At 61.0% G+C, this 112,723-nt stretch carries 110 protein-coding genes, 2 pseudogenes and 1 riboswitch (2 of these 113 cut by a window edge); of the genes and pseudogenes, 58 read left to right on the top strand and 54 right to left on the bottom strand.

The genetic code is table 11. The features are described from left to right. The 8 genes from U5G49_RS11705 to U5G49_RS11670 form a co-directional block, all read left to right on the top strand. Nucleotides 1–2,193, top strand: partial view of a beta-mannosidase gene (locus tag U5G49_RS11705; protein WP_193446528.1) — the 3' portion only. 270 nt of this gene lie to the left of the window's left edge; the window shows 2,193 of its 2,463 coding nt (coding positions 271–2,463); its start codon lies beyond the left edge, outside the window; it ends in the stop codon at nt 2,191–2,193. A gap of 37 nt (nt 2,194–2,230) precedes the next feature. Next, nucleotides 2,231–2,992, top strand: coding sequence for a sugar phosphate isomerase/epimerase family protein (locus tag U5G49_RS11700; protein WP_193446527.1), 762 nt, complete (start codon nt 2,231–2,233; stop codon nt 2,990–2,992). A 9-nt stretch (nt 2,993–3,001) separates the two neighbouring features. Next, nucleotides 3,002–4,135, top strand: coding sequence for a Gfo/Idh/MocA family protein (locus tag U5G49_RS11695; protein ID WP_047621412.1), 1,134 nt, complete (start codon nt 3,002–3,004; stop codon nt 4,133–4,135). Nucleotides 4,136–4,286: 151 nt separating this feature from the next. After that, complete coding sequence (mgrA, locus tag U5G49_RS11690; RefSeq protein ID WP_047621410.1) at nt 4,287–5,318, top strand: L-glyceraldehyde 3-phosphate reductase; 1,032 nt, start codon at nt 4,287–4,289, stop codon at nt 5,316–5,318. Nucleotides 5,319–5,414: 96 nt separating this feature from the next. Continuing rightward, nucleotides 5,415–7,028, top strand: coding sequence for a glycoside hydrolase family 43 protein (locus U5G49_RS11685; RefSeq protein ID WP_193446526.1), 1,614 nt, complete (start codon nt 5,415–5,417; stop codon nt 7,026–7,028). 485 nt (nt 7,029–7,513) lie between these two features. After that, nucleotides 7,514–8,440 (top strand): ABC transporter ATP-binding protein, encoded by a 927-nt coding sequence (locus U5G49_RS11680; RefSeq protein ID WP_018242357.1) that lies wholly within the window; start codon nt 7,514–7,516, stop codon nt 8,438–8,440. Further along, nucleotides 8,437–9,198, top strand: a complete 762-nt coding sequence (locus U5G49_RS11675; protein ID WP_018242356.1) for an ABC transporter permease — start codon at nt 8,437–8,439, stop codon at nt 9,196–9,198. Before U5G49_RS11680 ends, U5G49_RS11675 begins: the two co-directional genes overlap by 4 nt. A 110-nt stretch (nt 9,199–9,308) precedes the next feature. Next, nucleotides 9,309–10,046, top strand: a complete 738-nt coding sequence (locus U5G49_RS11670) for an SDR family oxidoreductase (protein WP_130729059.1) — start codon at nt 9,309–9,311, stop codon at nt 10,044–10,046. Here the strand turns inward: U5G49_RS11670 and U5G49_RS11665 are convergent. The 5 genes and pseudogenes from U5G49_RS11665 to U5G49_RS11645 form a co-directional block, all read right to left on the bottom strand. After that, nucleotides 10,009–10,932, bottom strand: a complete 924-nt coding sequence (locus U5G49_RS11665) for a LysR family transcriptional regulator (RefSeq protein WP_026230816.1) — start codon at nt 10,930–10,932, stop codon at nt 10,009–10,011. The two genes, U5G49_RS11670 and U5G49_RS11665, sit on opposite strands and share 38 nt — an antisense overlap. A gap of 124 nt (nt 10,933–11,056) precedes the next feature. Next, nucleotides 11,057–11,454 (bottom strand): annotated as a pseudogene (locus tag U5G49_RS11660) (hypothetical protein). Between the two features lie 165 nt (nt 11,455–11,619). Next, nucleotides 11,620–12,321 carry a TIGR02281 family clan AA aspartic protease gene (locus U5G49_RS11655; RefSeq protein ID WP_003560075.1) on the bottom strand — a complete coding sequence of 234 codons (702 nt, stop codon included), beginning with the start codon at nt 12,319–12,321 and terminating at the stop codon, nt 11,620–11,622. Beyond that, the gene (locus U5G49_RS11650; RefSeq protein WP_018242352.1) at nt 12,318–12,536 is read right to left on the bottom strand and encodes a DUF1289 domain-containing protein; all 219 of its coding nucleotides are present in this window, start codon (nt 12,534–12,536) and stop codon (nt 12,318–12,320) included. The genes U5G49_RS11655 and U5G49_RS11650 overlap by 4 nt, the downstream gene beginning before the upstream one ends. An 18-nt stretch (nt 12,537–12,554) precedes the next feature. Further along, on the bottom strand, nt 12,555–13,337 hold the full coding sequence (locus tag U5G49_RS11645; RefSeq protein ID WP_018242351.1) for an adenosylcobinamide-GDP ribazoletransferase: 783 nt from the start codon (nt 13,335–13,337) through the stop codon (nt 12,555–12,557). A 160-nt stretch (nt 13,338–13,497) separates the two neighbouring features. Between U5G49_RS11645 and cobT the strand changes: the two genes are divergently transcribed. Further along, complete coding sequence (gene cobT / locus U5G49_RS11640) at nt 13,498–14,514, top strand: nicotinate-nucleotide--dimethylbenzimidazole phosphoribosyltransferase (RefSeq protein WP_011652311.1); 1,017 nt, start codon at nt 13,498–13,500, stop codon at nt 14,512–14,514. 137 nt (nt 14,515–14,651) lie between these two features. Then, a complete protein-coding gene (locus U5G49_RS11635) occupies nt 14,652–15,041 on the top strand; it encodes a diacylglycerol kinase (protein WP_003560069.1) in 390 nt (129 codons plus the stop codon). A 108-nt stretch (nt 15,042–15,149) separates the two neighbouring features. Here the strand turns inward: U5G49_RS11635 and U5G49_RS11630 are convergent, their stop codons facing one another. Then, the gene (locus U5G49_RS11630) at nt 15,150–16,685 is read right to left on the bottom strand and encodes a sensor histidine kinase (protein ID WP_284200337.1); all 1,536 of its coding nucleotides are present in this window, start codon (nt 16,683–16,685) and stop codon (nt 15,150–15,152) included. Nucleotides 16,686–16,791: 106 nt separating this feature from the next. Between U5G49_RS11630 and U5G49_RS11625 the strand changes: the two genes are divergently transcribed. The 5 genes from U5G49_RS11625 (at nt 16,792) to U5G49_RS11605 (ending at nt 21,676) form a co-directional block, all read left to right on the top strand. Continuing rightward, nucleotides 16,792–17,349 (top strand): thermonuclease family protein, encoded by a 558-nt coding sequence (locus U5G49_RS11625; protein ID WP_193446525.1) that lies wholly within the window; start codon nt 16,792–16,794, stop codon nt 17,347–17,349. A 4-nt stretch (nt 17,350–17,353) separates the two neighbouring features. Next, nucleotides 17,354–17,986: a uracil-DNA glycosylase family protein gene (locus U5G49_RS11620; RefSeq protein WP_193446524.1), complete on the top strand. Its 633-nt coding sequence runs from the start codon at nt 17,354–17,356 to the stop codon at nt 17,984–17,986. Between the two features lie 69 nt (nt 17,987–18,055). Beyond that, nucleotides 18,056–18,544: an Lrp/AsnC family transcriptional regulator gene (locus tag U5G49_RS11615; RefSeq protein WP_003540387.1), complete on the top strand. Its 489-nt coding sequence runs from the start codon at nt 18,056–18,058 to the stop codon at nt 18,542–18,544. Between the two features lie 718 nt (nt 18,545–19,262). Further along, entirely contained in the window at nt 19,263–20,327 is a 1,065-nt protein-coding gene (locus U5G49_RS11610) for a porin (RefSeq protein ID WP_018242347.1), read from the top strand. Between the two features lie 452 nt (nt 20,328–20,779). After that, nucleotides 20,780–21,676: a LysR substrate-binding domain-containing protein gene (locus tag U5G49_RS11605; protein WP_018242346.1), complete on the top strand. Its 897-nt coding sequence runs from the start codon at nt 20,780–20,782 to the stop codon at nt 21,674–21,676. Between the two features lie 30 nt (nt 21,677–21,706). Here the strand turns inward: U5G49_RS11605 and U5G49_RS11600 are convergent, their stop codons facing one another. Beyond that, nucleotides 21,707–22,390, bottom strand: a complete 684-nt coding sequence (locus tag U5G49_RS11600; protein WP_193445819.1) for a DNA alkylation repair protein — start codon at nt 22,388–22,390, stop codon at nt 21,707–21,709. Next, nucleotides 22,387–23,256, bottom strand: coding sequence for an NAD(P)-dependent oxidoreductase (locus tag U5G49_RS11595; protein ID WP_182563275.1), 870 nt, complete (start codon nt 23,254–23,256; stop codon nt 22,387–22,389). The genes U5G49_RS11600 and U5G49_RS11595 overlap by 4 nt, the downstream gene beginning before the upstream one ends. A 164-nt stretch (nt 23,257–23,420) precedes the next feature. Here U5G49_RS11595 and U5G49_RS11590 point away from each other — a divergent pair, with 164 nt between their 5' ends. From U5G49_RS11590 to U5G49_RS11545, 10 genes are all read left to right on the top strand, one after another. Then, complete coding sequence (locus U5G49_RS11590; protein ID WP_193445818.1) at nt 23,421–23,837, top strand: hypothetical protein; 417 nt, start codon at nt 23,421–23,423, stop codon at nt 23,835–23,837. 150 nt (nt 23,838–23,987) lie between these two features. After that, nucleotides 23,988–24,953: an aliphatic sulfonate ABC transporter substrate-binding protein gene (locus tag U5G49_RS11585; protein ID WP_182563273.1), complete on the top strand. Its 966-nt coding sequence runs from the start codon at nt 23,988–23,990 to the stop codon at nt 24,951–24,953. A 384-nt stretch (nt 24,954–25,337) separates the two neighbouring features. Further along, entirely contained in the window at nt 25,338–26,528 is a 1,191-nt protein-coding gene (gene ssuD / locus U5G49_RS11580) for an FMNH2-dependent alkanesulfonate monooxygenase (RefSeq protein WP_193445817.1), read from the top strand. Between the two features lie 86 nt (nt 26,529–26,614). Continuing rightward, complete coding sequence (gene ssuC / locus U5G49_RS11575) at nt 26,615–27,451, top strand: aliphatic sulfonate ABC transporter permease SsuC (protein ID WP_193445816.1); 837 nt, start codon at nt 26,615–26,617, stop codon at nt 27,449–27,451. A 10-nt stretch (nt 27,452–27,461) separates the two neighbouring features. Continuing rightward, on the top strand, nt 27,462–28,286 hold the full coding sequence (locus U5G49_RS11570; protein WP_130652550.1) for an ABC transporter ATP-binding protein: 825 nt from the start codon (nt 27,462–27,464) through the stop codon (nt 28,284–28,286). A 209-nt stretch (nt 28,287–28,495) separates the two neighbouring features. Further along, a complete protein-coding gene (locus U5G49_RS11565; protein WP_018242337.1) occupies nt 28,496–28,819 on the top strand; it encodes an ArsR/SmtB family transcription factor in 324 nt (107 codons plus the stop codon). After that, the gene (locus U5G49_RS11560; protein ID WP_018242336.1) at nt 28,816–29,226 is read left to right on the top strand and encodes an SRPBCC family protein; all 411 of its coding nucleotides are present in this window, start codon (nt 28,816–28,818) and stop codon (nt 29,224–29,226) included. The genes U5G49_RS11565 and U5G49_RS11560 overlap by 4 nt, the downstream gene beginning before the upstream one ends. Before the next feature lie 55 nt (nt 29,227–29,281). Continuing rightward, nucleotides 29,282–29,509, top strand: coding sequence for a hypothetical protein (locus U5G49_RS11555; RefSeq protein WP_018242335.1), 228 nt, complete (start codon nt 29,282–29,284; stop codon nt 29,507–29,509). Between the two features lie 5 nt (nt 29,510–29,514). Further along, nucleotides 29,515–29,985: a DUF1801 domain-containing protein gene (locus tag U5G49_RS11550; RefSeq protein WP_026188421.1), complete on the top strand. Its 471-nt coding sequence runs from the start codon at nt 29,515–29,517 to the stop codon at nt 29,983–29,985. Between the two features lie 46 nt (nt 29,986–30,031). Beyond that, nucleotides 30,032–30,499 carry a DUF1801 domain-containing protein gene (locus U5G49_RS11545; protein WP_018242333.1) on the top strand — a complete coding sequence of 156 codons (468 nt, stop codon included), beginning with the start codon at nt 30,032–30,034 and terminating at the stop codon, nt 30,497–30,499. Nucleotides 30,500–30,554: 55 nt separating this feature from the next. Here the strand turns inward: U5G49_RS11545 and U5G49_RS11540 are convergent, their stop codons facing one another. The 4 genes from U5G49_RS11540 to U5G49_RS11525 all read right to left on the bottom strand — a co-directional run bounded on the left by U5G49_RS11540 (nt 30,555) and on the right by U5G49_RS11525 (nt 33,000). Further along, on the bottom strand, nt 30,555–31,031 hold the full coding sequence (locus U5G49_RS11540) for an SRPBCC family protein (RefSeq protein ID WP_018242332.1): 477 nt from the start codon (nt 31,029–31,031) through the stop codon (nt 30,555–30,557). After that, complete coding sequence (locus U5G49_RS11535; RefSeq protein ID WP_018242331.1) at nt 31,028–31,369, bottom strand: ArsR/SmtB family transcription factor; 342 nt, start codon at nt 31,367–31,369, stop codon at nt 31,028–31,030. Before U5G49_RS11535 ends, U5G49_RS11540 begins: the two co-directional genes overlap by 4 nt. Next, entirely contained in the window at nt 31,366–32,052 is a 687-nt protein-coding gene (locus U5G49_RS11530; RefSeq protein ID WP_193445815.1) for a glutathione S-transferase family protein, read from the bottom strand. The genes U5G49_RS11535 and U5G49_RS11530 overlap by 4 nt, the downstream gene beginning before the upstream one ends. Before the next feature lie 129 nt (nt 32,053–32,181). Beyond that, a complete protein-coding gene (locus tag U5G49_RS11525) occupies nt 32,182–33,000 on the bottom strand; it encodes a class I SAM-dependent DNA methyltransferase (protein ID WP_193445814.1) in 819 nt (272 codons plus the stop codon). Nucleotides 33,001–33,115: 115 nt separating this feature from the next. Between U5G49_RS11525 and U5G49_RS11520 the strand changes: the two genes are divergently transcribed. Then, complete coding sequence (locus U5G49_RS11520; RefSeq protein ID WP_026230663.1) at nt 33,116–33,838, top strand: DUF2270 domain-containing protein; 723 nt, start codon at nt 33,116–33,118, stop codon at nt 33,836–33,838. Between the two features lie 60 nt (nt 33,839–33,898). On the opposite strand, the gene U5G49_RS11515 is transcribed toward U5G49_RS11520, so the two are convergent. From U5G49_RS11515 to U5G49_RS11500, 4 genes are all read right to left on the bottom strand, one after another. After that, on the bottom strand, nt 33,899–34,165 hold the full coding sequence (locus U5G49_RS11515; protein ID WP_018242327.1) for an usg protein: 267 nt from the start codon (nt 34,163–34,165) through the stop codon (nt 33,899–33,901). A 220-nt stretch (nt 34,166–34,385) separates the two neighbouring features. Next, nucleotides 34,386–35,216, bottom strand: a complete 831-nt coding sequence (locus tag U5G49_RS11510) for an ABC transporter permease (RefSeq protein WP_018446398.1) — start codon at nt 35,214–35,216, stop codon at nt 34,386–34,388. Continuing rightward, on the bottom strand, nt 35,213–36,019 hold the full coding sequence (locus U5G49_RS11505) for an ABC transporter permease (RefSeq protein WP_018242325.1): 807 nt from the start codon (nt 36,017–36,019) through the stop codon (nt 35,213–35,215). Before U5G49_RS11505 ends, U5G49_RS11510 begins: the two co-directional genes overlap by 4 nt. Before the next feature lie 113 nt (nt 36,020–36,132). Further along, nucleotides 36,133–36,906: a transporter substrate-binding domain-containing protein gene (locus U5G49_RS11500; RefSeq protein WP_018242324.1), complete on the bottom strand. Its 774-nt coding sequence runs from the start codon at nt 36,904–36,906 to the stop codon at nt 36,133–36,135. A gap of 331 nt (nt 36,907–37,237) precedes the next feature. Between U5G49_RS11500 and U5G49_RS11495 the strand changes: the two genes are divergently transcribed. Further along, nucleotides 37,238–39,415, top strand: a complete 2,178-nt coding sequence (locus U5G49_RS11495) for an OmpA family protein (protein WP_193445813.1) — start codon at nt 37,238–37,240, stop codon at nt 39,413–39,415. Nucleotides 39,416–39,463: 48 nt separating this feature from the next. On the opposite strand, the gene U5G49_RS11490 is transcribed toward U5G49_RS11495, so the two are convergent. From U5G49_RS11490 to U5G49_RS11470, 5 genes are all read right to left on the bottom strand, one after another. Then, nucleotides 39,464–41,851 carry an aldehyde dehydrogenase family protein gene (locus U5G49_RS11490; protein ID WP_193445812.1) on the bottom strand — a complete coding sequence of 796 codons (2,388 nt, stop codon included), beginning with the start codon at nt 41,849–41,851 and terminating at the stop codon, nt 39,464–39,466. A 5-nt stretch (nt 41,852–41,856) separates the two neighbouring features. Next, nucleotides 41,857–42,885, bottom strand: coding sequence for a deoxyribose-phosphate aldolase (deoC, locus tag U5G49_RS11485; protein ID WP_193445811.1), 1,029 nt, complete (start codon nt 42,883–42,885; stop codon nt 41,857–41,859). Nucleotides 42,886–43,059: 174 nt separating this feature from the next. Beyond that, nucleotides 43,060–43,782: a DeoR family transcriptional regulator gene (locus tag U5G49_RS11480; RefSeq protein ID WP_018446394.1), complete on the bottom strand. Its 723-nt coding sequence runs from the start codon at nt 43,780–43,782 to the stop codon at nt 43,060–43,062. A 408-nt stretch (nt 43,783–44,190) separates the two neighbouring features. After that, nucleotides 44,191–44,949 (bottom strand): alpha/beta fold hydrolase, encoded by a 759-nt coding sequence (locus U5G49_RS11475; RefSeq protein WP_113542123.1) that lies wholly within the window; start codon nt 44,947–44,949, stop codon nt 44,191–44,193. Nucleotides 44,950–45,003: 54 nt separating this feature from the next. Then, nucleotides 45,004–46,779, bottom strand: coding sequence for a cytochrome c biogenesis protein DipZ (locus U5G49_RS11470; protein ID WP_193445822.1), 1,776 nt, complete (start codon nt 46,777–46,779; stop codon nt 45,004–45,006). Between the two features lie 349 nt (nt 46,780–47,128). On the opposite strand from U5G49_RS11470, the gene U5G49_RS11465 reads away from it, so the two are divergent. The 6 genes from U5G49_RS11465 to maiA all read left to right on the top strand — a co-directional run bounded on the left by U5G49_RS11465 (nt 47,129) and on the right by maiA (nt 51,911). Next, complete coding sequence (locus U5G49_RS11465) at nt 47,129–48,178, top strand: alpha/beta fold hydrolase (protein WP_193445810.1); 1,050 nt, start codon at nt 47,129–47,131, stop codon at nt 48,176–48,178. 126 nt (nt 48,179–48,304) lie between these two features. After that, a complete protein-coding gene (locus tag U5G49_RS11460) occupies nt 48,305–49,045 on the top strand; it encodes a response regulator (protein ID WP_130652540.1) in 741 nt (246 codons plus the stop codon). Then, the gene (locus tag U5G49_RS11455) at nt 49,042–50,364 is read left to right on the top strand and encodes a sensor histidine kinase (protein WP_193445809.1); all 1,323 of its coding nucleotides are present in this window, start codon (nt 49,042–49,044) and stop codon (nt 50,362–50,364) included. Before U5G49_RS11460 ends, U5G49_RS11455 begins: the two co-directional genes overlap by 4 nt. A 191-nt stretch (nt 50,365–50,555) precedes the next feature. Next, a complete protein-coding gene (locus U5G49_RS11450; protein ID WP_193445808.1) occupies nt 50,556–50,972 on the top strand; it encodes an organic hydroperoxide resistance protein in 417 nt (138 codons plus the stop codon). Between the two features lie 99 nt (nt 50,973–51,071). Beyond that, the gene (locus U5G49_RS11445) at nt 51,072–51,254 is read left to right on the top strand and encodes a hypothetical protein (RefSeq protein WP_193445821.1); all 183 of its coding nucleotides are present in this window, start codon (nt 51,072–51,074) and stop codon (nt 51,252–51,254) included. Between the two features lie 21 nt (nt 51,255–51,275). Then, a complete protein-coding gene (gene maiA, locus U5G49_RS11440; protein ID WP_193445807.1) occupies nt 51,276–51,911 on the top strand; it encodes a maleylacetoacetate isomerase in 636 nt (211 codons plus the stop codon). A gap of 101 nt (nt 51,912–52,012) precedes the next feature. Here the strand turns inward: maiA and U5G49_RS11435 are convergent, their stop codons facing one another. Both U5G49_RS11435 and U5G49_RS11430 read right to left on the bottom strand, forming a co-directional pair. After that, nucleotides 52,013–53,002, bottom strand: a complete 990-nt coding sequence (locus U5G49_RS11435; RefSeq protein ID WP_018242311.1) for an aldo/keto reductase — start codon at nt 53,000–53,002, stop codon at nt 52,013–52,015. 14 nt (nt 53,003–53,016) lie between these two features. Then, nucleotides 53,017–53,412 carry a (R)-mandelonitrile lyase gene (locus U5G49_RS11430; protein WP_018242310.1) on the bottom strand — a complete coding sequence of 132 codons (396 nt, stop codon included), beginning with the start codon at nt 53,410–53,412 and terminating at the stop codon, nt 53,017–53,019. Nucleotides 53,413–53,532: 120 nt separating this feature from the next. Here U5G49_RS11430 and U5G49_RS11425 point away from each other — a divergent pair, with 120 nt between their 5' ends. The 3 genes from U5G49_RS11425 (at nt 53,533) to U5G49_RS11415 (ending at nt 58,205) form a co-directional block, all read left to right on the top strand. Continuing rightward, a complete protein-coding gene (locus U5G49_RS11425; protein ID WP_018242309.1) occupies nt 53,533–54,426 on the top strand; it encodes a LysR family transcriptional regulator in 894 nt (297 codons plus the stop codon). 145 nt (nt 54,427–54,571) lie between these two features. After that, a complete protein-coding gene (locus tag U5G49_RS11420; RefSeq protein WP_193445806.1) occupies nt 54,572–56,083 on the top strand; it encodes an ATPase domain-containing protein in 1,512 nt (503 codons plus the stop codon). Further along, the gene (locus U5G49_RS11415; protein ID WP_193445805.1) at nt 56,058–58,205 is read left to right on the top strand and encodes a PAS domain-containing hybrid sensor histidine kinase/response regulator; all 2,148 of its coding nucleotides are present in this window, start codon (nt 56,058–56,060) and stop codon (nt 58,203–58,205) included. The genes U5G49_RS11420 and U5G49_RS11415 overlap by 26 nt, the downstream gene beginning before the upstream one ends. Before the next feature lie 51 nt (nt 58,206–58,256). Here the strand turns inward: U5G49_RS11415 and mobB are convergent, their stop codons facing one another. The 3 genes from mobB to U5G49_RS11400 are packed head-to-tail and all read right to left on the bottom strand — an operon-like array spanning nt 58,257 to nt 60,322. After that, nucleotides 58,257–58,778 carry a molybdopterin-guanine dinucleotide biosynthesis protein B gene (gene mobB / locus U5G49_RS11410; RefSeq protein ID WP_113542113.1) on the bottom strand — a complete coding sequence of 174 codons (522 nt, stop codon included), beginning with the start codon at nt 58,776–58,778 and terminating at the stop codon, nt 58,257–58,259. Continuing rightward, nucleotides 58,775–59,404 (bottom strand): molybdenum cofactor guanylyltransferase MobA, encoded by a 630-nt coding sequence (mobA, locus tag U5G49_RS11405; RefSeq protein ID WP_193445820.1) that lies wholly within the window; start codon nt 59,402–59,404, stop codon nt 58,775–58,777. The genes mobB and mobA overlap by 4 nt, the downstream gene beginning before the upstream one ends. A gap of 9 nt (nt 59,405–59,413) precedes the next feature. Continuing rightward, nucleotides 59,414–60,322, bottom strand: coding sequence for a DMT family transporter (locus U5G49_RS11400; protein ID WP_018242304.1), 909 nt, complete (start codon nt 60,320–60,322; stop codon nt 59,414–59,416). Nucleotides 60,323–60,650: 328 nt separating this feature from the next. Between U5G49_RS11400 and U5G49_RS11395 the strand changes: the two genes are divergently transcribed. Next, on the top strand, nt 60,651–61,418 hold the full coding sequence (locus U5G49_RS11395; protein ID WP_113542112.1) for an SDR family oxidoreductase: 768 nt from the start codon (nt 60,651–60,653) through the stop codon (nt 61,416–61,418). An 85-nt stretch (nt 61,419–61,503) separates the two neighbouring features. Here the strand turns inward: U5G49_RS11395 and ribB are convergent, their stop codons facing one another. The 7 genes from ribB to U5G49_RS11360 form a co-directional block, all read right to left on the bottom strand. Further along, nucleotides 61,504–62,139 (bottom strand): 3,4-dihydroxy-2-butanone-4-phosphate synthase, encoded by a 636-nt coding sequence (gene ribB / locus U5G49_RS11390; protein ID WP_113542111.1) that lies wholly within the window; start codon nt 62,137–62,139, stop codon nt 61,504–61,506. Nucleotides 62,140–62,265: 126 nt separating this feature from the next. After that, nucleotides 62,266–62,463, bottom strand: a riboswitch (FMN riboswitch). Nucleotides 62,464–62,655: 192 nt separating this feature from the next. Next, on the bottom strand, nt 62,656–63,438 hold the full coding sequence (locus tag U5G49_RS11385; protein ID WP_018446376.1) for a glucose 1-dehydrogenase: 783 nt from the start codon (nt 63,436–63,438) through the stop codon (nt 62,656–62,658). A gap of 94 nt (nt 63,439–63,532) precedes the next feature. Beyond that, a complete protein-coding gene (locus tag U5G49_RS11380) occupies nt 63,533–63,673 on the bottom strand; it encodes a hypothetical protein (protein WP_246289316.1) in 141 nt (46 codons plus the stop codon). 35 nt (nt 63,674–63,708) lie between these two features. After that, the gene (locus U5G49_RS11375) at nt 63,709–64,497 is read right to left on the bottom strand and encodes an SDR family oxidoreductase (RefSeq protein WP_028733040.1); all 789 of its coding nucleotides are present in this window, start codon (nt 64,495–64,497) and stop codon (nt 63,709–63,711) included. A gap of 22 nt (nt 64,498–64,519) precedes the next feature. Beyond that, entirely contained in the window at nt 64,520–65,998 is a 1,479-nt protein-coding gene (locus U5G49_RS11370; protein WP_193445804.1) for a sugar ABC transporter ATP-binding protein, read from the bottom strand. 28 nt (nt 65,999–66,026) lie between these two features. Next, complete coding sequence (locus U5G49_RS11365; RefSeq protein WP_018242297.1) at nt 66,027–66,956, bottom strand: sugar ABC transporter substrate-binding protein; 930 nt, start codon at nt 66,954–66,956, stop codon at nt 66,027–66,029. A 117-nt stretch (nt 66,957–67,073) separates the two neighbouring features. After that, nucleotides 67,074–68,054, bottom strand: coding sequence for an ABC transporter permease (locus tag U5G49_RS11360; RefSeq protein WP_018446373.1), 981 nt, complete (start codon nt 68,052–68,054; stop codon nt 67,074–67,076). A 207-nt stretch (nt 68,055–68,261) separates the two neighbouring features. On the opposite strand from U5G49_RS11360, the gene U5G49_RS11355 reads away from it, so the two are divergent. From U5G49_RS11355 to U5G49_RS11340, 4 genes are all read left to right on the top strand, one after another. Further along, entirely contained in the window at nt 68,262–69,071 is an 810-nt protein-coding gene (locus U5G49_RS11355; RefSeq protein ID WP_018446372.1) for a transketolase, read from the top strand. Beyond that, nucleotides 69,071–70,027, top strand: a complete 957-nt coding sequence (locus U5G49_RS11350; RefSeq protein WP_130758836.1) for a transketolase family protein — start codon at nt 69,071–69,073, stop codon at nt 70,025–70,027. Before U5G49_RS11355 ends, U5G49_RS11350 begins: the two co-directional genes overlap by 1 nt. 68 nt (nt 70,028–70,095) lie before the next feature. Continuing rightward, the gene (locus U5G49_RS11345; RefSeq protein WP_130652532.1) at nt 70,096–71,562 is read left to right on the top strand and encodes an FGGY family carbohydrate kinase; all 1,467 of its coding nucleotides are present in this window, start codon (nt 70,096–70,098) and stop codon (nt 71,560–71,562) included. A 21-nt stretch (nt 71,563–71,583) separates the two neighbouring features. Further along, nucleotides 71,584–72,534, top strand: coding sequence for a sugar-binding transcriptional regulator (locus U5G49_RS11340; RefSeq protein ID WP_018446370.1), 951 nt, complete (start codon nt 71,584–71,586; stop codon nt 72,532–72,534). 24 nt (nt 72,535–72,558) lie between these two features. On the opposite strand, the gene U5G49_RS11335 is transcribed toward U5G49_RS11340, so the two are convergent. Genes U5G49_RS11335 through U5G49_RS11325 form a run of 3 tightly spaced genes read right to left on the bottom strand, consistent with a single transcriptional unit; the run spans nt 72,559 to nt 75,518 of the window. Continuing rightward, entirely contained in the window at nt 72,559–73,311 is a 753-nt protein-coding gene (locus tag U5G49_RS11335) for an ABC transporter ATP-binding protein (protein WP_130652531.1), read from the bottom strand. Continuing rightward, nucleotides 73,305–74,375, bottom strand: a complete 1,071-nt coding sequence (locus tag U5G49_RS11330; protein WP_130758834.1) for a FecCD family ABC transporter permease — start codon at nt 74,373–74,375, stop codon at nt 73,305–73,307. Before U5G49_RS11330 ends, U5G49_RS11335 begins: the two co-directional genes overlap by 7 nt. Before the next feature lie 6 nt (nt 74,376–74,381). Then, a complete protein-coding gene (locus tag U5G49_RS11325) occupies nt 74,382–75,518 on the bottom strand; it encodes an ABC transporter substrate-binding protein (protein ID WP_193445803.1) in 1,137 nt (378 codons plus the stop codon). A gap of 115 nt (nt 75,519–75,633) precedes the next feature. On the opposite strand from U5G49_RS11325, the gene U5G49_RS11320 reads away from it, so the two are divergent. After that, on the top strand, nt 75,634–76,419 hold the full coding sequence (locus U5G49_RS11320) for a class I SAM-dependent methyltransferase (RefSeq protein WP_193445802.1): 786 nt from the start codon (nt 75,634–75,636) through the stop codon (nt 76,417–76,419). 208 nt (nt 76,420–76,627) lie between these two features. On the opposite strand, the gene moaA is transcribed toward U5G49_RS11320, so the two are convergent. Beyond that, nucleotides 76,628–77,674, bottom strand: a complete 1,047-nt coding sequence (gene moaA, locus U5G49_RS11315; RefSeq protein ID WP_018242287.1) for a GTP 3',8-cyclase MoaA — start codon at nt 77,672–77,674, stop codon at nt 76,628–76,630. A gap of 136 nt (nt 77,675–77,810) precedes the next feature. Here moaA and U5G49_RS11310 point away from each other — a divergent pair, with 136 nt between their 5' ends. Together U5G49_RS11310 and U5G49_RS11305 are read left to right on the top strand one after the other, a co-directional pair. Next, nucleotides 77,811–78,185: a gamma-butyrobetaine hydroxylase-like domain-containing protein gene (locus U5G49_RS11310; RefSeq protein WP_032980674.1), complete on the top strand. Its 375-nt coding sequence runs from the start codon at nt 77,811–77,813 to the stop codon at nt 78,183–78,185. Between the two features lie 62 nt (nt 78,186–78,247). After that, the gene (locus U5G49_RS11305; RefSeq protein ID WP_018446364.1) at nt 78,248–79,438 is read left to right on the top strand and encodes a low temperature requirement protein A; all 1,191 of its coding nucleotides are present in this window, start codon (nt 78,248–78,250) and stop codon (nt 79,436–79,438) included. Between the two features lie 3 nt (nt 79,439–79,441). Here U5G49_RS11305 and U5G49_RS11300 read toward each other — a convergent pair whose 3' ends face one another. Beyond that, a complete protein-coding gene (locus tag U5G49_RS11300; protein WP_047621350.1) occupies nt 79,442–79,909 on the bottom strand; it encodes a MarR family winged helix-turn-helix transcriptional regulator in 468 nt (155 codons plus the stop codon). 47 nt (nt 79,910–79,956) lie between these two features. Between U5G49_RS11300 and U5G49_RS11295 the strand changes: the two genes are divergently transcribed. Next, nucleotides 79,957–80,937 (top strand): alpha/beta hydrolase, encoded by a 981-nt coding sequence (locus tag U5G49_RS11295; RefSeq protein ID WP_130716509.1) that lies wholly within the window; start codon nt 79,957–79,959, stop codon nt 80,935–80,937. A 37-nt stretch (nt 80,938–80,974) separates the two neighbouring features. Further along, a complete protein-coding gene (locus U5G49_RS11290; protein ID WP_193445801.1) occupies nt 80,975–81,586 on the top strand; it encodes a pyridoxamine 5'-phosphate oxidase family protein in 612 nt (203 codons plus the stop codon). A 158-nt stretch (nt 81,587–81,744) separates the two neighbouring features. Here U5G49_RS11290 and U5G49_RS11285 read toward each other — a convergent pair whose 3' ends face one another. Next, complete coding sequence (locus U5G49_RS11285; RefSeq protein ID WP_018242281.1) at nt 81,745–82,812, bottom strand: GGDEF domain-containing protein; 1,068 nt, start codon at nt 82,810–82,812, stop codon at nt 81,745–81,747. A gap of 347 nt (nt 82,813–83,159) precedes the next feature. Here U5G49_RS11285 and U5G49_RS11280 point away from each other — a divergent pair, with 347 nt between their 5' ends. Continuing rightward, entirely contained in the window at nt 83,160–83,366 is a 207-nt protein-coding gene (locus U5G49_RS11280; RefSeq protein WP_018242280.1) for a hypothetical protein, read from the top strand. Nucleotides 83,367–83,392: 26 nt separating this feature from the next. On the opposite strand, the gene U5G49_RS11275 is transcribed toward U5G49_RS11280, so the two are convergent. Continuing rightward, nucleotides 83,393–85,000, bottom strand: a complete 1,608-nt coding sequence (locus tag U5G49_RS11275; RefSeq protein WP_193445800.1) for a fumarate hydratase — start codon at nt 84,998–85,000, stop codon at nt 83,393–83,395. A gap of 231 nt (nt 85,001–85,231) precedes the next feature. On the opposite strand from U5G49_RS11275, the gene U5G49_RS11270 reads away from it, so the two are divergent. Next, on the top strand, nt 85,232–86,065 hold the full coding sequence (locus U5G49_RS11270; RefSeq protein WP_130652527.1) for a VCBS domain-containing protein: 834 nt from the start codon (nt 85,232–85,234) through the stop codon (nt 86,063–86,065). Nucleotides 86,066–86,148: 83 nt separating this feature from the next. Here the strand turns inward: U5G49_RS11270 and fumC are convergent, their stop codons facing one another. Next, nucleotides 86,149–87,540 (bottom strand): class II fumarate hydratase, encoded by a 1,392-nt coding sequence (gene fumC / locus U5G49_RS11265; protein WP_047621340.1) that lies wholly within the window; start codon nt 87,538–87,540, stop codon nt 86,149–86,151. Nucleotides 87,541–87,601: 61 nt separating this feature from the next. On the opposite strand from fumC, the gene U5G49_RS11260 reads away from it, so the two are divergent. Together U5G49_RS11260 and U5G49_RS11255 are read left to right on the top strand one after the other, a co-directional pair. Next, nucleotides 87,602–87,868: a hypothetical protein gene (locus tag U5G49_RS11260; protein ID WP_130652526.1), complete on the top strand. Its 267-nt coding sequence runs from the start codon at nt 87,602–87,604 to the stop codon at nt 87,866–87,868. 94 nt (nt 87,869–87,962) lie between these two features. After that, nucleotides 87,963–89,876, top strand: a complete 1,914-nt coding sequence (locus U5G49_RS11255; protein WP_193445799.1) for a L,D-transpeptidase family protein — start codon at nt 87,963–87,965, stop codon at nt 89,874–89,876. A 245-nt stretch (nt 89,877–90,121) separates the two neighbouring features. Here U5G49_RS11255 and U5G49_RS11250 read toward each other — a convergent pair whose 3' ends face one another. From U5G49_RS11250 to U5G49_RS11240, 3 genes are all read right to left on the bottom strand, one after another. Further along, complete coding sequence (locus U5G49_RS11250; RefSeq protein ID WP_193445798.1) at nt 90,122–90,646, bottom strand: transposase; 525 nt, start codon at nt 90,644–90,646, stop codon at nt 90,122–90,124. Continuing rightward, nucleotides 90,643–90,891: a hypothetical protein gene (locus U5G49_RS11245; protein ID WP_193445797.1), complete on the bottom strand. Its 249-nt coding sequence runs from the start codon at nt 90,889–90,891 to the stop codon at nt 90,643–90,645. The genes U5G49_RS11250 and U5G49_RS11245 overlap by 4 nt, the downstream gene beginning before the upstream one ends. 424 nt (nt 90,892–91,315) lie before the next feature. After that, entirely contained in the window at nt 91,316–92,032 is a 717-nt protein-coding gene (locus tag U5G49_RS11240) for an HAD family hydrolase (RefSeq protein ID WP_193442459.1), read from the bottom strand. Nucleotides 92,033–92,236: 204 nt separating this feature from the next. On the opposite strand from U5G49_RS11240, the gene rpiA reads away from it, so the two are divergent. From rpiA to U5G49_RS11225, 3 genes are all read left to right on the top strand, one after another. Further along, complete coding sequence (gene rpiA / locus U5G49_RS11235) at nt 92,237–92,935, top strand: ribose-5-phosphate isomerase RpiA (protein WP_018445131.1); 699 nt, start codon at nt 92,237–92,239, stop codon at nt 92,933–92,935. Nucleotides 92,936–92,950: 15 nt separating this feature from the next. Further along, on the top strand, nt 92,951–93,514 hold the full coding sequence (locus U5G49_RS11230) for a DUF2059 domain-containing protein (RefSeq protein ID WP_018242272.1): 564 nt from the start codon (nt 92,951–92,953) through the stop codon (nt 93,512–93,514). Nucleotides 93,515–93,607: 93 nt separating this feature from the next. After that, on the top strand, nt 93,608–93,892 hold the full coding sequence (locus U5G49_RS11225; RefSeq protein ID WP_130716504.1) for an acylphosphatase: 285 nt from the start codon (nt 93,608–93,610) through the stop codon (nt 93,890–93,892). Nucleotides 93,893–93,949: 57 nt separating this feature from the next. Here U5G49_RS11225 and U5G49_RS11220 read toward each other — a convergent pair whose 3' ends face one another. After that, nucleotides 93,950–94,162 (bottom strand): hypothetical protein, encoded by a 213-nt coding sequence (locus U5G49_RS11220; RefSeq protein WP_026188416.1) that lies wholly within the window; start codon nt 94,160–94,162, stop codon nt 93,950–93,952. 188 nt (nt 94,163–94,350) lie between these two features. Between U5G49_RS11220 and gor the strand changes: the two genes are divergently transcribed. Next, complete coding sequence (gor, locus tag U5G49_RS11215; RefSeq protein ID WP_113542097.1) at nt 94,351–95,736, top strand: glutathione-disulfide reductase; 1,386 nt, start codon at nt 94,351–94,353, stop codon at nt 95,734–95,736. A 172-nt stretch (nt 95,737–95,908) separates the two neighbouring features. Here the strand turns inward: gor and U5G49_RS11210 are convergent, their stop codons facing one another. Beyond that, on the bottom strand, nt 95,909–97,192 hold the full coding sequence (locus tag U5G49_RS11210) for a pilus assembly protein TadG-related protein (protein WP_112903396.1): 1,284 nt from the start codon (nt 97,190–97,192) through the stop codon (nt 95,909–95,911). Between the two features lie 217 nt (nt 97,193–97,409). On the opposite strand from U5G49_RS11210, the gene U5G49_RS11205 reads away from it, so the two are divergent. Next, on the top strand, nt 97,410–98,783 hold the full coding sequence (locus tag U5G49_RS11205; RefSeq protein WP_018445137.1) for a class II 3-deoxy-7-phosphoheptulonate synthase: 1,374 nt from the start codon (nt 97,410–97,412) through the stop codon (nt 98,781–98,783). Between the two features lie 176 nt (nt 98,784–98,959). Here U5G49_RS11205 and U5G49_RS11200 read toward each other — a convergent pair whose 3' ends face one another. The 3 genes and pseudogenes from U5G49_RS11200 to U5G49_RS11190 all read right to left on the bottom strand — a co-directional run bounded on the left by U5G49_RS11200 (nt 98,960) and on the right by U5G49_RS11190 (nt 103,160). Next, complete coding sequence (locus U5G49_RS11200; RefSeq protein ID WP_113542096.1) at nt 98,960–100,798, bottom strand: ABC transporter ATP-binding protein; 1,839 nt, start codon at nt 100,796–100,798, stop codon at nt 98,960–98,962. Between the two features lie 206 nt (nt 100,799–101,004). After that, nucleotides 101,005–102,736: pseudogene (locus U5G49_RS11195) on the bottom strand (pilus assembly protein TadG-related protein). Nucleotide 102,737: 1 nt separating this feature from the next. Next, the gene (locus U5G49_RS11190) at nt 102,738–103,160 is read right to left on the bottom strand and encodes a TadE/TadG family type IV pilus assembly protein (protein ID WP_018242263.1); all 423 of its coding nucleotides are present in this window, start codon (nt 103,158–103,160) and stop codon (nt 102,738–102,740) included. A 367-nt stretch (nt 103,161–103,527) separates the two neighbouring features. Between U5G49_RS11190 and U5G49_RS11185 the strand changes: the two genes are divergently transcribed. Then, a complete protein-coding gene (locus U5G49_RS11185) occupies nt 103,528–103,926 on the top strand; it encodes a GFA family protein (RefSeq protein ID WP_113542094.1) in 399 nt (132 codons plus the stop codon). 93 nt (nt 103,927–104,019) lie between these two features. Here the strand turns inward: U5G49_RS11185 and U5G49_RS11180 are convergent, their stop codons facing one another. Continuing rightward, nucleotides 104,020–104,550: a DUF1003 domain-containing protein gene (locus tag U5G49_RS11180; protein ID WP_047621464.1), complete on the bottom strand. Its 531-nt coding sequence runs from the start codon at nt 104,548–104,550 to the stop codon at nt 104,020–104,022. A gap of 192 nt (nt 104,551–104,742) precedes the next feature. Here U5G49_RS11180 and U5G49_RS11175 point away from each other — a divergent pair, with 192 nt between their 5' ends. After that, on the top strand, nt 104,743–106,422 hold the full coding sequence (locus U5G49_RS11175; protein WP_193442457.1) for an NAD+ synthase: 1,680 nt from the start codon (nt 104,743–104,745) through the stop codon (nt 106,420–106,422). Nucleotides 106,423–106,447: 25 nt separating this feature from the next. After that, nucleotides 106,448–107,275, top strand: coding sequence for a TolB family protein (locus tag U5G49_RS11170; RefSeq protein ID WP_047621332.1), 828 nt, complete (start codon nt 106,448–106,450; stop codon nt 107,273–107,275). Here U5G49_RS11170 and U5G49_RS11165 read toward each other — a convergent pair. The 4 genes from U5G49_RS11165 to U5G49_RS11150 form a co-directional block, all read right to left on the bottom strand. After that, nucleotides 107,272–108,327: a 3-deoxy-7-phosphoheptulonate synthase gene (locus U5G49_RS11165; RefSeq protein ID WP_028733020.1), complete on the bottom strand. Its 1,056-nt coding sequence runs from the start codon at nt 108,325–108,327 to the stop codon at nt 107,272–107,274. The genes U5G49_RS11170 and U5G49_RS11165 overlap by 4 nt on opposite strands. A gap of 399 nt (nt 108,328–108,726) precedes the next feature. Further along, nucleotides 108,727–109,308 (bottom strand): hypothetical protein, encoded by a 582-nt coding sequence (locus tag U5G49_RS11160; RefSeq protein WP_047621330.1) that lies wholly within the window; start codon nt 109,306–109,308, stop codon nt 108,727–108,729. Nucleotides 109,309–109,368: 60 nt separating this feature from the next. Then, a complete protein-coding gene (locus tag U5G49_RS11155) occupies nt 109,369–111,243 on the bottom strand; it encodes a HAMP domain-containing methyl-accepting chemotaxis protein (RefSeq protein ID WP_193442454.1) in 1,875 nt (624 codons plus the stop codon). 269 nt (nt 111,244–111,512) lie between these two features. Next, on the bottom strand, nt 111,513–112,723 hold the 3' portion of the coding sequence (locus tag U5G49_RS11150; RefSeq protein ID WP_018242255.1) for an MFS transporter. The gene runs 193 nt beyond the window's last position; the window shows 1,211 of its 1,404 coding nt (coding positions 194–1,404); its start codon lies off the right edge, out of view — the gene reads right to left on this strand; its stop codon occupies nt 111,513–111,515.

The raw sequence follows: 112,723 nt of genomic DNA, 5'->3' as shown, positions 1-112,723 counted from the left end.
GTCGCCAGCGTCCACGTCAACGGCTTCCTGGCGCTCGAAGCCGATAATAGCTTCCGCCGCCACCGGCCCGATATCTCCAGCATGCTGAAATCAGGCGACAACAGCATCCGCATCGTCTTTGCCTCCAGCATCGCTGTTGCTGCTGCGCGGCAGAAGCAGCAGCCCTTCTACATTCCCTACAGCACCGGAAATTCGCCAATCCCCGACGGCAACATGTTGCGCAAGCCGCAATGCCATTTCGGCTGGGACTGGAACATCGCCATTGCGCCGCTCGGCCTTTACGGGACGATCGCGCTGAAAAAGCTCGAAACGGCGCGCATCGAACACGTCGTCACCCGCCAGACCCACAATAATGACGGTTCGGTCGATCTCAAAGTGACGGCGACGCTGTTTTCCAAGGGGCCGGACATTGCCCAGGTCTATTTCGAGCTCGACGGTGAGCGCGTGCGCCTGGATGTCGGCGTCAATGGCGAGACCCATGTCAACCATCTCTTCCATATCGACAATCCACGCCTCTGGTGGCCGTCTGGCAGCGGTGAGCAGGCGCTCTACAGACTATCCGTCGAATTGCCGACGGATGAGGTGACCAAGCAGATCGGTCTTCGCACCATCGAACTGATCACCACGCCGGATGCATCAGGCAGCCGCTTCGCTTTCAAGGTCAACGGCCGCGAGATTTTCTGCCGCGGCGCCAACTGGATCCCGGCCGACGCGCTATTTTCGCTGTCTTCGCCCGAGAAGACCGAGGACCTGCTGCAATCGGCCAAAGCCGCCAATATGAACATGATCCGCGTCTGGGGCGGCGGCTTCTACGAACAGGATCATTTCTATGATTTCTGCGACCGGCTGGGCCTCATGGTCTGGCAGGACTTCATGTTCGCCTGCAACCTCTACCCCTCGACCGAGGACTTTCTCGACAATGTAACGATCGAGGTCGATTACCAGGTGGGCCGGCTCTCCTCGCATCCCTCGATCGTGCTCTGGTGCGGCGACAACGAGCTGGTCGGGGCGCTCACCTGGTTCGAGGAATCCCGCAAGGACCGCGACCGTTATCTCGTCTCCTATGATCGCCTCAACCGCACGATCGAGCAGGCGGTGAAAAAGGCGTTGCCCGGCGCGCTCTGGTGGCCGTCGAGCCCGGCGTCCGGCTATCTCGATTTCGGCGATGCCTGGCATGCGGACGGGTCCGGCGACATGCACTACTGGTCGGTCTGGCACGAGAACAAGTCGTTCGACAATTACCGTTCGGTGCGTCCGCGCTTCTGCTCGGAATTCGGCTTCCAGTCCTATACGTCGCTGCCTGTGATCAGGACCTATGCCGAGGAGAAGGACATGAACGTCGCTTCCCCCGTCATGGAGCTGCACCAGAAGAATGCCGGCGGTAACGAGCGCATCGCCGGCACGATGTTCCGCTATTTCCGCTTCCCCAAGGATTTTCCGAACTTCGTCTATCTCTCCCAGATCCAGCAGGGGCTGGCGATCAAGACGGCGGTGGAATACTGGCGGTCGCTCAAACCCCATTGCATGGGCACGATCTACTGGCAGCTCAACGACACCTGGCCGGTCGCCTCCTGGTCGAGCCTCGACTATGGCGGCCGCTGGAAGGCGATGCACTATCTCGTCAAGCGCTTCTTCCAACCGGTCGCGGTCGCTGCCATTCCTTCCGATGACGGAAAGACGATCCGCTTCTCGCTGGTCAACGACACGCTTGCCGATGTCAGCGTTGATCTTGCAGTCTCGATCCTCACGGTAAAGGGCGAACGCCGGCACCTGAAGGACGTGCAGGCCGTGTGTTCGCCGGATGCGGCCGTCACTGCCGCGAGCATCGACGTTTCCGATATTCCCGAGGGAACGCTGCTTGCCTGGCACTTCACCGCGTCGAACGGCACGGGCGGCGAGGGGCATTACGTCAACGGTACCTACAAGGCGCTGGAGCTGGAGCCCGCGGGGCTTGCTGTCACCCACGAATATGTCGAGGAGAATGGCTCCGTCGACATCAACGTCACCGCTAGGGGACTTGCGCTCTTCGTGATGATCGAGACCGAGACGGACGGCAAATATTCCGACAATGCCTTCGATCTCGCGGCCGGCGAGAGCCGCCGCATCACCTTTACCCCGGCACGGCCGCTTGATCGTGGCGCGCTTCCGGAGTTCCGATTCTACGACCTGTATTCCTGCCAGTCGGCGGATTGATCTTGCAAGAATGGGCACGAGGCCCAAGGAGAACATAATGACGAAACTCAGCTACCAGCTCTATAGCGCCCGCAACTTCCAGCCTTATTCGGCGATTTTCGAAAAACTCGGCAAATCAGGCTACGCGGAGGTCGAGGGCTTCGGCGGTATCTATGCCGATCTCGACGATGCCGGGCTGAAGAGCCTTCGCGCTGAGCTCGACAAGAATGGCCTGGTTATGGCGAGCGGCCATTTCAGCCCCGACTTCCTCGAGAAGGAGGTTGAGAAGTCGCTGAACATTGCCAAGATCCTCGGCATGGATTCGATTTATGCGCCGCATCTGGCGGCCGAGGAACGCCCGTCCGACGCTGCCGGCTGGGCCGCCTTCGGCAAACGCCTGCAGGAGATCAGCAAGCCCTACAAGGCTGCCGGCTACGAATTCGGCTGGCACAATCATGATTTCGAATTCTTCAAGCTGCAGGATGGCTCGCGGCCGATCGAGCACATCTTCGAAGGCGCGCCCGACATTTCCTGGGAAGCCGATATCGCCTGGGTTATCCGCGGCGGCGCCGATCCCTTCGCCTGGATCGAGAAGCTCGGACCGCGGATCACCGCTGTCCATGTCAAGGACATCGCACCGGCCGGCGAGGCGGCGGATGAGAGCGGCTGGGCAGATGTCGGTCACGGCAAGGTCGAGTGGGCCAGGCTGATGACGGCGTTGCGCGCCACCAAGGCCAAGCACTACGTCGTCGAACACGACAACCCGAATGACATCGATCGCAATATCAGCCGCTCGATCGCATCCTTCCAGACCTACTGAGGCTTCATCATGACCAAGGAACTTGGCGTCGGCATCATCGGATGCGGCAACATCTCCACCACTTACTTCTCGCTGGCACCGCTCTTCAAGGGGTTGAAGGTGCTGGCCTGCGCCGATATCAACGCGCAGGCGGCCGAGGCGCGGGCCGAGGAATATGGCGTCAAAGCGCAGACGATCGACGAGCTTCTCGTCAATGACGAGATCGACGTCGTCGTCAATCTGACGATCCCGGATGCGCATTTCCGGGTATCGAAGGCGATCCTCGAGGCCGGAAAACACGTCTATTCCGAAAAGCCGCTGGTGCTTTCGCTCGAAGAGGGCGAGGAGCTTCGCCGCATCGCCAAGCAGAAGAACCTTGCCGTCGGCTGCGCGCCTGACACTTTCCTCGGCGGCGCCCACCAACTCGCCCGCAAGTTCATCGATGACGGCGGCATTGGCCGGGTGACTTCGGGCGCTTGCTACGTGATGAGCCCCGGCATGGAGATGTGGCATCCGAACCCGGACTTCTTCTTCCTGCCAGGCGGCGGCCCGATCCTCGATCTCGGCCCCTATTACATCGCTAATCTGATCAATCTGATCGGCCCGGTCAAACGTGTCGGCGGCATGACCTCGATGGCGTCGCCCACCCGCACGATCACCAGCGAGCCGCGCAATGGCGAGATCATCCCGGTTAAGACGCCGACGACGATCCAGGCGCTGCTCGAATTCGTCAACGGCGCCACGGTGACGCTGACGGCGAGCTGGGATGTGTGGTCGCACCGCCATGCCAATATGGAGCTCTACGGCACCGATGGCTCGCTCTATGTGCCGGACCCGAACTTCTTCGGCGGCACCGTCGAGGCCAGCGGCCGCGATAAAGACATCAAGCCGCTGGAGACTTGGGAGCATCCGTTCGGCAAGATCAACCAGGAAAACCCGAACGGCGCGCGCGCCAACTACCGCACCGCCGGCCTTGCCGACATGGTGATGGCGCTGATCGAGGGGCGCGATGCGCGCTGCTCGCTCGACCGCACGCTGCACGGCGTCGACGTCATGACCTCGATCCTGAAATCGGGCGAGGAGGGCCGTTTCATTGACCTGACGACGACCTGCACGCAACCGGCCGCCCTCGGCATCGAAGAAGCGCAGGCGCTCTTGAAGTAACAGGAAGAATGCCTGTATCTCGTTGGACCGCGAGACATACCGTCAAAGTCGTTATCCTCGGCCTTGTGCCGAGGATCTACAGGCCGGGCGGCAGATGCTCGACACAAGGCGAGCATCACGACTGTATAGATATTTTAGCAAGGAGAGTCTTATGAGCTGGCAACCAGCCGCAGACCGCTATTCGAAAATGAAATATAACCGCACGGGCCGTTCCGGCCTGAAGCTGCCGGCCGTCTCCCTCGGCCTCTGGCACAATTTCGGCGGCGACACGCCGCATGACCGCAAGATCGACATGTGCCGCACGGCCTTCGACCTCGGCATCACCCATTTCGACCTCGCCAACAATTACGGCCCGCCGCCCGGCAGTGCAGAAACTGCCTTTGGCGAGATCCTGCGCACCGAATTCGCTGGGCTTCGCGACGAGCTGATCATCTCCTCCAAAGCCGGCTACGACATGTGGCCGGGACCCTATGGCGAATGGGGCAGCCGCAAATACCTGATCGCCTCCTGCGACCAAAGCCTGAAGCGCATGGGCCTCGATTATGTCGATATCTTCTATTCGCACCGCTTCGACCCGGAAACACCATTGGAAGAGACCTGCGGCGCGCTCGATCATATCGTCCGTTCCGGCCGGGCACTCTATGTCGGCATTTCCTCCTATAATTCGCAGCGATCGCGCGAAGCCGCAAAGATCCTTAAGGAACTCGGCACACCGTGCCTGATTCACCAGCCGAGCTATTCGATGCTCAACCGCTGGGTCGAGGACGACAGGCTGCTCGATACGCTGGATGAGGTCGGCATGGGCTCGATCGTTTTCTCGCCGCTCGCCCAGGGCATGCTGACGACGAAATATCTCGGTGGCATTCCCGAAGACAGCCGCGCGGCGCAGAACCACTTTCTCAAGCGCGACTACATCCGCCCCTCGATCATCGACAATATCCGCAAGCTCAACGAGATCGCCGAAAGGCGCGGCCAGACGCTGGCGCAGATGGCGATCGCCTGGGTACTGCGCGGCGGCCGCGTGACCTCGGCGCTGATCGGCGCCAGCCGCTCGTCGCAGATCGTCGATTGCGTCAAGGCGCTCGACAATCTCGAATTCAGTGTCGAGGAGCTTGCCGAGATCGACGTCTATGCCCGCGAGGCCGACATCAACCTCTGGGCCAAGTCCGCCGAACGCGAATAGTCACGTCAGGCCCGGAGACAAGTCTTCCGGGCCTTTTTCTGCTATAATCTGATGTACGTACAGCAAAAAGCACCGCCGGTCGGAGGAGACCCTGTCATGATCCGCAACCCTATCTTGCCCGGGTTTAACCCCGATCCGTCGATCTGTCGCGTCGGCGCGGATTATTACATCGCCACCTCGACCTTCGAATGGTATCCCGGGGTGCAGATACACCATTCGCGGGACCTGGTGAACTGGACACTGGTGCGCCGGCCGCTGGAGCGGAGATCGCAGCTCGACATGCGCGGCAATCCGGATAGCTGTGGCATCTGGGCGCCGTGCCTGTCCTATGCCGACGGGCAGTTCTGGCTGGTCTATACCGACGTCAAGCGTTACGACGGCAATTTCAAGGATGCGCCGAACTACATCGTCACGGCACCTACGATCGAGGCCGATTGGTCCGAGCCGGTCTATGTCAATTCCTCCGGCTTCGATCCCTCGCTCTTCCATGACGATGACGGCCGCAAGTGGTTCGTCAACATGCAGTGGAACCACCGCACCGAAAGCTATGGCGGCTCGCCGAAATCGCCGGCCTTCGACGGCATCCTGCTGCAGGAATGGGATCCGGCGGCAAAGGCGCTGAAGGGGCCGATCAAGAACATCTTCGCAGGAAGCCCGCTCGGCCTCGTCGAGGGCCCGCATCTCTTCAAGCGCAATGGCTGGTATTATCTGACGACCGCCGAGGGCGGCACCGGCTACGACCATGCCGTCACCATGGCGCGGTCGCGAAAGATCGACGGACCCTATGAGATGCATCCGAACATGCATCTCATCACCTCCAAGGATCATCCGGGCGCAGTGCTGCAGCGAGCAGGGCATGGCCAATATGTCGAGACGCCGGAGGGCGAGGCCTATCACACCCATCTCTGCGGCCGGCCGCTACCGCCGAAACGGCGCTGCACGCTGGGGCGCGAGACATCCTTACAGAAATGCGTCTGGCGCGACGATGACTGGCTCTATCTTGAAAACGGCACCGCGGTGCCCGATGTCGATGTGCCGGGCCTCTTTGGCGCGGTTCCCGTGGAAAAGCCGATGCGCAGCGAATACAACTTCGACGGCGGCACATTGCCTGCCGATTTCCAGTGGCTGCGCACGCCCGAGCCCAAGCGCATCTTTAACCTGACGGATCGTCCCGGCCATCTGCGCCTGATTGCGCGCGAAAGCATCGGCTCCTGGTTCGAACAGTCGCTGGTCGCCCGCCGCCAGGAACACCACAGTTTCCGCGCCGAGACCGTGATCGAGTTCTCGCCCGACACCTATCAGCAGGTGGCGGGGCTGACGCATTACTACAACCGTCACAAGTTCCACGCGGTTGCTGTGACGCTGCACGAAACACTCGGCCGTTGCGTGACGATCCTCTCCTGCAACGGCGACTACCCGAACGGACGCCTGAGCTTTCCCGCCGACAGCGGGGTTTCGATCGCCGCCGAGGGCCGCGTTCAGCTCGCCATGGAAATCCGCGAGAACGACCTGCAATTCTTCTGGCAGACAGAAGGCAAGGGCGCCTGGCAGCCGATCGGCCCGATCCTTGACGCCGGCGTGATTTCCGACGAGGGCGGACGTGGCGAACACGGCTCCTTCACCGGCGCCTTCGCTGGCGTATTCGCTTTCGATACGTCGGGTCGGGCGAAGGCAGCGGATTTCGATTGGTTCAATTACGACGAGCTGTAAGGGTGCACCCTTGGTCGCTTTCATCCGCAATGGATCACGGAAAGAGCGAGGAGCGGAGAAGAGGCACATAAAAAGAAAGCCGGCGCAGGGCCGGCTAAGACGGAACGCGGGTGAACAGGGGATACTGGCCGGTTCCAAGCACTTCGTGACTGAACAATAACTTTGACTACATGCCGAGGCAGCGAAAAAGGGGCGCAACGAGAACACCCGGAGACGGCTCCGCAAAGGGGTGGGCGGCGGGGCGGATGCCGGTGCTGGCCTCGGCTCCCTTATCGGGCATGAATATCACCGGATGATGACATCTGAAGCCGGCGCTGCCTTTCTTTCGCAAAACCCGATGCCGGCTACTTCGCCCGCGTCAGCAGGTCAGCGGGCCAACTGTGTTAGCAGCGTGAATGCAGTGTTCATGGCTTAAGGATGTTAAAGCGTTACAAAGGGACTATATAGCGGCCGAAGTAACTTCCAAGAATCCGCAAGAGTCCCGCATGGCCCCCATCATTTCCGTTCAGAACCTCACCAAGACCTATGCCAATGGGTTCGAGGCCCTGAAGGGCATCAATCTCGACGTCGAAAAGGGTGAGATCCTGGCGCTGCTCGGGCCAAACGGTGCAGGCAAGACGACGCTGATCTCGATCATCTGCGGCATCGCCAATCCGAGCGGCGGCCGGGTGTTGGTCGCCGGCCACGACGTCGTGAAGGATTTCCGCGCCACCCGCGGGATGATCGGGCTGGTGCCGCAGGAGCTGACCACCGACCAGTTCGAGACGGTGTTCAATACCGTGAGCTTTTCGCGCGGTCTGCACGGCAAGAAAGCCAATCCGGCCCATATCGAGAAGGTGCTGCGCGCACTCTCGCTCTGGGACAAAAAGGACAATATGCTGCGCCAACTCTCCGGTGGCATGAAGCGACGGGTACTGATCGCCAAGGCGCTCTCGCATGAGCCGGATATTCTTTTCCTTGACGAGCCGACCGCCGGCGTCGACGTGACGCTGCGCAAGGACATGTGGCATGTCGTCGAAGAGCTTAGGGCCTCCGGCGTCACCATCATCCTGACCACTCATTATATCGAAGAGGCGGAGGAAATCGCCGACCGCGTCGGAGTCATCAATGGCGGCGAATTGCTGCTCGTCGAGGACAAGGCGGCGCTGATGGCCAAGCTCGGCCGCAAGCAGCTCATTCTCGATCTCACCGAACCGCTCAGCCGACTGCCGGACTGTTTTGCCGGCAATGGACTGACGCTGGAAGCGGACGGGAATCGGCTGACCTATGATTTCGATACTGACAACGAGCAGGAAAGCATCGCCGCACTGCTGACCCGACTCGGCGAGAACAACATCCATTTCAAGGATCTCTCGACGCGGCAAAGCTCGCTCGAGGACATCTTCGTGGCGCTGGTGGGAGCGGGCAAATGAACGTTGAAGCGGTCAAATCGATCTATTTCTTCGAGATGGCGCGTACGCGCCGCACTCTTCTGCAGAGCGTCATCTCGCCCGTGATCTCAACCTCGCTTTATTTCATCGTCTTCGGTGCCGCGGTCGGTTCACGTATCCAGGAGGTAGAGGGCGTGTCCTACGGCGCCTTCATCACACCCGGCTTGATCATGCTGACGCTGCTTGGCCAGTGCATCAGCAATGGCTCCTTCGGCATTTATTTCCCGAAATTCACCGGCACGATCTACGAGGTACTTTCGGCGCCGGTGGCGATGACGGAGATCCTGCTCGGTTATGTCGGGGCGGCGGCGACCAAGGGGATGCTGATCGGCTTCATCATTCTCTTGACAGCCAATCTTTTCGTCGACGTCAGGATCGAGCATCCCTTCATGATGATCCTGTTCTTCCTGCTGACAGCGATCACCTTCAGTCTGTTCGGCTTTATGATCGGCATCTGGGCCGGCAATTTCGAACAGCTGAACCTCATTCCCATGCTGGTCGTGCCGCCGCTGACCTTCCTCGGCGGGAGTTTCTATTCGGTCAGCATGCTGCCGCCCTTCTGGCAGGTGGTCAGCCACCTCAATCCGGTGCTCTATCTCGTCAGCGGCTTCCGCTGGAGCTTTTACGGGATCGCCGATGTCAATCCGGCGATCAGCCTGGCGATGATCACGGTATTCCTGGTGATCTGCCTGGGAACACTCGCCTGGATCTTCAAGACCGGTTACCGGCTGCGCAACTGATCGTTTTCTGAAACAACCATCGGAAAACTCGATGACGTCATCGGTTTCTTCCGTTTTTCTTCCGCTCCGGCCTGAGGCATCTGCTGCGTCAGCCAAGAAGGAGACGGCAGATGACGGGTATCAGGATCGAAGGCGCGAAGATCATTATTGTTGGCGGCAGTTCCGGAATGGGGCTGGCGCTGGCGAGGCGTTTGCTCGGGGAAGGGGCGGCGGTGACGATTGCAGGACGCAGCGAAGATAGGCTTGCGGCGGCCCGCCGCGCTCTCGGTGACCATCCTGGAGTGGCGACGATTGCTGTCGACATATCGCGGGAGGAAGAGGTCGCGGCGCTGTTCCGCAATGGCGGGCCGGTCGATCACATCGTCAGCACGGCGGCAGATATCGGAGGAGCCTATCAGCTGCTGCCTTCGATTGAGCTTGCGGCGGCGCAAAGAGTGGTCGAGAGCAAGTTCTACGGGCCGCTGATGCTGGCGAAATATGGTGCCGCCCATTTGCCGCCCTCAGGATCGATCACCTATACGTCAGGTGTTGCGGCCTACCGGCCCGCGGCGCGTGGATCGGTGGTCGCCGCCGTCAATGCGGCGCTGGAGGGCCTGGTCAGGGCACTTGCAGTCGAACTAGCGCCGATCCGGATCAACGCGGTGTCGCCCGGATGGGTGGATACACCGATCTGGAGCTTCGTTGCCGGCGACGCCAAGCAGGCGACGCTCGACGCGATGGCGCAGCGCCTGCCGGCGGGGCGCGTTGGACAGCCTGATGATATTGCCGATGCGATCCGCTTCCTGATCGGCAACGGATTCACGACAGGCACTATCCTGCATGTCGAAGGCGGGCATCGGCTGATCTGAGCGGCGAGAGTTCTTCGCTTGCAGATTGCAGCAGGATGGTAAGCGCCGGCGGCTGCACGCGCCTGCGCCGCCACATCATCACCAGCGAGGCTGCGGGTGGTTTGCCCGGCCAGGGCAGTTCGACGACGTCGCCCCGTGTGGCGGCCGGGCCGAGCGCAAGGCGCGGCACGAGGCCATAACCGGGGCCGGATGCAACGAGTCGGATGATCGTCGCGATGCTGTCAGCTTCCGTGACGATTGATGGTGCTGCAATGTTTGCTTCGGCAAAGGCGGTGTCGAACAGGTGACGGTAGACGCAACCGGTTTCGGTGGCGACGAAGGGCACGGTGCTGAGTGCCGTGAGGCTTTCCGGCGGCCGGGCTTGCGCATCGCGGCCGGCAATCAGCACCAGCGGTTCGCTGCAGATGCGGCGCGTCAAGAAGCGTTCATCCTGCTGCTCGCGATCGAAGGTGAAGGCGACGTCGATCGAGCCGTGCTGCAATTGCGCAAGCAATTCGCCGCTGCCGTTGACCTTAAGCTTGAGGCCGACGCGTGGGTTCTTCTTGCGAAAGAGTGACAGCCAGGGCGCTAGCCTTTCGGCGGCTATGGTTTCGAGCGTGCCCAAGGTGATGGACTGTCCGGCGCTGCCGGCTGCGGCGCTGACGGCGGCCTTCGCCTCGTCGTTCAGCGCCAGTATCTCCTCGGCATAAGCCTTGAGGACCGCACCTGCGGGTGTCGGGACGACGCCCTGCCGGGAGCGGAGGAAGAGTTCCGCGCCCAATTCCTCTTCCAGCGCCTGGATCTGGTCGCTGAGGCTTGACTGAGCGAGATTGACCTCGGCAGCGGCGCGCGTGAGATTTTCGTGCCGGATCACTGCGAGGAATGTCTTCAATTGTCGTGGGTTCATATCGGGCTCCAGTATGGCGCGCCGAGACGCCTTGAACGCAGGATAGCAACAAAGCAGAACACGCTGCAACGCAGGAGCATTTGGCGGCGAACTGCTTATCTTATGCTGCTGCGTCCGTCTCCCGTCAGGCGCTGCTGACGAGAAGGGCGCCCGAGATGATGAGGAGGGTGCCGGCGACGAGCTTCATTGTGTCGAGCTCGGAGGCTTCGCCGAGAAAGACGGCGCCGATTGCCAGCGTCACCAGCACGTTGCAGCTCCAGATCGGCGCGAGTTTCGAGACGGGGACACCGTAAGTGAAAAGCGCAAAGCTGATGAGGCCGGTGCCGACGGCAAAGCAGGCGCCTGATGTGGCAGCAAAACCGAGACCTTCGGCGGTCCATGGGGCAGGGCGCCAGATCAGGCGATCAGATAGACGGCGGAGTCGGTGGCTGATGTGGCGCTCTGCTTCTGGAAGATGGCGGTGATGCCCCAGAACAGGGCGGGCAGAACGCCGCCGATGACGATCGGCCAGACTGAATTCATTGCGAAACTCCTGTCGCACCCATGGATCAAGGCCTCGCCCAAGGCGAAGGCCGGTCGAACATGCGGTGCCACCAGACTAGGAGTTTCTTTTTGCTCTTTGTGGTCTTGTTGTTCTTGCGCCCAAGCTGCCAGATCCGGTTGCCGCCGTAAAGCGGCGGAGCCGTATTAATCGCGCATGCGGAGTTCGTCGGTCTGCATCTGCAGCGAGCCCAGCGTTTCCAGGAAGCTCATGCCAAGCAGGCTCTGGTCGAGCCGGCCGTCTTCGGCGACACTGGCTGTGACATTGTTGCGGATGATCGGGCCGATCGCCACCTGGTCGAGGGTGACGGGTGCTGCACGGCCGCGGCCGTTGGCGGTCATGACGGTCATAGAATAGGTGAGGCGGGAGAGGTCGATGCCGATCCGTTCGGCATCTTCGCGCGACAGCGCCACCATGCTGGCGCCGGTATCGACGAGCATCTCGATCGTCTGGCCATTGACCGCGACATCGGCTTCGAAATGGCCGTTCAGTAGCTTGTGCAGAATGATCTCCTGGCCGCCCTCACTTGTGGTGACGACGACGGCGTGGCCGGGAACCAAGCCGGCGAGCAGCCTGTTGCCGACGCCGAGCGCTTCCTGGCGATAGAGATAGACAGTCACGAGCGCCAGGATGATGACCAGCCAGATCATCATCTGGCGCATCGTTTCGCCGACGCTGCGCCGGCTCGCCCAGATGCCAGCCGACAGCATCAGCGCGATCGGCAGTAGATAGACGACGCGTCCGAAGTCATCGCTCTGCAGGCCGAGGATGCGGCCGCTGTCATTGTTGACGATCAGCACGGCAAGGCCGATGCCGATCACGACGAGGAAGACGGTCAAACGGATCATAAAGGCCGCTCCGGCCCGCGGGCGAGGCTTGGTTTCATGTGGTTCGACACACTGACGGCGCCTGCAAGCCTTGCCGGCAGCAGGGCCATGATCCGTCTTCGCTCGGTGTCGGAGTAGCTCATCCAGCTGCCGATTTCCTGAAGAGTCCGGCCGCATCCGGCGCAAAATCCGGTGGCTGAAACCAGGGAGCAGACGTGAACGCAGGGTGTTTGCATGGTGGATATATCGGAGTTTCAAAGAGCCGTGGCAAGGGCGCAAAGGGTAGCGATCTCGCAAATCTGCTGCGTTGCGCCCAGCGTGTCGCCAGTGTGGCCGGCAAGCTTGCGGCGGATGAAGGCGGTGAAGGCAAACCCTGCGATGCCGGTGGCGAGCAGGCTTGCGACCAGCGGCCGCAGGCCGAAGGCCGGCCAGATCAGAAGTGCTGCGACGAGGCCGGCTGAGGCGAGCGCAAACTGCATCGCTGCCTCGTCCGGCTGGCCGGTCGAGGCGGCCACGCCATCGGCCTTTGCCGGCGCCAACCGCTGCCAGTGCCAGGCGACGGCGCCGCGGCTCAGCGCCGCGACAGCGGGAATGGCAAGCGCGGCAGTGAGGGGCGCGGAATGGCGGGCGATGGCGGCAAGCGCGGCTGCGCGGATCGCGAAGGAGAGGATCAGCGCTATCGCGCCATAGGTGCCGATCCGGCTGTCCTTCATGATGAGGAGGCTCTGCTCGCGGCTCTTGCCGCCGCCGATGCCGTCGGCCGTATCGGCCAGGCCGTCCTCGTGCAGCGCGCCGGTGACGAAGACCTGGATGGAAAGCGCGATCAGGGCTGCCATCAGCGGATCGGCGCGCAGCCCCAAAAGCAGGAGGAGGGCGAGTGCAGGGATGAAGCCGATGACGATGCCGGCGAAGGGAAAGGCGCGCACCAGCGGGCCGAGCCTGCCGTCATAGCCCTTGAACAGCGATTGCGGCATGGGAATGCGGCTGAGGAAGGCGACGGCGCGGGCGGTATCGACCGCATAGTCCTTGATCTTCATTCTGCTTCGTTCTGCCGGAGGTCATCTCGGCTTATGGTCGCGGCTGCGCTTTTGGAGTTGTTCGCCTCGTCCGCCCGCTTTAAGAGAGTTGCCATCCGCAAAGAAGCTGATTTGCGTGGAAAAAACAAGAAATACCCGGATTTATAGGAAAACCGCACAGATGAGCGTTTCAGGCCTGCCGTTCGACGATTTCCGTACCCTGCTTCGTGACCTGCCGGGGCCGGATGCCCGCGCGCTGGTGGCCGCGCGCGAACGTGACGCGCAGCTGACCAAGCCGCCGGGCGCGCTCGGACGGCTCGAGGAGATCGCCTTCTGGCTTGCCGCCTGGACCGGCCGCACACCTGCCGTCAACCGGCCGCTGGTGGCGATCTTTGCCGGCAATCACGGCGTCACCAAGCAGGGCATCACGCCCTTTCCACCAACGGTGACGCAACAGATGGTCGAGAACTTCGCAGCGGGTGGTGCTGCGATCAATCAGATCTGTGTCGCCTATGATCTCGGACTGAAAGTCTTCGATCTGGCGCTCGATTATCCTACCGGTGATATCACCGAGGAGGCAGCACTTTCCGAGCGCGATTGCGCCGCGACCATGGCCTTCGGCATGGAGGCGATCGCCGGCGGCACCGACCTGCTCTGCATCGGCGAGATGGGCATCGGCAATACGACGATTGCGGCGGCGATCAACTATGCGCTCTACGGCGGTTCGGCGCGTGACTGGGTGGGACCCGGCACCGGTTCGGAAGGTGAGATGCTCGAGCGCAAAATCGCGGCGGTGGAAAAGGCGGTGGCGCTGCATGGTGACCATCTCGACGATCCGCTCGAGATCATGCGCCGGCTCGGCGGCCGCGAGATCGCGGCGATGGCCGGCGCCATTCTTGCTGCTCGCATGGAGCGCATCCCGGTGCTGATCGACGGTTATGTCGCGACCGCGGCGGCAGCGATCCTGAAGGCCGCCAATCCGTCCGCGCTCGATCATTGCCTGATCGGCCATGTCTCCGGCGAGCCCGGACATCTTCGCGCAATCGAGATGCTCGGCAAGACGCCGCTTCTGGCGCTCGGCATGCGGCTTGGCGAAGGCACCGGTGCGGCGCTTGCCGCCGGCATCGTCAAGGCCGCCGCCGCCTGCCATTCCGGCATGGCGACCTTCGCCCAGGCGGGTGTGTCGAATAAGCATTAAGGCCGCGGCCGCCGCCGTCGATCCGCACGCGTTCGCTTGCGCCGCCCAAATGGATTCGGTATTTGCGTATTCGCTCATCGAAGGGGAGGCGGCAAAGCCTCTCCCGGTCTGTGATGCAGGGAAGAGGAGAGGGCATCTTGACGAAGCCTGCGGTGACGAAAGAGACCGGACTTCGGCATTTCATCGCCGCCGCCAGCTACTCCTGGGCGGGCTTCCTGCGAGTGCTGAAAGAGGCAGCCTTCCGCCAGGAACTTGGCTTCTTCATCGTTTCGATCGCTGCGCTGGCGTTGGTGGGAGCCACTGCAGGCGAGATCGTCGTCGCGGTGCTTCTGTTTCTCGGGCTCTTTTCGATGGAGGCGATGAACACCGCCGTTGAAGAGGTGATCGACCGGATTTCGCCGGAGATTTCGATCGTCGGCAAACACGCCAAGGATCTCGGCTCCTTCGCGGTAACCTGCATGATTGCCGCCTGCTGCCTCTATCTAGGCTTCGTCCTCGGCAAGCACCTGTTCTTTGGATCTGGATGATTTCACGCTGGATCGGCCGAAAATCTGAATCCGGATCCAAATCAAAAAATCCAACATGATGTCGCCCGAAAAACCGCTCACACTTCTCGGCATCATGCTTTAGCTGAATCAGGCAAAACTCTTGCGCTTGCGCAAGACGGCCTGAGCCTCCTCGACGGCCGGCAGGCTCTGGAGCACGCGCTTGGCAGGCAGGATGGCTATGACCTCGGTGCCCTCGCGCAGCTTCGATTTCAGCAGGAACTGCCCATCATGCTTGGCAAGGATCGCCTGGACGATCGGCAGGCCGAGGCCGGTACCCTGTTCGGCGCTCTTGATGGCGATTGAGCCCTGGCCAAAGGCCGACAGGACGACGGGAATCTCTTCTTCCGGAATGCCGGGGCCGTTGTCCTTGATCGAGATGTACTGTCCGCCACCAGCTGTCCAGCCGACCTTGACGTGGATCTCGCCGCCCTGCGGCGTGAACTTGACGGCATTGGAGAGAAGGTTGAGCACCACCTGGCGCATCGACTTCTCGTCGGCCCAGATGGCCGGCAGCTGCCGCTCGAACTGGTCCGAAATGGCAATGTTCTTGGCGCGGGCGCGCAACTGGACCATGCCGATGCAATCTTCGGTGATATCGAGCAGCGAAATCGCCTCCTCGCTCAGCTCGTATTTGCCGGCCTCGATGCGTGACAGGTCGAGGATCTCGTTGATGAGATCGAGCAGATGCTGGCCGGAGCGGTGGATATCGCCGGCGTATTCCTTGTAGGTCGGATTGGCGAGCGGCCCCATGACTTCGGCCGACATCACTTCAGAAAAGCCGAGGATGGCGTTGAGCGGGGTTCTGAGCTCATGCGACATGGAGGCAAGGAAGCGGGACTTGGCGAGGTTTGCCTCTTCGGCGCGGCGGCGAGCTTCGTCCGACATCGATTTCGCCACTTCCAACTCGGCGATCAGGTCGTCCTTCTCCGACTGGTATGAGAGAATTCTGAGGTTCGACTTGAAGAGCCGGTCGCTGATATAATTGAAGAAGACCAGGGTGGTGGTGAAGGCCCCCGTCAGGCTGATTTCGAGGAGGTCCCGCGACAGGCCGCTCTTGGCGGCGAGCGCCAGGACCGCGGGCGAGAAGGCGGCGAGCACGGCGGGCGTCAGCATGAAGTTCGACATCGCCGTGACGGAGAGCGCGATCAGCAGCGTCGCACCCTTATAGAGAATGAAGCTCGACGGCTCGCAGGTGTCGCAGCCTTGCAGCGCGAAGACGGCCCAGCAGCAGCCGAGCAGGAACTGGCCGAGCAGCAGTAGGCGGCGCCATTTGCGGGCGCTCTCGGAGGTGATTTCCTGCCGGCGCGCGCGCCGCGCCAGCAGGATATTGCCGGTGTGACAGGTGAGTGTCAGCAGCGCCCAGAAGAGCAATTGCGTATTCTGGGTGAAATAAACGCCAAGCGCGGCGATGATGACGACGAAGAGCGGCATGATCGTCGCGCCCTGCAGCACCGATGCCACATACATGTTGAGCACGTCACGATCGAAGGAGGAGTTTGACGCATGACCGGACTGAAGACGTTCGCGCGTCTGCCGCACGGCCTTGGAAACGGCCTTGTTGCGGTGGCTGCGCGACCTGTCGACGATGATCTTGTCGGTCGATGTGCTTACGCCGGTACTCATGTGCACGTTGAAACTTCATCCCAGGGTGGATAAGAGCTTAATCGACAATTCTTAAGAAGATGTTTGCCATCTTTGCCAAGGATTTGTTTTTTAAGGAGGCAAAAGCGTGACACGGGGCCTGCGCCTGATTCGCGACGGCGTGACCGCTTTTGCCCTGCTGGCGCTCGTGGCGCTGATCGCCGCCAAGCTCAATGATGCGGCAAAAATCGAGCATATGGGTGCTTTCCATGCCGCCGACGGCGACAGTCTGACATTGGGAGCCGAACGTTTGCGCCTCGAAGGCATCGATGCGCCGGAGCTCAACCAGAGCTGCGAGCGGGCAGGGAAGGCCTGGTCCTGTGGCCGCGCGGCGCGCGAGGCGCTGCAGGGCATGGTGCTGGCATCCGGAACGCTTTGTCAGGGCAGCCGGCACGACCGCTACGACAGGCTGCTCGTCATCTGCCGGAGCGGGGCGGGCGGCGACATCAATGCCGCCATGGTGCGCCAGGGCATGGCCATCTCCTATGGCAGTTACGCCAAGGAGGAGGCCGACGCGAAGGCTCAAAAGGCGGGCCTCTGGGCCGGGACTTTCGAGCGGCCACGCGATGTGCGCGACCATGCGCGCCTGAGTTCCGGTTTCGACGGCGCCCTGCACCTCATCGGGCGGATCGTCGGATGGGAGTAAAGTCATGACCGACGAAGCCATGCTGGAGACGCTGCGGCGGGAGATCGCCTCCTGCCGCATCTGTCGAGACGCGCCGGCAAAAGGCATCGCGCACCGGCTGCCGCACGAGCCGCGCCCGGTGGCCGTGATCTCGTCGAGCGCACGCATCCTGATCGCCGGGCAGGCGCCCGGGCTTCGGGTGCATGAGAGCGGGCTGCCGTTCGACGATGCCTCAGGCGACCGGCTGCGGTCATGGCTTGGCGTTGACAGGGCAAGCTTCTATGACCGCGACCGATTCGCTATTGTCCCGATGGGCTTCTGCTTTCCTGGCTACGACGGCAAGGGCGCGGATCTGCCGCCGCGGCGCGAATGCGCGCCCCTTTGGCGGCAAAGGGTGATTTCGGCCATGCCACAGATCGAACTGGTACTGGTCATCGGCCAATATGCGCAGGCTTGGCATATGGCCGGTGAAAGGCGGGACAATATGACCGAGACGGTGCGGGCATGGCGTGGCTGTCTTCTGTCCAACCGATCGCCGGCGGTGCTGCCGCTGCCGCATCCGAGCTGGCGCAATAGCGGCTGGCTGAAGCGCAATCCCTGGTTCGAGAAAGAATTGCTCCCGGTCTTGCAGGAACGGACGAAAATGCTGCTTTCCTGAAACAAAATTCTTTTAGTTGCGCGGAATCGAGTTATACAAAGAAAATAATTCGAAAGGACTGTTGTGCGCATGGACCGCCTCGACCGAAAAATACTGCGTCTTCTGCAAGAAGATTCGACGCTTGCCGTTGCCGATCTCGCCAAGAAAGTGGGGCTTTCGACGACGCCGTGCTGGCGGCGCATCCAGAAGATGGAAGAAGACGGCGTCATCAAGCGCCGAGTCGCCATCCTCGATCCGGAGAAGGTCAACACCAAGGTCACCGTCTTCGTGTCGATTCGCACCGCCACTCATTCGATCGAATGGCTGCGCCGCTTTTCCGAGGTGGTCGCCGAATTCCCCGAAGTGGTCGAATTCTACCGAATGAGCGGTGATGTCGATTATCTCCTGCGAGTCGTTGTGCCCGATATTGCCGCCTATGACGCCTTTTATAAGCGGATGATCGCCAAGATCGAGATTCGCGACGTTTCCTCCGCCTTTGCGATGGAGCAGATTAAGTATTCGACGCAGTTGCCGCTCGACTACATGATTCTCGATAATGCCAAATCAAACGAGGATTGAGGTCAAGCGTGCGGCCGTGACCGCACGCGATAATGCAAAATCCAATGAGGGCTGAGACCGGGCGTGAGTCTGCGACCTCAGATATGCCCCTAGGAGGCGGCGTGTGCACTCCGGCTGCACGTGGATTGCCGGTTCGGCAAAGGCCGAGGTCAGGCACGTGCGATCTGCTATTGAAAAAAAAGCCTCAAAAATAGCGAAAAAACGCTCAAATCGACCGAAGTTCCTGGAAAAGTGAATAGCCTGGTAAGGATTCCCGGGTTATGTTCGATGAAACCAGTGGGCGATATGTCATAATTTCGTCTCATTGGTATCGAATTCAGGACACTATGTTCTAAACCGCCAGCTTGTTTGTGCTCATTAGCCGGCGGTAGAATTTATGCGCTTCACCAGTATGTTCGACGGGGGTCGGACGGTGGAGAATTTGACAAAGGGGTTTAGAGTTTGCGGCTTGCGATGGAAGATTTCCGTCGCGGAGCCGTTTGGCATGTCTTTCGTATAAATATTTGAAATTGTTGTATAAAAATCACGTTGTCGGGGAAAGTTGCCCGTGAGAACCCATCTGGCGTGTATCGAGAATTGCTTGATAGGGCCTTGTATGTGATGACGGTTTGGCGGTTCGATCGATCCGCACGCCGAGATGGCTGTTCAAACTGGGCCGGCTTCAAATCGACTACCCGATCTGAAGCCAGCCCCGATCGACAAAGGAATGGATTGGTAAATGAACATCAGAATGGTTTTGCTTGCATCAGCAGCAGCATTTGCTGCATCGACGCCGGTTCTTGCAGCTGACGCTATTGTTGCTGCTGAGCCGGAACCGGTTGAATATGTTCGCGTCTGCGACGCCTACGGCACCGGCTACTTCTACATCCCGGGCACCGAAACCTGCCTCAAGATCGAAGGCTACATCCGTTTCCAGGTTAACGTTGGCGAAGACGTCGGCGGCGATTCGGACTGGGATGCCGTCACCCGCGGTCAGGTTCAGTTCACGGCCAAGAGCGACACCGAATATGGTCCGCTGACCGGCGTCATCGTCATGCAGTTCAATGCTGACAACGCCACGGCTCAGGACGCCATTCTCGATTCCGCTTACCTCGACATCGCGGGCTTCCGCGCTGGTCTGTTCTACAGCTGGTGGGACGATGGTCTCTCTGGCGAAACCGACGACATCGGCTCGGTCGTAACGCTGCACAACTCCATCCGCTATCAGTATGAAAGCGGCACCTTCTACGCTGGTATCAGCGTCGATGAACTGGAAGACGGCGTTTATCAGGGTGACGTGGATCCCGTCACCGGCCTCCTTGTTCCGAACGATGGTCCGAACAATGTCGGCGTTGCCTTCGGCATCGGCGGCACTGCCGGCGCGTTCAGCTACCAGGTCACTGGCGGCTGGGACGTCGACAACGAAGACGGCGCTGTCCGTGCAATGGGTACGGTTGACATCGGTCCCGGTACGCTCGGCCTCGCTGCTGTGTACTCTTCCGGCCCGAACTCCTACTACTCGACGGCTGAATGGGCAGTTGCTGCCGAATACGCCATCAAGGCAACCGACAAGCTGAAAATCACCCCGGGTGTTCAGTACTACGGCAACTACATCGGCGGTGCCAGCGCGTTTGACACCGTTCCTAGCGATTACGACGGTGCCGGTGATGCATGGAAGGTCGGTCTGACCGTTGATTACCAGATCGTCGACAACTTCTACGCCAAGGCTTCGGTTCAGTACCTCGATCCGGATGATGGCGACGACTCCACGACGGGCTACTTCCGTCTGCAGCGTTCGTTCTAATCCACTTGGTGGATATGCTCCCGGTCTTCGGACCGGGAGCACTTAAATCAGTTTCTGATCCGAGTGACCTCCGATCAGCTACGGGGACGGGTCCGGTCTTCCCTGCCGGACCGTCCTTGCAGCGTTTTTGACGCACAGTCTTCAAGGCAGTCTTTCAGGATCGTCTTTTCAGGTGAGCCGAACAGGTACGTTGCGTATCGCACGTCGGCATCTGCCCGCCTCGTTTCTTGAGGCACCCCGTTTTCAATCTTTCAAACGAGCTGGATCCACCGATAGATTTATCGCGCGGACGGCTGTTGGTCTGTCTTCCTATGCGGTGTTGGCTGGCTTTGTCGCAACAGGTCGCGAAAAGAAAATCCAATGCCGACAATGTGATCACCGCTTTTTGGGAGAGAGGATACAACCCTTGCTGGGGGGCGGCATTCATTCCTACTCGCGGATAGCTTGTTCTTATGGACGATCTCAACGACTACTATTATTTCGCCGCTGTCGTCTCCAGCGGCGGTTTCGCTTCTGCAAGTCGCGATCTCAAAATACCACGTTCGAAACTCAGCAGGCGGGTCAGCCGGCTTGAGGAAGGGCTTGGTGCAAGGCTCATAGAACGCTCGACCCGTCACTTCCGGGTGACTGAGATCGGCCAAGCTTTCTACGAAAGATGCCAGACCATCCTGCAGGAGGCCGATCGCGCCAAGTCGATCGTCAGCGAGGCTCAGTCCGACCCGCAAGGTGTGGTGCGCATGGGCTGCCCGCTTGGCCTCGTCGACATCTCGGTCGGGGGAATCCTGCCCGAATTCCTGGAACGTTATCCGAAGATCAAGCTGCAGATCATCGGCTCCGACCGGCGCGCCGACCTCATCAACGAACGAATCGACCTTGAAGTGAGAGCGACCAACGAGCCGGAGACGCAGACGAGTCTGACGATGCGCAAGCTCGACCGTATCAGGCGTATCCTGGTTGCAAGTCCGTCGCTCGTCGAGCGCACTGGCACCTTGAGTTGCGTGGACGAACTCGCCGACCTGCCGACGCTGGCAATGACGTCATGGGTATCGTTCCATACCTGGGAACTGGTCGGTCCGAATGACGCCAAGCGGGTGATTCGGCATCAGCCACGGCTCACCTGCCGCAGCATGACCGCTATCCTCGACGCGGCCCGTGCCGGCCTCGGCTTCGGGCTTTTGCTCGAAAGTGCCTGCGAGGCCGATCTCCAGGCCGGCAAGCTGGTGCGGGTGCTGCCAGAATGGCAGTCGGAGGAGAGCCAGTTCTATATCGTCTTCACGACAGCCAAGGGCATGCCGCCGGCGGTGCGGGTCCTGATCGATTTCCTGGTCGAAAAATCCAAACAGCATTGACTTACAGCGCCACGCGAGCCGGCATTCGCCTTATATCAACCGTGCCAATAGCTTTTCGCCAGCCAACTCCCTGACGGCATCCTTGCCGATCCAGCGGGCGGTTTTGTCAGGGCTTTCCGCCAGGGCCTTTGCGAGCGTCAGTGCCGGCGCATGGCAGGTGAGATTGCGCTTGCCGATGCTGCGCAGCGCCCAGTTGACCGCCTTGCGCACGAAGTTTCGCGGGTCGCCGGCATGGGCCTCGATCAGCGGCAACCAGTCAAGGATGGTCGCATCAGGTTCCTTTTTTAAGTGAACCGCGGCACCGGCAATCATGGCGAAGGCGGTGCGCCTGATAAATTCACGCTCGTCTGCGGCGAGGTCTGAGATGAGCTCGTCCAGCCGGGCTTCAACGAAGAGATCGGCGGCGCAATCGACGATCTCCCACGAGTTGAAATCATTGGCCCAACTTCGAGCCTCTTCCATGGTCAACCGCTTCGGCTCGGCGGTGTAGAGGGCGAGCAGGCGGGCTTCGCGGATATCGCTTCGCCAGAGCTGCATTGCCCTGGCGTGATCCTTCTTCGCCAGTCCGGCGACCGCCCTGATATCGGGATTGGAGATTCCGAGGGCGCGATCGGTGACGATGCCAAAGCGCGCCATGCCGGCAACATTCTCCTCCGAGCGCAGCGTTTCGAGATGCGCGATCAATTCGGCCGCATCGGAGGAGGGGCCGATCATTTTTCGAGGCGGGCGAGCAGCGAGGATGTGTCCCAGCGATTGCCGCCCATTGCCTGCACGTCGCCATAGAACTGGTCGACGACGGCGGTGACCGGCAGCTTGGCGCCGTTGCGGCGGGCTTCGGTGAGCACGATGCCGAGATCCTTGCGCATCCAGTCGACCGCGAAGCCGAAATCATACTTGCCTGCGTTCATGGTCTTGTGGCGGTTTTCCATCTGCCAGGAGCCGGCTGCCCCCTTGGAGATCACCTCGACCACCTTTTCGATATCGAGGCCAGCACGCTTGCCGAAATGCAGCGCTTCGGCAAGTCCCTGGACGAGGCCGGCAATGCAGATCTGGTTGACCATCTTGGTCAACTGGCCCGAGCCTGCCGGTCCCATCAAACCAACCATGCGGGCATAGGCGTCGATGACAGGTCTGGCGCGTTCGAAGACGGCCTCGTCGCCGCCGCACATGACGGTCAGGACACCGTTTTCAGCGCCGGCCTGGCCGCCGGAGACAGGAGCGTCGATGAAATCGACACCGTTTTCCTTTGCCGCGGCATAAAGTTCGCGGGCGACTTCAGCGCTGGCGGTGGTGTTGTCGATCAGCACCGAACCTGGCTTCATGCCGTGCAGGGCGCCGTTCTCGCCCAATGTCACCGACCGGAGATCTTCGTCATTGCCGACGCAGACGAAGACGAAATCGGCACCGGCGGCGGCCTCGGCCGGGGTGGAGGCGGATTTGCCGGAGAATTTCTCGGCCCAGGCGGCGGCTTTTTCGGCGGTACGGTTGTAGACGGTAACATCGTGGCCGCCCTTCGTCTTCAGATGGCCCGCCATGGGGAAACCCATGACGCCGAGACCGATGAACGCGACTTTAGCCATATGTCCTATCCTTTTCCTCAAGTGCAAGTTCGAGGATTAACCGAAACGGCGGGAGCAGAAAAGCCCGTGAAGACGGACTTCCTTCGGATTGACGCATATGAGGCTGGCCACCCTTCGGAGCAGCCCTAGATCCAGGAGAGGGCACAATGTTTCCGGAGGGTGACATGAGCGAAATTCCGACGATCAAGCCGCGGCGCAAAGGCCGCAGCGGAATGCAGGCTATGCTCATTCCATCGCTGCAGATGGTCGCAGAGCAGATTCGATCAGCACCGGAAGGTGTCCTTACCGACGTCGGCGTTCTCCGCCGTCGTCTCGCTGACCAATATCGGGCGGATGCCTGTTGCCCGGTAACCGTGCAGCGGCATTTGCGTGCGATCGTCGAACTGTCCTTCGGCGCATTGGAGAAGGGTGAGCCGGTTTCGACGGTCACGCCCTATTGGCGCATCGTCGATCCCGCAAGCCTGCTTGCGAACCGTCTTGCCGGCGGCCCCACCTTTATCCGGGAGCGTCTGGCCGCCGAAGGTTGGGAAGGAAGCGGAATAGTAGCCGGCATAGCGGACGCGCGAAAAAAATCCGCTTAAGGGCGATTTCCGGGCCGCAAAATTTCAGCAAAGGCCGAATCTCGCAAATAAAATTGTCGATATAAATTATAGATTTCATCATCATGGCGTTCATCACTGACAGGTCGACCAGCCGAAAGCAGGCTTGGCACCATGAAAAAGGGGAAAGTCATGATTTCACGTCGACAAACGCTCGGGCTTTTCGCAGCGACCGCGGCTACGGCAATCCTGCCGGCTGTCAGGCCGGCACGCGCTGCTGCCAGCGAGTTCCGTATCGGTTGGCAGAAGAACGGCGTGCTGGCGCTCGCCAAACGTCGCAGCGCACTTGAGAAGCGGCTTGCCGATCGCGGCATTACCGTCAGTTGGTCGGAATTCACCTCCGGCCCGCCGCTTCTCGAAGCATTGGGCGCCGGCGCTCTCGATTTCGGCGCGACCGGCGATGTGCCGCCGCTCTTTGCCCAGGCGGCCGGCGGGCAGCTCTATTATGTCGGTCTCTACAAGGGTAGCCCGGCAGCCTCGGCCATCCTCGTGCGCAAGGATTCGCCCATCAAGACGCTTGAAGACCTCAAAGGTAAAAAGGTCGCTTTCAAGCGCGGCTCCAGCGCGCATAATGTAACCGTCAAGGTTCTGCGCAAGGCAGGCCTGAAGCCCGAAGATGTCGAGCAGCTCGATCTTTCGCCGCCGGATGCTGCCGCCGCGTTCAAGAATGGCAGCATCGACGCCTGGTCGATCTGGGATCCTTATCTGGCGATTGCCGAAGCTGATCCGGAGACACGTATCCTGACGACCGCCGAAGGCATCGTCGACTCCTACAGTTTCTTCCTCGCCAACCGTGATTTCACCGATGCCAACGGGCAAGTGGTCGTCGACGTGATCGATGAGCTTGCCAAGGTCGGAAAGTCGGCACAGAGCAATCTCGACGAAACGGTGAAGGAGCTTTCCGAAATCACCGGCGTGCCGGCTGACGTGACGCGCGTGACATTGACGCGCAAGGGCGCCGATCTCGGCAGCGTCTCGACGATCACCGATGCCGCCGCCGCCTATCAGCAGGCGCTCGCAGACGAGTTCTATGGACTCGGTATCCTGCCGAAGAAGCTTACGACCGGCGACATCGTCTGGCGTCCCAAGGCGAGCTGATTTTTCGACCAGGGCTAAGATTTCCGCGGGGCGGCATGGAGAGGGTCTTCATGCCGCCAAACCGGAAAAATATTCTCCAAAACGGATTATAATAGCAAATTGATATTGTCGATCTAATTGGTGGTCTATGTCAGTATCCTGACGATCGACGCGGACACTGAAAGGCGTCGGCCAGCCACCATCCGATCGACAGGGATATTTCAGATGCTCACGCATACATGGACAGCCGGCCTTGCTACAGCCTCCGCCGCCACCGCGATCCTCCCAAGCATTCGCGCGGCGGCGGCGCCGAGTGGGCAGACAGTCTGCTTGTTGCCGCTTGCCAGCGGCCATCTCCACCGCGCGAGTTGATTTTCGAATTTCGCAGCTAAAGGACCGTCTTCCATGACCACCACCTCCCATACAGGTAAATCCGAACCTATCAATTTCCTCTGGTTCATCCCGACATCGGGCGACGGCACCTATCTCGGCTCCTCCGAGCTCAACCGGGCGCCAGAGATTGGTTATCTCACGCAAATCGCCCAGGCTGCCGACCGGCTCGGCTATTCCGGCGTACTGCTGCCGACCGGGGTTGCCTGCGAGGAATCCTTCGTGACCGCCGCCGCCCTTGCCGCAAAGACCGAGAAGCTGCAGTTCCTGGTGGCGATCCGCCCCGGCACGGCATCGCCTGCCTATTACGCGCGTCTTGCGACGACGCTCGACCGCATCTCCAACGGCCGGCTGCTGCTCAACATCGTCGTCGGCGGCAGCCCGGCGGAGCTTGCCGGCGATGGCATCCATCTCGAGCATGACGAGCGCTACGCCCATGCCGAGGAGTTCTTCACCGTCTTTGAGGAACTGCTGGAAAAGGGAACGGCAAGCTTCGACGGCAAATATATCAAGGCGACCAATGCGCGCCTTGGCTTCCCCTCGGTGCAGAACCCGCGCCCGCCGCTCTATTTCGGCGGCTCGTCGGATGCCGGTATCGATTTCTCCGTCGGCCGCGTCGACAAGTACCTGACCTGGGGCGAGCCGCCGGCACAGGTTGCCGAGAAGATCACCAAGGTGCGCAAGGCCGCCGGCGAACGCGGCCGCGAGGTGAGCTTCGGCATTCGTCTGCACTTCATTGTGCGCGAAACCGATGATGAGGCGTGGGAGGCAGCCGAGCGGCTGATCCGTCATCTCGACGACGATACGATCCGCGAGGCGCAGGAGCGCTTTGTCCACGAGTCCGACTCGGTCGGCCAGAAGCGCATGGCCGCCCTTCATGGCGGACGCCGCGACAAGCTCGAAGTCTCTCCGAACCTCTGGGCCGGCGTCGGCCTGGTGCGCGCCGGTGCGGGCACGGCGCTGGTTGGCTCGCCGAAGACGGTGGCCGCGCGCCTTCGCGAATATCAGGAGATCGGCATCGATACGGTGATCGGCTCCGGCTATCCGCATCTCGAAGAGGCCTATCGCGTCGCCGAGCTGCTTTTCCCCGAGCTTGGCATCACTCGCGAGCAGCAGCGCCTGGGCTTCAACAACGAGTTCGGCCGCAAGCAGATCTTCGCAGGCGGCAGCCATGGCGGCAATCTGAAAGTCGTCTCCGGCTCCTGAGTTCGAACGAAGACGCAGAGCGTGACACCGCCGCAAGCCGCTTACGGCTTGCGGCATCCTGCTTTCGATAAGCGCGAGGACAATGCATGTCGACTTTCGATACTCCGTTCGTACGGTCGGTCGCTTCCGACAAGGTTGGAAAGGCGGGTTTGCGCCTGCCGCTGCCCGGCCTGGACAGGCTGACGCCCTATCTGGTGCCGGTGGCGATTGTGGCGTTCTGGCAGCTTGCCTCCTCGGCCGGCTGGATCTCATCGCGCATCATGCCGTCGCCGGCCGATGTCGGCCTGGCCTTCTGGTCGACGACGGTTTCCGGCCAGTTGCCGAATGACGTGCTGGTGAGCGCCGGCCGCGCCTTTGCCGGCCTTCTCGTCGGCGGCTCGATCGGTTTCCTGCTCGGCATCGCCAACGGTGTATCGCGCATTTCGGAACAACTGACCGATACGACGCTGCAGATGCTGCGCACCATTCCGCATCTGGCGATGATCCCGCTCGTCATCCTGTGGTTCGGGATCGGGGAGGAATCGAAGCTGTTTCTCACCTCGCTCGGCGTGCTCTTCCCCGTTTATCTCAACACCTATCACGGGGTTCGCAATGTCGATCGCGACCTGATCGAGATGGGCAAGGTCTATGGCATGGGCAACTGGACGCTGTTCCGCAAGGTGATCTTTCCAGGCGCGCTGCCGTCGATCTTCGTCGGCCTCAGATATGCACTAGGCATCATGTGGCTGACGCTGATCGTATCGGAATCGATCGCCGCATCCTCGGGCATCGGCCATATGGCCAACAATGCCCGCGAATTCATGATGACCGACGTCGTCGTACTCGCCCTCGTCATCTATGCCGTGCTCGGCAAACTTGCCGATGTCATCGCCCGAGTGCTGGAGAGGCGGCTGCTCGCCTGGAACCCGGTCTATCAGAAATAGGAAAGACGCCATGACATCGATCGCGCATGAGCGTTTTCACGCCGTCGCCGAAGAGCCAGCCTATACACCTGCGGCGGAGCGCAATGCGCCTGCGGGGGCAGCGGCGATCAGCCTGACGGGGCTTGAAAAGAGTTTCGGGGCCAACCGCGTACTGCGCGGCATCAATCTGCATATTCCGGCCGGCCAGTTCGTTGCCGTGATCGGCAAGAGTGGATGCGGCAAGAGCACGCTGCTGCGCATCCTGATGGGCCTTGACGCGCCGAGTGCCGGCGAGCTGCATTTCGAGGATGCCGACGGCGCACAGGCCAGCCCCAATGCGCGCATCGTCTTTCAGGAGCCAAGGCTGCTCCCCTGGCTCAGTGTCGCCGACAATGTCGTCGTCGGGCTCGGCGACGGCATCGATAGACGGGCGGCGCTGAAGGCGGCCGATGCCGTGCTTGCCGAAGTCCAGCTTGGCGAGAAGGCCGGAGAATGGCCGGCGCGCCTTTCCGGCGGTCAGCGGCAGCGCGTGGCACTGGCGCGGGCGCTGGTGAGCCGGCCGGGCGTGCTGGCGCTTGATGAACCGCTCGGCGCTCTCGATGCGCTGACGCGGATCAGCATGCAGGAACTCATCAACCGCGTCTGGCGCGAACTCGGTTTCACCGCCGTGCTCGTCACCCATGATGTCAGCGAGGCGGTGCATCTCGCCGACCGGGTCATCGTGCTCGACGAGGGGCGGATCGCGCTCGATCTTCCCATTCCTTATCCACATCCGCGCCGGCACGGCCATCCCGGCCTCGCCGAGCTCGAAGGCCGGCTGCTTGCCGCGATCCTCGGCACCGACGGCGGGCATTGATCCCAGCGCCGTTTGCGAAGCTGCATGATCAATGGCGGAAATGCATAGGCGCCTGGGTATGAGACATTCACCCGTCTCTGCCGAGGCGCGCTGCCACGTGCGCTAAAATCAGCAACAACAGTTTCCCTAAGTCGTCTCACGTCCAGCTTGACTCACCTATACCTCTATGGCTATACGTTAATCCATAGTCAGTGGGGTATGGATTGTAGATGTCAAACGCTCAAGACTTGCTCTTCAGAACGCTCGCCGATCCGACGCGGCGGGCTCTTTTCGAACGGCTGTGCCGCGAAGGAGAGAAGACGGTCGGGGCTTTGACGGCACGCGCTGGGGTCTCGCAACCGGTCGTCTCGAAACATCTCGGAATCCTGAAGCAGGCCGGATTGGTGCGTGACCGTCACGAAGGTCGCCAGACGCACTATAGCGCGCAGCTCGGTGCGCTGGCGCCGCTGGTCGACTGGACAAGTGAGATGGCTGGTTTTTGGCAAAATCGGTTCGACCAGCTGGAAGACCTACTGAAAAGGATGGACCAATGACCGAAACATCGACTGAAACCCGTTCCGTCGTCGTCGAGCGAGAGATCCCTTTTCCGCCGGAAAAGATCTGGCGCGCGCTCACCCAGCCGCATCTGATCGCGGACTGGCTGATGAAGAATGACTTCGTGCCGGTCGTGGATCACCGTTTTAAGCTCAGCGCGGATTGGGGATCCGTCGATTGCCAGGTCCTGGAAGTCGAGCCGAACAAAACCCTGTCTTACACGTGGGCTGCCTATGATCTGGCAAGCGTCGTCACCTGGACTCTCACGCCTACGGGCGCGGGCACGCACCTGCGTATGGAGCAATCGGGCTTCCGGCCGGATCAGCGGCAGGCTTACGGGGGCGCCAGGAGCGGCTGGCAACAATTCTTCGCAAAGCTGGAGCAGGTGCTGGCGCGGATCGAGTGAGACAGATGCCAACGGATACGCCATCCGCTTCGGCTCGTTTTCGCAGGAGGTTCCCGTGAATTGGAATAACTGGTGTCGGCAGATCCACCGTTGGCTGTCCATTGCCTTTACGCTGGCCGTCATAATTAATATCATCGCCATGGTGCAGGAGAGATCCTCCGTCGGGGTGGGGCTTTTGGCGCTTCTTCCGCTCGCCTTGCTCCTGCTCACCGGTCTGTACTTGTTCGTCCTGCCTCATGCCACCAGATGGCGCAGCGCGAGGCGCAGCAGCGGATGGGGGTGAACAGAATGGCCGGCAAGACGTCCAAGACCGCAGCGAAGGTCACGAGGAAGACAGCCGCCAAGCCTGAGAGCGCGGGGCCGACCCTTCTTTCGGGGGGCAACCCTCAGATTGCCAAGGGTTACGGTGACGCTCCCGTGCAAGCCTACATCGCCGCCATGCCCGGCTGGAAAAGCGATGTCGGGCATCGCCTCGATGCGCTCATCACGCACACGGTACCTGGGGTGTACAAGGCCGTGAAATGGAACTCGCCCCTCTATGGCATCGAAGGGCAGGGCTGGTTCCTCGGTGTCCATTGCTTCGCGAACTACATCAAACTCGCTTTCTTCCGCGGCATGTCGCTCAGTCCCATCCCGCCCGGCGAGTCCAAACAAAAGGAAGTGCGTTACTTCCACATCCATGAGGCAGACCAACTCGACGAGGCTCAGCTCGCCGCCTGGGTGGAGCAAGCCAGCAAATTGCCCGGTGAACGAATGTGAGCGGACGCCAGGTCATCAGCACTTAAGGGATGGAGGAGCGATATCGATGAAGAAAGCCACGGCAACCATGAAGAAGAGCGGCTCGAGCGAAGAGAAGGACGGAGACTCTCCTTCTCGTTTGATCGATGCGAGAATCGAGGAGTTGAGCGATTGGCGAGGCCAGACGCTCGCTCGGGTCCGAACTCTGATCAGGCAGGCCGAGCCCGATGTGGTCGAGGAATGGAAGTGGAGAGGGGTTCCCGTGTGGGAGCGCGCCGGCATCATCTGCACCGGCGAAACCTACAAGAGCGTGGTGAAGCTGACCTTCGCCAAAGGCGCTTCGCTGGAGGACCCTTCAGGCCTTTTCAACTCCAGCCTTGACGGCAATACCAGGCGCGCCATCGATTTCCACGAAGGCGATGAAATTGACGAGCAGGCGTTGAAGACGCTCGTTCGCGCCGCCGCAGCACTCAACACGTCAACGCGAGCTGCTGCTCGCCCCGCCAGCTCCCGACAAAAACCAAGCAGCGCTTGATGCTTGGCAACATCGCCTGAAACGCGTCGCATCGAACTTGATTTGGCGACATGTGTCAGTGAATGGGGCTTTCCTCGCGCTCGAGGAAGAGCTCCAGATTGTCGAGGCCGATTTCGGTACCCTGGAGGCGGGCGCCGTTGTCGGCGTAGCCGTCGAGGAAGACCACCTGTTCGGTGAAAACCATTTTGGTCCCGCCGGGTTCGGCTTCGAAGGCGACGGTTGTGAGGGAGGCGGAGATGCGGGTTTCGCCGAGCTTCATCTCATAGGCATAGATGATGCGGGCATTGGGCACGATATCGATGTAGTGGGCATCATAGGCGTGCAGAAGGCCGTCGGTATCGGCGACGTAGTTCCTCTCCGTGCCGCCGGGGCGGAAATCGAGACCATAGTCCAGCGCCTGCCACTCGCCGTGGCAGGCGAACCATTGGCGTTTGGCCTCCGGTGCCGACCAGGCGCGGAAGACGCGAGCGACTGGCGCCTTCAGGTGACGCTCGATGACGAGAGTGGCGTGTTCGGCGGATGGCGTCGTCATTCGGGAAGGCTCTCCGTTTCATTGCCGAGAAATTGATCCAGCCTGTCGAAGGTGCTCGTCCAGCGGATCTTTCGCTGTTCTACCCAGCGCTCGACGGCAGCAAGCGCATCCTGTTGCAGGCGGTAGGTTCGCACCCGGCCGGTTTTTTCGGAGAGCACGAGGCCGCTCTCCTCCAACACTTGCAGATGTTTCATCACCGTCGGCAAGGCAACGGCGAGCGGCGCGGCCAGTTCGGTGACGGAGGCCGGGCCGCGGCCGAGACGATCGATCATGCCGCGGCGGCTGCGATCGGAAAGCGCATGAAACATGCGGTCGAGATCCGCTTGGCTTTCGATCATCCCGCCGCATCCCGGAAGCGGGCGGGCAGCCTCTCTTTGTAGGGATAGAACTTGAAGTAGGGGCGGGCCTCGTTCAGCGCCCTTGCAAAGGACGGGCGCGCCAGCAGCCGATCGTAATAGGCGCGAAGGTTCGGCTGTTCCGGAGTGAAGGGGATCAGCGTCTCGGCATAGAAGAGCGCGGGGGCGGCGGCGCAATCGGCCATAGTGAAGCTGTCACCGGATATCCAGGGTTTGTCGGCGAGCTGCTTTTCGATCATCGAGTAAGCGGTGGCAAGCGTCGCCTTGGCGGCCGTGACCTCGATTTCGTCGGCCGTGCCCTCAGGACGCCGGAGATTGCTAACCAGCGTCTGCATCGGCGCCTGAACATAATGATCGAAGAAGCGATCCCAAAGGCGGACTTGCAGCGCCCGGTCGATCTCCAGGGGCAGCAGGCGAAGAGGCCCCGGATAATATTGCTCAAGATATTCGATGATGATCGATGTCTCGGGAATGGTGCTGTCGCGCGCCTCGTCCCGCAGCAGTGGCATCTTGCCGATCGGCCAGAAGCGGAAGAGATCGGCGCGCGAGCTTTCGTCGGAAAGATCGACGATGCGATTTTCGAAAGGGGTGCCGTTTTCATAAAGCGCGATCAGCACTTTGTGGCAGAAGGAGGCGAGCGGATGCCCATAAAGCACGAGCGACATGCGGCGACCTTTCCTATCGTTGCGGTAAACTTTACCGATCGACTAACTATCAGGTCATGGCGCATCATGCAACAGATACTTCGCCAACTGCGAAACTATTCCGTCAGGCGAATATCAGGTGCATTAGCTTCAGCCGATATATCGGGCGATCACCAGATGGCCTGGTGTCGGCCGGCCGTCTTCCATGCGCACATTGATATCCGATATCTCGACGAGTTCGAAACCGGTGGCCGTCAGGCGTTCTCTCACATAGGCGTCGGCATGGGCGAAGCGCTGGTGCGGGCCGACCATATAGGCACGGCCGGCGAGTATTTCCTCGGGCAGGGTTTCCGAGGAGAAGATGAACAGGCCGCCCGGTGTCAGGTTCTCGGCGGCGCCGAAGAATAGCGGTTCGAGCGCGCCGAGATAGGGCAGCACGTCGGTGGCGGAGATGATGTCGAAGGCTTCCTCGTCGTTGTCGTCGAGAAAATCCTCGACCTCGGCGACGAAGAGTGTTTCGTAGAGGTCCTTCTCATGGGCGATCTCGACCATCTTCTCAGATATGTCGATGCCGGTCATATCGGCGCAGAGGTCGCGCAGCGCGCCGCCGGTGAGGCCTGTGCCACAGCCGAGATCGAGCAGCCGCTTGAACGGTCCGAGCTTCAGCGCCTGCAGGCGCTGGCGCACCAGCATCGGCACGTGATAGCCGAGCTGCTCGACGAGCACGTCCTCGAAAACCTCGGCATGCTGGTCGAACAAGGTCTCGACATAGGCGTCGGGCGCCTTGACCGGCGTTTCGCCGCGGCCCATCGCGGCAATGCGCACGGCCGCACCGCCGTGATCGTCGGGATCGATTGCCAGGACTTCCTCATAGGCTGCAACGGCCGCGTCGACATCACCGGCCTTTTCCAGCGCCAGCGCGCGGTTATAGGCCTCGCCAAGGGCTTCTTCGTCGATCTTCTTTGCCATCGCAGTCCATCGTCCTTTTGTTTCACGCATGCGTCTAAGGCGGCTTTCGATGTTTTGCAATGGTGCGCTTGCGGGCGCAGAATGGCCGAAAAGAAGACGAAGGGAGGAACGAGCCATGAAAATGGAGGAAGACAGGACGTCATTGGTACGGGAAGGAGAGGACGCACGGCCTTTGCTGCCAAGTACTCCAAGCGAGGTTACCAACACGCTCATTCATTATTACCGCGGTGAACTCGGACGGATGACAAGTTGGCGCGACCGCATCGACCGGACCTCCAACTGGGCGATCACCGTGGTCGCAGCACTGCTTTCGGTCTCGCTGTCGACGCCGACTTCGCATCACGGAGTGCTGCTGTTCGGGATGATGCTGGTGACGCTGCTGCTGATGATCGAGGCGCGGCGCTACCGCTTCTTCGATATCTACCGCGCCCGCATTCGCCAGATTGAGCGCTGCTATTTCGCCGAGATTCTGGCGCCGGAGGCCGGGGCCGGCGGCGAATGGGCGATGGTGGTCGCCCGCAGCCTGCGCAAACCGCGCTTCCTGCTCAGCTATCAGGAGGCGATGCACCGCCGGCTCAAACGCAATTACGGCTGGATGTATTTCATCCTGTTGCTCGCCTGGTGCCTGAAGATCTCGACGCCGAAACTGCAGACGGAGGGCATGCCGGCGCTGCAGGCGCAGTCATGGGCCTATGTCATCGACAATGCCGTGCTCGGGCCGGTTCCCGGCCTTGCGGTCATTGCCATTGTCGTCGCCTTCTATCTCGGCATGCTCGGTTTCGCGCTTCGCCCGGATCGCGACGAAGGCGAATTCGGCCATGGCGAGGCGCATGTCTGACGCGGTCAGAACATGCCGCCCGAACCGTTCACACTTTTCGGCATCCTGCTGCAGAGCCGATCAGTGCAGGATGAACTCGCCCTTCAGCGCCCGCCACTCGGTTGCCGAGATCAGCTTGCGGTGGATGTAGCGCACCGAATGCAGCGGCCCGTCGAGCTTCTCTTCCCAGAATTTCAGGAAGCCGCGCATTTCGGGAAAATCGGGGGCGAGGTCGTAGTCCTGCCAGACATAGGTCTGCAGGATCGCCGGGTGGTCCGGCAGGTGGTAGAGGATCTGGGCGGTCGTCAGACCGTAGCCCTGCAATTGTTTTTCCATGTCCTTGTGCATCGCATTCCACTTCTTCTTGTTCCCACTCGCGCGCTTATTAGCGCTACGTGATATGGAAACATGCGAGTGGTTAATGAAATCTTTACAGATACTTCATAAAAGGACAATTTATTTTTTATATCAATTACTTGGCAGCATCGTGCCGAGAGTGCTGCCAAGTCGGCTTTGTCTCATGCATGCCGTTATCCCAAAACTGCGACACGCGTTTCGGCGTCACGCATCAGCGCTTGAGATGCCGGGTCAGGCGGCGTTCGATCCAGGCCCAGAGATGGCGTAAGGCCTCGACGATGACGAGATAGAAGATCGCCGCCCAGAGATAGGTCTGGTAGTCGAAGGTGCGGGAGAAGGCGTAGCGGGTTTCGCCCATCAGGTCGAGCACAGTGATGATGGCGACGACCGCCGAGCCCTTGATCAGAAGGATGATCTCGTTGCCATAAGGACGAAGCGCGACGATGAGAGCCTGTGGCAGGATGATTTTGCGGAAAGCGATGAACTTGTGGATGCCGAGTGCGGCAGCCGCCTCGTGCTGGCCATGCGACACGCTTTCGATCGCGCCGCGCAGGATTTCCGCCTGGTAGGCCGCGGTATTGATGGTCATGGCAAAGAGGCCGCAATACCAGGCATCGCGGAAGAACCACCAGATGCCGACGGCCTCAAGCTGCGGCCGGAATATGCCGAGGCCGTAATAGACCAGGAACAGTTGGGCAAGCAGCGGCGTGCCGCGGAAGAAATAGATGTAGCCGTAGGCCAGCGCATTCAGTACCCGGTTCTTCGACATGCGCGCCACGGCAAGCGGCAGCGACAGGATGGCGCCGCAGATGACGGAAATGAAAACGAGGCTCAGCGTTATCCAGAGACCATGGAGGTAGCGCGGCCCGTAACGGGTGAATTTTTCCGGATCCCAGCCATTGACGACGGAAAAGACAAGAAGCGCTGCGAGCAGAGCCCAGACCGCGACGAAGATATAGCCGGCCATGCGCGCCGGCGTCATCGGCTTCATCACCTCGCGGGGCGCGGGCTGCGGTGGGATCAGCGTTTCGGCATAGCTCATCGACTGATCTCCGAACGCTTGGCCCAACGCTCGACATAGACGAGCAGGAAGGAGGAGAGGATGGCGAGCACCAGATAGAGGCAACAGGCCAGGCCATAGAAGAAGAAGGGTTCCTTGGTCACGCGCACGGCGACACTCGTCTGGCGAAGGATATCGGCAAGGCTGATGATCGAGACGTAGGAGGTGTCTTTCAGCAGCACCATCCAGAGGTTCGTCAGGCCCGGCAGCGCGATGCGCACGAGTTGCGGCAGGATGACCAGGCGCAGCGTGCGGCCGCGATGCAGGCCAAGCGCGTCTCCCGCCTCATATTGTCCCTTGGGGATGGCGCGGAAGGCCGAGAGTAGCACTTCCGAACAGTAGGCCGAGAAGACGACCGAAAGCGCGATGACACCGGCGAGGAAGGCATTGATCTCGACCGGCGGCCCGTCATAGCCGACGAAGGTCAGCAGAGACTGAATGAGCATCTGCATGCCGTAATAGATGATGAAGAGCGTCAGAAGCTCCGGCAGACCGCGGAAGATCGTCGTGTAGATGCCGGCCGCCAGCCGCAGCGACTTCTCCTCCGACTGCTGACCGAGCGCCACCAGGAAACCGATGGCAAGGCCAATCGGCAGGGTGACGATCGCCACCGAAACGGTGATCTGCAGGCCAAGCGCGATCTCGTCGCCCCAACCGGTATCGCCACAGCTAAGAATCGTCGACGGCGCCAGCCAAGTGAAGATGCCAACGGGTCCGCACAGCGGATCGAAGATGTGCACAATCCAGCTCCAGAAGGAGCCCAGCGCGGAAAATAATCCGCCCATGCGAGAATTCCCCTCACGGCTTTTGCCGTTTTAATCTTGCCATCTTTGTCAAACAAAAATGGCGGAAGAGCAAGCCTTCCGCCATTACCTTCATCGGCCAGATAACGAATTTCTTATTCGCCGTAAACGTCGAAGTCGAAGTACTTGTCCTGGATCTTCTTGTATTCGCCGCTGGCGCGGATCGCAGCGATCGCCGTGTTCAGCTTTTCCTTCAGCGGGTCGCCCTTGCGGATGGCAATGCCTGCGCCGTTGCCGTTGATTTCCTTGTCGACCGGCAGGGTCGTCAGAATCTTGCAGCAGGCGCCAGCGTCGGACTTCACCCATTCGGAGAGAACGACGACGTCGTCGATGACGGCGTCGACGCGGCCGCTGGCAACGTCAAGCTTGTATTCGTCAGCGGTCGGATAGAGCTTCAGCTCAGTGTCGGCGAGATGTTTCTCGGCATAGTTGGCATGCGTCGTGGAAGTCTGCGCGCCGATCACCTTGCCCTTGAGGCCGGCGACATCCGTGATCGTCGAATCCTTCGGCACGGCAATGGCCGGCGGGGTGTTGTAGTACTTGTTGGAGAAGTCGACGAGCTTCAGGCGCTCCGGCGTGATCGACATGGAGGAAACGATCATGTCGAATTTCTTGGCGTTGAGCGCCGGGATGATGCCGTCCCAGTCTGTGCTGACGAAGGAGCATTCGGCCTTCATTTCAGCGCAGAGCGCCTTGGTGATGTCGATGTCGAAGCCCTGGATTGTGCCACTGGCATCAACGAATTCGAAGGGCGGATAGGTCGAATCGGTGCCGATCACATATTTCTCGCCATCGGCCATGGCCGAGCCGGCAAAAAGGGACATCGCCGCGATCGAGGCTGCCGCGAAAATACGGGTAGGATTAAGCATGAGGATCCTCTCTGTTGGTAGCCGCCGCTCCTTTTTCTCTTGGGCTGACGGCCGCAGTTCAACGGTGCTGAGACCGCCTTGCGTCGATAATCAGACTTTTTTTGATAGAATTGCAACACAAATCCCATCGCAATTGGGCGGTGCAAATAGCGGGCGAGATGAACGTCGGCAGACTGCAACATTCACGCGAGGTTAATCCCGACCTCCCTAGAACCGGAACAAATCGGCGGCTCGGCGATTGCCATTCCGCCGTTTCGCCTCAATGCGAAGCTAGGGGCGGAACCAGGGCCTTGCGGCCTTCAAGAAGCTCAAACAGGATCGAGGAAACCCGATGGGCATGAAATCAAGATTGTTCGCGAGCGCGGCTTTTCCGCTGCTTTCTCTTTCGCTGGCGCTGCAGCCGGCATCGGCGATGGCGGCCGTACGCGACGTTGCGACGCAGGCTGCGGCCGTGCGGCAGGTCGAGCCGGGCAGCTTCGAGGTGGCGCAGGATGCGCCTTCCGAGGAGGAGTTGCTGAAGAAGAAAAAGCACAAAGAACAGGGGGAAGCCCCGGCCGAACAGGCGCCGGCCGCCGAGAAGCCGGCGCAGCAGGAAGCGCCGGCAGAAAAGCCGAAGGCCGAGCGGAAGGAAGCGCCTGAACCCAAGGCAGAGCCGGAAGCGCCGAAGGCGGAGGCACCGAAGGAGGTGCCCGCGGAGCAGCCTGAAAGCAAGCCCGAGCGGAAAGCCAAACAGCAGGCCCAGCCGGAGGCCGCGCCGCAGCAGCAAGAGCAGCCGGTAACGCAGGAAAAGCCGAAGAAGCCGAAGAAGCAGGAGACGCAGCAGGCCGAGCCGGAGGCTCAGCCGCAGCCCGAACAGCAGCCGGCAGCAAAGGAAGCTCAGCCGGAAAAGGAACAGGCAAAACCTGAAGCCAAGCCGGAAGGCGGCAAGCGGGAGAAGGGGCAGGATAGGGCCCAAGGCAAAGATAAAGGTAGGGGCAAGGCTGAGACTGCCGCTCCCGAGGCGGTGACACCGACCGAAGAACAGGCCAAGCCCGAAGCCAAGCCAGAGGTGAACCCCGCAGCCGAGGCGCCTGCCAAGCAGAAGCCGACAAAGGGCGAGACTGCAGCACCTGCAGAAAATGCCCCTGCGGCTAAGACGACCGAAGACAAGGCGGCAGCACCGGAAGCCGCGCCGGCCGAGAAGCCGAAGGACGGCACGGCGGCAAAGCCTGCCGGCGAACAGCCCGCCGGCGCACAGCCAGCCGCGCCCGCCACTGACACTGCTCAGCCGCAACCGGATGCCAGCGGCGGCCAGCAGGTGGAGCAGGCCATTCCAGCACCGGAAAAGGCTTCTCCCGAGGAGCTGGAGCGCCGCAAGAAGATCGCCGCAGATCCGGCCAAGAGCAACGAAACCGTCGTGCTGCCGGTGGAGAACGGCGCAGCCGTTCTCGACAGCGACAAGGATGCCGATCGCAGCAGGGGCCGCGAAGGCCGCCGCGACCGCGACAGGCAGCGCGCCGACAGCCAGGAAGTGAAGGTGCCGACCTCAGATGCCGATGCGCAGGCTGCCACCGGCGGCCAGGCGACGGCGCCGGTAAAGCTCGAGGCGGTGACCCGCGAGAAGGGCAGGAAGCTCGATGAGCGGCCGCAATTCGTCCGTCCCGATGGCGCGCGCTTCGACGACCGTGGCGACGACAGCCGTGTGATCATCCAGTACGACAACAGGACGATCGTGCGCGGCGACGACGACAGACGTTTCCTACGCGACGGCGAACGGCCGAGCTACGAGGAGCTCTCCGGTGACCGCTACCGCGAGACGATAACCCGGCCGGAAGGCTATCGCATCGTGACGATCCGCAACCGCTATGGCGACATCATCCAGCGGTCGCGTGTCGATGCCCGCGGACGTGAGGACGTGCTCTATTATTCGCAGGACCTCTATGACGATCCGGACCGCGACTATTTCGAGGATCCGGGCGCCGACCTGCCGCCGATGCGGCTGCGCGTACCGCTCAGCGACTACATCATCGACACCCGCAGCGACCCGAACCGGGACTATTACGAGTTCCTGAGCGAGCCGCCGGTCGAGCCGGTGGAACGCGTCTATTCGCTGGATGAGGTGAAGTATTCGGCTCGTATCCGCGACAAGGTGCGCCGCATCGACCTCGACACGATCACCTTCGCGACCGGCAGCGCCGACATTCCGATGACCCAGGCGCGCACGTTGCGCAAGGTCGCCGATGCGATCAGCCAGGTGCTCGAGAAGGATCCGAGCGAGACCTTCCTGATCGAGGGTCATACGGATGCTGTCGGCTCAGACCAGAGTAACCTCATCCTCTCCGACCAGCGGGCGGAATCCGTCGCCAACGTGCTCACCGACGTCTACGGCATCGCGCCGGAGAACCTTGCGACGCAGGGTTATGGTGAGCACTACCTCAAGGTCAACACGTCTGCCCCTGAGCAGGAAAACCGCCGCGTCACCATCCGCCGCGTCACGGCACTGGTCCGCCCGGTCGCTGCCAACAAGTGATGCTATGGGTGCCCCTCTCCATTCTTGGGGAGGGGCATTCCGGATCCCTCATTCTCCGTAGGGGATCCAGATATTCTTCACATCCACAGCGCGGCGAAGATACAGCGCGCCTTCGGCAGCGGCTCTGTCCATCCAGTCCGTCGCCTTGCCGTTGTCCACCAAGGTTCGCTTGAGATTGCCCGAAGACAGCTTCTCCACCGTCGTCGAAAGTTCCGCGGAGCCGAAGGCCCACAACGCATCAACGTCATTGTGCGCGGCAAGGATCTTTGCCAGTTCGATCGCCGACCCGGTGACGATATTGACGACACCGGCGGGCACATCCGACGTTTCCAGAACGGAATAGAAATCCGTGGCCGAAAGCGGGAAGGGCTCGCTCGGCACCGCGACGACACGATTGCCGGTGGCAATCAACGGCGCAACCAGACTGATAAAGCCGAGCAGCGGCGCTTCCGGCGGGCAAATGACGCCAACGACGCCGATGGCTTCCGGCACGGCCAGAGCTACGCCGCGAAGCGGCGGCTGGTGAATGCTGCCTTCATATTTGTCCGCCCAGGCTGCGTAGGTGAAGAGACGCGAAATCGCGGCGTCGACCTCGGCGTTTGCATTGGCGGCGGAAGCTCCGGTCATCGCTGTTATCCGCGAGGCGAACTCGTCGGCGCGACCACTGAGGTTCTCGGCGATGTAGTAGAGAATCTGGGCGCGGTTATGCGTGGTCGCATTCGACCAGGCGGAGGCGGCCTGTGCGGCAACCACTGCATTGCGGATGTCCTTGCGGTTGCCTTCGCCGACCTCACCGATCGCCTTGCCCTTGGGGGAGGTGATGACACGGGAATAATTGCCGTCCGGGCGCGCCTGCTTGCCACCGATGAAGAGCTTTGCCGTCCGGTCGATACTGGGCAGGGCAAAATCGCCGGCAACCGGCTTCACCTGCGAAAGGGCGGGCATTGCTGCTCGCGCCTTGCGGCCGACCCAAGCCTTCGGCTTCAGATATTCGTAGCAACCTTCCCGTCCGCCTTCGCGGCCGAATCCGGATTCGCGCTTGCCGCCAAAACCGACGGCGGCATCGAAAAGATTGGTGGCATTCACCCAGACCACGCCGGCTGCGAGCTTTGCCGCAACGTTCAACGCCAAGCCGATCGTCTCGCTCCAGACGCTGGCGGCGAGGCCGTAGCGGGTGTGATTGGCAAGCTGGATAGCCTCTTCCGGTGTGCGGAAAGTCATGGAGACCGCAACCGGCCCGAAGATTTCCTCGGTCGCGACGATAGAGGTCGGCTGCACGCCGCTGAGAAGCGTCGGCGGGTAGAAGCTGCCGCCCTTCGGCAGGTCGATCTTAGCCTGATGCAGTGTCGCTCCTTCTGAAACTCCCTTTTTCACCAGCGCTTCAATACGCGTCAACTGCACGGGCGCGATGATCGCACCCATATCGATGCACTTGTCCAAAGGCTCACCGACCCGCAATGTCTGCATGCGGCGCTTCAGCCGCTCATGGAAAAGATCGGCAATGCCTTCCTGGACCAGAAGCCGCGAGCCGGCACAGCAGACCTGTCCCTGGTTGAACCAGATCGCATCGACGACGCCTTCCACGGCGCCGTCGATATCGGCGTCGTCAAAAACGACGAAAGGTGACTTGCCGCCGAGTTCCAGCGTCAACGATTTGCCGCTACCTGCGGTACGCTCGCGAATAACGCGCCCGACTTCGGTCGATCCGGTAAAGGCAATTTTGTCGATATCCTCATGCCCGACGAGCAGCGCGCCTGTTTCGCCTTCTCCCGTCACGATATTGAGCACACCCTGCGGAAGGCCCGCTGCGGATGCCAGTTCGGCAAAGAGAAGCGCCGTCAGCGACGTGTATTCGGCAGGCTTCAGGATGACGGCGTTGCCGAGCGCCAAAGCCGGCGCCACTTTCCAGGCCAGCATCAGGAATGGGAAATTCCACGGGATGATCTGGCCGACGACGCCCACCGGCACATGATCGGCAAATTCCGTGTCCTGGATTTGCGCCCATCCGGCGTGATGATAGAAATGACGGGCTGCCAGCGGCACGTCGAGATCGCGGGTCTCGCGGATCGGCTTGCCGTTGTCGATAGCCTCGACCACAGCAATCAGACGCGCATGGCGCTGGATCATCCGGGCAAGCGCATAGAGATGGCGCGCCCGCGCGTGGCCCGGCAGGCGCGCCCATGACGCCTGTGCCTTGCGGGCCGCAGCAACCGCATTGTCCACATCCGCCGCGCCGCCGTTCGCGAGCTTCGCCAGGACCTTGCCGGTGGCCGGCTCGAACGTGTCGAAGTTCTTGCCCGACGCGGAGGCCACGAACGCGCCATTGATGAAGTGACCGAAACCGGAAGCGTGGCGCGCTAGCCAGTCGCGAGCTTCGATATCGGATTCAGGGGCAGGGCCGTAGGACATTTCGTCGAAATACTTTGCAACAGTCATCTGGATCATCCAATCGGGTGTCTGTTGAGGGCCGAATAGGCACCGGTGACGTGATGCTCCAGCTGCCGCTCGATATCCGCAAGCAAGCTCGATGCACCGATGCGGAAGAGATCAGACTCCAGCCACTCGCGCCCCAGTTCGTCCTTCATCAGGAACTGGTAGTTCAACACGTCTTTCGCCGCGGAAATGCCACCGGCCGGCTTGTAGCCGATCTTGATGCCGGTGCGCTCCTGATAGGCGCGGATCGCCCGCAGCATGGTCAATGTCACGGCCAGCGTCGCATTGACGCCTTCCTTGCCGGTTGAGGTCTTGATGAAATCGGCTCCCGCCATCATGCAGACCAGCGAGGCCTTGGCGACATTGCGGAGCGTCTTCAGGTCGCCGGTCGCTAGAATGGCCTTGACATGCGCATTACCGCAGGCGGCGCGATATTCTTGCATTTCCTCGTAGAGTGCTGTCCAGTTGCCGGTCAGCACATGCTCGCGGGTGATGACGATGTCGATTTCTTTCGCGCCATCGGCAACCGACGCCTCGATTTCCTTGACCTTGAGGTAGTGCGGGCTGAGACCGGCAGGGAACCCGGTCGAAACCGCGGCGACCGGAATGCCGGAATCTCCAAGCGCCTCGACGGCCGTTGCAACAAAACGATGGTAGACGCAGATGGCGCCGGTGGTGATCGAACGGCCGCTCATGCCAAGCGAATCCAGAATGTCGGCGCGTATCGGATTCATCGCCTTCGCGCACAACCGTTTGACGCGCTCGGGGGTATCGTCGCCGTTCAATGTCGTCAGATCGATGCAGGTCACCGCCTTCAGGAGCCAAGCTGCCTGTGCGTCCTTTTTGACGGTGCGGCGTCCGGGAAGCGAGGCTATGCGGCGCTCGGCGGCAGACAGGTTGACCCGGGTGTCAAGGACCCACGACAGATCGAGTTCCATACCCGTATTGCGCGGCCGGTTATGGGTGCCGTCCGGCGATCGCGAAGGGGCTCCATGATGCGTCGCGTTTGCCGCATTGTGAACAGCAACGGTTTCCAAATAGAATCCTCCCGGTCAGAGCGTGAAGGTCTTGTTGCATCCGTGCAGATGCACGCAGCGGAAGCTTCACAACTGGCTAAAATGTGATTTTCTTTTCATTGCTTGTTAGGTTTGCATCACTGTCCTACCGCGTCAAGTTTAGATTTCGACAGACGCCGAAAAAATGCGGATTTCTCAGTCGAAGTCGTTCATACCGTTTTCGGTGATGACCACATCGAACGACTTCATGTCGCTGAAAAAGGCTGGTTTCAACTTGCCGATTTTGCTGCTGTCGGCGAGAAGAATATTCTTTCGTGCCCGAGACATCGCCTTTTTCTTGATTTCCGCTTCGTGAAAATGCGCGCAGGTCGCGCCACGCCGGGCATCGACACCGGCTGCAGAAAGAAATGCCACGTTGATCACAAGCTGGTCGAGCATTTCCAGCCCCGAGGCACCGGAAAAGCTCGCCGATGCGGGGTGGTAAAGACCACCGAGCATAACAAGGCGAACGTTTGGTTTTCGCGTTAGACGATCGGCGACATTCATGGCGTAGCAGATCGCCGTTATGTGAATCCGGTCTGGGAGAAGATCGACCAGATAGGGTAAGGTGGTGCCACAATCGAAAAAGACCGTGTCATCATGGTGAATGTAATCAATGGCTTGTGTGCAAATTTGTCGTTTTGCAGCGGCATGACTGTCGGCGGCCCTGGAAATTTCATAAGGATCGTTTTCCGCTTCGACAGCCGGAACGATATGGCCGCCGAGAAACGCGAATTGGCCTGCGTTGGCGCTGACATCACGCCGAACCGTCATCTCCGAGACGCCCAGTATCTCGGCAGCATTCTTGATGTGCAGAATGCGATGTCGTGAAAGGGCCTCGGATAAGACTGCGATGCGCCGGCCCCTGCGACTATCCATATCGCATGTCTCCCTTATCGTTCACACTGCAATAGTGTTCTGATGAAAATTTAACAAGGGACTGCCATTCCCATCTGGTTTCTCCCTTGATCTACGATCCGGCATTTGCGCCGAGATACGGCTTCTGCACCGGACGGTTGCGCGCGACATGGAATATCGTCGCAATTTTATAGGGAAAGCCGTCAATTTGAAATGGGAATTCGTGACTTATTTTTCATTTTTTGATGAAATGGTCACAAAGTTGTATAGATGGTGCCGACTTCTGTTGCGGGGAGCGGGGTGACGACGAGAGCGACATTCTCGGCCGGCAGGGTCAACGGGGCGACTTCGTCACGCCTCTGGTCGGGTACCCTTCCGACCAGAGGCTTCATCCGCGCGACTGCTTAGGAACATTCCTGGCTGCGCGGGCTAATCGGCGGCTTTCCTTGCTGCCGTTTCGATCGCATCGGCAACCTTTTCCGGTTGGGAGGCGAAGACGGCGTGGCTGGCCTTGATCTCGGTCACGTCGCTTCCGGCACGTTTTGCCATGTCACGCTCGAGCTCGGGGTTGATGGAGCGATCCTCGGTAGCGACGATCGACCAGCTTTTCTTGGTCCGCCATGCCGGTTGGGTGATCTTGGCGGAGAATGCCTGCTTCGAGGCAAAGACCTGTGACTTTGCCATGAAAGCGGCTTCCGATTGCGGAAGGTCGGCTGCGAAATCCGCGGCGAAGGCGCCCGGATCGAGATAGAGATATTTGCCGTCCTTCGTTTCCCTTATATCCATGCTGCCGGCAGGCTTCGAGCTGGCGAGGCTGAGCAGACTTTCTCCCTTGTCGGGCTGGAACGCCGCGACATAGACGAGGCCCGCGACATTGGGATCATTGCCGGCTTCGGTGATGACCATGCCGCCATAGCTGTGGCCGACGAGCAGGGTCGGTCCTTCCTGCAGGTCGAGAACGCGCTTGGTCGCCGCCACATCGTCGTCGAGCGAGGTGATGGGCTGCTGGACGATGGTGACGTTGAAGCCGCGCTTTTGGAGAATGTCCGTCGCCTTGCGCCATCCAGAGCCGTCGGCCAGGGCGCCGTGGACGATCACGATGTTCTTGACCTCGGCAGCCTCTGCCGCGAATGCGATGGTGGTGGTGGCGAATGCGAGGGCTGCCGTGAAAGCAAGATGTCTGTTCATGACTATTACTCCTTTGGGTCGTGTTGATGATCGGGATATTGATGCGTCTCAGGTTCAGCCGAAGGTGAAGGCGTAGGCCTGCACACCAGGATCGAGGAAGCTGATCTCGAAGTTGCGAGCGGCGACCGTGCCGGATTGGCGGACGAGCTGGTAAAGCCTGGTCGCGGTCACCGTACCGTTGCCGTCTGCATCGATGTCTGCGCCGTGGTCAGGTCCTGGCGCCTTGCCGTCGATCTTCACCTGGAAGCGGATCGGCTTGCCGCCGGCGCCAGGCCCGAGAACGAGATGCAGATCGCGGGCGCTGAAGCGATAAGTGATGCCGCCGCCCGGCTGATCAAGCGTCGCCTGATCCCGGCCGACGGTCCAGGTTCCGGACAGGCCCCAGCCGTTGAGGCCGGGTTCGGCGATTGAGTAGTTATGCGGCGTGTCTGGCTGCAGCCCTTCCGGAGAGGCGAAGTTCGCCGCCTGTTCGTAGCCGAGATAGGTTTCGCCGGAGCGGATATTGCTGAGATCAGGACCTGCTTCCACGCCCTTGGCATCCGGCACGACCGGCGCAGTTGCCGCCGTTTGGCTGCCGGCTTCGCGCAGCAGGTCCTGAATGGCCTTTTCGGTCCTGTTGTAATTGCCTTCGCCAAAATGGTGGTAGCGGATCTGGCCTTTGGCATCGATCAGATAGGCAGCAGGCCAGTAGCTGTTTTCGAAGGCGCGCCAGATGCTGTAATCATTGTCGATCGCGACGGGATAGCCGATCTGGAAGTCGCCGATCGCCTTCTTGACGTTGTCGACCTTCTTCTCGAAGGCAAATTCCGGGGCGTGCACGCCGATCACCACGAGGCCCTGGTTCGCATATTTTTCCGCCCAGGCCCTGACATAAGGGATGGTGCGAATGCAGTTGATGCAGGAATAGGTCCAGAAGTCGACCAGCACGACCTTGCCGCGCAGTTGCTCTGATGTCAGCGGCTTGGAGTTCAGCCATTCGACCGCGCCGTCGAGTGAAGGCGCGTAACCTTCGACGGGCAGATCGCTGCGGAAGGGCTTCTTCGTATCGGCGGCTGCGATCACCATGTCTTTGCTCGCCACTTCGGAGGATGCGCCGCCCAAGGGCTTCGCATGCAGCCTGTCAAGCACGGCCTGTTCCAGGGACGCGGTGCTGGCATAGGAAATCCGCGCCAGCAGGCTGGTATCCAGTCCAAGCGCGATGACGGCGACACCCGCCAACACGGCAGCGCCGAGCACCTGGCGTATTCGGTCGCCGAGGCCGAGCGAGCGTTTCATGGCGGCGAAGAGCTTGCCGCCGACAAGCAGGGCGACGGCAAGCGAAGTTGCAGCACCAGCGGCATAGGCAATCAGCAGGAAGGTCGTTTGCAGATTGGCGCCCTGCAATGCAGCTCCAGTCAGCACAAGGCCGAGGATCGGACCGGCGCAGGGCGCCCAGAGCAGTCCGGTAGCGACGCCGAGAAGAAGCGCGCTCTTTACTGTCATGGTGCCGCGCCCGCCGCCGGTGGCGTTCATGATATTGTTGCCAAGGTCGACGATCGGCCGGGCAAGCGTGCTTGCGATGCGCGGTGAAAGCAGGCTTGCGCCAAAGAGGGCAAGCAGGACGATCGCAGCAAGCCGGCCATATTCATTGGCGCGAATGGCCCAACTGCCGCCGACTGCGGCAAGTGTGGCGACCAGCGCGAAGGTGGCGGCCATGCCCGCCAGCATCGGCAGCGTGCTTCTGACGAAAGGCTGTCCGGCGCGGGCGAAGACGAAGGGGAGGATGGGCAGGATACACGGGCTGAGGATCGTCAGCGCGCCCCCGAGATAGGCAATGATCAGAAGTGTCATCATCGTTTCCTTTGAAACCGATTGATCGGGCTCTGGGCGGCGATGGGCCTGAACCAGCAACGGCGGGGATATGGCTGTGCGGACGTATCCCCGATGTGTCCGGCTTTGCGGGGAAATGTACCGAAGTGTCGGGGTCGCGCAGCGGCGATACAAAGCGATACAAACTGCCGCAGTGACGAAGAAACAGCTGCGGCCAATGCGACCACCTGCCGAGGCAGCGCGATTGTATCGGAATGTATCCAGGCGGCCGGAAGCTACATCCGTATTCAAAAAACGGTTGCTTACGACATATCGGGGATACAAGTAGAGCACCTTTTCGCGACCGTGATCCATTCGACAGGAGAGACCGATGTCAGAGCAAATCAACCACCACCGCCGCCGTTTCTTCGGCATGACGGCAGTCGCCCTTGCGGCCGTCGAGTTCGGGGTGGCCGGCACGGCCGCCGCCCAGTCGTCTGCGACTGCCGCATCGGTGCCAGCTATAAAGCCCGGAACCAACACGTCCTTCGAAGCGCTGAAGCAGGTCAAGGCAGGCGTGCTCGACATCGGTTATGCCGAGGTGGGAAAGGCGGATGCCCCTGTCGTATTGCTGCTGCATGGCTGGCCCTATGACATCTATAGTTTCGTCGATGTCGCGCCGCTGCTTGCCTCGGCAGGCTACAGGGTGATCGTGCCTTATCTGCGCGGTTACGGGACGACCCGCTTCCTGGACGACCAGACGCCGCGCAATGGCCAGCCGTCAGCGCTCGCCGCCGATATGATCGCGCTGCTTGATGCGCTCGATATCGAGAAGGCTGTCATTGCCGGCTACGACTGGGGCGGGCGGACCGCCAACATCATGGCGGCGCTCTGGCCCGAGCGCTGCAAGGCGATGGTATCGGTGAGCGGCTACCTGATCGGCAGCCAGGAGGCCAACAAGAAGCCGCTTCCGCCGAAAGCCGAACTTGCCTGGTGGTACCAGTTCTATTTCGCTACCGAACGCGGTCGTCAGGGATACGAGAGCAACACGCATGATTTCGCAAAGCTTATCTGGCAGACGGCATCGCCGAAGTGGAACTTCGACGATGCGACATTCGACAGATCGGCCGCTGCCTTCGACAATCCCGATCACGTCGCGATCGTCATACACAATTATCGCTGGCGCCTGGGGCTTGTCGAAGGCGAGGCCAAGTACGATGCCTACGAGACGACGCTCGCCGCAACGCCCGTCATTTCGGTGCCGACCATCACCATGGAGGGCGATGCAAATGGTGCGCCGCATCCGCAGCCTTCCGCCTATGCCGGAAAATTCTCCGGCAAATACGAGCATCGGACGATCGACGGCGGCATTGGCCACAACCTGCCTCAGGAAGCGCCGCAGGCCTTCGCGCAAGCTGTCATAGATGTCGATCGCTTCTAATGTCGGCGCCGCCGGTCGCAGAGCCTCGTTGCTCCGACCGGCGGAATATGCGTAGCTCGCGTCAACCGCCTCGACATCGAGGCGGAGGGCGGGGGGGCCGCTTCTATCGGTAAGGAATAGGGAAATATGGATCATGTCGATCACATCCTGATCGTCGATGACGATCGCGAAATCCGCGAGCTGGTATCGGGCTACCTGCAAAGGAACGGCCTGCGCACGAGCGTTGCCGCTGACGGGCGCCAGATGCGCAGTTTTCTCGAAGCCAATGCCGTCGACCTGATCGTGCTCGATGTGATGATGCCCGGCGATGACGGGCTGGTGCTGTGCCGTGAACTGCGCGCCGGCCGGCACAAGGCGATCCCGATTCTGATGCTGACGGCCCGTACCGACGAGATGGACAGGATCCTCGGACTGGAGATGGGCGCCGACGACTATCTTCCCAAGCCCTTTGCCGCGAGGGAACTGCTCGCCCGCATCAAGGCGGTGCTGCGGCGCACGCGGATGTTGCCGCCCAACCTGCAGATCAGCGAGGCCGGCCAATTGCTGACTTTCGGCGACTGGCGGCTCGATACGGTGGCCCGGCACCTTCTCGACAAGGAAGGGACCGCGATTGCGCTCAGCGGCGCCGAATACCGTCTGCTTCGCGTGTTCATCGACCATCCGCAGCGGGTGCTCAATCGCGACCAGCTTTTGAGCCTGACGCAGGGCCGCGACGCCGATCTCTTCGATCGCTCGATCGATCTCCTGGTCAGCCGCCTGCGTCAGAGGCTGGGCGACGATGCGCGCGAACCGACCTACATCAAGACGGTGCGTAGCGAAGGCTATGTGTTTTCGGTTCCGGTCGAAATCTTGGAGCTGCGCCAATGAGGGCGGCAATCCGCTTGCGTTCGGGCCTGACGTGGCCGAGCACGTTGCGGTCGCGGATCTTTCTCATCCTGCTGATCGGATTGGCCTTGGCCTACGGGCTGTCGTTCAGTGTGCTCTATATGGAGCGGTACATGTCGGCCAAAGCTGTGATGCTTGGCACGCTGGAGAGCGACGTTGCAACGTCGATTGCCGTTCTCGATCGGCTTCCGCCAGGCGAACGCGGCGATCTGCTCGATCGGCTGAGCCGCGGCAATTATCGTTTCGTGCTCGGGCTCGGCCTTCCCGGCGTGCCTGACACGTCAAGCAAAGGGGCGGAAATCTCAGGAAAGATCGAGGAGGCCATCGGGCACCGTTTTCCGATCCGGATCGAACGAATTCCTGGCGATGTGAACCGGCTGCAGGCGCATCTGACGCTCAGCGACGGAAGCCCGTTGACGATCGACGTCACGCCGAAGGGCGTCATGCCGATTGCCGCATGGCTGCCCTATGTCTTCGTCGTCCAGATGGTGCTGCTCATCCTCTGCACCTGGTTCGCGGTTCGCCAGGCGATCCGGCCGCTCGGCGAGCTTGCCGCCGCCGCCGATGCGCTTGACCCGAACAAGGACGGTCCGGCGATGAGTGAGGCGGGGCCGAGCGAGGTCGCGCATGCGGCAAGAGCGTTCAACGCGATGCGGGAGAGGATCGCCCATTACCTCGAAGAGCGCGTCCAGATTCTGGCGGCCATCTCGCATGACCTGCAGACGCCGATCACCCGCATGCGGCTGCGCGCCGACATGGCGGAGGATTCGCCGGAGAAAGACAAGCTGGTGCACGATCTCGGCGAGATCCAGCGCCTCGTTCAGGACGGCATTGCCTATGCACGCAGCGCGCATGGCAATGGCGAGAAGAGTGCCCGCATCGATCTCGCCTCGTTCATCGACAGCATAGCCTACGACTACCAGGATACTGGAAAGGCCGTCACCGTGGTCGGCCTGGTTCAGGGTGCTGCCTTCACCAAGCCGCATGCTCTTCGCCGCATCCTGTCGAATTTCATCGACAATGCGCTGAAGTTTGCCGGCGCTGTCGAGATCAGCGTCGCGCGCAGCGCCGAGAACGATATCGTCATATCAGTCATGGACCGCGGGCCGGGAATTCCGGACGATATGCTGGAAGCGGCCATGCAGCCTTTCTTCCGGCTGGAACAATCCCGCAACCGGGAGACCGGCGGCACCGGTCTCGGTCTCGCGATCGCCCAGCAGCTGACGGCCAAGATCGGCGGATCACTCCGGCTCTACAATCGCGCCGGCGGTGGTCTGGCGGCGGAAGTCACCATCCGTTGACGTCGGCAGTCACCGCAAAATTTCGAGATGTTTGTATTTAAGGATGTCCTCGATATCGGATGCTACGTTTTGTGACATTTCGGGCAATTTCGGAAACATGGCGGATATATCCGTCGGTCAAACCACACTCCGTCAACCCGGCCGCGCAGCGCGGCCAGTCGCCTGGAGCGACGCAACACAAGGAGTGTTCCATGACAAAGATCGACAAGGTTCTCTATACCGGCAAAACCCACACGACGGGCGGGCGCGACGGCGCGTCGCACAGCGACGACGGCCAGCTTGATATCAAGCTTTCGCCTCCGGGCAGCAACCGCGCCGGCACCAATCCCGAACAGCTTTTCGCCGCCGGTTGGTCTGCCTGCTTCATCGGCGCGATCGGTTTCGCCGCGGCTAATCAAAAGGTCAAGCTTCCAGCCGATCTTGCCGTTGACACCGAGGTCGATTTGGGAACCGCCGATGGCGGCTATTTCCTGCAGGCCCGTCTCAAGATCAGCCTGCCCGGGATCGAAGCGGATGTGGCACGAGCCCTCATTGAAGAGGCTCACCAGACCTGCCCCTATTCGAAGGCCACGCGCGGCAATATCCATGTCGAATTGACCGTTGCCTGATGGATGGATTCGTCGCCGGCCATTGGCTGCGGCGGACAGGGGACGTGCGCCGAAAACAAGCAGGACGAGGCCGATCGGGCCTCGTCGATGGAGGATTTGATGAGATTGATGATCATCTGTTTTTTGGGAGTGGCGATCTTCGCCGCGCCCTGCATCTACGACATAAGCTCGCAGGAGCCTTCGCCGCTCGCAGGCCTCGTGACGGCGGCATCAACAGCTTCGTCTTCCGGGGAGCAGCGGCCGTTCGAGCCGATTTCGGCGTCAAGGCAACTCCTCTTCTGACCTCACCAAAGGAGAAAGACCGTGAAGCTCTATCAGAATGAAATTTCCTCGGCGACATCTCGCGTCCGCATCGCGCTCGCCCTCAAGGGGCTGACGGCGGAAGCGCTGCCGGTTAGCATCCTCGGTGAGGATGCCGAGAGCCGGCAGGCCGGATATCGCAGCGTCAATCCGCAGGGGCTCGTGCCGGCCTTGCTGACGGATAGCGGTGTCCTCCTTACCCAGTCGCTGGCGATCGTCGAATATCTCGACGAGATCCAGCCCGAGCCTCCATTGCTGCCTGACACCGCGGAAGGCCGGGCGCAGGCGCGGTCGATCGCGCTTGCGATCGCAGCCGAGATCCATGCGCTGCTGCCGCCGCGGATCGGCCTGCATCTCGGAAAGGTCTTCCAGGCGGATGCCGATGCCATTACTGCCTGGAATCGTCATTGGGTCGGCGAGGGAATGGCCGCGGTCGAGACGATGATCGCCGGCCGCAGGCCGGGAGCCTTCGCCGTTGGGGATCAGCCTGGTATTGCCGAGATCTTCCTCTTCCCGCAGGCGATCAGCGCCCGGCGCCTCGGCTTCGATCTCGCCAGCTGGCCCAATATCGCGGAGATCGTCGCCAGACTGGAGGGGATACCGGCTTTCCAGGAGAATGCGCCGGCGCCGAGACGATGATCCAATCTATGAAGAATCGGCCGCAAGTGACTGCAGCCGATTCTCTTCTGGTGTTCTGGCCTTGGCGATGAGACGTAGCCTTCATGGCCCGTCGGCCGCTTTTAACGGTTGACCCTTGCCTGCAGATGCGCGGGATAACGATCGCCTTCCACCTTGATCGTGGCGAGCGCGCTTTCGATGCTGGCAAGGTCCTCAGCCGTCAGTTCGACTTCAGCGGCCTGGATGTTCTCCTCGAGGCGATGCAGCTTGGTAGTGCCGGGGATCGGCGCGATCCAGGGCTTCTGCGCCAGCAGCCATGCGAGAGCCACTTGGGCGGAGGTTGCCTTTTTGCGGGCGGCGATTTCTCCGAGACGATCGACGAGCACCTGGTTGGCCTTTCGCGCCTCCTGAGAAAAGCGTGGCACGACGTTGCGGAAATCCTTGCTGTCGAAGGTGGTCGTTTCACTGATCGCGCCCGTCAGGAAGCCCTTACCAAGCGGGCTGAAGGGCACGAAACCGATGCCGAGCTCTTCCAGCGTTGGCAGGATTTCCTGCTCGGGTTCGCGCCACCACAGCGAATATTCGCTTTGTAGTGCTGCCACCGGCTGGACGGGATGGGCGCGGCGGATCGTCTGGGCGCCCGCTTCCGAGAGGCCGAAATGTCTGACCTTGCCCTCCACGATCAGCGCCTTGACCGTGCCGGCGACATCCTCGATCGGAACATCGGGATCGACGCGATGCTGGTAGAAGAGATCGATGACATCGGTCTTCAAACGCTTCAGCGCCTGGTCGGCCACCGCGCGGATCTGTTCCGGCCGGCTGTTCATGCCGCTCTGGCCGCCATTGGCATCGAAGTTGAAACCGAATTTCGTGGCGATCACCACCTCCTCGCGAAAGGGCGCCAAGGCCTCTCCCAGAAGCTCTTCGTTCTTATAGGGGCCATAGGCCTCGGCCGTGTCGAAGAAGGTCACGCCGCGTTCAAATGCCCGCCGGATCAGTGCGGTCGCTTCCTGAATATCTGTCGCTGGGCCATAACCGTAACTCAGCCCCATGCAGCCGAGACCGATGGCTGAGACATGAAGTCCGCTCTTTCCAAGTTCACGTTTCTGCATAGAAGTTTCCTCTTCTAACCTTGGTATTGCGTGTCTGTGACATGCTCCATCCAGTCGACGACCTTGCCGTCGAGCTGTTCCTGGATGGCGATATGGGTCATCGCCGTTGTCGGCGATGCGCCGTGCCAATGGCATTCACCCGGTGCGAAGCAGACGACGTCGCCGGCGCGGATCTCCTCGACCGGGCCGCCTTCGCGCTGCACGCGACCGCAGCCCGATGTGACGATCAGCGTCTGGCCGAGCGGATGGGTGTGCCAGGCGGTGCGGGCTCCGGGCTCGAAGGTGACGCTGGCGCCAGCCGCGCGTGCGGGGCTGGTCACGGCAAACAGTGGGTCGACACGCACGCTGCCGGTAAACCAGTCGGCTGGTCCCTTGGCCGAAGGCTGCGAACCGCTTCGCTTGATATCCATCTTTGTCTTCCTTTCGATGTCGGGGTGGACATGTCCACTCGAGCAGCAAGGTATTTAGCGCGTGTGTTTGGTCGCGATTAGATGGTATAAACGGCAAGAACCCATGAGAAAGTTTCATGAATGCCGCGCCCCGCCGTCAACGACCTCATCGCCTTCCTCGCCGTTGCACGCGCACAGAGCTTCACCAAGGCGGCGGGCAAGCTGGGTGTGTCGCAATCGGCGCTCAGCCACACCATCCGCGGGCTCGAGGAGCGGCTTGGACTGCGATTGCTTACCCGCACGACCCGCAGCGTCGCGCCGACAGAGGCCGGCGAACGCCTGCTCGGCTCCATCGGACCGCGGCTCGACGAGATCGAGAGTGAACTGGCTGCCTTGAGCGCCTTCCGGGAGAAGCCGGCAGGCACCATCCGCATCAATGCCGGCGAGCATGCGGCCGATGCCGTCCTCTGGCCCGCCTTGCAAAAGCTCCTGCCTGAATATCCCGATATCAATGTCGAAATCATCGTCGACTACGGTCTGACCGACATCGTCGCGGAGCGCTACGATGCGGGGGTGCGGCTTGGAGAACAGGTGGCGAAGGACATGATCGCGGTGCGCATCGGCCCCGACATGCGGATGGCCGTGGTCGGCGCTCCCGCCTATTTCGACACCAGGCCGAAGCCGCTGACGCCGCAGAACCTTACGGATCACAATTGCATCAATCTGCGTCTGCCGACCTATGGCAGCGTTTATGCGTGGGAGTTCGAGAAGGACGGGCGCGAGCTCAGGGTTCGGGTCGAAGGACAGTTGATCTTCAACAATATAGCCCTGCGGCTGAACGCGGTGCTGGCTGGTCTTGGGCTGGCCTATATGCCGGAGGACTTGGTCGAGGCGCATCTTGCCGACGGGCGGCTGGTGCGCGTCCTCGAGGATTGGTGTCTGCCGTTTTCCGGCTACCATCTCTACTATCCGAGCCGCCGGCATACGTCGCCGGCATTCGCCCTCGTCGTCGATGCACTTCGCTATCGAGGATAGACGCCCACTATGTCGGGCCGCCCGGACAGGCATATATCCGAACCAGGAGTGATCGGCTCTTGCCGGAAGCGAACTCATGCCTGCCAGTGATTTGACATTCCATCACTCGCCGCTAATTCACACTTGAAATTGAAGGAAACAGTGAATGAATACTGCGGCACCTGCCACGAAAGCTCGGACCGGCGTGTCCGGTTTGGATACAGTTCTGGCGGGGGGCCTCTCGCCGGGGCACGTTTTTCTCCTGGAGGGGAATCCGGGAGCTGGCAAAACGACGATTGCGCTGCAGTTCCTAATCGAAGGTGCGCGGCTCGGCGAGCAGGGGCTCTACATCACCCTTTCGGAAACCGAGAGCGAACTTCGGGCCGGTGCCGCATCGCACGGCATGGTGATCGATGGGAATATCGAGGTCTTCGAGGTCGTGCCTCCGGAAAGCCTACTGGATGCCGACCAGCAGCAGAGCCTGCTTTATTCGTCGGATCTTGAACTCGGAGAGACGACAAAGGAAATCTTTGCCGCTTTCGAGCGGATCAAGCCACGTCGCGTGGTTCTCGACAGTCTGTCGGAGATAAGGCTGCTCGCGCAAAGCTCGTTGCGCTACCGCCGGCAGATCCTCGCGCTCAAACATTATTTTGCCCGACAAGGCGCGACAGTCCTTCTGCTCGATGATCTGACGTCCGAGGTGCTCGACAAGACAGTGCACAGCGTCGTGCACGGCGTCATCCATCTCGAAGAGATGGCGCCGAGCTACGGCTCCGAACGCCGACGTCTCAGGGTCATAAAATATCGCGGACAGGCCTTCCGCGGCGGCTATCACGATTTCATCATCCAGACTGGGGGGGTTAAAGTCTTTCCGCGGCTCGTCGCCGCCGAACACAGATCGAGTTACGCACGTGATCAGATTTCCTGCAATATTGCAGAACTGGATCTGCTTCTCGGAGGTGGCCTGGAGCGAGGTTCCAGTACACTCATACTTGGTCCCGCCGGCACCGGCAAAAGCACGTTCTCCTTTCAATTCCTGATGGCTGCGGTCGCGCGCGGCGAGAAAGTGGCGGCCTTCATTTTTGACGAGGAGCTGGGCCTGCTCTTCACGCGGCTGAAGGCGCTCGGAATGGATCTCGAAGCCATGCGAAACGCGGGTCATATCCACATCGAACAGCTCGATGCCGCCGAACTGTCGCCGGGCGAATTCGCCCACCGCGTGCGCAATTGCGTCGACAAGGCGGATGCGAAAACCGTCATCATCGATAGTATCAACGGTTACCAGGCTTCGATGCCGGATGAGAATTCGCTGATCCTTCATATGCATGAGCTGCTGCAATATTTGAACAGGCAAGGCGCCAACACCTTTCTCACCGTGGCCCAGCACGGGCTGGTCGGTGACATGAAGGCACCTGTCGACGTTACCTATCTCGCCGATACCGTCATTCTGCTGCGTTACTTCGAGGCGGCCGGAAAGGTGCGGCGTGCAGTCTCGGTGATCAAGAAGAGGACCGGCTTTCACGAGGATACCATCCGGGAGTATCGCATCGACGCTTCCGGCTTGAGGTTCGGCGATCCTCTCGTCGGGTTCCAGGGCGTGCTTCGCGGCGTTCCCGAATTTGTCACGACCTCAACGCCGCTCCTTGCGACCGATGGCGGGGATAGCGGCAATTCCTAATTCCGGCAAACCGAAAGCATTGATCTACACCCCCGTCGGTCGCGATGCCTGGGTGGCGAGATCATTGGTCGATGAGGCCGGATTGGCATCGATTGCCACCACCGACCTGCCTATGTTCGCGTCATCGCTCAGCGATGACGTCGCGCTTGGCGTCCTGACGGAGGAGGCCGTTCGCTCGAGCGATCTCAAGCCGATCGCCGCCTGGGTTTCGGCCCAGCCGAGCTGGTCTGACCTACCGTTCATCGTGCTCACCACACGTGGTGGCGGACCTGAACGAAATCCGGCCGCTGCCAGGCTTTCCGAGGTTCTTGGCAACGTCACCTTCCTGGAAAGGCCGTTCCATGCGACCTCGTTCATCAGCGTGGCCCGGACCGCATTAAAGGGGCGCCTGCGCCAATATGAAGCGCGAACCCGGCTTGAGGCTCTGGGCGAGGGAGAGCGGCGGTTGCAGACCGCTCTCGCCGCCGGTCGTCTCGGGGCATGGGAGCTGGAGCTGTCCTCGATGGCATTGTCGGCCTCGGCGACCTGCAAAGCAATCTTCGGCCGAAGCCCCGATGACGATGTCACACGCGACGATCTGATCGCAAGTATCCACCCCGACGACCGGGATCTTGTGCTGGCACGGTTGCGCCAGACGATCGATACTGGACGCGACTATTCGATCGAGCACAGGACGATCTGGCCGGATGGATCGCTGCATTGGACCGAGGTCCACGCGCAGCTTTATTCCGACAGATATGGTTCCGCCATGAAACTCGTCGGCGTCTGCTCCGATACCACTGTCCGCAAGACCATTGAGGAAAACCTGAGACGGCTCAATGAAAACCTCGAAGAGCGCGTGAGGGAACGGACCAAAGAGGTCAATGCGGCTCACCAGACCCTGCTCGAAGAAGTCGCCCAGCGTGAAAGAGCCGAGGAGCAGCTTCGCCAATCACAGAAGATGGAGGCGATCGGCCAACTGACCGGCGGCGTCGCACACGATTTCAACAATCTGCTGATGGTCGTTCTCGGAAATCTGGAGCTGCTCGGCAAGCATGTTGCCGGAGATGCCAAGGCGACGCGCCTGGTCGACGGGGCGGTTCAGGGTGCGCGGCGCGGGGCGGCGCTGACGCAGCGGCTGCTGGCTTTTGCCAGACAGCAGGATCTGCAGGTCAAGCCGATCGATCTGGCCGAGCTGGTCTCCGGCATGAAAGATCTACTGCGGCGCTCTGTGGGATCCTCGATCAGTATCGAAACCATCCTGCCGGCAACCCTGCCGCCGGCGCTGGTCGATGCGAACCAGCTCGAACTGGCGCTGCTCAACCTTGCGGTCAATGCCCGCGATGCGATGCCGGATGGCGGGACGCTGTCCATATCGCTGCGTGATGCGCAGGTGGCCGGCGATGACGGCACTCTCGACAAGGGCGCCTATCTTGTGTTGGCGGTGGCCGATAGCGGCACCGGCATGGACGCGGAGACGCTGAAGAAGGCGGTCGATCCGTTTTTCTCGACCAAGGAACTCGGAAAGGGCACGGGCCTCGGCTTATCGATGATCCACGGGCTTGCCGTTCAGCTCAATGGCGCACTTCGTCTGACAAGCGAACTTGGGGTCGGGACGACCGCTGAGTTGTGGCTTCCGGCAACCGAACAGCGCCCCGAGCGGGTGATCGAAGCGGAACTGCCCGTTCCGCAAGCTGCATCCAGACTGAAGATCCTGCTGGTCGATGACGATGCCTTGATCGCCATGAGTTCGGTCGACATGCTTGAAGATCTCGGCCACGAGGTCGTCGAAGCAAACTCCGGCGCGCAGGCGCTGGAACTGATCAGCAGCGGTCAGCATTTCGACCTTGTCATAACCGACTATTCGATGCCTGGTATGACCGGCGCACAGCTTGCCCAGGCCGCAAGGGAGATTTATCCAGCATTGCCGATCGTGCTGGCGACAGGTTACGCCGATCTTCCCGCCGGCACCGATATCGATCTTCCGAGATTGGCAAAGCCCTATGATCAGGCTCAGCTCGCCAAGGAAATCGCCAAGGCGATGGCAAGCGAAACAATTCAGCTTCTCAGGTCCGGCAGTGGTGCACGGGGCTCAGGGCCTCCACTGCCGCGCGTCCTTTCAGGCGCGCAAAGGACGCTGTAACACTTTTAAGCGCTGCATCATTGTGTCCTTAAATCGATTCCGATTTAAGAATTATGCCTTGGCCTGTCCAAGGCCGACGATGCCAGCAATGAAATCGGCGATGGCGCCTGTGTCGTCCAGATCGAAGACCGGCAGGGCCGTATCCGTGACGGCATGATCGGCGGCGATAGCGCAGATATGGGGATCGCCCGGCGCCAATGGTTCACGATTTGCCGCCTCCAGGCGGCGGGCCTCGATCTTCGGGATCGGCTCGCGCTTGTAACCTTCGATCAGCACGAGGTCGCAGGGGGCGAGGCGGGCGAGGATCTCCTCGAACTCAGGTTCGGGGGCACCGCGCAGCTCGTGCATGATGGCGTAGCGGGTGCCGGAGACGATGGTGACCTCGTGGGCGCCGGCCTGGCGGTGGCGGTAGCTGTCGGCCCCGACCTTGTCGATGTCGAAATCATGATGGGCGTGCTTGATCGTCGAGATCCTGTAGCCGCGGCGGGTGAACTCCGTCACCAGTCGGACGGCGAGCCCCGTCTTGCCTGAGTTCTTCCAGCCGGCGATGCCGAAGATTTTCGGTGCGGTCATCCACGAAGGGCCTCCAGCCAGCGTTCCGCCTCGACGAGATCGTCGGGCGTATTGATGTTGAAGAAAGGGTCGAGCAGGCTGGCGCGGGTCGGATGCAGCGGAAACGCCACTTCCGTAACGGCATGCCGTAACAGGAAGTCGCGTACGCGGCGCTTCTCGTCGGTGGTGATCCAGGCTTCGAGATCGGCGGCCAGCGTCACCGGCCACAGCCCGAAGACGGGATGGCTGCGGCCCTCGGAGGCGGCAATGGCGATCTGCGACGGGTGCTCGATCGCAGCCGCCAGCCGGGCGACGAGATCGGCCGGGAAGAACGGGCAATCCACCGAGACGGTGACGACATGGGTGATCGAGGGCAGGCCGGCGGCATAGACCATGGCTGCATGGATGCCGGCCATCGGCCCGGCCTTACCGCGAAAACGGTCGGGAACGACAGGCACGCCCTCGGCGGCGGCATCGGCATTGACGGCAACGAGCGGGGCCTGCTGCGAGAGGCGGGTCAGCACATGGTGGAGCAGGCTCTCGGCCCCGAGCATCACGCCGGCCTTGTCGCGGCCCATGCGCTGCGAGCGGCCGCCAGCCAATACGACGCCTGCTATATCAGATCTGCCAAGCGAGAATTCAGCCATCATCCTTCCTCAGACCGGCGCGCGCGGTGCGGATTCCTGCGCGATCGGCGATACGCGGCGCTTGGCCTCACGATAGAACGTATAGAGGCCGGAGGCGATGACGATCGCAGCGCCGACGAGCGTCCAGCTGTCAGGCACTTCGGCGAAGAAGAGGAAGCCGAGCAGAGAGGAAAAGATCAGGCTGGTATAGCGGAACGGCGCGACGAAGGAGATTTCGCCGGTGCGCATGGCGAGGATAACCGACTGGTAGCCGACGAGCACCAGCACCGATGCGAGCACGAGATGCCCAAGTGCGCTAGCGCTGACCGGCTGCCAGCCGCCGAGCAGCGGGATGAGCAGCGCGCCGAAGAAAGAGGCTGATATGGCGGTGATGACGGTTATCATCAGTGAGGGAATTTCCGGGCTGATGCTCCGGGTGGCGAGATCGCGGCCGGCCGTCGTCAGCACCGCGGCGACGCAGAGCAGGGCGGCGGCGGTGAAACCTTCCGGGCCAGGGCGGATGATGATCATCACGCCGACGAGGCCGACGAGGATCGCCGACCAGCGCCGCCAGCCGACCGGCTCACCGAAGAACAGCGCAGCACCGAAAGTGACGACCAACGGCAGCGACTGCAGGATCGCCGAGGCATTGGCGATCGGCATCATGCCGAGCGCGGTGATATAGGTGACGGCGGAGAGCGTCTCACAGATGATCCTGAAGATGATCATCGGCTGCAGCATGACCCGCCAGGAGCGCAGCGCGCCCATTTTCCAGGCGATCAAATAGACGAGCAGGCTGGTGAAGAGACCGCGCAGGAACATGATCTCGCCGGCGTTCATATAGGCGATCACCGATTTGGACAGAGCGTCGCTGGCGGAAAAGCCGGCCATCGCCATGCTCATATAGATGGCGCCCTCAGTATTGCGTGATCGCGGCATGAAGAGATTCCCGTTACCTGTGCGCCCCTTTTAGTCGCGAAGATGCATGAAGGGAATCGGATGAATGTCACACCAGGCATAAATCGATGATGCGGTGCACAATGGCACTGATGTCAACGCAGGCGTGTGGGTGGAAGTCTAGACAAGTGCCTGTTTTATAACGTGAATTCCGATATTTCCGACGCCGCGATCAAGGCGTCGATGAGGACGCACCGTCGCGTTGCCTGTTCGGCCATAGGTGTTTTTCTCGTCCTGCGCGGGAAACAGGTGGCTGCATCGCCTGATGTTTGAGCATCTCAGGTCTCGCAACAACCCAGGAGAGACCGATATGACACTTCTCAACGACAAGATCGCAATCATCACCGGCGCAAGCTCCGGCATCGGCCGCGCGGCGGCGAAACTCTTTGCACGGCAAGGCGCCAAGCTCGTGGTCACCGGCCGGCGGCAGGACGCGCTCGATGCCGTCATCGCGGAAATCGAGGCGGAGGGTGGTCAGGCCGTCGCCATATCAGGCGATGTCAGGGACGAGGCGCTGCAGGCAAGGCTCGTCGAGACGGCAGTTTCGCGTTTCGGCCGGCTCGACATCGCCTTCAACAATGCCGGCATTCTCGGTGAGATGGGGCCGGTCGCCGGGCTGTCGCTGGAGGGCTGGCGCGAGACGATCGAGACCAATCTCACCGCCGCCTTCCTCGGCGCCAAGCACCAGTCGGCGGCGATGGGAAAAGGCGGCGGATCGCTGATCTTCACCTCGACTTTCGTCGGCCACACCGTCGGCATGCCTGGCATGGCCGCCTATGCGGCGAGCAAGGCGGGGCTGATCGGCTTCGTGCAGGTGCTCGCCGCTGAACTCGGAGCGCAGAAGATCCGCGTCAACGCATTGCTTCCCGGCGGCACCGACACACCCGCCAGCATTACCAACGCGCCGGATGCCACGCCGGAGGTGCTCGCCTTCGTGGAGGGGCTGCATGCGCTGAAACGCATGGCGCAACCCGAAGAGATCGCCAATGCGGCGCTTTTCCTCGCTTCCGACATGTCGAGCTTCGTGACCGGCACGGCGATGCTTGCAGATGGTGGGGTTTCGATCAGCCGAACATAGAGCGGGCAAGGGAAGGTGCCGTCAGGTTATCGCTGCGGCACGTTCTTTGTTGCGGCGGGCTATGCCGCCGCAACAAAGGCATCGATCAGGCGACTTCGCGTATGTCTCCTTCCGCCTGGCGGTCGAGGTAGGCGACCAGATCCTCGATGGTGACGAGGGGTAGGTTGTGGCGTTCGGCGAAGAGCGTGAGTTCGGGCAGACGGGACATGGTTCCATCGTCGTTGGCGACTTCGCAGATGACGCCGGCGGGGACCCTTCCGGCGAGGCGGGCGAGATCGACGGCGGCTTCGGTATGGCCGGGGCGGCCGAGCACGCCGCGGGGGTTGGCGCGCAGCGGAAAGATGTGGCCGGGACGGGCGAATTCATCTGGCTTTGCGCGATCGTCGACGAGGGCGCGGACGGTGGCGGCGCGGTCGGCAGCCGAGATGCCCGTCGTCGTGCCCTTGAGATAATCGACGGAGACCGTAAAGGCGGTTTTGTGCGATTCCGTGTTGTTGGGCACCATCAGCGGAATATCGAGCGCATCGAGGCGCTCGCCTTCCATGGCAATGCAGACGAGGCCGCGGGCGTGGGTCATCATGAAGGCGATTGTTTCCGGAGTGACGGCATCGGCCGCGACCACGATATCGCCTTCGTTTTCCCGGTTTTGGTCGTCAACGACGACGACCATCTTGCCGCTGGCAATGGCTGATATGGCATCTTCAATTGTTGCGATAGTCATGCTGTCTGGCCTTTCAAGGGTTATGTCAGCGGGCTGACATGGTCTGCTCGGCTCAATCCGTGAGCGAGCCTTCTGCCCTTGGGCGAACAAACGTCAGCCGACTCCGTGATGGAGTGCGACTGCCCGTGTTGTCCTCTTCCATCCGGACTATACCGTCGGCTCCGGCATCTCACCGGATCTGCTGACCTTCCAGCAATTCAAAGTGCTACAGCGTCGTTTGCGCGTCTGAAAGACGCCGGCGCTGTGGTGCCGGAAGCGCTCGCGGGCTCCAGGATCACTCCTGATACCGCCGGTGGGGAATTACACCCCGCCCTGAGAACATTTCAAAGATAGGATCAAAAATAGGCAGATGGCAAGGTCAGTCGACCGGGCAAAAATGCAAAGCTGCCCTAACGCCGATGGACACACTGTTCACATGGAGGCGACGACCGGCTCGCCTTCAGTGCTTGGTTGGTGGTTTGGTCCTTCCATGCATGTCGTTGTCCCAAACCACTGCGCACTTTTAGGCGACATGCATCAGGACATGATCAGGCCGCCGTCGACATTGATCGTCTGGCCGGTGATATAGGCGGCGTCATCGCTGGCGAGGAAGGTGACCAGGCCGGCGACATCCTCTCCGGAGCCGGCCCGTTTCATCGGGATGCCCTCGACCCATTCCTTCATCAGTTCGCCGGGGGCGTAGTTGCCGAGCAGCTTGCCCCAGGCCTGGTCGTTATAGGCCCACATGTCGGTCTCGATGATACCGGGGCAGAAGGCGTTGACGGTGATCTTCTCGGTCGCGACTTCTTTGGCCAGGCTCTGGGTGATGCCGACGACGCCCATTTTCGAGGCGGCATAATGCGGCGTGTAGATGAAGCCGTCGCGGGCCTGGCCGGAGGCGGTGTTGATGATGCGGCCGCCGCGCTTGTGCTTGCGCATTCTTGATATCGCCTCCTGGGCGCAGAGGAAGACGCCCTTGGTGTTGACGGCCATCACCTTGTCCCACTCGTTTTCGGTCAGGTCCTCGACCCGGGCGATGGTAATGACGCCGGCATTCTGGATCGAGACGTCGACCGAGCCGAATTCCTTCTCGGCGGCATCGTAGAGGGCCTTGACGCTTGCCTTGTCGGTAACGTCGCCGATGAAGGAGATCGCCTTGCCGCCTTCGGCCCGGATCTGTTCGGCAACGCCGTGGACCAGCTCCTCGTTGGCCGAAACGACGAGATTGGCGCCTTCGCGCGCAAAGCGTCTGGCGATGGCAGCGCCGATGCCGCGGCTGCCTCCCGTGATCACGACCGTCTTATCTTCGAAGCGTTTCATGCTCTTTCCTTCCCGGTAAACAGCAAATCTGGGCGTGACCTGCCCTGCGATGATTATTGGAGCTCAAGCGGTTGCCGAGATAATCTTGGCGAATTCAGGCAGTCTTGAGCGCCGTCCGTTCGACAGCCCGTTCGATCGGCGTGAAGGGCGGGCAGACGACGATATCGCACGCCGTCTTGCCCGTTATTCCCTTCAGCGCCTCGATCTCAGCTAGGGAGGAAGCGAGACCGTTCATTATCCAGTTGCCGGCAATGAGCTTTCGCCTCGCCATCACCAGCAGCAGAAACCGCCGTCGACGAGAAGATCGACGCCGGTCACGAAGCTTGCCGCATTCGACAGCAAGAACACTGCCGGGCCTACCATCTCGTCCACCGCTGCCATTCGCTGCATTGGCGTTTGCTCTTCGAAGAGCTTGGTCTGATGAACCATCTCCGGACGGGTGTTCATGGGCGTTGCCGTGTATCCGGGGGAGATGGTGTTGACGCGAATGCCGCGGTCGACCCATTCCATCGCCATAGACTTCGACATATGGATCACGCCCGCCTTGGAGGCGTTATAGTGCGCTTGGCTCAGCCCTCGGTTTACGATCACACCCGACATGGAAGCGATGTTGACGATGGAGCCGCGTCCATTCTTCAGCATGGCGCGAGCCTCGGCCTGGCAGGAAAGAAAGACGCCTTTCAGGTTGATATCCATCAACGTCTGATATTGGTCCTCCTCCATCTCTTCCGCCGCGTTCGCGTTAGCGATGCCCGCCGCGTTGACTGCAAGTGTCAATGCGCCGAGATCTGCCTCGGTCCGTGCTATTGCCTCTCCAAGGGAAGACTTGCTCGTGACATCCGCCGCGATCTGGATCGAACGGCGGCCAGCGGCGCGAATATGTTCAGCCGTCCTGGCCAGCCCGTCGTCGGTTCGACGGTCGAGTAACGCCACGTCGGCGCCGCACTGTGCAAGGCCGATGGCAATGCGCTGCCCGATGCCGCTTCCGGCTCCGGTAACGATGGCAACCTGGCCGCTGAGATCGAAAAGCTTCGGGGCGTTCAGAGTGATGTCGGACACCGCTCTTCCTTTCTCTGTCTGTTTAGATGGTGGCTAGCTCCATGACCGAAACGTCATTTGCCTGGTCACGATTGAGAATGCCTGCCTGTTTGCCTTGCGCAAGCACGAGAATGCGATTGGAGACTCCGAGAACTTCCTCGAGGTCCGAGCTTACGACGATGACCGCCACGCCCCGTTTGGCAAGATTGACGATGATGTCGTAGATGCCCGCTCGGGCGCCGACGTCGATGCCTCTCGTCGGTTCGTCGAGTACGACGACCTTAGGATCGCGCATCAGCCATTTCGCGATGACGACCTTCTGCTGGTTGCCGCCGGACAGGTCCGAGGCATATTGCTCCGCACGGCCCTTCACGCCGAACTTGGCAACCGCCTTCTCCGCAAACGAGCGCTTGACGCGCGGCGTAATCCAACGCCCGCCCAGCTTGTCAAGATTGGCGTATATAATGTTCTCGCCTATCCGGTGCCCGACAACCAAGCCTTGCTCCTTGCGGTCTTCCGGGACCATCACGATGCCCTTGGCGATCGCGTCCGCCGGATCGCGCAGCCTGAGTTCTTCGCCTTCCAGCTTGATCGAACCTGCACTGATTGGGTCCGCGCCCGAAATGGCGCGGACAAGTTCCGTGCGGCCGGCGCCGACCAATCCGGCGATCCCGAGAATTTCCCCGGCGCGCACATCGAAGGTAACGTCACGGAATGAGTTGTCCGGCGAGCTCAGCCCCGACACCTGGAGTACTGGATGGTCTGTCGGAACCGGCAGGGCAGGGAACAAGCGGTCAAGTGGGCGTCCAACCATGCTCTCGACGATGGTTCGCACCGGTGTCGCGCTGTCGGAGAATTCCTGCACGCGCTCGCCATCACGAAGAACAACGATCCGGTCGGTTATTCGCTTGATCTCTTCCATGCGGTGGGAAATGTAGACGATGCCGACACCCTCTGACCGAAGCTTTCTAACCTGTTGGAAAAGAGCTTCCGTCTCCGCGCCGCCAAGGGCGGCTGTCGGCTCATCGAGGATCAGGAGCTTGGCGTTGAGAGCCAGCGCCTTGGCGATCTCGATGAGTTGTTGATTTGCTGTGGAAAGGCCGGCGACCGTCCGCGTTGCGGGTATGTGAAGGTTCAAGCGAGCGAGCTGGTCCTGGGCCCGGCGAACCATTTGGGGACGATCGACGACGCCGTTCTTGATCGGCCAACGTCCGATGAAGACGTTCTCCGCGATCGACAGTTGCGGCAGAAGCTGCAGCTCCTGGTGGATCAGGACAACGCCCTTGTCGATCGCTTCCCTTGGGGTGGCTGGGGCATAAGGCTGCCCCAGCCAGGTCATTGATCCTTCAGACGGTGTGCGGGACCCGGCGATGATGCCCGATAGCGTTGACTTGCCCGCTCCGTTTTCACCGAGAAGTGCAACCACTTCGCCCGGATAGACGTCCAAGCTGACATTCTTCAGAACCTGGAGCGGCCCATACCACTTGGATATGCCCCTCAGGGAAAGAACTGGATCAGTCATGGCACACCTCCTCAAGACCTCAACTTCATTACGGATGGTTGGCGATGAAGCCTGCGACGTTTTCTTTGGTTGTCAGCGTGGCATCCATGAGCTGGACCGGCGGCACCTTTTCTCCGGCGACAAGCTTGGCGGCGTTTTCAACCGCATCGCGGCCCATCTTCTGCGTCTGCTGGGTCGCAGTTACGTTGAAGACGCCTTTGCTGAGCGCTTCGAGAGCTGCGGTGTCACCATCGAAGCCGCCAACCACGATCTTCTGGGAAGGATTGGCGACCTTGATCGCCTGTGCGGCGCCAAGGGCGAGGCCGTCGGCCTGGGCGAACACGATCGAAACGTCCGGATTTGCCTGCAGCATATTCTGCATGATCTGGAATCCTTCGTCCTGGCTCCAGATGTTCGAGAACTGCTCGGCGACAACTTTGACGTCCGGATATGCCTTGAGAGATTCAGCGCAGCCCTTCGAACGATCGACTTCCGGCGTCGTGCCCTTCTGGCCGTGGATGATGACCATCTTCCCCTTGCCGCCGGCTTCCTTCAGGATGTAGTCGCACACGGCCTTGGCAGACGCGACGGAATCCGTTGCAAGGAATGTATCGCCGGGTGCTCCCTCGGCGTTGCGGTCAACGTTCACGACCGGAATACCAGCGTTCTTCGCGAGCTTGACCGGAACGGTCGCAGCGGCCGCACCTGCCGGAATGTAGATCAGCGCGTCGATTTTCTGGGTCAGGAGGTCCTGAATCTGATTGACCTGTGTCGGCCCGTCGCCTTTTGCGTCGACCGTGATGACTTCGATGCCGCGCTTCTTGGCTTCGGCTTCGACCGATTGCTTGATCTGGTTGAAGAAGTTTGCCTGAAGGTTGGCAACGGCCAAGCCGAGCTTCTTCAGTTCCGCCGCGTGTACGGGGCCGAGCATGAGACCCAGCAGTGCAGCAGACGCGAGCATGGTGCGCGCTATTTTCATTGTATTTCCTCCGTTGTTTGATGGAACCCTCGGGTATGTCCTCCCCCTCGGGGTATTGATCCGCCCCAAACCCTTGGAGCGGAATTCCAGGCCCGCCAACGCGGCGGACCCCGTTCGTCAGGCGCGACGCCGACGAATAGTCTCCGCGCCGACCGCGAGCACGATGACGATGCCGATGATCACTTGCTGCAGGAAGGGCGAGACGTTGAGAAGATTGAGCCCGTTGCGAAGGACGCCAATGATAAGAACACCGATAAGTGTTCCTCCGATACCGCCCGCGCCCCCCGAGAGTGAAGTCCCGCCGATGACGACCGCAGCGATGGTGTCCAACTCATAGCCCAGACCACTGGACGGCTGGACGGAGTCCAGCCTGGCGGCGAGTACGATGCCTGCGAGCCCCGCAAGGACTGAACTTGCGACGTAGACGCCAATCGTCACGAGCGGGACGTTGATACCCGCCAGCCGAGCGACTTCCGGATTTCCTCCCACCGCGTAGAGCATGCGACCTTCGGACCGGAAGTGCAGGAAAAGCCACGCCGCAAGAACAACCGCAAGCATGAGAAACACAGTGGCAGTCAACACGCCGAAATGGCGATCGATTGCCAGCATCATGAACCAGTCGGGGAATCCCACGATCTGCTGGCCGTCCGTGATCATATTTGCGACGCCGCGAGCCGCGGACATCATTGCAAGAGTGGCAATAAACGCTGGAACCCTGAACTGCGTCACCAGTAGTCCGACGATCAGCCCCGAAACGCCCGATGCGACCAGAGCAAAAGCGATCCCGACCGGCAGCGGTAGGCCGGCGACATTCGCAGTCCAGCCCATGACCATCATCGCAAGAGCGAGTGCCGAGCCGACGGAGAGATCGATGCCGCCGATCAGAATGACAAAGGTCATTCCGACGGCCATGATGCCGAGAACCGTGATCTGATCGAGGATGTTGAGGCCGTTCCGAACCGACAGAAACGTGTCGGTGCTGACGCTCAGAAAGACGCAAAGCGCGAGCAGCCCCACGAGTGGGCCGGTGGCGCCCTTGAGCTTGCTCAACCAGGCGCCGGACGAAAGCCTGTGTTCATTGATATCAAGCGCCACCATTGTTCCTCCCTATGCGTAGGCTGATCGCTAATTCGTTCGAAGAATAAATATTCACCGATGCTGGAAAATTCATTAACAAGTTGCCTTTCGGCTGTCAATAGGATTTTCTGGGCTTGCAACTGCCGGTGCACCGCTTAAGGGGGCTTGACTAATCGGTGTCTTGTGCAAAAATATTGATAACTGAATATTTATGCATGAGAGGAACCCATGAATACGACAGAACTCGAGCGGGTCGCTCGCGAGATCCGATTGCGCGATCTCCAGGCGGTCTTTGAAGCGGGCGCCGGCCATATTGGCGGGGAGATGTCGGTTATCGACATTTTGACTGCCCTCTATTTTCGTGTGCTGAATGTTTGGCCCGATCAGCCGAAGCACCCCGACCGCGACAGGTTCGTTCTTTCGAAGGGACATACTGCATGCGCTCTGTATGTGACGCTCGCAAAACGTGGCTTCATCCCGGAGGAAGAGATTTCCACCTTTTTGCAGCCGCATTCGAGGCTGAACGGGCATCCAAATTGCAACAAGGTCCCTGGCGTCGAAACGAATACCGGGCCGCTCGGCCACGGTCTTCCAGTTGCAATAGGAATGGCAAAAGCCGCCAAGCTCTCGGGCGCAAAATATCACACTTACGTCGTCACCGGCGACGGTGAGATGCAGGAGGGCTCCAACTGGGAAGCGATCATGGCGGCCGCGCAGTTCAAGCTCGATAACTTGACGCTGGTCATCGACCACAACAGGTTCCAGCAGGGCGCGGCCCTGGCGGAAACCAACGATCTCGCCCCGCTTCGTCCGAAGCTTGAAGCTTTCGATTGGGAAGTCACCGAGATCAATGGGAACAATATGAGCGAAGTCGTTTCAGCCCTCGAACAACGGGCATCGAGGCCGCATTGCATCGTCGCCCACACCAACAAGGGGCATGGAATCTCGTTCATGCAAGACCGAGTCGACTGGCACCACAAGGTACCGAGCAAGGAACAATACGAAATCGCATTGGCAGAATTGTCGGAGGCACTGTAATGAACGCGCCAATAAACGCACCCAAGCTCTACGATTGCCGCGACGCATTCGCCACTACGCTTGAGCGGCTGGCAGCCGAAAACGAAACAATCGTTGCCGTCTGCAACGACTCCGTGGGTTCCTCCAAACTCGGCGGCTTCAAGGCGAAGTTTGCAGAGCGCCTCGTCAATGTCGGTATCGCCGAGCAGAACATGGTGGGGGTTGGAGCAGGCCTCGCCAATGGCGGACGCCTTCCGTTCGTGTGCGCCGCCGCTCCGTTTCTAACGGGACGGTCGCTGGAGCAGATCAAGGCCGATATTTCGTATTCGAATGCCAACGTCAAGCTGGTCGGCATTTCTTCTGGAATGGCGTATGGCGAACTCGGCCCGACCCATCACTCGATCGAGGACTTCGCCTGGACGCGGGTTCTGCCTAATCTCCCGGTCATTGCGCCTTGTGACCGCATCGAAACAGCTGCTGCGGTTGAGTGGGCCGCGGCCTACAAAGGCCCCTGTTTCCTGCGCCTGTCTCGCGTGGGTGTGCCTGATCTCCTTCCGGAGGGTCACAAGTTCGAACTTGGCAAGGCAAACCTCCTTCGCCAGGGTTTTGACGTCACCCTTATCGCAAACGGCACTTTGACTCATCGAATCCTAAAGGCTGCCGAGATCCTCGCAGAACGCGGTATCAACGCCAGAGTGCTCAACCTTGCAACGGTTCGTCCGATCGACGAGGACGCCATCATCGCGGCGGCGAAGGAAACCGGAGCGATCGTCACAGCCGAAGAGCATTCGATCTTTGGCGGGCTCGGTTCCGCGGTCGCCGAAGTGGTGGTCGACAATGCTCCAGTCCCGATGAAACGTCTCGGAGTTCCCGGCGTCTACGCTCCGACCGGTTCGGCAGAGTTCCTGCTCGACGAATTCGGGATGGCGCCGTTCGCAATCGCCGACGCGGCGCAGTCGCTGATCAGGCGCAAGTAACTGGGATCACATGATCAGCCCGGATGCCTTTTGTCGTCCCGGCTGCCGTCTGATCTGGGGAGGATAGAATGCGGGCAATTCTGGCAATTGACCAGGGCACCACCAATTCAAAGGCAGTTCTCGTTTCCGAAAAGGGAGAAATTGTTGGCAGAGGTTCGGCTCCAGTCGGCATCGCCTATCCGAAACCAGGCTGGGTCGAACAAGACCCACGGCGGCTCTACGCATCCGTCTGCGAGGCGATCGACGCCTGCCTGAAGGCCGCCCCCGACGTCATTGTCGAGGCCGTGGCGATTTCCAATCAGCGCGAATCAGTCACGGCCTGGGACGCCGAAACGGGAGAAGCACTTGGACCGGTGGTAAGCTGGCAGTGCCGTCGAACGGCACAGGATTGCGAACGTCTCATTGTCGAAGGCCACCTTGACCGTGTGCAGGCGCTCACAGGCCTGCCACTGGATCCGATGTTCCCGGGTTCGAAATTCCGATGGCTGCTCGACCGTATGCCGGCCGGGCGATCGGTGCGGCTGGGAACGGTCGACAGTTGGCTCGTCCACTGCCTGACGGGTGGGCGCCGGCATGTCTGCGATGCTTCCAATGCCGCCAGGAGCCAGTTGTTCGATCTCCAGGAGCAGAGATGGAGCAAGGAACTTGGCGAGATTTTCGGCGTGGATATCGCGCTCCTCCCTGAAGTACTCGACAGCTCTGCCGACTTCGGCAGGACGCAAGGGTTGCCAGGCGTGCCGGATGGAACTCCGATAATGGCCGCGATCGGAGACAGCCATGCTGCGCTGTTCGGCCATGGCGCATTCAAGCCGGGTGATGGCAAGGTAACCTTTGGAACCGGCTCTTCTATCATGACGACGCTTCCGCGATTTATTCCCCCACGCAACGGCGTCACAACGACCGTCGCATGGCGTCTCGGGGGAAAGCCGACTTTCGCTTTCGAAGGCAATATTCTCGTTTGCGCCGCCAGTCTCCCCTGGATGGCAGGCATTCTCGGCCTTTCAGACGTGGCGGCCCTTGTCGAACTTGCGGCGAGCGCCGAACCGGGCGGACCGGGCTTCGTGCCAGCATTCGTGGGACTGGGCGCACCCTATTGGAACTCGGACGCCCGTGCCCTGTTCTCCCAGATCAACTTCAATACGACACGTGCGCAAATGGCGCGGTCGGTAACCGACTCGATCGCCTTCCAGGTGCACGACGTGATCGCCGCCATGCGTGCACAAAGCGGCGGCGAGCTCGGGGCGCTCTATGTAGACGGCGGACCGAGCCAGAACCGGTTCCTGATGCAGTGTGTCTCGAACCTCATCGAACATCCCGTGATCCAATGCGAAGCACCCGAGGCGTCGGCTTTGGGAGCCGCATATCTCGCGGGTCTCTCACTTGGCTTGTGGAGCGATCTTCATGTTATCGCAGAGCTGCCCCGGAGCTCGCATATCATTGACCCGGAACCCGTGGATCGAGCGGTGCTTCTGAATACATGGAGTGATGCACTTGCCCGCTCGACGTCCCGCGAAACAACGGCTAATGATGAATAAAAATTCACCCTAGGATTAGCGATGACTCGCCTCAATGAACTCCGCCTCATCTCAAGGGTCGCCCAGATGTACCATTTGGAGGGACGGCGACAGGCGGAGATCGCAGAGCACCTTCGCCTGTCGCAGGCGACGGTGTCGCGCATGCTCAAGCGTGCAGAGGCTGAAGATATTGTCCGAACCAGCGTGACGCCCCCCGTTGGCACCTACAGCGAGCTCGAGGGCGCGCTTCGCGAGAAATATGATCTGCCGGAGGCGATCGTCGTGGAGTGCACGGAAGATCGGGATGGAGCCATCATGGCCCGTATCGGAGAGGCAGCGGCTCATCTCTTGGAGGTGACGCTTGCGCCAGGGGAGATCATCGGCGTTTCGAGTTGGAGCCAGACCATCTCCAAGATGGTCGAGAACATTCATCCGCTGAAGAGCGCTCAGGCGAAATACGTCGTCCAAACCCTTGGAGGCATGGGCGATCCTTCAGTCCAGACGCATGCGACGCAGCTTACCACGCGGCTTGCTCGCCTGACCGGCGCTGAGCCAAAACTGCTCGCTGTGCAGGGCGTTACGACGTCCAGAGAGGCAAAATTTCTTATGCAGGCCGATCCATACGTTCGGGAGACGATGGACTTGTTCGGCAGCATAACGCTTGCGATTGTCGGAATCGGAGCAGTCGAACCGTCCGAACTTCTCGCACGGTCCGGCAACATCTTTTCGTCTCGCGAACTCTCTGATCTCGCGGAAGCGGGAGCCGTCGGCGATATCTCACTTCGTTTCTTCGATAAAAACGGCAAGCCGGTCAAGACACCCCTGGACGACCGGGTCATAGGGCTTCCACTCGAGGATCTCGAACGGGTGGACCGGGTCATTGCTCTTGCCGGCGGGTCCAAAAAGACTGACGCTATCGCAGGGGCGCTCCGCGTGGGGGTCATCGACATGCTTGTTACGGACAAGTTTACCGCGCAGCGATTGATCAACTGATGAGGCAGACTTATTTTGGCAGCCTCAATGCGCTGTCCCATCCACGATCACATGATCGTGGTCCATCGAGCATTTCTCCACCCGGGCCTCGACCCTGTAGATCTCCCGCAGCATTTCGGCGGTGACGACGTCGCGGGGGGTGCCGCAGGCGTGCATGCGGCCGTTGGCGATGACCAGGACCTTGTCGGCGAAGCGAAGGGCCTGGTTGAGGTCGTGAATGGCGATCAGGACGATCATGCCCTTGGCGCGGGCCTGGCGGCGCATGAAGTCGAGGACTTCGACCTGGCGGTGAAGGTCGAGCGCGCTTGTTGGTTCGTCCATCAGCATGATCTCAGGCTCGCGGACCAGGGCCTGGGCGATCGAGACCAGCTGGCGCTGGCCGCCGGAAAGCGCGCCGAGATCGCGGAAGGCGATGGCGGTGATATCAAGCGCCTTCATGATCTCGTCGATGAAGCGCAGGTCGCTGTCGCTGACAGCCCAGGACTGGCCCTGCTTGCGGGCAAGCAGGATGGATTCGTAGACCGTCAGCACCGCGTTTGCCGAGGTATCCTGCGGCATGTAGCTGATGGCGTTTTTTGTCTTAGAGCCTTCGACGACGACACGGCCAGGCCCTTTGAGCAGGCCGGTGATGCGCTTGAAAAGCGTCGACTTGCCGGCGGCGTTCGGGCCGATCACCGCCACGACCTCACCCGACTTCATCATCGGCGTGGTCACGTCTTCGACGAAAAGCTTACGGCCGTGATAGGCGCCGACTGACTGCAACTGTAGTGCTACCACGACCGGCTCCTGTTCGAGAGGATGAGCGAGAAGAAGAAGGGTACGCCAACCAGCGCGGTGATGATGCCGATCGGGAAGACGACGCCTGGTATGATCGACTTCGAGACGATCGAGGTCAGCGAGAGCAGCAGCGCGCCCGACAAGATCGATCCCGGCAGGAAGAAGCGCTGATCCTCGCCGAGGATCATGCGCGCGATATGCGGCCCGACGAGGCCGACGAAGCCGATCGTCCCGACGAAGCTCACAGGCACAGCGGCAAGCAGCGAGACCACAAGCATGGTTTCGAGCCGGATGCGGCGGACATTGACGCCGAAGCTTGCAGCCTTGTCCTCGCCGAGGCGGATGGCGGTCAGCGCCCAGGCGTTGCGGGCAAAGAGCGGAAGTGCTGCCAACAGGACGGCAAGCGTCACCCAGATCTTCGGCCAGGTGGCCTTGGTGAGGCTGCCCATCGTCCAGAAGACGACGGCCGACAGCGCCTGTTCGGAGGCCAGATATTGCAGGAAGGCGAGAGCCGCATTGAAGGTGAAGACCAGCGCGATGCCGAGCAGCACCACCGTCTGCACCGAGACGCCACGGGCTTGCGAGATGAAATGGATGAAGAGTGTGGCGATCAGCGCCATGATGAAGGCATTGACCGGCACCAGCAGCCCGGCCGCTACAGGCAGAAGCGGAACGCTGGTGACGATGGCAAGTGCGGCACCGAAACTTGCTGCTGCCGAAATGCCGAGCGTGAAGGGGCTGGCGAGCGGATTGGCGAGGATCGTCTGCATCTGCGCACCGGCGACGGAGAGCGATGCACCGACGACGATCGCCATCACGGCAACCGGCATGCGGATGCCCCAGACGACGGCGCGCACCTGATCCGAAACCGAGGAGGGGTCGAGAAGGGCAGCGACGACTTCATTGAGACTATAGCGGGCCGGGCCCCAGGCGAGATCGACCGCAAAGGACAGGCAGAGCGCTGCCGTCATGGCGGCAAGGATTAGAAGCTTGCGCCGGGCGAGGGCGCGGTAGCGCTCCCTCCCGGCTTCGGCATCAATCGATATGGCGGCGATCTCGGCCATCTCGGATTACTGACCCGCCTTGGTGTCGACCCAGTAACCCGGCTGGTAAGCGACCGGCAGGAATTTTTCGTGGAATTCCTTGAAGGTGGCGTCGGGATCGAGATCGGCAAAGAGGTTCGGATGGAACCACTTGGCCAGCTGCTGGACGGCGACGAACTGGTAGGGGCTGGTATAGAACTGATGCCAGATCGCATGGACATTGCCGCCGGCAACCGCCCTGGAGCCGGTGAAGGAAGGGTTTTCCATCAGCATGTTCAGCGCTTTGCGGCTGTCGTCGAAGGTGGCGGCAGCATTGGGACCGACATTCACATAATCCTTGGCATTCTTGGTCTGGCTCCAGTTGGAGCCGGTGACGACGATGACGTCAGGATTGGAGGCGACGACCTGCTCGGCATTGATCGAGCCGGTATAGCCCGGCGGGAAATCGGAGCCGAGATTGTGGCCGCCGGCCCAATCGACCATCAGGCCGAAATTGTCGGGACCGAAGGTGCCGCAGCATTCGACCAGGCCTGCGGCGCGATACATGAAGACATTTGGCTTCGGTGGATTGGCGGCCTTCAGCTTGTCGGTGACGCGGGCCATCTGCTCTTTCCAGAAGCTGGCGACGGCTTCGGCGCGATCCTCATGGCCGAAGATCTGGCCGAGGATCTTCAGGCTCGGCTCGGTGTTGGCGAGGATATGCTCGCGGAAATCGATGTAGACGATCTTCACGCCGATGCCGTTCAGCATGTCTTCGAGCTTCACCTCGTCAGCGGCCGCCTTGTTGCCGATCGGCAGCAGCAGCACATCGGGATGAAGCTTGACGACCGTCTCGGTCTGCAGCGTGCCATCGGTCAGGTTACCGAGGAAGGGCAGGTCCTTGCCCTTCGGAAATTTCTCGACATAGGCGTTGAAGCCGTCCTTGTCGGTGGTCCAGAGATCGTTGCGCCAGCCGACGATCTTGGCGAAGGGATCTTCCTTCTCGATCGGTGCGACGGCGTAGAGCATGCGGCCTTCCCCAAGGATCACACGTTCGACCGGCTTGTCGAAGGTCACTTCGCGGCCCGCGACATCCTTGACGGTGAAGGATTGCGCCCAGGCCGAAAGCGGCATCAGGCTCGCAATCGCCGCTGCGGAGACTGCGAGTATTTTCACGAAATTCATCTGGAAATTCCCCCGAGGTCTGAATAATGTCCGCAGGCATAAGAAATATGACTTTATGAATCAAGTTATATGTTTTAGAGCGTTTCCAAACTGATCCGATGCCGGGGTGCCTCAGATGAATTCCATGAACACGAACTACTCCATCCGCGATGAAATCCGCGACTTCTGGTCGGAACGGGCGGCAACCTTCGATCAGAGCGTCGGCCATGAAATCTTTTCGGAAGCGGAGCGGAAAGGCTGGCAGCGGCTGATCAGAAAGCATCTGGGTGAGGGCCAAGGTCGCGCGGCACTCGATCTTGCCTGCGGCACCGCCGTCATCTCGCATCTGATGCATGGTGCCGGCTTTGCAGTCACCGGCCTCGACTGGTCGGATGCAATGCTGGCGCAGGCGCGCGCCAAGGCGAAGAAACGCGGCACCGATATCCGCTTCGTGTCCGGCGACGCCGAAAACACGATGGAACCACGGGGAAGCTACGACGTCATCACCAACCGGCATCTCGTCTGGACGCTGGTGGACCCGGCTTCTGCCTTCAAGGAATGGTTCGCGGTACTGAAGCCGGGCGGCAAGGTGCTGATCCTCGACGGCAATATGGCTAGGGAAACCTGGGTCAAGGGCCTGCAGAAGCTCTGGACGAAGGTGACCGGCAAGCCGGCGGCGAGCCACATGACGCCGGAGATGATGGCGCGGCACCAGAAGATCCGCTCACGCGTCCATTTCTCCAGCCAGATGCCGGCCGAAGCGGTCGTCGATCTTCTGCGCCAAGCCGGATTTACAGACATCGTCGTCGACCGCAAGCTTGGGGATATCCATTGGGCTCAGGCCCGCAAGATGCCGTTCCTGCGCGGGCTCGAGCGCATGGTGCAGGAGCGGTTTGCGATTTGTGCGCGTAAGCCTGGGTGATGGGTTGTTCATCGGCGCCGCACGTCTCTTCTCCCCGCTCGGGAGAAGGGGGATGTGGCACCGACGCGCGTCCTCTTTTGGGTCTTGGTGCGGCGGCTATGGTTAGGGGAGCTTGCCGTACCGTATCCCGGCCCTTCGCGGGGCTCAGGGCGTTCGGCGCTGCGATCGATTCACTGGATCGATCGCTCCCGCTTTGCGGGACCGCGCCTCACCCACCGGTGACACTCATATGCCGCGCCACCGCAGGGCGGTTATGGGTGCGGTCGATGATGAAGTCGTGGCCTTTGGGTTTGCGGGTGATGGCCTCGTCGATGGCGGCGTGGAGGAGGGCATCGTCTTCAGTGGCGCGGAGTGCCGCGCGGAGATCGGCGGCGTCGTTCTGGCCGAGGCACATGTAGAGCGTGCCGGTGCAGGTGAGGCGCACGCGGTTGCAGCTCTCGCAGAAATTATGGGTCATCGGCGTGATGAAGCCGAGGCGGCCGCCGGTTTCCTCGACCCTGACGTAACGCGCCGGGCCGCCGGTCTGGTAATCGATGTCGACAAGGGTGAACTGGTCTTCGAGATCGGCGCGCAGTTTCGAAAGCGGCAGATACTGGTCGGTGCGGTCTTCTTCGATCTCGCCCATCGGCATGGTCTCGATGACGGTCAAATCCATGCCGCGACCGTGGGCGAAGCGCAGAAGCTCCGGCATCTCGGCATCGTTGAAATCCTTCAGCGCCACGGCGTTGAGCTTGACCTTCAGCCCGGCTTTCTGAGCCGCATCGATGCCTTCCATGACCTTTGCGAAATCGCCCCAGCGGGTGATCTTGCGGAACTTGTCGGGGTCGAGCGTGTCGAGTGAAACATTGATGCGGCGCACGCCGCAATCATAAAGCTCCTCGGCATGGCGGGAAAGCTGCGAGCCATTGGTCGTCAGCGTCAGCTCATCGAGGCCGGAACCGATTTTCTGGCCGAGTTGGCGCACCAGATACATGATGTTCTTGCGCACCAAAGGTTCGCCGCCAGTCAGCCTGATCTTGCTGACACCCTTGGCAATGAAGGCGGAACAGAGCCGGTCGAGCTCTTCCAGCGTCAAGAGATCCTTCTTCGGCAGGAAGGTCATGTTTTCCGCCATGCAATAGGTGCAGCGGAAATCGCAGCGGTCGGTGACGGAGACACGGAGATAGGTGACCGCCCGCCCGAAGGGGTCGATCATCGGGTCCGCACCTGCCACCAGCGGCGATGCATTACCTATCGTTCCAACTCTGCTGTTCACCTGTATCTCCGTACTCTCGTCAATGTGGGCATATGCTATTGTCGCGTCAAGGGAAACAGCCCGCGCGAGCATGCCAATTTCAGCTTGCGCTGAAAAAGATCAGCGCCTACTCCTCGCATGAGAAGAGGACAAAATGATGAGCGATATCTGGCCGAGCGAACTTCGCGTCTCGAAAGACAGGCAGCGGCTGGTGGTGACCTTCAACGACGGCCAGAGCTTCGACCTGTCGGCAGAGCTCTTGCGTGTGCTGTCGCCCTCGGCCGAGGTGCAGGGCCACGGGCCAGGGCAGAAGGTGACGGTGCCCGGCAAACGCAATGTCGCGATCATCTCGATGATGCCGACCGGCAATTACGCCGTTCGGATCGGCTTCGACGACATGCACGATACCGGCATCTACACCTGGACCTATCTGCGCGAGCTCGGCGAACGCGGCGCTGAGCTGTTTTCCGCCTACGAGGACGAGCTCAGCGAAAAGGGCATGAACCGCGACACGGCGGAGAAGCCGCGCTGAGGGTCACGAGAGCGCCGCTATCGCTTTCAATCCACACATAATTCCAGCCATCGGGGGGCCATATGGCGAAAACGAACGGAAAGAACTGGCTGCGCGCCAAGGGCAGCGCCAGCGGCAGCAAGGTGACCTTCCTCGAACTGTTCTTCGACCTGGTCTTCGTCTTTTCGATCTCGCAGCTCTCGCATGCGCTCGCCGCCCACTATACGCCGCTCGGTGCTGCCGAAGCGGCGCTGATGACCTTCGCCGTTTGGTGGGTGTGGATCTTCACCGCCTGGGTGACGAACTGGCTCGATCCCGAGAAAATGCCGGTGCGCGGCATGCTGGTGGCGCTGATGATGCTCGGGTTGCTGCTGTCTGCCTCCATCCCCGAGGCCTTTGGCGACAAGGGGCTGCTGTTTGCCGGCGCCTATGTGGCGATGCAGGTCGGGCGCTCGCTGTTTACGACCTATGCGATGACGCGCGTCGACCGCCCCAACACGCTGAATTTCGTCCGCATCACCACCTGGCTCGTGGCAGCATCGGTTTTCTGGATTGCCGGCGGGCTGCTCGAGCATGAAGCCCGGCTGATCGCCTGGGTGATTGCGCTGGCGATCGAATATGCCGGGCCGGCCGCGGGCTTTGCCGTGCCGGGGCTCGGCCGCTCGACGGCGCGGGACTGGGACGTTTCCGGCGCGCATATGGCCGAACGCTGTGCGCTCTTCGTCATCATCTGCCTCGGCGAAGCGATCCTCGTTTCCGGCCGCACCTTTTCGGAGCTGCCGTTCTCCGGGCTGACCAGCGTCGTGTTCGTCACCGGCTTCATCGGCACGGTCGCCATGTGGTGGCTCTATTTCCGCTTCGGCCACGGGCGCGCCGCCCACCGCATCGAGCATGAAGAGACGCCGGGCAGCTTGGCGCGGCAGGCCTTCACCTATGGGCATATCCCGATTCTTGCCGGCATCATCGTCCATGCGGTGGCGGTCGAGTTCATGTTCTCGCATCCGCATGAGACCGGCAATCTCGGCATCGCCGCGGCCGTCCTCGGCGGCTCTGGCCTGTTCCTGATCGGCAATCTCTGGTTCAAGGGCGCGACCAGTGGCCAGCTGCCGCTATCACATCTGGCCGGCCTCGTGTTTCTGATCCTGCTCGCCTTCGCAGCACCCTTCATCGAGGTCTATTTGATGGGCATTCTGGCGACGCTCGTGCTGATCATCGTCGCCGCCTGGGAATATCGCTCGCTGACCGGCACGACGGCGGCGCCGACGCTGCATTGAACATCAGTCCTCGTCGCGCAGATCTTTCATCAGCACCGTGACGATCCGCTCCATCGAATCGGCGGTCGCCATGCATTGCTCGATCGGCTCGTCCGATAGCACGCGGTCGATGAGGCCGGTCTGGATGGCCATGGCTTCCTCACTGAGCTTCCGACCCTCTGGTGTCAAATAGAGGCGCAGCACGCGCTTGTCTCGCTCGTCATCGCGGCGAAGGAGCAGACCGCGCTTCTCCATCTGCGGCAAGAGCATGCTCATATTGGAGCGGCCGACCAGCAGCTTGCGCGCCAGCTCCTGCTGCGAAATGCCTTCGAAACGGTAGAGATTGACCAGGATATCGAGGTGCGGCGGCTTGATGTCGAGATCGGCAAGCGAGCGGGCCAATGACTGCTGCATCAGCTGGCAGGCGCGAGCCACCGCGATCCAACTGCGAAAACGCGGATGATCCCAGGGAAGGGATTGATTTTTGTTCATCGTTGTACTTTATTGTTCGGTGTTGAACAGTCTTTTGGAATCCCACTATGACAAACTTTGCGCTTGACGTCACCCGCCTCGGGTTTTCGGCTCTACAGGCGGTTTCGCCTGATCTGGCAGGCAGAGCGGCGTTCCAGCTGTTCTGCCGGACGCCGTCGACAAAGCCGAAGGGAGCAAAGGCGAAGGCGGCGCATGCAGCGGGTGCGGCCCGGCTTGCCGGCGCCGAACGCTTCACCCTCAGGCTTGCCGGCGGGCGCCAAGCGCATGCCTATCGGCTGAACGGCGGGGCGAGGGGCAAACGCAAGCGCTACCTGGTGACGCATGGCTGGGGCTCTAGCGCCGCATATATGGCCGAACTCGTCTCGATGCTTTCGGCAACGGGAGCGGAGGTCGTGGCGCTCGATTTTCCCGGCCACGGCCGTTCCGGGGGGCGCTTCCTGCATATGGGGCTTGCGGTCGAGACGATTGCGGCGGCCGAAGCGCGGTTTGGCGCATTCGATGCGGCGATCGGTCATTCCTTCGGCGGTGCGGCGCTGATGGTCTCGGCAGCGGGGCTGCTGCCTGGCGTGGCGCCTGTCACCGGCGAGAGACTGGTGCTGATCGGCGCGCCGAGCGAGATGGGCTGGCTGTTTACCGATTTCGGCGGGATGATCGGCCTTCTGCCTGCAGCGCAAAGGGCGTTGGAGAATGAGGTTCATCGCGTCACCGGACGGAGACTGGAGGATTTCGACGCCAGCGAGGCGGCGGGCGAGATCGGCCGCCCCGTGCTCGTCATCCATGCCGAGGACGACAAGGAGGTGTCGTCTCTCCATGCCAGGCGCTACGGCGCGGCGGGAAAGGGCGTTCGGCTTCTCTGGGCGAACGGCTTCGGCCACCGTCGCATCATCGGCGCCGCACCGGTTCTTGCCGCGATCGCGGCATTTCTCGAAGGCGATCTGCGCGTGGGTGAAGCTCTTGATCAAAGCATCAAAAAAGATGCGGAGATCATTCCGTTTTTTGAGCTTCCGGCAAGGCGCGCGGCATTGTAGCGTCCGTCGCGAAGATCAAGCCGCGGCGGGACGCCTCATGAAAATCATCAGCAGCATCGAAGAGCTCAACACGATCTATGGCGCCGGACTTTCGCCGGCCTCGGTTACCAAGGTGACGAAGCAATTGACCCCGCTCTATCGTGAGATGATCGAGATCTCACCGTTTGCGGCGCTTGCGACCGTCGGTCCCGAGGGTCTCGACTGTTCGCCGCGCGGCGATCTCGGTGGCGTGGTGCGTGTCATCGACGACGAGACGCTGCATCTGCCGGACTGGCGCGGCAACAACCGGGTCGAGTCGCTCTCCAACATCGTGCGCGATCCGCGGCTGGCGCTTATGTTCCTGATCCCCGGCTCGAACACGACGATGCGCATCAACGGCCGGGGCGTCGTTTCCGACGATGAGGCGCTGCTTTCAAGCTTCGAGATGGACGGCAAACATCCGCGCACCGTCGTCGTCATTTCGATCGACGAGGTCTATTTCCAATGCGCGCGGGCCGTGATGCGGGCCGAGCTCTGGAATGGAGAACACTTCGCCGATCCGGCGACGTTGCCGACGCCAGGACAGATGCTGAAGGCCGCGACCGGCGATTTCGACCAGGAAACCTACGACCGGGAATGGCCGGGGCGGGCGGCAAAGACGATGTGGTAAAGCATCGTCACCGGCGGCTCAGACTACTGACAAAGTCGGCCAACTTCTCTTTCATCCTCGGCCCTGCGCCGAGGATGATGCCGAGTAACAACGAGGTTTGTCGACAACACTAAACCGTCACCTGCCAGTGACAGCGTGCGTGCGGCGCGGGACTGCCGTCAGGTCTTGTAGATCAGCCAGCTCTTGGTGAAATCCTTCTGCATGCCGTCTTGATAGAGGATGGTGCAGTTGCGGCCGGCATTTTTGGCGCCGTAAAGGGCGATGTCGGTTTTGCTATAGAGTTCGCCGGCATCCCCGGCGCTGGATGCCATGCAGATGCCGATCGAGACGGTGACCGGACCGTAATTCACCCGCGTACGGGAGTTCTTGAAGGGCGTCGTCTCCAGCGTGCGACGAATGCGCTCGGCGATCGCGGTCACTTCCTCGGGCGTGTTGCCATCGATGATAAGGGCGAATTCCTCGCCGCCGGTGCGGGCAACGAAGATGTCACGGCGGACATTGCTGCGGATGACGGAGGCGACGGTGGCGAGCACCTTGTCGCCGACCGGATGGCCGTAGGTGTCGTTGATCTTCTTGAAATTGTCGATGTCGCAGAGCAGCAGTGCCGTCACCGGCCGCATGCTCGAATTGTCGAAAATGGCGGCGAGGCGGTCGTCGAAGGCGCGGCGGTTGGAAAGGCGCGTCAGCGAGTCGGTGTTGGCGATGCGCTTGTATTCGTCGAGTTCCTTGCGGACCTGATCCATCTCCTGCGAGCGCTGGACAACGTCCTCGACCGTGCGTTCGCCATGCGCCATGGTGTCGCCGGTCGCCTGGCTCAGGAGATCGATGGCGTTTTCGATCAGTTCGACGCTGGCGTTGCTCTTGGAGGTGATGCGCTTGTGGGTCTCGCCGAGCAGTCTGGTGTAGCTTTCCAACGAGCTCTGCTCCTGCCTGAGAATGCGCAGCAGGCCATCGAGTTCGCCGGCAATGCGCGTATGGGCATCGTCGAAGACACGGGCCGGGCTGTGGGTGAAGTGCTGTGCGCCGAGCGCATCGAGTTCCGCCTGGGTCACCTGGCCGCCGAGGGCCGCCAGCTCGCGGGTGAGGGCTGGATTGGAGCCGATATAGGCCTCGTAGAAGAGTTGGTAATTGCGCGGTATCGGCGCGACGCCCATGGAGCGCATGGCATAGGTGATCTGACCCGCAACGTCGGGAACCGGCACCTTGGGCGCGACAGCCGTATTCATCCGGCGAACTCCTCATATATTCAAAGGCAATATTCTATTTGTTAGCTTAAATTTCTTGGGAAAAGATTAAAGCGATATATACCAAAGATTACATACGACAAATGGCCCATGAGCTAATACTTCGATCAGGCCTATGATTCTCCATGGAAAAACGTATCTTTACTGAGGCAGTGCATACTCGCTGAGCGGGTACAGTGTCTGAAAAACTTACAGTTCTTCTCTGCCGGAGACCGTATTCATCTTGTCGACAGTTGGTTTTGGCCGTTTCGTATTGCAGTCTCGACATCTTTGGGATCGTATTTTCTGCAACGGACCCGATCGTAGCCCGCAAATCAGGGCGTGAGATCGTGGAAACCTCCCGTCATATTTCTTTCGCCATCCTGACCTTCACCGTCGTCGCCGCCGGCGTCTTGCTGCTGGAGCACACCGGCTTCTTCGCCGGCGCTTTCCGCACGGAGATCTTGGCAAGGGTCGATGCCGGGGATGTGGTGAGCGTGGGCGAGGCGGTCACAGCGCAGAACACAAGCGCCTCGGATAAGGCGTCGCCGCGGTAGAGCTGGCGGCAACGCAGCCCGCCCACTCACCCCAAATTTAGTTCCTGGAAAAAATCATTCCCCTTGTCGTCGATGACGATGAAGGCGGGGAAGTCTTCGACTTCGATCTTCCAAACCGCTTCCATGCCGAGTTCGGGATATTCGAATACTTCAACCTTGCGGATACAGTCCTGGGCAAGACGGGCGGCGGGGCCGCCGATCGAGCCGAGATAGAAGCCGCCGTGCTTCTTGCAGGCCTCGCGCACGGCGCGTGAGCGGTTGCCCTTGGCAAGCATCACCATCGAGCCGCCGAAGGACTGGAATTGGTCGACGTAACTGTCCATGCGCCCGGCCGTCGTCGGGCCGAAGGAGCCGGAGGCGTAGCCGACAGGCGTCTTGGCGGGGCCGGCGTAATAGACCGGGTGGTTTTTCAGGTAATCGGGCATGCCTTCGCCCTTTTCCAGCCGTTCGCGGATCTTGGCATGGGCGAGGTCGCGGGCAACGATGATGGTGCCGGTCAAGGACAGGCGGGTCTTGACGGGATGCCGGGAGAGTTCGGCGAGCACCTCGGCCATTGGCCGGTTGAGATCAATGCGCACCGTCGATTCCGACAGTTTCGCCTCGTCGATCTCGGGCATGTATTTCGACGGATCGCTTTCGAGCTGTTCGACGAAGATGCCGTCGCGGGTGATGCGGCCCTTGGCCTGACGATCGGCGGAACAGGAGACGCCGAGGCCGATCGGCAGCGAGGCGCCGTGGCGGGGCAGGCGGATGACACGCACGTCATGACAGAAATACTTGCCGCCGAACTGAGCGCCGACGCCCATCTGCTGCGTCAGTTCGTGGATTTCCTTCTCCATCTCGATGTCGCGAAAAGCGTGGCCGCTCTCGGACCCTTCGGTCGGCAGCTCGTCGAGATAGCGGGTGGAGGCGAGCTTGACGGTTTTCAGGTTCATCTCGGCCGAGGTGCCGCCGATGACTATCGCCAGATGGTAGGGAGGACAGGCTGCCGTCCCTAAAGTCAGGATCTTCTCCTTGAGGAAGTCGATCATCCGGTCATGGGTCAAGAGCGAGGGCGTGCCCTGGTAGAGAAAGGTCTTGTTGGCGGAGCCGCCGCCCTTGGCGACGAAGAGGAATTCGTAAGCGTCGGTGCCTTCCTCGTAGATGTCGATCTGGGCCGGCAGGTTGTTCCTGGTATTCTTCTCCTCGAACATTTTGACCGGCGCGAGCTGCGAGTAACGCAGGTTCTTCTTCTCGTAGGCATCCATGACGCCGCGGGCGAGCGCCGCCGTATCCTCGCCCTCGGTCCAGACCCTGCGGCCCTTCTTGCCCATGATAATCGCCGTGCCGGTATCCTGGCACATGGGCAGCACGCCGCCGGCGGCGATATTGGCGTTCTTCAGAAGATCGTAGGCAACGAAACGGTCATTGTCCGTGGCCTCGGGGTCGTCGAGGATCGAGGCGAGCTGCCTGAGATGGCCAGGGCGCAGCAGGTGGTTGATGTCGGCGAAGGCGGTTTCGGCCAGCAAGCGGATGCCTTCCGGCTCGACGGTCAGGATCTCCTGGCCCTTGAACGTATCGACCGAGACATGGTCGCCACTGATCTTGCGGTAGGGGGTGGCATCCTTGCCGAGGGGGAAGAGATCGTCAGCCATCGAAGTGACCTTTCTGGTAGGGCGTCGCTAGATTGGAACCGGTCTAAATCCGCCGCGGGGCAAAAGCAATCAGGATGCGTCGGAGTCCGGCCGGTTAAGCCAGGGTCGCGCGGGCTGCACCGCGCGCAGTGGGTGAGGCTAGCGTAATCGCCTCGACAAAGACGACTCCAGGTTGCCTTCTGTTCGAGGCCAGTTCATATTCCCGGCAGCGTTAACCTGCCGGGGCTTCGAATGACAAATGCAAAGCCAACTGCTGTCGACGACCTTCTCGTTTTTTTCGAAGACAATTGGATCCGCGGGAATCTGCTGCGCCTCTCCAGCGATCCCGAGGGAGCGGACATGTATGTTCGCTTCGTCAATGGCGTGCGCATCGACGCCAAACATGGGCCTGACCACGAAACGATCATAAGGGGCGAATACGGAACCTTCAGACTGAAACCTGACGGTCACTTCGAGTACGAGTTGGACTACACACTCGACGTCGTGAAAAATTTAACGAAATACGATCAGCTCATCGAGAAGTTGAGCTTCAAGATGTCCGATGGCTCAGGGGGCACGGACCTCGGCGTGCTGACGCTCGCGATCGACGGCGTCAACGAAGGCGATAAATACCACGAGGTCCTGGATTTCGACGATATGGGCGTCTTGTCGAGGGCCGATAATTTCTCTCTGCCTGACTATCGCAACTTTGCACTTTCAGTGAATGGCAGCCACGACCTGACGCTTCTGAACGGGTATGTCTATGATACCATCCCGGGTGTCGACGCCATCACCGAGGACGGTTTCAGCGATACCGTTCTATCGCCGGGTTCTGCGCCCGTAAGCCTGAAAATGCTCGATGGCGGGGAGTTCACCTTTCAGAGCGTTTCGATTGCCGAATTGTCGGCAGCGCCCTTTCACCTGACGCTCACTGCGCTGAACGACGGCCAGATCGTCTATCAGCAGGAGCTCGAGGTCACCGGCCCCACTCTCGAGGTCAATCTCGAAGACATCGAAGAAATCCGTTTCGACTTCATGGGCAATTCTGTCGTGATGGACAATTTTTCGCTGTTTGCCTTGCTATAGGCTGGAGGGAGTCGAGGCGTTGCGGCATATCCCCTTCTCCCCGCGAGCGGGGAGAAGGTGTCGGCAGGCGGGTGAGGGGCTGCCTACTTCGGCCCGATCATCGTTTCCGGGCGCACGATCTCGTCGTACTCTTCCGATGTCACCAAGCCGCTGGCGAGGGCCTCTTCCTTTAGCGTCGTGCCGTTCTTATGCGCTGTTTTGGCGATCTTGGCGGCTGCGTCGTAGCCGATCTTCGGGGCAAGTGCCGTTACCAGCATCAGCGAGCGTTCGAGGCCGGCCTTGATATTGTCCTCGCGCGCCTCGATGCCGACGACGCAATTGTCGGTGAAGGAGACGGCGGCGTCGGCGAGCAACTGCACCGACTGCAGGAAATTATAGGCCATCATCGGATTGTAGACGTTGAGTTCGAAATGGCCCTGGCTGTCGGCGAAGGTCAGAGCCGCGTTGTTGCCGAAGATATGGATGCAGACCTGCGTCAGCGCCTCGCACTGGGTCGGATTGACCTTGCCGGGCATGATCGAAGAGCCGGGCTCGTTTTCCGGCAACGCCAGCTCGCCCAAGCCGGCGCGCGGGCCGGAGCCGAGCAGGCGGATGTCGTTGGCGATCTTGAAGAGGGCGGCGGCGGCCGCATTGATGGCGCCATGGGAAAAGACCATGCTGTCATGCGAGGCGAGCGCCTCGAACTTGTTCGGCGCGGTGACGAAGGGCATGCCTGTTATGGCAGCGATCTCTTCGGCGACCTTTTCGGCAAAGCCCACCGGCGCATTGAGGCCGGTGCCGACGGCAGTACCGCCCTGGGCGAGCTCGCAAAGGCCGGGCAGGGTCATTTCGATGCGCTTGATGGCGGAGCCGACCTGGGCGGCATAACCCGAAAATTCCTGGCCGAGCGTCAGCGGCGTCGCATCCTGGGTGTGGGTGCGGCCGATCTTGATGATGTGGCTGAATTCGGTGACCTTCATGTCAAGGGCGGCATGCAGGTGCTTGAGGGCCGGGAGCAGGTGATGGGCGATTTGCTCTGCGCAGGCGATGTGCATGGCCGTCGGATAGGTGTCGTTCGACGACTGGCTCATATTGACGTGATCGTTCGGATGCACCGGCTTCTTGGAACCCATGACGCCGCCGAGCATTTCTATTGCACGATTGGAGATCACCTCGTTGGCATTCATATTGGACTGCGTGCCCGAACCGGTCTGCCAGACCACCAGCGGAAAGTGGTCGTTCAGCTTGCCCTCGATCACCTCCTGGGCGGCGTCGACGATGGCTTTGCCGAGGCCAGGATCGAGCTGGTCGAGCGACATGTTGGCGCGGGCGGCCGCCTGCTTGACGATGCCGAGCGCGCGCACGATCGATAGCGGTTGCTTTTCCCAGCCGATCTTGAAATTGCCGAGCGAACGCTCGGCCTGGGCGCCCCAATATCGGTCGGCGGCGACGTCGATCGGGCCAAAAGTATCGGTTTCGGTGCGGGTTGCGGTCATCAGCCTTGCCTTCCCTTTACATGCTGTTTTCGGGCATTTTCGAAAGATGAGGTCTTATAGGTTGGAAAGCCCGACAAGAAAACTGGACGCCGTGCGAAATATTGAAATCGGAAGTCATGTTTGCGCAGGCTTTTCGGCGTGCCTTTTAGGCCACTTTGGAAATTTTATGCATCCGGGCGTTTTCACCCCACTGGTCTGCCGGAGAAAATTCGGTAAAAAATTAACTAATAATTTCATAATTTTGTGTGAACTGCTGGGCGGCGCCATGCAGGATCTCCGTCACATAAAATTGAGTCCGCCGGCGCTGGCGGCGCAGGCCGGTTTCTGATCAATGAGGCCCTACGCTGCTTGAGTTTCGCGGGATTTGAGCTTGGGCCTTGCGCTCGTGACAAGAACAGCATGACACCGGGACTGGAAGATATATGACGTTCGTTTTGAAAAGCGCGGCATCCGCATTGGCAATTTCCTGCGGCGTGGCAGTGATGAGTGCCACACCCGCGCATGCCTATACACTGATGGATATGCTGCGCGGCGACAGGCAGCGGTCCCAGAGCACCATCTTCATGGACCAGATGCCGCCCGGCCGTGTGGGCCAGCGCGGCGGCATTGGCGGATCGCTCGGCGGGCTCGACCCGGAAGCGCCGCTGCCGAAGGTGAGCGGTCCGCGTTATTACACCTACAAAACCGAGACGCTGCAATTCGTCGATACCGGCAAGTTTGCCGATCCCGTCGTCACCGGCGCAGTCGCCGATGTTTCGGGCAGCGGCGATGCCAGCGCCGAACCCGCCGTGCAGCGCCGCTTCCTGGCGCAGGCCAAGGTGCGCGCCAATGTTGACGTTGCAAAGGCGCTCGAAGCCTATTACGGCGACAGCCGCAATCCGCTCGTGTGGGTCGATGGCAACCAGATCAACGACCGTGCCAAGTCGGCGATGTTGGTGCTTGCCGATGCGGGCTTCGTCGGTCTCGACCCGGCGGATTACGTCGTCCAGACGCCTGATATCGACCCGGCCAATCCCGATCCCGCCTTCCGCGACCGTGCGCTGACGCAGTTCGAACTCGAACTCTCCGCCAAAGTGCTGGCTTTCGTGCAGGACACGGTGCGGGGCCGCATCGATCCGAACAAGATCTCCGGCTATCACGATTTCCAGCGCAAGGTGGTCAATCTGGCCCCGGTGCTGAAGCTTGCTCGCATGAGCCCCGACGTCGGCGCCTATATCGCCAGCCGCTCGCCCGATAGCCCGCAATTCCTGGCGCTGAAGGCAGAGCTTGCAAAGCTTCGTGCCGCCGACGGTGGCAACGAAGAGCGAATAGTCGTTTCGCTCGACAAGCTGCTGAGACCTGGCGAGAGCTCACCCGAGATCGCCAATATCGTCAGGGCAATCGGAAAGCACGGTTCCGAAACGCTGAGGACCGATCATGCGGCAACGATTGCCACCTATGCCGGCAGCAGCGACTATTCGCCTGACATCGTTTCGCTGGTCGAGGACTTCCAGAAGGAGCGCGGGCTGAAGGCCGATGGCGTCATCGGCCAGGCGACGGTGCGCGCCATGACCGGCGGCGACACCAATGCTTCGAAGATCGACAAGCTCGTCGTCGCCATGGAGCAGGCGCGCTGGCTGCCGGAGGATCTCGGTTCACGCTATGTTATGATCAACCAGCCCGCTTACATGGTCTACTACCACAATGACGGCAAGGAACAGCTGTCGATGCGCGTGGTGGTCGGCGGCAAGAACAACCAGACCTATTTCTTCGATGACGAGATCGAGACGGTAGAGTTCAACCCTTTCTGGGGCGTGCCGCAGTCGATCATCATCAACGAGATGCTGCCGAAGCTGCGCTCGGATCCGAACTATCTCGACCAGCTCGGCTATGAAGTCGAGGTGAACGGCCATGCCGTCGCCTCATCGAGCGTCGATTGGTATGGCTCGACGGACAATGTCTCGGTGCGCCAGCCGCCGAGCAGCGACAATGCGCTCGGCGAACTGAAGATCCTGTTCCCGAACAGCCACGCGATCTACATGCATGACACGCCGTCGAAGAGCTTCTTCAAGCGCGACATGCGGGCGCTGAGCCACGGTTGCGTGCGCCTTGCCGATCCGCGTGCGATGGCGGCTGCCGTGCTTGGCACGACGGTTGACGATGTCGCCAAGCAGATCGCCAGCGGGCAGAACCATGCCGTACGCGTGCCGCAGAAGATCCCGGTCTACGTCTCCTACTTCACTGCCTGGCCGAACAAGGACGGCGTGGTGGAATATTTCGACGACGTCTACGGACGCGACGCCTATGTCGACAAGGCCTTCGATGCCACAACGAAGGCGCGTGGGGCGCAGATCTGAAAATCGGATTTGATAGTGATGCTGGCGGGCGGTCTTTGGACCGCCCGGTTTGTTTTGGGGTGTCTGCGTGCAAGAAATAAGAGGAGAGGGCGCGCCGTATGGCCCCCTCATCCGCCTGCCGGCACCTTCTCCCCGCTGGGTAGAAGGGACGTTGCGGAGACGCCTCGCTTCTGATCAAACTGTTTCGTGCGGTTGCAGCCGTGCCGCTAGTTCCCCTCTTCTCCCCAGCGGGGAGCAACCATGTTTCAATTTTGCTGGTATTGTGGCGTCCATTCGGTGTTTCGAATGAGGATGGCATTGGCGAGGATGATGAGTTTGCGGGCGACGGCTATGACGGCGCACAGGTGTTCCTTGCCGTTGCTTCGCAAGCGCGCATAGAACGACGCGAGATCCGGATTGTGCCGGGTTGCCGTGAAGGCGCACATGAACAAGCTCTTGCGCAGGCGTTCGCGGCCACCCTGGATGCGGCGTCTGCCATGATGTTTTCCACTATCGTCGTCATAGGGTGCGACGCCGGCAAGGGCGGCGATCTCGGCACGGCCGGCATGGCCGAGTTCGGGCAACCGAATGATCAGGCACAGCGCGCTGCGCAGCCCGATCCCCTTGATGGAGATCAGCAGATCGAGCCGCCGGGCCAGGTCACAATCGTCGCGAACCGTCTTTTCGAGCCGCAGCAGACGGGCCTTGCGGCAGGTTTCGAGCCGGGCGATCTCGCGCGCGTGACGGCGTTTGACGGCCTCCGACAAGGCGGTCTCGGCAAAGGTCTTCACCAGCGCGATCTGCTGCTCGATCGTTCCACATAGGTCAGTTCGGCCGCCAACCTGTCGAAGCGTGCGTCCGGCAGTGCCGGCAACTGCTCGAGACTTGCAGTGAAGAGCGCAATCAGCGCGGCATCGAGCCGGTCGTTCTTTGCCCGCCGAAGCCGGCTCTTGGCGAAGAACCGCAATTGCGCTGGCTGCAGACGCGCCGCCGGTCGCTTGCCGGCCCGCAGATGCACCACGCCATTCATAGCCACCGGAGGCTTCGAAGCCGATGCGACTGACGTCATGCTCTTGAAGGAAAGCGTCAAGCGCCTTCAGACCAGCGGTGTCGTACGTCACCCTCAGCCTTGCGTCGTCGGGATGGATGGCAATGTCGAGATGGCTTTTGCCGACATCGATTCCGGCACAGATCATGCTATTATCTGTCATCTTCGTCGTCCCTGTCTTGGATACGAACCCCAAGGTTCCTGCAACCACACGGGCCAGATGAAGAGCCGGTTGCGATCCTGCTCCCCACAGCCCCAAACGGCTAAGAAGGTGACGATCCGACAACCAGCTTCCGGGCGGGCGGCCACCCGCCCGGAAGCGTTAGTATCCTACATTCCTGTCATCCAAGAAGGTGGCGGCAGCCGGATGAGGGGGCCGCGATCGCAAAGACATACGGCTGATCGCCAAACTTCAGACGGCAACCTTCTCCGCATATTCCTGTAGCAGCCTTTCTACCAGCTGCGGCGTCAGCTCATCGAAATGGGTAATGATAACATCCGGATCGAGGCTCGAAACCGGTACGTCAGAATAGCCGAACGGCACGGCAATCGAGGGCACGCCGGCATTCTTGGCAACGGCGATGTCGTTGATGCTGTCGCCAATCATTACCGTGCGGGCGATGTCGCCGCCGGCGCGTTCGATAGTGCCGGTGAGGTGGCGGGCGTCGGGCTTGCGCACGGGGAAGGTGTCGCCGCCTGATATCGCGTCGAAATATCTGACGAGGTCGAGCTTGTCGAGCAGGCCGAGTGCCAGGCTTTCCATCTTGTTGGTGCAGACTGCGAGGCGGTAACCTTCGGATCTGAGCCGGTCCATGGCGGCGACCAGGCCGGGATAGGGCTCGGTACGGCCGGGCATGTTGCCGGCATAATGGGCAACGAAACGCTCGACCAGCAGCGGCAGGGCGTCGCCTTCGAGCGGATGGCCGCGCAGCCGGCAGGCGCGCTCGATCATCACGCGCGCGCCCTGGCCGACGAGATGGGTGAGGTCGTCGTAGCTGACCGGTTCGAGGCCGAGGGCCGCGATCGTGTGGTTCAGGCTCTCGACCAGGTCCACATGGGTATCGAGAAGGGTGCCGTCGAGATCGAAGACGACGAGCGCCGGGCGAGCGGGGGCAGGGGTCAAGGGCATGTCTCTTTGAGCGATGGTCGTCTTGCGGAGCGATGGATCGTCCTGAGGTAGGCGATCGCGCGGCGGAAAGCAACGTCCGGCGATGGCCGGGAAGGCCGCAGGCCTCTGTTTCGGCTTTTCATTTTCCGTGATGATTTTGACTTTCGTTTGCCAGGCGAGCCGTGTAAACAGCACATCCAACGCAATAATCGGAGCTGGCGGCGCATGGATGCCCGCGAAATGAAGATCAAGGCCGCCGAGGCCGCGCTCGCCCATGTCGAAAGCGGGATGCGTCTCGGAATCGGCACCGGCAGCACGGCGGAAGAATTCGTTCGCCTGCTGGCAGAGCAGGTCGCGGGCGGCTTCAGGGTCGAAGGCGTCCCGACCTCCGAAAGAACCGCGCGGCTCTGCGTGGAACTCGGCGTGCCGCTGAAGTCGCTCGACGAACTGCCGGCACTCGACCTGACCATCGATGGCGCCGACGAGGTCGATACGGGGCTCAGGCTGATCAAGGGCGGCGGCGGTGCGCTGCTGCGCGAAAAGATCGTCGCAGCCGCCTCCGAGCGAATGATCGTCATTGCCGACGAGAGCAAGCTGGTCGAAACGCTCGGCGCCTTCGCGCTGCCGATCGAGGTCAATCCATTCGGGCTCGTCTCGACGCGCATCGCGATCGAAAAGGTCGCGGCCCGGCTCGGCCTCTCGGGTGAACTCGCTCTGCGCCAGTCGGGTGACGGAGAGTTTACCACAGATGGCGGCCATCACATCATCGATGCATCTTTTGGCCGCATTCCTGATGCAGAGGCGCTTTCGAGCGAGCTGAATTCCATACCCGGCGTCGTCGAACACGGGCTCTTTATCAATATGGCGGCACTTGCGATCATTGCCGGTCCTGCGGGTGTGCGCACACTGCAGGCAAACAGATAACAGGAGCGTATACTCATGATGAACATTGCAGGTCTTGGCCGTCTCGCCGCTGCGACCGTCCTTCTTTCCGGGCTTGCCTTCGGCTCCGCCGTCAACGCGCAGGAAGTCTCGGAGGAGCAGCTGAAGGCGTCTCGCGCGGCGATCGACGCCATCGGCGCCACTGCCCAGTTCGACAACATCCTGCCTGGTCTCGCCGAGCGCCTGAAGGCCGGCCTGATCCAGGATTCGCCGAACTACCAGGACATCATTTCGTCGACGGTCGACGCGCAGGCGCTGGCGTTGGCGCCGCGCCGCGGTGATCTGGAGAAGGAGGCGGCACTCACCTATGCCAAGACCTTCACCGTCGATGAGCTGAAGGCGATCGCCGACTTCTACAATTCCGACGTCGGCAAGAAGCTGCTGCGTGACGGCCCGGTCGCCTCGCGCGAGACGGCGAAGGCCGCCGACATCTGGGCGCAGGGCATTTCCCGCGACCTGGAAAAGCAGAGCAACGCCGAGCTTTCCAAGGTCATCAAGGCGCCGCCGCCGGCAACCGACAGCCCGGCCGCTCCGGCTCCCGCACCGGCTGCACAGCAGTAAAACTTGCCCATAAATTTGCGAAAGCCCGGCATCGTCCGGGCTTTTTTGCTATGATGCGGCCAATGCCGCTGGCGAGGCTTCAGGTGAATGCAGATGTCCGATCATGACAAGGCTGTCCGAGTGCGGATATCCGGCAAGGTCCAGGGTGTCGGTTTTCGCTATTGGGCGCGCGATGAGGCCGTACGGCTCGGTTTGACGGGCTGGGTTCGCAATGAAGAGGACGGGGCCGTCGTCGCTGTGATCGCAGGACCCGACATCGCCATTTCGGCGATGATCGAGCGTTTCAGGCGCGGGCCTTCGGAGGCGTCGGTTTCGCGCGTCGAGACGGAAGCAGCCCAGCTTGAGAAAAACCCGACGGATTTCCGCATTACCCGCTGACAGCAACAATCGCTCGGCAGATGCAATTGGCATCGCATATGCGCCGGAACTCAGTCCCTATGGGTTCGGGTTCTTTGCAAGTTGCCACACACCGTCCTCATCCGGCTCCACGCGCTTGTTGCCGCGGTAGAAGATCGGCAATCTCGTCTTTTTGTCGATCGAGAAGCGGCTCGGGGTGTATTTTTCGTCCTCATGGCCCTGAATGGCGAGGCCGAGCGCTTCCTTGAATTTGCCAGCCCTGCACAGATTGGCGAAGAGAGTTTGATCCATCTTTTGCTCCGGCATTCTTTTCCATCCTATGGATTGCCTGCCAGCCTTCGGCGACCGGGTCAATCGCAGCCGTTTACAATGAAGATTCAGCGATGGGAACGGGATGACGCTGGAGCGGGCTTTTGTTTTCGTGATGATCGCCCCTATATCAGGAATATCCTTCCTGCGATTCCCTTCCGGAGCTCCTCATGTCTTCCTACGACTACGACCTCTTCGTCATCGGTGGCGGTTCCGGAGGCGTGCGCGGCGCACGTGTCGCCGCCTCGCTCGGCAAGAAGGTAGCGATCGCCGAGGAATACCGCTACGGCGGCACCTGCGTGATCCGCGGCTGCGTGCCGAAGAAGCTCTTCGTCTACGCCTCGCAGTTCCATGAGCATTTCGAGGATGCAGCGGGCTTCGGCTGGACGGTCGGCGAAAGCAGCTTCGACTGGAAAAAGCTGGTGGCGGCCAAGGATGCCGAAATCGCCCGGCTGGAAGGTCTCTACAAGAAAGGTCTCGCCGGCGCCAATGCCGAGATCCTGGAAACGCGCGCAGAGCTCGTCGATGCCCATACGGTGCGGCTGCTGAAGACTGGACAGATGGTGACGGCCAAGACGATCGTGATCGCCACCGGCGGACGGCCGAACCCGCATGCAGCCCTTCCCGGTCACGAACTCTGCATCTCCTCCAACGAGGCCTTTCATCTTGAAGAGCTGCCGAAATCGATCGTCATCGCCGGCGGCGGCTATATCGCCGTCGAATTCGCCAATATCTTCCATGGCCTCGGCGTCGAGACGACGCTGATTTATCGCGGCGCCGAGATCCTGTCGCGCTTCGACGAGGATCTGAGACGCGGGCTGCACGAGGCAATGGTCGCCAAGGGCATCCGCATCCTCTGCCACGACACGCTGCAGAAGGTTTCAAAGGGTGAGGACGGCCTCATTCTGGAGACGTTGAACAACGGCACGCTGCAGGCCGGCGTTGTCATGCTAGCGCTCGGGCGCGATCCGAACACCGAAGGCCTCGGCCTCGAGGCGGCCGGCGTCGCGGTCGACGAGCGCGGCGCCGTTATCGTCGATGAATTTTCCCGCACCAATGTCGAAAACATCTATGCGCTCGGCGATGTCACCAACCGGGTACAGCTGACGCCGGTGGCGATTCACGAGGCGATGTGTTTCATCGAGACTGAATACAAGAACAATCCGACCCGGCCGGATTACGAGCTGATCCCGACCGCCGTCTTCTCACAGCCGGAGATCGGCACTGTCGGCCTCTCGGAAGAGGATGCGGGCAAACGTTACGGCGAGCTCGAGGTTTACCGCGCCCAGTTCCGACCGCTGAAGGCCACGCTTTCCGGCCGGGCCGAGCGGATGATCATGAAACTGATCGTCGATGCGGCGAGCCGCAAGGTGGTGGGCGCCCATATCCTCGGCCACGATGCCGGCGAGATGGCGCAGTTGCTCGGCATCACGCTGAAGGCCGGCTGCACCAAGGACGATTTCGACCGGACGATGGCGCTGCATCCGACGGCCGCCGAAGAGCTCGTCACCATGTATGCGCCGAGCTATCGGATCCGCGACGGCAAGCGGCTTTGAGCCGCGACAGGCTTTAGCTTTTTGTTTTATGCATGTCGTTGCCCCGGAACCGCTGCACACTTCCGGGCGATTAGAGCGCCGTGCGTCCTTGCGGACGCACAAAGGACGCTCTAACACTTTGAACCTGCGCATCGTGCTTTCCGAAAGCGATTCCGATTTTCGAGCCGATGCATTAGCTGGTGATGCGCGGCGCCCGGATGACCTTGAGGAAAAGCGCTTTCATCGCATCGGTGATACCTTGGGTCGGCGTGACCTCGAAATAGAGGCCGGGCGAAGCGCATGCCTGCATCTTCGTCGGAATCTCGCTCTGGAAGGGGCTGATCCATTTGTTGTACCAATCGTTGCTGGGCAACGGCAGGTAGGTGGTGTAGAGCACGGCGATCTTGACACCGCGATCCTTCAGCGGCTTGCAGAAGGAGGTGTCGATCGGTTCCTGACAGCGGCCGCCGGTCGTCTTCTTGGTGCATGTCGACGGCTTGTAGCTGTCGCCGACGCCATCGGAAACGAAGAACAGGATCTTTTCGGGGCTGATATTCGACGTGCCGTCACCGGCCGGATCGATGATGGTATTCATCTGGGTCAGGGCGCTATCGAAGCTCGTGAGCTGGTCCTGATTGTAGTTCTGGTAGGGAATGGTCATCAGGTCGACGGCGTCGGTGTAATTCTTCACCTTCGTCAGGTCGGAGGTGGGGCTGGAGATCGTCGTCAGCTTGGCGTCTTCGGCTTTGGTGCCGAAAGTATAGACGCCCATGCGAAACTGATCGCTGCTGACGCGTTCGGTCTTGGCCGTATCGGTCAACGCCTGGGTTGCCTGGCGCACGACGTCGATGCGCATGGCGACGCCGAGACTCTTGGCGATTGTGTAATTGTTGGTGCTCTGGTCCATCTGATGGCAGGCGAAGGCGCAGCCTGTTTTGGCCTGCAGTTTCGAAACATCGGTCGCGGTTGCGCCGACGCCCATTGAAGGCGTGTTGTCGAGCAGGATGTAGAAATCCATGAAAGCGGCAGTTTGATATTCGGCCGTCGCGGAGCCCGAGATCGTGATCGAGTCCCGGCCGAGGATGCGCATGAAGGTGGTGGGCACCGTCGCGCTGAAGGAAACCTGCGAATTCAGCTTGTTGGCGGTCTTGGTGACATCGATGCCGAGGTCGACATGAACGTCGGTCAGCTCCCCGGACATCTGAGACATGAAGATACTGCGGGCGTCGTCCTTGCCAAGCGAGATCGTGCCGTTGCCGCTCATGGTCATCGCGGCTGCGACTGCGCCGGATTTTTCGGCGATCGAACCGACGGCGGCGGCATCGGCAGCGGCGTAAAGCTGTGTCCTCAGGCTGAGCGCATGGGCGAGATCCACGGCCATGCCGGCCGCACCGAAGAGCGGCACCACCAGCAGTGCCGTCATGATGCCGAAATTGCCCGAGCGATCCGATATGAAACCGGACGGAAGGATCGCCATGCCATGTCCCCGATGTTGAACTCTTTGCGGTTCTACATTGAAAGTCTAAAATATGGGGAAATCGACATGGTATATGCGGATTTAATCAGAGAATGCCGGGCGGCGCCGGTGAGGCGACAACTGTCGGCGATTGGTCTTTGCAAGCCTGACCTAAAGGTCTATAAGCCGCCGCATATTGAGGCATCCTAAGGTATGGATGTGAGAACGGGTGAGTGAGATGGCAGACAATTGGACCCCGAGCAGCTGGCGGCAAAAACCGATCCTGCAGGTTCCCGAATATCCCGACGCAGCCGCTTTGGCGGCAACGGAGGCCACGCTCGCCAGCTATCCGCCGCTCGTCTTCGCGGGCGAGGCGCGCCGCCTGAAGAAGCATCTTGCCAACGTCGCCGAAGGCAACGGCTTCCTGCTGCAGGGCGGCGACTGCGCCGAGAGCTTTGCCGAACACGGCGCCGACAATATTCGCGACTTCTTCCGCGCCTTCCTGCAGATGGCGGTCGTGCTGACCTTCGGCGCTCAGCTTCCAGTCGTCAAGGTCGGCCGCATCGCCGGCCAGTTCGCCAAGCCGCGTTCGTCGAATGTCGAGAAGCAGGGCGACGTGACGCTGCCCGCCTATCGCGGCGACATCATCAACGGTATCGAATTCACCGAGGAGTCGCGCATTCCGAACCCGGAGCGCCAAGCCATGGCCTATCGCCAGTCGGCCGCGACGCTGAACCTTCTGCGCGCCTTTGCGATGGGCGGCTACGCCAATCTCGAAAACGTCCATCAGTGGATGCTCGGCTTCGTCAAGGACAGCCCGCAGGGCGAGCGCTACCGCAAGCTCGCTGACCGCATCAGCGAAACCATGGATTTCATGAAGGCGATCGGCATCACCTCGGAAAACCATCCGAGCCTGCGCGAGACCGATTTCTTCACCAGCCACGAAGCACTGCTGCTCGGCTACGAGGAGGCGCTGACCCGCGTCGATTCCACGTCGGGCGACTGGTATGCCACGTCAGGCCACATGATCTGGATCGGCGACCGCACGCGCCAGGCCGACCATGCGCATGTCGAATATTGCCGCGGCATCAAGAACCCGATCGGCCTGAAATGCGGCCCGTCGCTGCAGGCAGACGATCTGCTGCAGCTGATCGACATCCTGAATCCGGCCAATGAAGCCGGACGCCTGACGCTGATCTGCCGCTTTGGCCATGAGAAGGTCGCCGACAACCTGCCGCGCCTCATCCGCGCCGTCGAGCGCGAGGGCCGTAAGGTCGTCTGGTCCTGCGATCCGATGCACGGCAACACGATTACGCTCAACAATTACAAGACCCGTCCCTTCGAGCGGATCCTGTCGGAAGTCGAAAGCTTCTTCCAGATCCACCGCGCCGAGGGCACGCATCCGGGCGGCATTCATGTCGAAATGACCGGCAAGGATGTGACTGAGTGCACGGGCGGCGCTCGTGCGGTTTCTGCAGAAGACCTGCAAGACCGCTACCACACTCATTGCGATCCGCGCCTCAACTCCGACCAGGCGCTCGAGCTAGCCTTCCTGCTTGCCGAGCGCATGAAGGGCGGCCGCGACGAAAAGCGCATGGTCGCGAACGGCTGAGACTACAGCGCCGCGCGTCTGAAAAGACGCGCAAAGGACACTGTAGCACTTTGGATTGCTGCATAATTTTACCCTTAAATCGATTCCGATTTAAGGAATTGTGCGGTAGCCCCAAATGGATGAAGAAAAGCCCGGCGATGCCGGGCTTTTTTATGCTGCGAAGGTGGAACTGGCAGTCAGATGCTGGCCTGGACGCTGTGCAGGTTGGCGTAGACGCCGTCTTGCGCCATGAGCTCATCATGGGTGCCCTGTTCGACGATGCCATCAGCCGTCAGAACCAGGATGCGGTCGGCGTGGCGGACGGTCGACAGGCGGTGGGCGATGACCAGGGTGGTTCGGCCGTTCGCCAGGCTGAGCAGTGCCTGCTGTACCGCCCGTTCGCTCTCGTTGTCGAGCGCGCTGGTCGCTTCGTCGAAGATCAGGATCTCCGGATTCTTTAGGAAGGCCCGGGCGATGGTGATGCGCTGGCGCTGGCCGCCGGAGAGCTTGACGCCGCGTTGGCCGATATCGGTGTCATAGCCATGGGGCAGGGCAATGATGAAGTCGTGCGCATTGGCAGCGCGCGCGGCCGCTTCCAGCTCGGCATCGCTGGCGTCGGGCCGGCCGTAGCGCAGGTTTTCCGCCACTGTGCCGGCAAAGAGGTAGACATCCTGCTGTACCACCCCGACATGGCGCCGGAGCGAGGCCAACGTCACCTCGCGGATATCGGTGCCATCGATGCGGATCGCCCCTGCTTCGATATCGTAGAAACGCGGGATCAGCGCGCAAAGCGTGCTTTTGCCGACGCCCGACGGGCCGACCAGGGCGACGAACTCACCGGGCGCGATGGTGAGCGACAGCTGCTCGAGCACCCGCGGGCCATCGGCATCGTAGCCGAAGGCGACATCGGAAAAACTGATCTCTCCCCTGGGCGCCGGCATCGGACGCGCGGCCGGTCGATCGGTGATATCGGGGGCAATCTCCAGGATCTCCATGGCCCTGATGAAGCCGGTGTAGCCCTCCTGCCAGAGGCGCACGAAATTAGCGAGCCGCTGCACCGGATCGACCAGCACAGCGACGCAAAGCAGAAAGGTCAGCATATCGGGGACGGTCAGTTCTGCCGTCAGAATGCGCAGGCCACCGATGACGATAACAATTATCGTGATGAGCTGGGCGAAGGTTTCGGTACCGACCGAAAACCAGGCTTCGCTGCGGTAGCCCTCGGCGCGGCTTTGCAGGAAGCGTCGGTTCTGCTCGGCGAAACGTTCCTTCTCCAGCGCCTCGTTGGCAAAGGACTGGACGACGCGGATGCCGGCAAGAGCATCTTCGACGCGCTCGTTGACGGCGGCGATCTGCCGTTTGCTGGCTTCGAGCGCGCGGTTCATACGCCGGTTGAAATAGAGCGCATAGGCCACCGCCACCGGGGTGAGCAGCAGGATCAGGGCTGCCAAAGGCGGATCGATGAAGAACAGCACCAGCATGGCGCCGCCATATTTCAGCACGGCGATGGAAAGATCCTCGGGGCCGTGGTGAAAGAGCTCACCCAGCCACAGGCTGTCATTGGTGATGCGGCTCATCAGCTGGCCGGTGCGCTGGCGGTCATAGAAGCTGAACGAGAGCTTCTGGCAGTGCTCGAATAGTTCCTGCCGCACCGTGGCCTCGATGCGGGCGCCCATGACGTGGCCGCGGTAGTCGACGAAGAAGATGGCGATAATCTGGACGGCCAGAACGGCGAGCATGATGCCGCCCATGGCAAGGATTTGCCCGAAGGCCTGCGGCGCATCGGGTAGAGCCAGAAGCCGGCTCGTGACGACATTGGCGCAGAGCGGCAGGGCGACCGCCGTGCCAGCGACGAGGATGGCACAAAGCAGATCCGCCAGCAGCAGAGGCAGATGCGGGCGATAGTAGGAGAGGAATTTGTACATGCGCGACCAGCGCCGCCCACGGTCGGCGGAAATCGGATGATCGCGAAGGAAGTTTACGAAGGGGTTATGGCGTCGCGAGTTTTTCCTCGCACGGGAGAACCGAATGTTCATGAAGCTGAGTGTCCTTGTGGGGGATGTTTCCTTTCTGTTTGGACAGGTTCGCTCTCATGTCAGTCTCCTGAGGTTGATTGAACCCTCAGTATCGCCGACAACCGCCGCCGATTCAATGCAGCGATGGGACGAGGTTGGCGGGTGTTGTCGACAGGCAACAGATTCCCGCTGCAATTTTCGACAAGGTACGGGCGATGGAAGGGGTCTTATTGCACCAGCACCGATTGCCGGCAGCGTACGTCAGTGACGCGCACGTCGGCTTCGCCGACCTTGATGCCGAGCAGCGTCAGGAGGTTGAAGAGCAGCTCGTCGAGCGGCTTGGTCAACCCCGTGAGTGTATCGGCGACGGCGCTTTGCACCACTGTTTTCGATAGGCCGATGCCGAGGCCGAGAATACTGACCTGACGGTCTCCTTCACCAGCGACGCCATGGCAGAGGTCAGCGTGTCCTTGGTCGAAACGTTCTTGATGGTCTTTGCCGCGATGTCGGCCGGCTGGAAGGTCAGCTTGGTCTTGCTGAGATTGGTCAGGTTGACATGGGCGAGTCCGGAGACGCTGAGCAGCGGCGCGTTCATCATCGTGGCGCGGCTGACACGCGGCGCGCTGCCGAAATTGACGAAGGCGTTGGGATCGACGTCGCCGAGGGACAGTTCCGCGACGCCGGGCACGACATCGACGCCGACGCTGGCGTTTCTGGCGCCGCCGCCAAGACAGGAGATGCTCGCAAGCTTGGCCTCGGCATGGGCGACTTCGAGATAAAGGGGCACGCGCACCTTCAGCCCGGCAAGCGAATTGGCGCCGAGCGCCGAAACATCGAGAGCCAGGCGCACCTGTGCGGTGCGGACGGTGGCGCCGGTGGCGCCGATCCCGCTCGAAGCGGCGCCCTTCGGCATCTCGCCGATCGCAAGCGTCAGCTTGACCGTGGCAAGTCCAGGCACGGAGCCGTTGAGATTGGCTGCGACCTGCTTCTCCTGGTTTGCCGCAACGGCTGCCGCCGAAACAATATCCATCACGCTCGCCTCGGCCGAGAGGTGAGAACCGCTGCCGATGAGGCGCTCGCCGGCGGGCCGAGGTTGAAGAGATCCTCGAGCCTGATCTTGACCTGCGATGTGCCGGGCGCCTTTTCGATCGCGTCGAGCGCCTTGGTGACGGTGAGTGTCAGGCCGCCAGTCTTGCCGAGCGTTTTCAGCAGGCGCGGATAGGAGATGTCGGTTGCCAGCAGCTCGTCATAGGTGCCGGCGGTGAGGTTGAGATCGGTCGCCAGCATATCGAGGAAGGGGAGCAGCTTGATATCGGCTGAGGTGAGCGCCTCGTAATCGGCGACCTTCAGCGAGAGACTGGTGCCGAGCAGGCTGCCGAGCAGCGTGTTCAGCACGCCGCCATTGAGGCTTGCCAGCCGCGAGCCGATCGAGAAGGCAGCGAGTTTGGAGGCCGAGGCGGTGCCGACCGCCCTGAGGTTGGGAGCGGCGGCGAAGGCGGTGGCGAAGATCAGCTCCGCCTTCTGGGTGATGCCGACCTTGACGGCGTCATAGGGCTGGATGCCGGCGGCAAAACGGCTGCCGAGCGGCACCGAGGCATCGGCGAGATAGGTGCCGGGAGTGAATTCGGCGACGGCGTCGAATTGCTTGAGATCAGCCGTTGCCGGCAGCGAGCCCGTCTTCGTCGCATAACCCGTGTTGGTGCGGACGGCGATGTTGAGGCCGTTCTGGTCGAAATTGGCGACGAGGTTGTCGGCGGCGTCGTTGATGTCGGCGGCGGCGACGATGGCGCCGATATCGCTCAGCTGCTGCAGGCGGCGCTGCTGCAGCGTCATCATGCCGTAATCGACGCCCAAGCCGAGCGAATAGAGGATGAGCGGGGCTGAGATCGCTGCCATGATGGCGATATTGCCTGATGCATCGGTGGCGAAGCGACTCAGGCGGGCCCTGAACATCGGCATCTCACAGGCCCCCCATCCGGATGGTCGCGAAGCGCCGGATCATGTGGTCGGGCAGGGGAAAGGTGTAGAGGTTCCAGATCGGCAGATTGACGGTGTCATATTCCGCCGTCACGGTGAACTGGTTGGCATTGCCGGGGTCGGTGGTAACGGTGACATGCAGCTTGCTCTTTTCGAGCAGCGGATGGTCGATGGTCGACTGGCTGATGAAATCATTGACCAGCTGCGATCGCTCCTGGCTGGTCATGCCAGCAACGGCGGTGCGCGCGGCATCGGCGGTCAGCTGCTGCACTGCATGGGATGCGCTCAGATAGATGCCGTAGGCGATCATCGTCAGTACCACGAGAAGGAAGAGCGGCGCGACGATGGCGAATTCGATTGCTGCGGCGCCACGTTCGTTCGAAGGGAAACGTTGGAAAATTCTCATTTTTCACCTCGCAGGCTGACCGTGCAGAGTATCGATCAACGGTTGTGACTCTAGAGCCGCGGAGGTTAATTTTTGATTATCTAATAAACGTTTTGGATGTATTAGATTATTATGAAATGCCTTTGTTTTGTTAGAAAAATAGCATTTTATTGAGGAATTTTCCTTATGATACAACCTGCGGTGTGTTTCCGTGTTGGCTGGGGATGTGCGCGCATAAGGAAATGCTACTTCCTGCTCCGCGCCGAAGTGTTGGCGTGATTGGCACAGGGCCGGCGGCCTTCAAGATTCCTGATGGTTCGTTCAGGGAAATGGATTTGACGCCGGAGCAGATCGGCGGCAACGTTCCCTTGGAAACAGCGGGGCGACGATGACCGAACAGCATACAGGCGGCTGCCTTTGCGGCGCCGTGCGATTTTCAAGTACGGCAAAGCCCGGGCCTGTCGTCGGCTGCCATTGCTCGCAATGCCGCCGGCAGACGGGACTTTATTATGCCGCGGTCAACGTAGCCCGCGCGGCTCTTTCGGTGGAAGGCACTGAGGCGGTCCGCTGGTACCGGTCGAGCGAGGAGGCGCAGCGCGGCTTCTGCTCGAATTGCGGCTCCGCGCTGTTCTGGCAGGCGGACGGATCGGCGGAGATTTCGGTCATGGCTGGCGCCTTCGACACACCGAGCGGCCTTGCCTTCGGCCATCATATCTACTGCGCCGACAAGGGCGATTTCTACGAGATATCGGACGGCTTGCCGCAATATGCGGTGAATCCGACTTAGAGGGCGTCGCATCGGATTCATGCGACGCCCTTTAAGTCTTTATTTGATGCACGTCGTTATCCCCCACCGCTGCACACTTTTGGGCGACATGCATTAGCCCTTGGCGGCGAGCGCGGCACTGAGGCGGGCCACGTCCTCGCGTAGCCCCGTCAGCTCGGTCAGTACATGCATGTCGATCTTCTGATGCAGGGAGAGCACTTCGAGCTCGGCCTTGAGATTGACCTCATAATCCTTGGCGGCTTCGAAGCGGTCGCGCTCGGCCTGGCGGTTCTGCGACATCATGATGATCGGCGCCTGGATGGCGGCGAGCATCGACAGGATCAGGTTCAGGAAGACGAAGGGATAGGGGTCGAAGGCGCCGCTCACCAGAATGATGGTGTTGATCACCGTCCAGGCGACGAGGAAAACAAAAAAGGCGATGATGAAGGACCAGGAGCCGCCGATGCGGGCGATGCTGTCGGCGATGCGCTCGCCGAAGGAGGCGTCGGCTGAGAAGGCGGCGTTGACGTCGGTCGAGATGACCTTGCGTTCGTGCGCTTTCGCCAGCACGCGCTTTTCGACTTCGCCGAGCTCGTCGGCCGGCTTGTCGAAATGATGGTGCACGAAGTCCGAAAGATTAGACATTGCCTGTTTCCGATGCCAGTTGTCGATACGGTCGCTTTCGGCGCCAGTATTCCGCTCCGCTAGCAAATTGCAATGCGTATCGGTGCCGCGCTGCGCCATGCGCGATCCGTTCATAAAAATTTCGTCGTCGCGAGGTGCCGCTTTCGGCCCGAACGTGTTGCGGTCGCGAAAGGCGCAGGCTAAATAAATGACATGACACAGGAAAACGCTCTTTCTGATATCTTCCGCATCGCCATCGGCCAGCTCAACCCGACGGTCGGCGATGTCGCAGCCAATCTCGCCAAGGCGCGCGAGGCACGCGCCGATGCGAGCCGGGAGGGCGCGCATCTGCTCGTCCTGACCGAGCTTTTCATCTCCGGCTATCCGCCGGAGGACCTAGTGCTGAAGCCCGCCTTCATCCGTGCCTGCTGGAAGGCGGTCGAGAGCCTGGCTGCCGACACTGCCGATGGCGGAGCCGGCGTCATCATCGGTTTTCCCCGGCAGGACGAGACCGGGCGCTACAATTCCGTCGCCGTGCTCGACGGCGGTAAGGTGATTGCGGTGCGCGACAAGATCGACCTGCCGAATTACGGTGAGTTCGACGAGAAGCGGGTCTTCGACCAGGGTGCCATGCCGGGGCCGGTGAATTTCCGCGGCGTGCGCATCGGCATTCCGATCTGCGAGGATATCTGGGGCGATCTCGGCGTCTGCGAGACGCTGGCCGAAAGCGGGGCTGAAATCCTGCTGTCGCCGAACGGTTCGCCCTATTATCGCGGCAAGGTCGATATCCGCCATCAGGTGGTGCTGAAGCAGGTGATCGAGACCGGGCTGCCGCTGATCTATGCCGCCCAGCTCGGTGGCCAGGATGAACTCGTCTTCGACGGCGCGAGCTTCGCCTTCAATGCCGACAAGTCGCTCGCCTTCCAGATGAGCCAGTTCGAAACCGCGCTGGCGGTGACGACATGGAAGCGCGGCGACAGCGGCTGGCACTGTGCCGAAGGGCCGATGGCGCATATTCCAGAGCGCGAGGAAGCCGATTACCGCGCCTGCCTGCTGGGCTTCCGCGACTACGTCAACAAGAACGGCTTCAAAACCGTCGTGCTCGGCCTTTCCGGCGGCATCGACTCGGCGATCTGCGCCGCGATCGCCGTCGATGCACTTGGCGATGAGCGGGTGCGCACCGTCATGCTGCCTTACCGCTACACCTCCGAGGATTCGCTGAAGGACGCGGCCGATTGCGCCAAGGCGCTCGGCTGCCGTTACGATATCGTGCCGATCGAACAGCCGGTGACGGGTTTCAGCAGCGCGCTCGCCAGCCTTTTCGAAGGCACGGACAGTGGCATTACCGAAGAGAACCTGCAAAGCCGGGCGCGGGGCGTCATCCTGATGGCAATCTCTAACAAGTTCGGCTCGATGGTGGTGACGACGGGCAACAAGTCGGAGATGTCGGTCGGCTACGCCACGCTCTACGGCGACATGAACGGCGGCTTCAACCCGATTAAGGATCTCTATAAGATGCAGGTCTATGCGCTTTCCCGCTGGCGCAACGAAAACGTACCGCCGGGTGCGCTAGGGCCGTCGGGCGAGGTGATCCCGCAGAATATCATCGACAAGGCGCCTTCGGCCGAGCTTCGTCCCGACCAGAAGGACCAGGATTCGCTGCCGCCCTATCCCGTTCTCGACGATATTCTCGAATGCCTGGTGGAGAAGGAAATGGCGGTCGAGGAGATCGTCGCGCGCGGCCATGATGTTGCGACCGTCCACCGGGTCGAGCATCTGCTCTATCTCGCCGAATACAAGCGCCGGCAATCGGCGCCGGGGGTAAAGATCACCAAGAAGAATTTCGGTCGCGACCGGCGCTATCCCATCACCAATCGGTTCCGGGACCGCTGAGACCATAGAAATATCGGGAGGAAACATGCGCAGCTCGGTCGAGATCTACAACGTCAGGACGGGCAGGGCCCACGAGGTCTGGCAGACGGAGAAACTGGTCGAGGCGCCAAATTTCTCGCCCGATGGTTCCTACCTGCTCTTGAACGGCGACGGGTTGCTCTACCGGTTGCCGCTCGATGGCGGCGAGGTGGTCAAGGTCGATACCGGCTTTGCCGTCAACTGCAACAATGATCACGGCATTTCGCCCGACGGGACGAAGATTGTCATCTCCGACAAGACCGAATTCGGCAAGTCGGCGATCTATACCTTGCCGATCGAAGGCGGCACGCCGCGGCTTGTCACTCAGAACCTGCCGTCCTACTGGCATGGCTGGTCGCCGGATGGGCGCCAGCTTGCCTATTGCGGCATCCGCGACGACGTCTTCGATATCTACACCATCTCCGTCGACGGCGGTGCCGAGACGCGGCTGACGCATGGCGAAGGCCGCAATGACGGGCCGGATTATTCCGCCGACGGGCAATGGATCTATTTCAATTCCAGCCGCACCGGGCTGATGCAGATCTGGCGCATCCACCCCGACGGCACCGGGCTCGAGCAGGTGACCTCCGACAATCAGGGCAACTGGTTCGCTCATCCGTCGCCTTCGAATGACAAGGTGTTGATCCTCTCCTACGACCCCTCGGTTTTCGACCATCCGCGCGATCTCGACGTGCGGCTGCGGCTGATGGACATGGACGGCGGCAATCTGAAGACGCTGTTCGAGCTCTTCGGGGGGCAGGGCACAATCAACGTGCCCTGCTGGTCTCCTGATGGCGAAGAATTCGCCTATGTCCGCTATTTTCCGGCTGACTAGGTCCGGCGCCGCTCGCGGGCTGATTTTCCCAGATCTTCCAGCACCGCGACCGACATATCCCAGTCGATGCAGCCATCGGTGATGGACTGGCCATAGACCAGCGGCTTGCCGGGAACGAGGTCCTGGCGGCCGGCGACGAGGTTGCTTTCGATCATCATGCCCTTGATGTCGCTGTTGCCGGCGGCAATCTGCGCGGCCACGGATTTGACGACGAGCGGCTGGTTCATCGGATCCTTGCCGCTGTTGGCATGGCTGGCATCGATGAGGATGCGCGGGGCGACACTGAGCTTGATGGCTTCGCCGGTGACCGCTTCGACATCGGCCGCTTCATAGTTCGGCCGCTTGCCGCCGCGTAAGATTATGTGGCAGTCGTCATTGCCAGTCGTCGAGGCAATTGCTGCCTGGCCGTCCTTGGTGACGGCCGGGAAGTGATGCGGCTGCGAGGCTGCGAGGATGGCATCCAGCGCGACGCGAACGCCGCCATCGGTGCCGTTCTTGAAGCCGATCGGGCAGGAAAGGCCGGAGGCAAGCTGACGATGGACCTGGCTTTCGGTCGTGCGCGCGCCGATCGCACCCCAACTGACGAGATCGGCAATATATTGCGGCGTGATCGTGTCGAGGAATTCGACGCCGGCCGGAAGGCCCATCGCATTGATATCGAGCAGCAGGCGTCTCGCAATCCTCAACCCTTCCTCGATGCGGTAGCTGCCGTCGAGATGCGGGTCGTTCATCAGGCCCTTCCAGCCGACGGTCGTGCGAGGCTTTTCGAAATAGACGCGCATGACAATCTCGAGATCGTCGGCGAAGCGGCGTCGCTGTTCCTCCAGCCGTGCGGCATATTCCCGAGCCGCAACGGGGTCATGGATGGAGCAGGGGCCGATGACGACGATCAGGCGATCGTCTTCGCCCTGGAGGATCTTATGGATCGCATCACGGTTGCTGGTCACGGTGTCCGTGACAGTAGCATTGCGGTGAATTTCCGCGATGATATCGGCAGGTTTGGTGAGTGGGGTGATCTCGACGATACGCAGATCATCAATGGTATCAGACACGGTATGGCTCCTGTTTGGTCATACCGTGCGGAACAAAAAAGCCGCCAGGTAGACTAGCGGCTGTTCGGGTTGTCGTCGCGTCGAATTCAGTTACGCATGGACCCGCATCCGCTGAGAGCAGCGGTACCAATAAAATCCCAAGGCGTTGATTGATGTGATCGACATGGGGCGTATGTAGCGCCACGCCTGCGTGATGTCACGTAGAATTTTCTGTCTGAAAATCCAGCGCTCCGGGGGACGGCAACGGCTTCTGCGGAGGGACACCCCGGCGAGGCAAGAAGCGCGTCGCACTCGATCTCGTGCATGCGACGCGCTCTAAGCTTTGTTTAAACCTGTCGCTCTAAAGATGCTCTCGGGCGACGGTCATTCGCACTGTTCTAGAAAACGCAGTTCCTGAGATCACAGGGCGTCGACGTTCACGCCGACGGTGATGGCGCCGATCGGCGTTCCCGCGTCGTCTGATATCGTGACGCTTGCCTGCGACTGGAGCGTCTGGGTCGATTCATCCTTTTCGATCTCATCGACGAAGACGGCGTCCTTGCCGGCTCCGAAGGACTTCTGGAACTTGCCCTCATCGCCCTGCCAGTAATCGGATGTGGTGTCGCTTTGACCGACATTCAGCCCCTTTGCGTCCATGACGAAGATCTCGGTGATCTTGCCGCCAGAAGCTTCCTTCTTGCCCTGAAGGAATTTCGACAGCGCATTGTTGAGCACGCCGTCGATCATGGCGTGGTCGGAGCCATCGACTTCGGCACGCCACTTCTTGTCGAGGGCGTCGATATCGGCAGCGCTGAGATTGGCGTTGGCAGCATTCTGCGCCTTGACGGCCTCGATGATGGCAGGGTCGTTCAGCCAGGGCTTTACGTCGCTCGTCACGTAGTCGGAGATCGGGGCAAGCTTGGCATCCTGTGCCAGGGATACGCCCATCGGCATGGCAAATGCGGTGCAGGCCAAAAGAAATGCGGGCACGAGTTTCTTCATAACTGTTTCCTTCCTGATTATAGGTTGTTGAGAACTAAGGCTTATCGGGCGAAGACGACGTCAGAACTCCTCCCAGGCCCCGGGAGCAGCGGCAACGGCGGCATTTCCTGCATGCCGCTGCACGAAGGCTCTCGGCTCGGGACGAGATTGGCGGGTGGGTTGAACGGCTTTGGGCTGGCTTGCCGCAGACGCGCCGACGATGAACCTGCCGGCCGAGTCCTGCAGCAGGCGTCCTTGCGACAGCAGTTCGTGGCAGGCTGCGTTGGTTTCCTCGACCATTGCCGCGTTCTGCTGTGTCGTCTGATCCATCTGGTTGATCGCGCTGTTGATTTCCTGCAGGCCCGTCGCCTGTTCGCGATAGGATTGGACGATGGAAGCGATGCTGTCGCTGATGCGGTTGATCTGCTCCTCAATCTTCAGGAGGGCATCGCCGGTCTGGTTCACCAGCCCGACGCCCGCAGCAACTTCGTCGCCCGACACATTGATCAGGTTCTTGATTTCCTTGGCTGCATTTGCAGACCGCTGGGCGAGCTCACGCACTTCCTGCGCGACAACCGCAAAACCCTTGCCGGCTTCGCCGGCGCGCGCCGCCTCGACGCCGGCGTTCAGCGCAAGCAGGTTCGTCTGGAAGGCGATTTCGTCGATGACGCCAATAATGCGGCCGATCTGGCTCGACGAGGTTTGAATCCGGTCCATCGCCCCGATCGCATCACGCACCACCGTCGCCGAGACATGGGCGCTCCGCTTTGTCTCCTCGACCAACTGCCCGGCATTTTCAGCCCGTTGCGACGATGTTCTGACCGTCGTGGTCACCTCATCCAGTGCGGCGGCGGTCTGTTCCAATGCTGCTGCCTGTTGCTCGGTCCGCCTGGCGAGTTGATCTGCGGAGGTCGCCAGCTCGCTCGAGCCGGTTTCAACCGCCACGGAAGCGGTCTTGATCTCTGTCAGAGCGGCCGCGACCGCATCGACCATGTTGTTGAAATCCTGCCGCAATTTATCGAATTCGGGACCGACATCGGCCAGGTGTATCGAGAAGTCGCCGGCGGCAAGGCCTTCCAATGCATTTGCGAGAGCGTTCATGACCAGCCGTTGCGTGTTGCTGGCCTCGTCGGTCAACAATGCGTTGCGCGCCCGTTCGGCGTCGAGCGAAGCACTCTGCTCGGCAGCGGCTTGCTCTCTCTCGACCTTCGCAATCGCCTCGTGACGGAAAACTTCCAATGCTCGCGCCAGAAAGCCGATCTCGTCGCCATTTTCCCTGTAGGTGACGGGAGAGACCAGATCGCCTTTCTGCAACGCGCTAATTCGTTCGCTGATCACCCTGATGGGCCGGCCGACCAGGCTGCGCATGGCGAGAAGGAAGGCAACGACGGCCATGGCGGTGATCGCGGACTGCGTGAGCAACGAAATGAGAACTTTCTGCCTGACTTCGGAAGCGATTTTTTCGACAGACCAGTTCGTGACGATGTAGCCGGTGGCCTTGCCTGCCTTATCCAGCGGAAGCGGCGCGATGATCGTGACCACGCCGGCGGATGTTCCGCTATCATCGACAGTCGTCTTTTCCGGTTTCGCGCTGAGACGCTTCGCCAGATCGGCGGGTGCAGGCAAACCGTTGATGCCGTCGCGTGTCCACGTATCGACTGATGCCGGTTCCGCGTTGAATGCGGCAAACTGTACAAGATCGAGCGAGGGGTCGTCGCGGTAGAGCGAATAAGCCTCGCGAACGGCGTTCGCCTTCCCCCATTTCACGCCGCCGGCGGCCAGAGATGCAAACTGCTCCGCATCCTTGGACCAGTTCGCCTTGGCGCCATCGATCAACGCCCGGGTTTCGTACATCCAGGTATAGGTGGCGAAAGCGGAAATGCCGCAGAGGTTTACGGCAACGATAATCGCCGCCAGCTTGGCTGTCAGAGGCATCGTTTTCAAAAATTGGAACATTCCGCGGCGGCCTAGAATTGCGGCTCAGTCGGACATGTTCCCGACTGGCGTATCAATACGGGCATCGACGCTGACGGTCGCATCACGAGCGCTCATGCCCATGTCCAGATAGCAACCCAAAACGCGCAAACGCAGTGTGTATTTGATGTGTGAATAAATCATAAAGTAGAAAGGCATGCGGGGCACACGCGCGCCATTCGCCTTGCCTCCCCCTGCGCCGAGCCTTGCGAACCGGTGGGCGCAGGAATGCTTCCGTGGCGTCAGGGAGATCAGCTATTTTCAGCCACGGCCTCTTCGGGTTCGGCGTGCCGGCGCTTGCGGCCGCGCGCCGTCAGTTCAGCGCCGGCATCTTGGGGCAGGCGCAGGAAGGTGATGCAGGCCAGCGCCGAAATCGCCGAGACGCTGAAGAAGGCGATGTGGAAATCCGAGACCAGCAGCCTGCCGTCGTGGAAGCTGCTGGAAATTTCGAGGATGCCGCCGGCGATCGCCACACCCATCGCCATGGAGATACGCTGGGCAACGGCATTGATTGCGGTTGCCTGGCTGCTGTCGGCATCATCGACATCGCCGAAGGCCATGGCGTTGACGCCCGAGAAAGCCATGGAGCGGAACAGGCCGCCGATCAGCAGGCAGGCCATGATCAGGAACAGTGGCGTTTCGGCGGTGAAAAGGCCGTTGATGCCGAGGAAGATCGCCGCCAGCAAGGTGGTGAGCGAGATCACCGTGCGGAAGCCGAAGGCGTTGAAGGTGCGCGAGGCGGCGAATTTCGAACCCATGGAGCCGAGCGCGCTGACGAAGGTGACCGAGCCCGATTGCAGCGGCGTCAAGCCGAAGCCGAGCTGGAGCATCAGCGGCATCAGGAAAGGCAGGGCGCCAAGTCCCATGCGGAAATTCGAGGCGCCGAGGATCGCCGCCCGAAACATCGGGTAGCGGAACATCTTCGGATCGAGAAGCGGATAGGGCACGCGGCGGGCATGCAGGAGGTAGAGGAGGCCGGCAAGGATGCCGATCGCAACCGTGACATAACCGTAGATAACGGGCACGGCCGGCAGGCTGATCACCGACAGGCCGAAGACGAAGCCGGAGAAGCCTAGGCCGCAAAGGAAGAAGCCGGGGAAGTCCATCGGCCGCAGAGTGCGCGGCTCGACCGCCGGCAGGAAACGGGTGACGAGGATGATGCCGAGCACGCCGATCGGGACGTTGATCCAGAAGATCCAGTGCCAGGTGAGGTAGGTGGTGAGGAAGCCGCCGATCGGCGGACCCATGATCGGACCGATCAAAGCTGGAATTGTAAGCCAGGCCATGGCATCGACGAGTTCGTGACGCGGCGTTCCCCGGACCAGCAGCAGGCGGCTGACCGGCGTCATCATCGAGCCGCCGGCGCCCTGGATCAGGCGTGAGATGACGAAGGCCGTGATCGAATTGGAAAAGGCGCAGGCGATCGAGCCGATCATGAAAACGAAGATCGCCATGCGGAAGA

The sequence above is a fragment of the Rhizobium indigoferae genome (assembly GCF_034554815.1).
Lineage (GTDB): Bacteria > Pseudomonadota > Alphaproteobacteria > Rhizobiales > Rhizobiaceae > Rhizobium > Rhizobium leguminosarum.
This window is presented reverse-complemented; position numbering and strand designations above follow the sequence as displayed.

Excerpts from the sequence above, each read along its gene's own strand:
- U5G49_RS11700 (WP_193446527.1), top strand. The coding sequence starts at position 2,231 with ATGACGAAACTCAGCTACCAGCTCTATAGCGCCCGCAACTTCCAGCCT.
- U5G49_RS11695 (WP_047621412.1), top strand. The coding sequence starts at position 3,002 with ATGACCAAGGAACTTGGCGTCGGCATCATCGGATGCGGCAACATCTCC.
- mgrA (WP_047621410.1), top strand. The coding sequence starts at position 4,287 with ATGAGCTGGCAACCAGCCGCAGACCGCTATTCGAAAATGAAATATAAC.
- U5G49_RS11685 (WP_193446526.1), top strand. The coding sequence starts at position 5,415 with ATGATCCGCAACCCTATCTTGCCCGGGTTTAACCCCGATCCGTCGATC.
- U5G49_RS11680 (WP_018242357.1), top strand. The coding sequence starts at position 7,514 with ATGGCCCCCATCATTTCCGTTCAGAACCTCACCAAGACCTATGCCAAT.
- U5G49_RS11675 (WP_018242356.1), top strand. The coding sequence starts at position 8,437 with ATGAACGTTGAAGCGGTCAAATCGATCTATTTCTTCGAGATGGCGCGT.
- U5G49_RS11670 (WP_130729059.1), top strand. The coding sequence starts at position 9,309 with ATGACGGGTATCAGGATCGAAGGCGCGAAGATCATTATTGTTGGCGGC.
- U5G49_RS11665 (WP_026230816.1), bottom strand. The coding sequence starts at position 10,932 with ATGAACCCACGACAATTGAAGACATTCCTCGCAGTGATCCGGCACGAA.
- U5G49_RS11655 (WP_003560075.1), bottom strand. The coding sequence starts at position 12,321 with ATGATCCGTTTGACCGTCTTCCTCGTCGTGATCGGCATCGGCCTTGCC.
- U5G49_RS11650 (WP_018242352.1), bottom strand. The coding sequence starts at position 12,536 with ATGCAAACACCCTGCGTTCACGTCTGCTCCCTGGTTTCAGCCACCGGA.
- U5G49_RS11645 (WP_018242351.1), bottom strand. The coding sequence starts at position 13,337 with ATGAAGATCAAGGACTATGCGGTCGATACCGCCCGCGCCGTCGCCTTC.
- cobT (WP_011652311.1), top strand. The coding sequence starts at position 13,498 with ATGAGCGTTTCAGGCCTGCCGTTCGACGATTTCCGTACCCTGCTTCGT.
- U5G49_RS11630 (WP_284200337.1), bottom strand. The coding sequence starts at position 16,685 with ATGAGTACCGGCGTAAGCACATCGACCGACAAGATCATCGTCGACAGG.
- U5G49_RS11620 (WP_193446524.1), top strand. The coding sequence starts at position 17,354 with ATGACCGACGAAGCCATGCTGGAGACGCTGCGGCGGGAGATCGCCTCC.
- U5G49_RS11615 (WP_003540387.1), top strand. The coding sequence starts at position 18,056 with ATGGACCGCCTCGACCGAAAAATACTGCGTCTTCTGCAAGAAGATTCG.
- U5G49_RS11610 (WP_018242347.1), top strand. The coding sequence starts at position 19,263 with ATGAACATCAGAATGGTTTTGCTTGCATCAGCAGCAGCATTTGCTGCA.
- U5G49_RS11605 (WP_018242346.1), top strand. The coding sequence starts at position 20,780 with ATGGACGATCTCAACGACTACTATTATTTCGCCGCTGTCGTCTCCAGC.
- U5G49_RS11600 (WP_193445819.1), bottom strand. The coding sequence starts at position 22,390 with ATGATCGGCCCCTCCTCCGATGCGGCCGAATTGATCGCGCATCTCGAA.
- U5G49_RS11595 (WP_182563275.1), bottom strand. The coding sequence starts at position 23,256 with ATGGCTAAAGTCGCGTTCATCGGTCTCGGCGTCATGGGTTTCCCCATG.
- U5G49_RS11590 (WP_193445818.1), top strand. The coding sequence starts at position 23,421 with ATGAGCGAAATTCCGACGATCAAGCCGCGGCGCAAAGGCCGCAGCGGA.
- U5G49_RS11585 (WP_182563273.1), top strand. The coding sequence starts at position 23,988 with ATGATTTCACGTCGACAAACGCTCGGGCTTTTCGCAGCGACCGCGGCT.
- ssuD (WP_193445817.1), top strand. The coding sequence starts at position 25,338 with ATGACCACCACCTCCCATACAGGTAAATCCGAACCTATCAATTTCCTC.
- ssuC (WP_193445816.1), top strand. The coding sequence starts at position 26,615 with ATGTCGACTTTCGATACTCCGTTCGTACGGTCGGTCGCTTCCGACAAG.
- U5G49_RS11570 (WP_130652550.1), top strand. The coding sequence starts at position 27,462 with ATGACATCGATCGCGCATGAGCGTTTTCACGCCGTCGCCGAAGAGCCA.
- U5G49_RS11565 (WP_018242337.1), top strand. The coding sequence starts at position 28,496 with ATGTCAAACGCTCAAGACTTGCTCTTCAGAACGCTCGCCGATCCGACG.
- U5G49_RS11560 (WP_018242336.1), top strand. The coding sequence starts at position 28,816 with ATGACCGAAACATCGACTGAAACCCGTTCCGTCGTCGTCGAGCGAGAG.
- U5G49_RS11550 (WP_026188421.1), top strand. The coding sequence starts at position 29,515 with ATGGCCGGCAAGACGTCCAAGACCGCAGCGAAGGTCACGAGGAAGACA.
- U5G49_RS11545 (WP_018242333.1), top strand. The coding sequence starts at position 30,032 with ATGAAGAAAGCCACGGCAACCATGAAGAAGAGCGGCTCGAGCGAAGAG.
- U5G49_RS11540 (WP_018242332.1), bottom strand. The coding sequence starts at position 31,031 with ATGACGACGCCATCCGCCGAACACGCCACTCTCGTCATCGAGCGTCAC.
- U5G49_RS11535 (WP_018242331.1), bottom strand. The coding sequence starts at position 31,369 with ATGATCGAAAGCCAAGCGGATCTCGACCGCATGTTTCATGCGCTTTCC.
- U5G49_RS11530 (WP_193445815.1), bottom strand. The coding sequence starts at position 32,052 with ATGTCGCTCGTGCTTTATGGGCATCCGCTCGCCTCCTTCTGCCACAAA.
- U5G49_RS11525 (WP_193445814.1), bottom strand. The coding sequence starts at position 33,000 with ATGGCAAAGAAGATCGACGAAGAAGCCCTTGGCGAGGCCTATAACCGC.
- U5G49_RS11520 (WP_026230663.1), top strand. The coding sequence starts at position 33,116 with ATGAAAATGGAGGAAGACAGGACGTCATTGGTACGGGAAGGAGAGGAC.
- U5G49_RS11515 (WP_018242327.1), bottom strand. The coding sequence starts at position 34,165 with ATGCACAAGGACATGGAAAAACAATTGCAGGGCTACGGTCTGACGACC.
- U5G49_RS11510 (WP_018446398.1), bottom strand. The coding sequence starts at position 35,216 with ATGAGCTATGCCGAAACGCTGATCCCACCGCAGCCCGCGCCCCGCGAG.
- U5G49_RS11505 (WP_018242325.1), bottom strand. The coding sequence starts at position 36,019 with ATGGGCGGATTATTTTCCGCGCTGGGCTCCTTCTGGAGCTGGATTGTG.
- U5G49_RS11500 (WP_018242324.1), bottom strand. The coding sequence starts at position 36,906 with ATGCTTAATCCTACCCGTATTTTCGCGGCAGCCTCGATCGCGGCGATG.
- U5G49_RS11495 (WP_193445813.1), top strand. The coding sequence starts at position 37,238 with ATGGGCATGAAATCAAGATTGTTCGCGAGCGCGGCTTTTCCGCTGCTT.
- U5G49_RS11490 (WP_193445812.1), bottom strand. The coding sequence starts at position 41,851 with ATGACTGTTGCAAAGTATTTCGACGAAATGTCCTACGGCCCTGCCCCT.
- U5G49_RS11480 (WP_018446394.1), bottom strand. The coding sequence starts at position 43,782 with ATGGATAGTCGCAGGGGCCGGCGCATCGCAGTCTTATCCGAGGCCCTT.
- U5G49_RS11475 (WP_113542123.1), bottom strand. The coding sequence starts at position 44,949 with ATGAACAGACATCTTGCTTTCACGGCAGCCCTCGCATTCGCCACCACC.
- U5G49_RS11470 (WP_193445822.1), bottom strand. The coding sequence starts at position 46,779 with ATGACACTTCTGATCATTGCCTATCTCGGGGGCGCGCTGACGATCCTC.
- U5G49_RS11465 (WP_193445810.1), top strand. The coding sequence starts at position 47,129 with ATGTCAGAGCAAATCAACCACCACCGCCGCCGTTTCTTCGGCATGACG.
- U5G49_RS11460 (WP_130652540.1), top strand. The coding sequence starts at position 48,305 with ATGGATCATGTCGATCACATCCTGATCGTCGATGACGATCGCGAAATC.
- U5G49_RS11455 (WP_193445809.1), top strand. The coding sequence starts at position 49,042 with ATGAGGGCGGCAATCCGCTTGCGTTCGGGCCTGACGTGGCCGAGCACG.
- U5G49_RS11450 (WP_193445808.1), top strand. The coding sequence starts at position 50,556 with ATGACAAAGATCGACAAGGTTCTCTATACCGGCAAAACCCACACGACG.
- U5G49_RS11445 (WP_193445821.1), top strand. The coding sequence starts at position 51,072 with ATGAGATTGATGATCATCTGTTTTTTGGGAGTGGCGATCTTCGCCGCG.
- U5G49_RS11435 (WP_018242311.1), bottom strand. The coding sequence starts at position 53,002 with ATGCAGAAACGTGAACTTGGAAAGAGCGGACTTCATGTCTCAGCCATC.
- U5G49_RS11430 (WP_018242310.1), bottom strand. The coding sequence starts at position 53,412 with ATGGATATCAAGCGAAGCGGTTCGCAGCCTTCGGCCAAGGGACCAGCC.
- U5G49_RS11425 (WP_018242309.1), top strand. The coding sequence starts at position 53,533 with ATGCCGCGCCCCGCCGTCAACGACCTCATCGCCTTCCTCGCCGTTGCA.
- U5G49_RS11420 (WP_193445806.1), top strand. The coding sequence starts at position 54,572 with ATGAATACTGCGGCACCTGCCACGAAAGCTCGGACCGGCGTGTCCGGT.
- U5G49_RS11415 (WP_193445805.1), top strand. The coding sequence starts at position 56,058 with ATGGCGGGGATAGCGGCAATTCCTAATTCCGGCAAACCGAAAGCATTG.
- mobB (WP_113542113.1), bottom strand. The coding sequence starts at position 58,778 with ATGACCGCACCGAAAATCTTCGGCATCGCCGGCTGGAAGAACTCAGGC.
- mobA (WP_193445820.1), bottom strand. The coding sequence starts at position 59,404 with ATGGCTGAATTCTCGCTTGGCAGATCTGATATAGCAGGCGTCGTATTG.
- U5G49_RS11400 (WP_018242304.1), bottom strand. The coding sequence starts at position 60,322 with ATGCCGCGATCACGCAATACTGAGGGCGCCATCTATATGAGCATGGCG.
- U5G49_RS11395 (WP_113542112.1), top strand. The coding sequence starts at position 60,651 with ATGACACTTCTCAACGACAAGATCGCAATCATCACCGGCGCAAGCTCC.
- ribB (WP_113542111.1), bottom strand. The coding sequence starts at position 62,139 with ATGACTATCGCAACAATTGAAGATGCCATATCAGCCATTGCCAGCGGC.
- U5G49_RS11385 (WP_018446376.1), bottom strand. The coding sequence starts at position 63,438 with ATGAAACGCTTCGAAGATAAGACGGTCGTGATCACGGGAGGCAGCCGC.
- U5G49_RS11380 (WP_246289316.1), bottom strand. The coding sequence starts at position 63,673 with ATGAACGGTCTCGCTTCCTCCCTAGCTGAGATCGAGGCGCTGAAGGGA.
- U5G49_RS11370 (WP_193445804.1), bottom strand. The coding sequence starts at position 65,998 with ATGACTGATCCAGTTCTTTCCCTGAGGGGCATATCCAAGTGGTATGGG.
- U5G49_RS11365 (WP_018242297.1), bottom strand. The coding sequence starts at position 66,956 with ATGAAAATAGCGCGCACCATGCTCGCGTCTGCTGCACTGCTGGGTCTC.
- U5G49_RS11360 (WP_018446373.1), bottom strand. The coding sequence starts at position 68,054 with ATGGTGGCGCTTGATATCAATGAACACAGGCTTTCGTCCGGCGCCTGG.
- U5G49_RS11355 (WP_018446372.1), top strand. The coding sequence starts at position 68,262 with ATGAATACGACAGAACTCGAGCGGGTCGCTCGCGAGATCCGATTGCGC.
- U5G49_RS11350 (WP_130758836.1), top strand. The coding sequence starts at position 69,071 with ATGAACGCGCCAATAAACGCACCCAAGCTCTACGATTGCCGCGACGCA.
- U5G49_RS11345 (WP_130652532.1), top strand. The coding sequence starts at position 70,096 with ATGCGGGCAATTCTGGCAATTGACCAGGGCACCACCAATTCAAAGGCA.
- U5G49_RS11340 (WP_018446370.1), top strand. The coding sequence starts at position 71,584 with ATGACTCGCCTCAATGAACTCCGCCTCATCTCAAGGGTCGCCCAGATG.
- U5G49_RS11330 (WP_130758834.1), bottom strand. The coding sequence starts at position 74,375 with ATGGCCGAGATCGCCGCCATATCGATTGATGCCGAAGCCGGGAGGGAG.
- U5G49_RS11325 (WP_193445803.1), bottom strand. The coding sequence starts at position 75,518 with ATGAATTTCGTGAAAATACTCGCAGTCTCCGCAGCGGCGATTGCGAGC.
- U5G49_RS11320 (WP_193445802.1), top strand. The coding sequence starts at position 75,634 with ATGAATTCCATGAACACGAACTACTCCATCCGCGATGAAATCCGCGAC.
- U5G49_RS11310 (WP_032980674.1), top strand. The coding sequence starts at position 77,811 with ATGAGCGATATCTGGCCGAGCGAACTTCGCGTCTCGAAAGACAGGCAG.
- U5G49_RS11305 (WP_018446364.1), top strand. The coding sequence starts at position 78,248 with ATGGCGAAAACGAACGGAAAGAACTGGCTGCGCGCCAAGGGCAGCGCC.
- U5G49_RS11300 (WP_047621350.1), bottom strand. The coding sequence starts at position 79,909 with ATGAACAAAAATCAATCCCTTCCCTGGGATCATCCGCGTTTTCGCAGT.
- U5G49_RS11295 (WP_130716509.1), top strand. The coding sequence starts at position 79,957 with ATGACAAACTTTGCGCTTGACGTCACCCGCCTCGGGTTTTCGGCTCTA.
- U5G49_RS11290 (WP_193445801.1), top strand. The coding sequence starts at position 80,975 with ATGAAAATCATCAGCAGCATCGAAGAGCTCAACACGATCTATGGCGCC.
- U5G49_RS11285 (WP_018242281.1), bottom strand. The coding sequence starts at position 82,812 with ATGAATACGGCTGTCGCGCCCAAGGTGCCGGTTCCCGACGTTGCGGGT.
- U5G49_RS11275 (WP_193445800.1), bottom strand. The coding sequence starts at position 85,000 with ATGGCTGACGATCTCTTCCCCCTCGGCAAGGATGCCACCCCCTACCGC.
- U5G49_RS11270 (WP_130652527.1), top strand. The coding sequence starts at position 85,232 with ATGACAAATGCAAAGCCAACTGCTGTCGACGACCTTCTCGTTTTTTTC.
- fumC (WP_047621340.1), bottom strand. The coding sequence starts at position 87,540 with ATGACCGCAACCCGCACCGAAACCGATACTTTTGGCCCGATCGACGTC.
- U5G49_RS11255 (WP_193445799.1), top strand. The coding sequence starts at position 87,963 with ATGACGTTCGTTTTGAAAAGCGCGGCATCCGCATTGGCAATTTCCTGC.
- U5G49_RS11240 (WP_193442459.1), bottom strand. The coding sequence starts at position 92,032 with ATGCCCTTGACCCCTGCCCCCGCTCGCCCGGCGCTCGTCGTCTTCGAT.
- rpiA (WP_018445131.1), top strand. The coding sequence starts at position 92,237 with ATGGATGCCCGCGAAATGAAGATCAAGGCCGCCGAGGCCGCGCTCGCC.
- U5G49_RS11230 (WP_018242272.1), top strand. The coding sequence starts at position 92,951 with ATGATGAACATTGCAGGTCTTGGCCGTCTCGCCGCTGCGACCGTCCTT.
- U5G49_RS11225 (WP_130716504.1), top strand. The coding sequence starts at position 93,608 with ATGTCCGATCATGACAAGGCTGTCCGAGTGCGGATATCCGGCAAGGTC.
- U5G49_RS11220 (WP_026188416.1), bottom strand. The coding sequence starts at position 94,162 with ATGGATCAAACTCTCTTCGCCAATCTGTGCAGGGCTGGCAAATTCAAG.
- gor (WP_113542097.1), top strand. The coding sequence starts at position 94,351 with ATGTCTTCCTACGACTACGACCTCTTCGTCATCGGTGGCGGTTCCGGA.
- U5G49_RS11210 (WP_112903396.1), bottom strand. The coding sequence starts at position 97,192 with ATGGCGATCCTTCCGTCCGGTTTCATATCGGATCGCTCGGGCAATTTC.
- U5G49_RS11205 (WP_018445137.1), top strand. The coding sequence starts at position 97,410 with ATGGCAGACAATTGGACCCCGAGCAGCTGGCGGCAAAAACCGATCCTG.
- U5G49_RS11200 (WP_113542096.1), bottom strand. The coding sequence starts at position 100,798 with ATGAACATTCGGTTCTCCCGTGCGAGGAAAAACTCGCGACGCCATAAC.
- U5G49_RS11190 (WP_018242263.1), bottom strand. The coding sequence starts at position 103,160 with ATGAGAATTTTCCAACGTTTCCCTTCGAACGAACGTGGCGCCGCAGCA.
- U5G49_RS11185 (WP_113542094.1), top strand. The coding sequence starts at position 103,528 with ATGACCGAACAGCATACAGGCGGCTGCCTTTGCGGCGCCGTGCGATTT.
- U5G49_RS11180 (WP_047621464.1), bottom strand. The coding sequence starts at position 104,550 with ATGTCTAATCTTTCGGACTTCGTGCACCATCATTTCGACAAGCCGGCC.
- U5G49_RS11175 (WP_193442457.1), top strand. The coding sequence starts at position 104,743 with ATGACACAGGAAAACGCTCTTTCTGATATCTTCCGCATCGCCATCGGC.
- U5G49_RS11170 (WP_047621332.1), top strand. The coding sequence starts at position 106,448 with ATGCGCAGCTCGGTCGAGATCTACAACGTCAGGACGGGCAGGGCCCAC.
- U5G49_RS11160 (WP_047621330.1), bottom strand. The coding sequence starts at position 109,308 with ATGAAGAAACTCGTGCCCGCATTTCTTTTGGCCTGCACCGCATTTGCC.
- U5G49_RS11155 (WP_193442454.1), bottom strand. The coding sequence starts at position 111,243 with ATGTTCCAATTTTTGAAAACGATGCCTCTGACAGCCAAGCTGGCGGCG.